Raw genomic sequence first — 112,345 nt, 5'->3', positions numbered from 1 at the left:
CTTCCTCGACGCATGCGCGCTGTCGCTGCCGTGCCATCCGCGCGACGCGGCGCCGGTCGGCCTGATGCTCGCGGCCGCGCCGCATCGCGACGACGCGCTGCTCGCGATCGGCCAGGCGGTCGAGGCCGTGCTGAACACGATCCGGTGACCGCCCGCGCGGCATGACGGCGGGCTATGGACCGGACGAAGCGACGGCGGCCGGGCGCCGCACGCGCGCTGTCAGTTTCGTGCCAGATCGTTCGCGCTAAAATCGCGCGATTGTTTATCGGACCGACCAACGACAGGAATCCCGCCGACATGAACGACTCCACGCTCGCACTCCGCCGTGAACGCCGCCTGCTGATGCTGCTCGGCTGGGTGTGCATCGCCCTGCTGGCCGGCGCGCTGTATCTGCAGTACGTGAAGAACGAAGATCCGTGCCCGCTGTGCATCATCCAGCGCTACTTCTTCGCGGCGATCGGGATCTTCGCGTTCCTGGCCGCGGGGATGCGCAACTGGCGCGGCATCTGGGTGCTCGAGCTGCTGATCGCGATCGCCGCGGCCGGCGGCGTCGGCACCGCCGCGCGGCATCTGTCGATCCAGATGAATCCGGGCTTCAGCTGCGGCTTCGACACGCTGCAGCCGATCGTCGACAGCCTGCCGCCCGCCCAGTGGTTCCCCGGCATGTTCAAGGTCGCCGGCCTGTGCGAGACGGTCTACCCGCCGATCTTCGGGATCCTGCTGCCCGGCTGGGCGCTGATCGGCTTCGCCGTGATCCTGATTGCCGTCGCCGCGAGCCTCTGGCGCCATCGCCGCAAGCTGGCGGGCTGACCGGCCGCGCCGCGCGAACCGGCCGACCGGTCGAGGCCGCGTAGCCGCTTCGTCCGGCTCGGCCGACGACACCGGCGCGACCCCGATGCGGCCGCACCCTGCCGGCCGCGCGTAAACACCTATCCCCGCCGCCGTCCCGATTCCCGGGCCAACGCGCGTCGCGCGACATCCGCGCGCACGCCCCGCCACGCATGCGTTTCGGCCCGACGCCCGCGCATCGGCGCCCGGATCCCGCGCGGCGGGCCTATGATCGACATGATCGCCGTCTGATAGCCCGGATCACCGCCCGGCAATGTTCCCGCCGCCTTGCGGTGCTATCTTCACGACTGGATGGCGATCTACGTGCGCGAGGCCAGGCGGTCTCACCTCCTGCGTAACGCGCGCCCGATCCGCAATGTCGACTGGATTCATCATGACAACGCAAACCATCCGCATCCGTCACCCTCATGGCGTCCGCACGTTGCGCGGCGTCGTTCGCGCGCGCCTTCGGCGCACGGCCACCGCGCTGAACCCGTCGTGCGGCCGGCCCGCCTCGCTCCCGTCCGTCCTCGTTGCCGCCGCGCCCGCCAGCCCGCGCCGCGCGTCGTGCCGAATCGTCCGGAACGGAGCGTGCTGATGGAAGCCTGGCTCGGCGATCTGCAGCAACTGCTCGCACACGGCGAAGCGGCCGTGCTCGTGACGGTCGCGCATACCGACGGCTCCGCGCCGCGCGAGGCCGGCACCAAGATGCTCGTCACGCGCGACACGGCCCGCCATACGATCGGCGGCGGTCATCTGGAATGGAAGGCGATCGAGATCGCACGGCACCTGCTGAAGGACGGCGCGCACGTGCCCCACGCGCGCCGGCTCGAACGGCTCGCGCTCGGCCCGAGCCTCGGCCAGTGCTGCGGCGGCGCGGTCGTGCTCGCGTTCGAGCGGCTCGACGTCGGCGACCTCGGCTGGATCATGTCGCTCGCGAAGCGCGTCGCGGCCGGCGCCGCGACCGTGCGTAGCGTATCATTCGGCCCCTCGCCGGGCGCGCCGCTGCTGAGCGAGCCCGAATCGCCGGCCGCGCGTGCCGATTGCCTGCTGTGGGAAACCGGCGGTGTAGCGTTGATGACCGAAACGATCGCGCCATATGCGTTCCCCGTCGTGCTGTTCGGCGCCGGGCACATCGGCACCGCGCTCGTGAAGGTGCTGGCGACGCTGCCGTGCCACGTGCGCTGGATCGACGGCCCCGACGCGGTGTTCCCGCCGGCCGAGGCACTCGCCGGGATCGGCAATCTCGCGATCGACGCGCTTGCCAGCCCGGCCGATGCCGTCGACACGGCGCCGCCGCACGCGTACTTCGTCGTGATGACGCACGACCACGCACTCGATTTCATGCTGGCCGAGCGCATCCTGCGGCGCGGCGACTATGCATACTTCGGGATGACCGGCTCGCACACCAAGCGCGCGCAGTTCGATCATCGGCTGGCGGCGATCGGCATCGACCCGGCCCAGGTCGCGCGGATGCGCTGCCCGATCGGCGTCGAAGGCATCATCGACAAGGCACCCGAAGTGATCGCGATCTCGGTGGCCGCGCAGTTGCTGCAGGCCGTCGAGGCGAACGCACCCGTGCAGGCTTCCCCAACATTCTGACCGACCAAGAACAACGCCATGACGCCGACATTCAAGGACAAGATCGCCCGCGCTCCGAAAGCGGAGCTGCACATCCATATCGAAGGCTCGCTCGAGCCCGAACTGATTTTCGCGCTCGCGCAGCGCAACGGCGTGAAGCTCGCGTACGAATCGATCGACGCACTGCGTGCCGCATACGCGTTCACCGACCTGCAGTCGTTCCTCGACATCTATTACGCCGGCGCGAGCGTGCTGCTGACCGAGCAGGATTTCTACGACATGACGGCCGCGTACTGCGAACGCGCGCTCGCCGACAACGTCGTCCACACCGAGCTGTTCTTCGACCCGCAGACGCACACCGAGCGCGGCGTGCCGATCGAGACGGTGGTGGCCGGCATCGACCGCGCGCTCGCCGATGCCGAGCAGCGCGGGCTGTCGAGCAAGCTGATCCTGTGTTTCCTGCGCCACCTGCCGGAAGAAGATGCGCTCGCGACGTTCGACGCCGCGCTGCCGCTGTTCGAACGCTATCGCCATCGGCTGATCGGCGTCGGGCTCGACTCGTCCGAACTCGGCCATCCGCCGACGAAGTTCGCGCGCGTGTTCGAGAAAGCACGCGCGCTCGGGCTGAAGCTTGTCGCGCATGCGGGCGAGGAAGGCCCGCCCGCCTATATCTACGAAGCGCTAGACGTGCTGAAGGTCGACCGGATCGACCACGGCGTGCGCAGCATCGAGGATGCGGCGCTCGTCGAACGCCTCGCGCGCACGCGCACGGCGCTGACCGTATGCCCGCTGTCGAACCTGAAGCTGTGCGTGTTCGACGACATGGCGAAGCACACGCTGAAGGCGCTGCTCGATCGCGGCGTCGCGGTGACGATCAACTCCGACGATCCGGCCTATTTCGGCGGCTACGTCAACGACAACTACTTCGCGACGGTCGACGGGCTGCAGCTGACGGACGCCGAAGTGCACGCGGTGATTCGCAACGGCTTCGAGGCGTCGTTCGTCGACGCCGCGCAGCGCGATGCGCTGATCGCGCGTCTCGATTCGTACTGGCAGGCCGCGTGATGGCCGGCATCGAGGTTCGCTAGACAGATGAAACACCGCAACGACATCCGCTTCGCGACGACCGGCCCGGCGTTGTGCCGCACCGGCCGCCTGCGTGCGCCGGGCACGCAGGCCGGCATCGCGTCCGTCGTACGCGTGGCGACGGCGGTGTGCGTCGTCGCGCGCCGAAGCCTGCCGCTGCGCGTCGTGCAACGACTGTTGCGGCTCGCGATGCCGGTCGCCGTGATCGCGATCGCCATCGCGATTGCGGCGCTGTCCGCCGGTACGTCGGCCATCGCGGCCACGGCCGCCGCGCTTGCGTACGCGATCGCAGCGCGCGCCGCCGCCTGCGCGGCTCGCCGCATCGCGCACGCCCGGGCCGCCCCCCCGCCGCGTCGTCGCCCGCGCGGCACCGACCGTTTTCTTCTGTTCGCCTTACCTTGATGCAGGACCCTTCGTCATGACGCAAACCGCTTTCCGTTCCCAACTGCTGACCTTCAACGGCGACCCGGCGCAGTCGAGCCAGGCCGCGAACCACGAGACCGACGGCCTCCTGATCGTCGACGACGGCAAGGTCGTCGCGGCCGGCCCGCATGCACGGCTGGCCGCGACGCTCGCGCGCGACGCGGTCGTCCACGACCTGCGCGACAAGCTGATCGTGCCCGGCTTCATCGATACGCACATCCACTATCCGCAGACGGACATGATCGCGTCGCCGGCCCCCGGCCTGCTGCCGTGGCTCGACAAGTACACGTTCCCGACCGAGCGCCAGTTCGGCGATCCGGAACATGCGCGCGAAGTCGCCGACTTCTTCGTCGACGAATTGCTCGCGTGCGGCACGACGAGCGCGCTCGTCTACTGCACCGTGCACAAGCAGTCGGCCGACGCGCTGTTCGCGGCGAGCGACGCGCGCGACCTGCGGATGATCGCGGGCAAGGTGCTGATGGATCGCAACTGCCCCGAGTTCCTGCGCGACACCGCGCAGTCGGGCTATGACGACAGCGCCGAGCTGATCGGCCGCTGGCACGGCAAGGGCCGTCAGATGTACGCGCTCACGCCGCGCTTCGCGCCGACCTCCACCGAGGCGCAGCTCGAGGCGTGCAGCGAACTCGCGCGCCGCCATCCGGACGTGTTCGTGCAGAGCCACGTCGCGGAAAACGTCGACGAAGTGAAATGGGCGGCCGAGCTGTTCCCGGGCCACCGCAGCTATCTCGACATCTACGATCGTTACGGGCTGCTGCGCCCGCGCGCGGTGTACGGCCACTGCATCCATCTCGACGACGAGGACCGTCGCCGGATGGCCGAGACGCGCACCGTCGTCGCGCACTGCCCGACGTCGAACTTCTTCCTCGGCAGCGGGCTGTTCGACTTCGACAAGGCCGGCGAATACGACGTGCCCGTCACGCTCGCCACCGACGTCGGCGGCGGCACGTCGTTCTCGATGCTGCAGACGATGAACGAGGCGCACAAGGTGGCGCGGCTGTCGGGCCACCACCTGAGCGCGACGCGGATGTTCTGGCTCGCGACGGCCGGCGCCGCGCAGGCGCTCGATCTCGCCGACACGGTCGGCACGCTCGCGCCGCGCACCGAAGCCGACTTCGTCGTGCTCGACCCGCAGGCCACGCCGCTGCTCGCACGCCGCACGAAGCGCGCGGAGTCGCTCGAGGAACTGCTGTTCGCATTCGCGCTGCTCGGCGACGACCGCGCCGTGTACCGCACGTACGCGGCCGGCCGGCTCGTGCACGAGCGCGGTGCCGCACGCCGCGCCGCCGCGTAACCGGCGCACCTGGGCCCCGCCCTGCTCCGGCATGCGCTGCGGCGCATGCCGGCGCCGTCGAATTCGCCGCGGGCAGCACGCGCCGTGCTAGAATTCGCCGCTCATTGGGGAGTAGCCGCTCCGCTCGATGTCCCGCGCCCCCGGCGCGCATCGTGACGGAGGCGTCCGTCAACAGACTTGGCCGTTCGGCCATGGCGGGCGCAGCCACCAAGGCCTGGCGAGACCGATGGTTCACTGCGCGCCGCATCAGGGCCCGGCGCGCGGCGGATCGTCGCTCGCACGCACAACATCGGCCCGTGGAACCCCATACGTGTCCCAAGCATTCCTGATCTCCACCGGCGCCGTCGCCCTCGCTGAAATCGGCGACAAGACCCAACTGCTGTCCCTCGTGCTGGCCGCGCGCTATCGCAAGCCCGTGCCGATCATTCTCGGCGTGCTGGTTGCGACGGTCGTGAACCACGGCTTCGCCGGTGCGCTCGGCGAATGGCTCGGCATTCTCGTCACGCCGTCGATCATGCGCTGGGCGCTCGCGTTCTCGTTCATCGCGATGGGCTTGTGGATCCTCGTGCCGGACAAGCTCGATGCGGACGAAGCCAATGCGAACCGCTCGCGGCTCGGCGTGTTCGGCGCGACGCTCGTCGCGTTCTTCCTCGCGGAAATGGGCGACAAGACGCAGATCGCGACCGTCGCGCTCGCCGCGCGCTTCCAGGATTACATCGGCGTGGTGGCCGGCACGACCTTCGGGATGATGCTGGCGAACGTGCCCGCGATCCTGCTGGGCGACCGTTTCGCGCACCGCCTGCCGACGAAGCTGGTGCACGGCATCGCGGCCGTGCTGTTCGTCGTGCTGGGGGCGCTGGCGCTGCTGGGCGTCGGCGTCTGACGCACGCAGGCAAGTGGCGCGGCCGGGCGGCCGCGCCGGTGTCGATACCGCGTTACTTCGCGACCGCCGCACCCGATGCCGGCGCCGCCGGCACCACGCGCTCGTTGGCGGCCGGCGCGGCCGGCCCGCCGCGCTTGTCGACCGGCAGCCGCACCGTGCGGATCGCCCCGTTCGACAACGGGAAATCGGCGAGCGCGCTGCGCGCGAGAAACGGCATCGCATACAGCAGCGCGCCGTTGTCGCCCGTGGTGCGCGCGGTCACGTTATAGACCTCCTTGCCGGTCGCGCGCTCGGTGATCCGGATGCCGAGCGTGTAGTCGAACACCTGGTAGGTCTGCGCGACGTAGCCGGCCGGCATCGGCCCCCAGGGCCCCCAAGGGCCCCACGGCCCGCCCCGCCAGTACGGCCCCGGCCCCATGAACCACGGGTCGTAGTAGACCGGCTGCGGCACCGTCACCAGATCGCTGCCGACCCCGTAGGCCAGCCCGACCAGATAGCGTGCCTGCGCGGCCGGCACCTGGCGGAACGCATACGCGGACAGTTCGTTCGCGACGATCGGCTCGTAGGTCGACTGCTCGATGCTGTGCTTCTGCGCGTCGGTGCGCGTGAAGGCGTAAGTGCGCGTCGCGTCGCTGCCGCTCCAGTCGGAGAAGGCCGTGACCTGGGTCGTCACGTAGCTGGTGCAGCCCGTCAGCAGCGCCACGCACAGCGCCGCCGCCCAGCCCGCACCGCGTTGAATCCATTCGTGTTTCATGTCGATCCTCGTCGATCCGTCACCCGTTCGTCGCACCGCGCGAACCGCACGGGATGCCGATAATACGCGGACTGCCGGAACCGGTAAAAAGTTCGCGCGGCACGCGGCCGCAAGCCTTTGTACAATGGCCCGGTTCAGCCGGCCCGCGCTGCGGGCCCGATCCCCACTCCACCGATCTCGACGACCATGTCCGACAACGCCTCCTCCACCGTGATCCGCCGCGCCGACTACACGCCGCCGGCCTTCCTCATCGATTCCGTCGCACTCGAATTCGATCTCGCGCCGGCCCGCACGATCGTCAGGAACACGATGCGCGTGCGCCGCAATCCGGACGCGGCGCCCACCCCGCATCTGGAGCTGATGGGCGAAGCGCTCGAATTCCTCGGCGCACGGCTCGACGGCGCGCCGTATGGTCCGGTGCGCGCGCACGACCACGGGCTGACCGTCGAAAACGTGCCCGATGCGTTCGAGCTTACGCTCGACAGCGCGTGCGCGCCGGACCAGAACACGACGCTGTCCGGGCTGTACGTGTCGAGCGGCAACTTCTTCACGCAGTGCGAAGCCGAAGGCTTTCGCCGCATCACCTACTTCCTCGACCGCCCCGACGTGATGGCGTCGTACACCGTCACGCTGCGCGCCGACAAGACCGCGTACCCGGTGCTGCTGTCGAACGGCAATCTCGTCGACTCGGGCGAGCTGGCCGACGGCCGCCACTTCGCGAAATGGGAGGATCCGTTCCGCAAGCCGAGCTACCTGTTCGCGCTGGTCGCGGGCAAGCTCGTCGCGATCGAGGAGAAGATCACGTCCGGCTCCGGCAAGGAGAAGCTGCTGCAGGTGTGGGTCGAACCGGCCGATCTCGACAAGACCCGTCACGCGATGGATTCGCTGATCCATTCGATCCGCTGGGATGAAAAGCGCTTCGGCCTCGAGCTCGATCTCGACCGCTTCATGATCGTCGCGGTCGGCGACTTCAACATGGGCGCGATGGAAAACAAGGGGCTCAACATCTTCAATACGAAGTACGTGCTGGCGAACCCCGAGACCGCGACCGACACCGACTTCGCGAACATCGAATCGGTGGTCGGCCACGAGTACTTCCACAACTGGACCGGCAACCGCGTGACCTGCCGCGACTGGTTCCAGCTGAGCCTGAAGGAAGGGCTGACCGTGTTCCGCGACCAGGAGTTCTCGGCCGACATGGCCGCGGGCGACGACGTCGAGTCGGCGGCCCGCGCGGTCAAGCGCATCGAGGACGTGCGCGTGCTGCGCCAGCTGCAGTTCGCCGAGGATGCGGGCCCGATGGCGCATCCGGTGCGTCCGGAAAGCTACGTCGAGATCAACAACTTCTACACGATGACCGTCTACGAGAAAGGCTCGGAAGTCGTGCGGATGTACCAGACGCTGTTCGGCCGCGACGGCTTCCGCAAGGGGATGGACCTGTACTTCCAGCGCCACGACGGTCAAGCGGTGACGTGCGACGACTTCCGTCACGCGATGGCCGACGCGAACGGGCGCGACCTCGCGCAATTCGAGCGCTGGTACAGCCAGGCCGGCACGCCGCGCGTGTCGGTGCGCACCGCGTACGACGCGGCTGCACGCCGCTACACGGTCACGCTCGCGCAGGGCTACGGCGACGCGTCGCCGGCCGCGCGCGAGACGCAGCAAGGGCCGCTGCTGATTCCGTTCGCGATCGGCCTGATCGGCCGCGACGGCCGCGACCTGCCGTTGCGCCTCGACGGCGAAGCCGCCGCATCGGGCACGACGCGCGTGCTCGACTTCACCGACACCGAGCAGACCTTCACGTTCGTCGACGTGCCGGCGGAGCCGCTGCCGTCGCTGCTGCGCAATTTCTCCGCGCCGGTGATCGTCGAATACGACTACGGCGACGACGACCTCGCGTTCCTGCTCGCGCACGACAGCGACCCGTTCAACCGCTGGGAAGCCGGCCAGCGCCTCGCGACACGCGCGCTGCTGACGCTCGCCGCGCGCGCCGCCGCGAACGAACCGCTCACGCTCGGCGCGAATTTCGTCGCCGCGTTCCGCCGCGTGCTGACCGATGAAAACCTGTCGCCCGCGTTCCGCGAGCTCGCACTGACGCTGCCGTCGGAAACCTATCTGGCCGACCAGATGGCGGAAGCCGATCCGGCCGCCGTGCATCGCGCCCGCCAGTTCGTGCGCCGCCAGCTCGCGACCGCGCTGCACGCCGAGTGGCTCGCCGCGTACGAGCAGCACCAGACGCCGGGCGCGTACGAGCCGACGCCTGAAGCCTCCGGCCGCCGCGCGCTGAAGAACCTCGCGCTCGCGTATCTCGCCGAACTCGAGGATCCGGCCGACGCCGTGCGCATCGCGACCGCGCAGTACGACGCGGCGAACAACATGACCGATCGCGCCGCCGCGCTCGGCGCGCTGCTGTCCGCCGCGGCGGCCGGTGCGAACGACGCGGCCGCGCGCGCGCTCGACGACTTCTACCGCCGCTTCGAAAAGGAAGCGCTCGTGATCGACAAGTGGTTCGCGATGCAGGCCGCGCAGCGCGGCACGCCGGCCCAGCCGACGCTCGCGAAGGTCCGCACGCTGATGGCCCACCCCGCGTTCAACCTGAAGAACCCGAACCGCGCGCGCTCGCTGATCTTCAGCTTCTGCGCGGCGAACCCGGCGCAATTCCACGCGGCGGACGGCTCGGGCTACGCGTTCTGGGCCGAACAGGTGCTCGCGCTCGACGCGATCAACCCGCAGGTCGCCGCGCGCCTCGCCCGCTCGCTCGAACTGTGGCGCCGCTTTACGCCGGCGCTGCGCGACCGGATGCGCGAAGCGCTCGAGCAGGTCGCGGCCGGTGCCAAATCGCGCGACGTGCGCGAGATCGTCGAGAAGGCGCTCGCGTAACGTCACGCACGCGACTCGCCGCGCGCGCGAGCGCGATGAAGCCGGTGCCGCCCCGTTGCGGCGCCGGCTTTTTTGTCGTCTGAAGGTTGGCGGCCGGGCGCCGGACCGCGCGTTCGCCCCCCCCGGTTTTACCGCCGCTGCCCGGCCGATCCGCCGCGCCGTGCACGCCGGAGCCCGGCCGAACCGCGCGACCGACCATGTAACCGGACGAAAAAAGGCGGCGGCTCGGGAGGCGCGCCGGGTAAAATTGCGGCAATTCAAGGATTCTTTGGCCTCTCGGAGTCTGTCATGTCCATTGCCCGCCGCACCACGCTGTCCAAGTTCCTGATCGAGCAGCAGCGTGAGACCAACAACCTCCCCGCCGACCTCCGCCTGCTGATCGAAGTCGTCGCCCGCGCGTGCAAGGCGATCAGCTACAACGTGTCGAAGGGCGCGCTCGGCGAGGCACTCGGCACCGCCGGCAGCGAGAACGTCCAGGGCGAAGTGCAGAAGAAGCTCGACATCCTGTCGAACGAGATCCTGCTCGACGCGAACGAATGGGGCGGCAACCTCGCCGCGATGGCATCGGAGGAAATGGAAACGTTCTTCCCGATCCCCGCGAACTACCCGCGCGGCGAATACCTGCTCGTGTTCGACCCGCTCGACGGCTCGTCGAACATCGACGTGAACGTGTCGATCGGCACGATCTTCTCGGTACTGCGCTGCCCGGACGGCAAGCTGGCCACCGAGGAATCGTTCCTGCAGCCGGGCACGGAGCAGGTCGCGGCCGGCTACGCGGTGTACGGCCCGCAAACCGTGTTCGTGCTGACGACCGGCAACGGTGTGAACTGCTTCACGCTCGACCGCGAAGTCGGCTCGTGGGTGCTCACGCAAAGCAACATGCAGATCCCGGCCGATACGCGCGAATACGCGATCAACGCATCGAACGCACGCCACTGGTACGAACCGGTCCAGCGCTACGTCAACGAACTGAACGCCGGCAAGGAAGGCCCGCGCGGCGACAACTTCAACATGCGCTGGATCGCGTCGATGGTGGCCGACGTGCACCGGATCCTGAACCGCGGCGGCATCTTCATGTACCCGGCCGACAAGCGCACGCCCGATCGTCCGGGCAAGCTGCGCCTGATGTACGAGGCGAACCCGATGTCGTTCATCGTCGAACAGGCGGGCGGCGCCGCGACGACGGGCACGCAGCGCATCATGGAAGTGCAGCCGACCGGCCTGCACCAGCGCGTGCCGGTGTTCCTCGGTTCGAAGAACGAAGTCGAGCGCGTGACCGGCTATCACAAGGAAGGCGAAGGCAAATAAATTTGCACTGCAGCACTAGACGGAGGTGCGAGACGTCAGTACAATCGCGCCTTCGCGATGTGGCCCTGACAGGCTGCATCGCAGTGAAGTGAAAGCGGGAAGTCCGCCGGATCGAGGGTTTCGCGAAGCAGCAGCAGCAAGCTGAAAAAAATTTCGCAAAACCTATTGCCAAGATCTCGGATTTGACCATATAATTTCATTTCTCTGCTGCCGGTGTAGCTCAGTTGGTAGAGCAGCGCATTCGTAATGCGAAGGTCGTAGGTTCGACTCCTATCTCCGGCACCAAGATATAAAGGCCTGACAAGCATCGCTTGTCAGGCCTTTTCTCTTTTCCGGCCGCAATTCCGATTCCAGCCACGATTTCCGATACGCGAAGTCGTGCGCCACCCTCTCCGCCATTTCCGCTTGCGGGCATCCCCCGACTCCCGCACCGCGCGCCGCCGATTACAATCGGCGGACAACTGGACGTGTCCCGTGCGACCGGTCTCGTCGCCGCGATCGGCGGCAGCGAGCCGAACGCGTTCGCCGCGGAAATCCTGAAGCTGTTCGACGATGCGCTGGCCGTCACGCAGTGCACGATCTTCGCGTACGAGTTCGGCAACCGGCCGCGCACCGTCTCGGTCGCCGATCATCGCGGCGGCCGCTATCTGCGCGACGTTGCCGACACCTACGCGCGCCATTTCTATGCGCTCGACGGCAACCAGCGAATCGTCTCGGCCGCCGGTCGCCGCACGCAGCGCCGCGACGTGCTGCTGCATCAGCAGGCCGGCGACGAGATCGGCCACGACGCGTATCGCACGGCCTGCTACCGCGGCCCCGACGTCTCCGATCGCCTCGCGTTGCTGATGCAGCCGAACGACTCGACCTGGCTGTCGATCAATCTGTATCGCGCGCACCGCAGCGGCACGTTCCAGCCGCGCGAGATCGCGGCCATCGAAACGCTCGCACCGCTGATCGCGCAGGCCGCGCAGCATCACTACGCGCTCGCGGGCTCGGCGCAGATCGGCATCCCGCAACAGATGCTCGCGCGGCTGCGCGGCGCATGCCCGACACTGTCCAAGCGCGAGCTCGACGTGCTGCGCGGCGTGCTCGAAGGCCAGACCGCGCAGGAGATCGGCGAGACGATCGGCGTGAAGGCTTCGAGTGTCGTCACCTATCAGAAGCGCGCGTACCGGCGCCTCGGCATCTCTAGCCAGCGCCAGCTGTTCGCGCTGTGCCTGCAACCCTGAACGTCGCCTGCCGATCCTGAACGCGTCGGGGTAAATCCCGGCCTGCCGCCAGCCGTTCGCCGTACCCGGAATGGGGACAGCGGTGTCCGGCGCGGCTTCCATACTGCATCCAACCTGCCGCACGCATCGCGTCGCCGAGCGTGCGCGTTCGATCAGCACAACCTGGAAGCCAACGATGGGCATCGAATTCAAACCCTACCCGTTCGTCGCCGTGCGTCATCCCCCGCACCTGCCGACCTGCAGCGCCGGCGTCGATACGCAGCGGCACCGCGTCGCGATCGTCGGCGGCGGCCCGGTGGGCCTCGCTGTCGCACTCGGCCTCGCCAATCACGGCATCCGCAGCGTGCTGCTCGAAGCCGATGATTCGGTCTGTCACGGCAGCCGCGCGATCTGCATCTCGCGACGCAGCCTCGAGATCATCGAGCGGCTCGGCGCACTCGACAGCTTCATGCGCGTCGGATTGCCGTGGAGCGGCGGACGCAGCTTCCATCGTCACGACGAAGTGCTGCATTTCACGATGCCGCAGGACGAGAACCAGAAGCTGCCGCCGATGCTGAACCTCGCGCAGTATCACATCGAGCAGTTCCTGCTCGATGCCGCGCTGCGCCGCCCCGAGCTCATCGAGATCCGCTGGCAGACGAAAGTCGCGGGCGTCACGCAGCACCCGGCCGGCGCGCGCCTCGACGTCGATACGCCGCTCGGCCGCTATGCACTCGATGCCGACTGGGTCGTCGCAAGCGACGGCGGGCGCAGCACGATACGCGATGCGCTCGGGCTGTCGCTGCAGGGCACAAGCTATGAAGGCCGCTACGTGATCGTCGACATCGCGCTCGACAGCGACCGGCCGACCGAGCGGCTCGCGTACTTCGACCCGGCGTCGAACCCCGGCTCGACGGTACTCGTCCACAAGCAGCCGGACAACGTATGGCGGATCGACTATCAGCTGCGCGACGATGAGGATCCCGAAGCGGCCGTGAAACCCGAGAACGTGATCCCGCGCGTGCAGAGCCTGCTCGACATGATGGGCGAGCGCGGCGACTGGTCGCCGATCTGGATCACGATCTACAAGGCGAACGCGCTGACGCTCGAACGCTATCGGCACGGCCGCGTGCTGTTCTGCGGCGACGCCGCGCACCTCGTGCCGATCTTCGGCGTGCGTGGCGCAAACTCGGGCATCGACGACGCCGACAACGTCGCGTGGAAACTCGCGTACGCGATTCGCGGCCTCGCGTCGGACGCGCTGCTCGACAGCTATTCGGACGAGCGCGTGTTCGCGACGCACGAGAACCTGCGCTACGGCACCAAGAGCACCGAGTTCATGGCGCCGCCGTCGTTCGCGTTCGACCTGATGCGCAAGGCCGTGCTGACGCTCGCGGTCCGGCATCCGGCGTTGCGTTCGCTGATCAATCCGCGCCAGACGTCGGCCATCGCCTACACGGCGTCACCGCTCAATGCGGACGAGCGCGATGCGTTTTCGGCCGGGCCGTCGCCCGGCATGGTACTCGCGGAATGTCCGCTGATGCTGCACGCGTCGGGCGACATCGGCACCGACGAAGGCATGCGTCGCGGCCACCTGACGGATCTCGTCGGTCCGCGTTTCACCGCGTTCCGCTTCATGCGTGACGGTGCGCCCGATCCGTCGTTCTCCGATCTCGAACGACACCTGCACGACGCCGGCATACCGTTCGCGCTGGTCACGCTTGCACGGCACGCGGCACCGCAACAGCCGGGATGCGGCGGCTACGATGCCGACGGCCGGCTGTTCGACCTGTACGGCGCGCGCGACGGCACCCTCTATCTCGTACGTCCGGACGGACACGTGCTCGGCCGCTGGCACGATGCACGCGCCGCCGACGTGACCGCCGCACTCGAACGCGCGCTGCACCCGCGCACGCCGGCCAACATTCAGGAGCACGCATGATCACCGACACCGAACGCGACATCCTCTATACCGACCTGTGCCGCACGATGACCGGTATCGGCGAAGCCGATGCGGCGCTCTTTCTTGCCCGCTTCGCGTTGCTGGCGATCGAGGCGATCGGCGATACGGCAACCGTCAACCGCCTGATTGCCGACGCCGGCGACGGCCTGCCCGACACGGGCACACCCGCGCCGACGCACGGACGATGACGCATGACGCACCATCGTGCGGCCCCTCCTTACAGATTCATTTCGAATGACAGACGAATCCTCTGGAAAAACCCGTTAAGGGTGCATAACATTACTTAACGATTCCGACCCGTCTATCGCGTTACATTGCGTGGGCGGCGCGGCGGGTCGCATGCCGCTTCATGCAGCTTGCGGTGAAACAGCCGACGTCCGGTCATTTCGACTCAACACAAGGAGAGGATCACCATGACTCATGGCTTGATTATGTGGCTCATCATCGGCGCGATCGCCGGCTGGCTGGCGGGCGTGCTCGTCAAGGGCGGCGGGTTCGGCCTGATCGTCGACATCATCGTCGGTATCGTCGGCGCGGTGATCGGCGGCTGGCTGGCCGGGCTGCTCGGCATCACCCTCGGCAGCGGCTTCATCGGCTCGGTGATCGTCGCGGTCATCGGCGCCGTGATCCTGCTGTTCGTGATCCGGCTGTTCAGGCGCGCGGCCTGACGATCTTCTCGCGCGCCATCGGGCGCGCTTTCGTTTGTCGCATCGAAGCGGCGCGCGGGGCATCCCCCGCGCCGCCGTCCGTTTCAGCGGCGCTTGCCGCGCTGCAACCAGCCGTCGAGCACGTCGGTCGTCAGCAAGCCGCTGCGCGCATCACGTGCGCCGTCGCGGCCAACCCACACGGTACGCGGCATTTCTCCCCGCCATCCCGCATCGAGCGCCGCCCGCAGACGCTCGGGCATCGGCTCGGCGTTCGCATACTGCGCGACCTGCGGCGGCAGGTTCATTTGCGCGAGCGCCTGTGCGATTGCCGCACCGTTGTCGTCGTACGCGTCCATCGAGACCATCGCGAGCTGCACGTCCGGATGGCGGCGCTGCCACGCGACCAGATGCGCGGCGTTCTCGCGGCAGTAGCCACAATCGAGCGACCAGATCTCGACTGCGAGCGGCCGTTCGTGCGCCGTCGCGTACACCTTCGCGACCTCGGCCGCGCGCAGCGGCTGCAGTTCGCCGGCCCATCCCGGCAGGCTTGCGAACACGGCGCCGATCAACACGATCAGCCGTTTCATAGCGCCCCCTCCACGGCAATCAGCCGGTAGCCGTCGTTACGCGTACGCCACGACAGGTAGATGCGGCCCGCATCGTCGAGCAGTTGCGGGTTGTCGCTCGCGCCCGACGTCGACGCGATCACGCGCGGCGCCGACCAGTGCTCGCCGCGATCGTCCGAGCGGCGCAGCTTGATCTGCATCGTGTCGCCGTCGAACGCCTTCCATGCGAGCCAGACGACCTCGCCGCGCACGACGAGCGCCGCATGCGATGCCTGCTTGGCCGGCACCGCCGGATTCGCGCCGAACGCCCACGGCGTGCCGCTCGGCCGGCCATCGGCGCCGATGCGCGAATAGAACACGTCGGCGCGGCCGTCGACGACGCCGAACCACGCAAGATGGCGCGTGCCGTCCGGCGTGATCGCGAGCGCCGGCCCGTGCTCGGGGCAAGCCTCGACATGCCAGTTCGAGAACGTCGCACGCACCGGCACGACGGACTCCGATGCCGAAACAGGCAACACCGCGAGCGCATGGTCGCGGATCTGCCCCGGGAACACGTTGCGCCACACGGCTTCGATGTGCCCGGCCGGATCGATCGCCATCGCGATGCGGCAGCATTCGCACGTGTGATCCGTCACCTTGCGCTCGGGCTCGAACGACGCACCGCCGTCGCGCGACACCGCGTAGTAGACGGCCGCCCCTTCGTACGACTGCCCCGCCGCCTTCGCCGCGACGAGATCGCGCTTGTCGATCCACGCGATCGCGATGTTGCCGGCCGGATCGACGGCCATCATGTCGAAGCGGTGCGTGATCGCCTGCCGGTCGCGATGCACGGTGACCGGCACGCTCCAGGTCGCGCCGCCGTCGAGCGAACGCGCGAAGCGCACCATGCCGGTGTACGGCGCATCCAGCGGCATCGACCACGATACGTACACCGCGCGACCGTCCGGGCTCGTCGCGATCTTCGGCCGATTCTCCGCGCTCGTGTAGATCGGCTCGGGCATCGCGTTGACGGTCACGGGCGCGGACAGCGTGCGGCCCGCATCGTCCGAGTGCGCGACGACGACGTGCGCGCCTTCGACCCATGCGACCCACAGCCGGTGCCGCGCGTCGAACGCGGCGCCGGTCGCGAGCGGCTGCTTCTGTTGCGCCGGCGCGGCCTGCATGCTCATGTGCGCCGCATGCGGATCGGCGGCTTTCGGCGCGTCGTGCGCGCCGGCAGGCGACAGCGCCGCGAGCCACAGCGCGCAGCCTGCCGCGAGCGATTTCACAGCGACCATTTCAGTTCTCCAAAGAAAGTGCGGCCCGGATACGGATGGAACACGTAGTAGCGGCGGTCCGTCAGGTTGTCGATGCCGACCGACGCAGTCCAGTGACGATCGAACCGGTAACGTGCCTTCAGGTCGACGACCGTGAAGATGCTCGTGCCGCCGTACACGTCCGGATTGACGTCGCTGTTGTCGAGCGTGTTGAACTGGCGGCCCGAGTAGCGGACGCCGACGCTCGCGAGCCAGTGCTCGTCGAAGCGGTACGACGCGAGCAGGTTCGCGCGCATGCGCGGGATGCGCGGAAAGCGCGAGCCGACGTACGCGGGATTCGCGGTGTCGGCCAGGATCTGCGCGTTGCTCGTCGACACGTTCGCGTCGATGTCGAGCCCGCGCAGCCCGACGTTCTGGCCGCTGAATGCGAGTTCGACGCCGCGCACGCGCACGCGATCGACGTTCGAGATGTTGGTGACGGTCGACGCGCCCGACACCGTCGTCTGGCTGTAGATCGAATCGCGCAGGTCGCTCTGGAACACGCTCGCGCGCACGACGCCGACGCCCACGTCGCGCTCGGCCGTGAAGTCCCAGTCGATCGCCTTTTCCGGCCGCAGGTTCGGGTTGTTGTTGACGATCGCGTTGTTCGAGATCGTGCCCTGGAACAGCTCGCCGACCGTCGGGAAGCGGGTGCCGGTCGCGAACGACAGCCGGAAACGCCAGACGTCCGTCGCGTCCCATTGCAGCGCGACTTTCGGCGACAGCGCATTCGCGCCGCGGTCCGCGTAGCCGAGCGTGCCGTTCGCGTTGCCGAGCGCGCCGCCATACGCATCCCAGCGCTCGTAGCGCAGCCCGAGGGTCGCGAGCCAGCCGGGCGCGAAACGCCACGCGTCCTGCGCGAACAGCGCCTGCGTGCGCGTGTCGCCCCGGTAGACGCTCGCGAGCGACGTGGTCGGCCCGGCCAGCCAGTCGGCCGTGTTGTACGTGACGTTGCGCAGGAAGTAGTTGTCGTAGTGATAGCCGAACGTGAGCGTGTGCCCCTTCACTTCCGGCGCCTCGGCCTTCAGGTCGAGCGTGCGCCAGCCCGTGCCGTCGCCCTGGAACAGCGTACCCGCCCCGCCCTGCACGGTCGATGCCGCGCGCAGCACGTCGCGCGACACGTCGTAGGCGGAAACCACGCCCGACAGCCGCCAGCCCGAATCGAGCCGGCCGTTCAGCCCGAGCGCGTACAGCCAGTTCTCCTGGTCGCCGCGCTGCGGCGCGAACGCGCTCGGCGCGACGGTCACGTTCCGGCCGCCGAGCGACACGTTGCCGCCGTACACGGGATTGCCGGCCGCGTCGCGCAGGAAGGTTTCGCCGTGCTGCCGGAAATGGTTCTCCCAGTGCCCGAGCGTCAGCGTCGCGTCGACGCGGTCCGTGAACGCATAGCCCATCCGGACCGTCTCGTTGAGCTGCTCGGTCCGCTCGATGTTCTGCGCACCGACGATCGTGCGCGGCTTGCCGTTGGGGCCGATGTCGGTGGCCGCGCCCGTCACGGGCACCGCGGCACCCAGCCGCGGGTTGTAGGCGGCGTTGGGACTCGCATATTGCATCGGCTGGCCGTCGTTCTCCAGCCGGTCGAGCGACAGCGAGAACCAGAACTTGCCGACGCGGTTCGCGATCCGAGCGGTCTGGTGATTGCCGCCGAAGCTGTCCGCGAACCCGTAGCCGTCGTGATAGCGCTGCGTGAAGAACTGCGTCGACAGGGACGCCTCGAGCTTGTCGGGACGCCGCGTCGTCAGCAGCACGGTCGAGCCGATCGCATTGCCGGGATACAGCGCGGAAAAGGGGCCATACAGCACGTCGACGCGCGCGATATCGTCGGGCGCGATCAGCGACCAGCGCGGCGGATACGCATAGCTCGAGCCGAGCAGGTTCGACAGCAGCAGGCCGTCGGCGTACACGAGCCCGCGCGCACTCTGCAGTTCGTTGAAGTCGCGGCCGGCGAACACGCTGTTGCGGTCGCCGATGTAGCGCCTGCGAACCATCAGGTTGGGCGCGTACTTCAGCGCGTCCTCGGTGGTGACGTTGGTATGCGCGTCGATCTGCTCGCGCGTGATCGACTCGACGACGGCCGGCGTGTCCGGATCGACGGGTTGCCGGCTTGCGGTGACGCTGACGGCGCTCAGCGTGTCGCCCGCAGAGGCGAGCGCGGCGACCGGTGCGGCACGGCCGGCCGGGTTGCCGGCGCCGGCGGGCACCGGCGCGGCGGATGCGCCATCGATCGAGGCCGCCTGCGCGGCCGGCCAGGCAAAAGCGGCCGCGCAGGCAAGCGCGAGCCGGCCGCGCGAGGGCCGCGCGGCGAAGGTGAACGACATGGATGAATTCCTGAAAACGTGACCGGACGCCGCCGCACGCAAGCCAACGCGCCGCGCGCAGACGGCACGGCGCGCGGACCGGGCCGCGGGCGGCACGCGCGCCACCGGGGCGCGCGAACGATATCAATCAGATCGGGACGTTTTCAGGCGGACCGCGCGGCTGCGCGAGACGGATGCCCGTGCGGGGAACATCGGGAACGGCCGGGGCGGCCGCCCGGTACGCGAACGCGCGCACGAAACCCGGCAACGCGGGCAGGCTCGTGCCGAGCGCGACGTTCGCCGCGAAGCCGGGACAGTACACGCAGTGCGGCACGCCGGCATGATCGAACGACGCCGCGCCGCGGTCGTCGCCGGACTGCACGAGGACGACCTCGCGAGCGCCTGCCGCACTGCACAATTCGAGCGTGAGCCCGCCGGAACCGCTCGATGCGAGACGCGCGTAGCCGACGACGGGCGACAGTACGTTCAGTACCAGCGCCAGCCATACGAGGCCGATCCATCGCGTCGTTCGTTTCATCGCGGTCCAGGAAAAAGTGCGCGCAAGTATAGCAAGCGGCCCGATTGTTGCCGATTGTGCAGGGTGTGATAGTCGGCATTGCTCGGCGCGCAGCAGCGCATGTGCCGTTAATACAACAGAGACAAAATCTAACGATTCGCCACTGGCATAAATCCAAGCGCGAGGTTGATAATCATTGAACCCGCTGGAGAAACGAACATGGACGAAAGACCAACCCGCATGCCCCCGCCCGAGCAAGTGATGAGCCCGGATCCGGAACCCGTCGGCGTGGAATTCCTCGCCGAATTGCCCGAGCACGTCCGGGCATTCTTCGACGAGCAGCACAAGCTGTACTCGCCGAAGTGAACCTACGTTCCGTCCTGTAACCGCCACGTGTCGATCGATATCGTGCGGTTCATCGCTGCGTTTTCGGCGCAGATCGCTTCGCACCCCGGCTGCAACGGCCTGACGGTGCCGGATCAGCGCGTCCGCTGATTCTTCTGTCGCGTCGTTCCGCCGCGCGACTGTCTTCGTCTATCCTTCTGGTTTTCCACCTCCGGCCTGTCCGGCTCGCCCCTCTCCCGATCGTTCCGATGAAACAAGCCATTCGTGCCAGCGTCGCTGTCGCCGCGCTCGGCGTCGCCCTTTTTTCGTCACCGCATATCGCGCGCGCGGATGGCGACGACACGGCGCTCACCAATCTCGTCGCGCTCGCATCGCAGCGGCTCGCGCTTGCCGAACCCGTCGCACGATGGAAATGGGCGAACCACCAGGCGATCGAGGATCGGCCCCGCGAAGCGGCACTGCTCGCATCGGTGGAGAAGCGCGCCGCACAGTCCGGCGTGGATCCGGCGTTCGCGCGCACGTTTTTCGAGGATCAGATCGCGGCCAGCAAGGACGTGCAGAACGCGCTCTTTGCAAAGTGGCGCGCGACGCAGCCGCCGGAAGGCACGCCGCCCGACCTCGCGAGCAGCACGCGGCCGGCACTCGACCAGCTCACGCAAAAGATGCTGACGGGCCTTGCGCAAGTCGCACCGCTGCGCGACGCACCCGACTGCCAGGCGCGGCTCGCACGCAGCATCGCGAACTGGAAGACGCTCACCCGCTACGACTCCACCCAGACGCAGGCGCTCGGCACCGCGCTGTCGCACGTTTGCGCCGCAGGCGGCGCCAGCGCGATCGGCTGACGGCGGCGTCGCGCGCCGCGGCCCGCGCTGCTCAGTCGGCAGGCGTAAGTGCCGCGAGCGGAATGAGTTGCAGGCCGCGCGCGAGATGCGTCTGCAGAAGACGATGGGTATGGGGTTCGAACGCGCCGTCCGTGCCGTCGGCCACGAGCCGCACGGCCGCGTCGAGCGATTCGGCCGTACCGAGGTAGCGCCAGCCGTCGATCACGTGAAACAGGCGGCGCTCGCCGCTCGCTTCGAAAGCGACCGCACCGTCGAACGGCCAGGGCGCATTGCCCGCACGGGCGTGATCGGCTGCGGGACGCCGGTTGTATGACGGACGCAGGCGGGCGATCCACTGCGCTTCGGCGAGCATCGCGCCCAGTTCGTTGCCGGTCTCCCGCCACTCGACCCGCCGTACCTGCTGCGCAATCCGCATTTCCTTCGACGAGCGCCGCTCGCCGGTCAGCAGCGCGCGCAAGCGCTGCCGCACGCGCACGCTGCGGCCGACATACAGCGCTTGGTCGTCCTCCCCGAACAGCGCGTACGCGCCGCATCCGGCCGGCGCGGTATCGAGCCACGCTTCGGTCATGCCGCCCGCGAGACGGAAGTGGCGCGTCGTACGCGCAATCTGGTCGCGCAGACGCTCGAGCGGCACGATCTCGTGCAATTGCCGCCAGAACTGCCAAAGCAGATCGGCATCCGCGAGTGCCCGGTGGCGGGCGGATGGAACGAGGCCATGCCGCTCGATCAGCGCATCGAGTCCGTGCCGCGCCTCGCGCGGAAACAGCGCGCGCGACAGGCGCACCGTGCACAGCACGTCCGGATTGAACGCGATGCCGGCGCGCTCGAATTCGGCGCGCAGGAAGCCACGGTCGAAGCTCGCGTTGTGCGCGACGAACAGCTTGCCGTCGAGCCGCTCGAACAGCGCGGGCGCGAGCGACGCAAACGACGGCGCGTCGCACACCATCTCGTCGGAAATGCCCGTCAGCTGCTGGATGAACGGCGGAATCGACTGTCCCGGATTGACCAGCGTCGTCCATGTCGATACGCCGAGCGGACCGATTTCGACCACGCCGATTTCAGTGATGCGGTGCTCGGCGGACGAGCCTCCGGTGGTTTCGAGGTCGACGAAGACGAGCGGCTGGTCGCAGGCGGGATCGGACGGACGGGAATCGGACATGAAAAGACGGGGGAAACGATGCTTTCGTGAGTATGCACCGGCAGGCGTGTTCGCGACCAGTCCGAACCCGAATCGATTCGCCGGCCGCCGGTTTTCGTGCCCCGGAAAGCAAAAAGCCCCCGCGGATGCGGGGGCCGGACGTGATCGGCGAAGCGTGGCGCGTCAGACCGCCTGGATATTCGCTGCCTGCTTGCCTTTCGGCCCGACTTTCACGTCAAAGGAAACGCGCTGGTTTTCCTTCAGCGTTTTGAAGCCGTCCATCCGGATTTCGGAAAAGTGCGCAAACAAATCTTCGCCGCCATTGTCGGACGAAATAAAGCCGAAACCTTTAGCATCGTTAAACCATTTTACGATACCGGTATCCATACCTTCGTTCCCCACTCGTTTAGATCAAAAAAGCTACTGTTATAGCCGCTTCCCGAAATCCCGCGACGGCGCGCCGACACTCCCCCCAGCGCTCCGCCCGGGGACGGAGTGCTGACTTTATAAATTGGACAATCCGGGTGCGTCAAGGGAATTTTTAGGGCATTCTTTATCAAAAAAACGCCAATGCCACTGGAATCGGTACACGATCGCCTTTTATTAATTGATTCGCATCAAGAACCTGTCAATATTACCGGGATCGGATCGCCAATAATCGAAATCATGAAAAACATACCGGGGACGAATCGTTTCGGTAATTCCTCGGGTTTTTTCCGGGTTGCGGAAAACGGGGGACGTTGCGATGCTGGTGCAAAGGCAATGGGAAGGAGAAGGCCATGTGGCTGGACGGATTCAAGCGCTTCGCGAGCCGGCTTGCACGCGTACGCCGCAAGTCCCGCGCGCTGGCCGAGCCCCGTGAAGCGCCGTGCGACACCGAGTTCGACCCGACCTGGCACGGCGATCATTGGCAGAACCTGCTGGCGTCACCGCTGGACGCCCGTCACTACGTAATGGAAGACTGGACGTACACGCCGCCGCAGGCCGAAGCCGACGACACGCAGCCGACCGGCAAGCGCAAACGGCGCTCGTACGCGCAGTAGGGATCGGAACGACAGGGCAAAAAAAAAGCGCGACTGGGAAGTCGCGCCGACAAAGGTTTGGAGATCTTTTCCGTCAACGAAAAAGTCTGCTTCGGAAAGCAGAGATCGCAGTATAGCGAGAGAACATCCTTTCATTATCCATGCCCCGCACAAACCTCTATTGCCGATGTGTCAATAATCGCGCTAGGCCTGCTCTCGCCCGTCATTGATCGCCTGTCGCGATCGCGCAACGCCCGCGACACCCGATACGCAGTCCTGATTGCTTTTTTTGCGTGCTGCATTGCCGCAAAGTCTTGATGGCCGGGCCTCTCGGCGCATATGCTGATTCTTGCCGGATTCAAAATACAGTATTGCGGGAAGCAATTTTCTTCTACGCCCGGACCGATCCGTACACTGCAAATGGATATCCGACGAGGGTGCCGCGCCCAATGCGCACGGCGTCGCCAACCGACGCCGCCGATACCCGCAGCAGGTTCGATCGACATCATCCTGTTTGGAGACAGATCATGAAAAAGACCCTGATCGTCGCGGCATTGGCGGGCGCGTACGCCACCGGCGCCCATGCGCAAAGCGCCGTCACGCTGTACGGCCTGATCGACGCCGGCATCACCTACACGAACAACCAGGGTGGTCACAGCGCGTGGCAGGAGACGAGCGGCTCGATCAACGGCAGCCGCTGGGGCCTGCGCGGCACCGAGGATCTCGGCGGCGGCCTGAAGGCGATCTTCACGCTGGAAAACGGCTTCGGCATCAATAACGGTTCACTCAAGCAGAACGGCCGCGAATTCGGCCGCCAGGCGTTCGTCGGGCTCGCGCACGAGAGCTACGGCTCGCTCACGCTCGGCCGCCAGTACGACAGCGTCGTCGATTTCCTCGGCCCGCTGTCGCTGACCGGCACGCAGTACGGCGGCACGCAGTTCGCGCACCCGTTCGACAACGACAACCTGAACAACTCGTTCCGGATCAACAACGCGGTCAAGTACCAGAGCGCGAACTACGGCGGCCTGAAATTCGGTGCGCTGTACGGCTTCTCGAATTCCAGCAATTTCTCGAACAACCGCGCGTACAGCGTCGGCGCGTCGTACAGCTACATGGGCTTCAACGTCGCGGCCGCGTACATGCAGCTGAACAACAACGTCAACGCGCTGGCGCTCGCGGCCAGCGACCCGGGCGCGGTAGCCGGCGACTGGACGTTCGGGGCCAGCCGTCAGCGCACCTGGGGCGCGGGCCTCAACTACGCGTTCGGGCCCGCGACGGCCGGCTTCGTGTTCACGCAGACACGCCTGACCGATTCGGCCAGGATCAGCGCCGGGCAGTCCGGCGTGTCGGGCGGCATCCCGCTCATCGGCGGCACGCGCTTCAACAATTACGAAGTGAACGGCCGCTACGCGCTGACGCCGGCGTTCTCGCTCGCCGGCTCGTACACGTACACCGACAGCCGCCTCGACGGCCAGACGCCGAGCTGGCACCAGTTCAACCTTCAGGCCGACTATGCGCTGTCGAAGCGCACCGACCTGTACCTGCAGGGCGAATACCAGCGGGTCAATGCGGACGGCCTGGCGATCGGCGCGAACATCAACGGGCTCGGCACCGCGTCGTCCACCAACAAGCAGATCGCCGTCACGGCCGGCATGCGCCATCGCTTCTGAGCGATGCGCGTGAGCCCGGCCGTTCGGCCAGGACCGTCATGACGAAGCGCCCCACCCGGGGCGCTCGTTCGTTTCAGCGCTGCACCGCACGCATGCGCCGCGCCATGCTCACGCGCTGCCCGATGCCGGATAGCGAACGTCGAGCACGTCGATCGGCTGGGGACCGGCCGGCGTCATCAGCGTGACGGTATCGCCGATCTTCGCCTTGATGAGCGCCCGCGCGACCGGCGAGATCCAGCTGACGCAACCGCGATCGAGATCGACCTCGTCGATCCCGACGATGGTAACGGTATGATCCTCGCCGTCCGGCGTCGCGTAATCGACGGTCGCGCCGAAAAACACCTGGTCGACGTTCTCCTGGCGGCTCGCGTCGACGACTTCGGCGAGATCGAGCCGCTTCGTCAGGAAGCGGATCCGGCGGTCGATCTCGCGCAACCGCCGCTTGCCGTAGATGTAGTCGCCGTTCTCCGACCGGTCGCCGTTCGACGCGGCCCACGACACCAGCCGCACGACCTCGGGACGCTCGACGTCGATCAGGTTCAGGAGCTCGTCCCTGAGCCGCTTGTGGCCGGCCGGGGTGATGTAATTCTTCGTGCCCGCCGGAATCGCGGGCTGACTCGGGTCGAGATCGTCGTCGTCGCCGTCCGACTCTTTGACAAACGCCTTGTTCATGATGCAGATTCAACACATGGATGACTGATGCTTCAAGGGTACACGAAGGCGGCCTTCCCAAGATCGGGTGACATTTTTTGCGAATAAGGCTTCCCTTTTTATACAACCCTGCTATACTTCCGCTTCTGCGTGCGGCTGTAGCTCAGTTGGATAGAGTACTTGGCTACGAACCAAGGGGTCGTGGGTTCGAATCCTGCCAGCCGCGCCACCTTTTTCGAGGGCCTTCCCAACCGAAGGCCCTTTCAGTTCGATGTTGTAGCGTTTTGTTGTTGCGTGCGGCTGTAGCTCAGTTGGATAGAGTACTTGGCTACGAACCAAGGGGTCGTGGGTTCGAATCCTGCCAGCCGCGCCACCTTTTTGGGAACCTTCCCACCGTAGAAGGTTCCGACAGTTGAAGTAGTACCGCTTTGCGTGCGGCTGTAGCTCAGTTGGATAGAGTACTTGGCTACGAACCAAGGGGTCGTGGGTTCGAATCCTGCCAGCCGCGCCACCTCAGAAGGGCCTTCCTCCGGGAAGGCCCTTTTTTCTTTTCCGCTTCCCCTCTTCGCCTCTCCTCCTCTTCCCGGCAACACCGATCGCGCCCGACTCGTGCGGGAGCTGCCGCCACACAACGCCAAGTCCACATCACAAACGAAAACGGCGGCCCGTGGCCGCCGTCTCATTCCGCTGCATCGCAACGCGCAGCGTCAGTAATCCTGCCGCTCGCGCTCGATGCGCATGCCGCCGTCGTGACGCGCGTGCACGCTGTCGTCGGTCGAGCGCTCGCGCATGATCCGCATCACGTCCGGATTGGTCCGCACGCGCCGCATCACGTTCGCGAGATGCACGCGATCGCTCACCTGGATCACGAAGCGCAGCACCGTCGATTCGTGCGTCAGATCCTCGTCCATCGCGATGTGAACGATGTTCGCGTCCGCCGACGTGATATCCGCCGCGACGCGCGCGAAGATGCCCTTCGTATTCTTCACGAGCGCCTTCACCGCGACGTCGAACAGACGACCGGGCTGCGGCGCCCATTCGACGTCGATCCAGCGGCCCGGGTCGCGGCGATGGATGCGCTGCGCGACGCGGCAATCCGTCGTATGAATCGCCATCCCGAGGCCGATGCCGATATAGCCCATGATCGCGTCACCCGGAATCGGCCGGCAGCACGCCGACAGCTGCACGGACATCCCTTCGGTGCCGGTAATCACGACCGGCGGCGCATTGTGCGCGGGGTGCCGCTCGGACTTCGGCAGATCGTCGTCCGCATCGCGGCCGCTCATCAGCACCTCGATGCGCTTGGCCATCACCGCGGCGACGCGGCGGCCGAGGCCGATGTCCGCGAAGATTTCCTGGCGGCTCTTGTTGCCCGTCCACTGGACGAGCTTCTCCCACACTTCCGGCCCCACATCGGCCAGCGCGAGCCCGTAACCCTTCAGGCTCTGGTCGACGAGCCGCTCGCCGAGCTGCACCGACTCGTTCAGGCGCATCGTCTTCAGGTAGTGACGGATCGCCGAGCGCGCCTTGCCGGTGCGCACGAAGCCGAGCCATGCGGGGTTCGGCTTCGAATACGGCGCGGTGATCACTTCGACGATGTCGCCGCTCTTCAGCTCGGTACGCAGCGGCAGCAACTCGTTGTTGATCTTCACGGCCACGCACTGGTTGCCGAGATCGCTGTGGATCGAATACGCGAAATCGAGCGCCGTCGCGCCGCGCGGCAGCGCCATGATCTTCGACTTCGGCGTGAACACGTAGACCGCATCCGGGAACAGGTCGATCTTCACGTGTTCGAGGAACTCGCTCGAATCGCCGGCTTCGCTCTGGATGTCGAGCAGCGACTTCAGCCACTGGTGCGCGCGCTTCTGCACGTCGTTCAGGTCCGCGCCGCCGTTCTTGTACAGCCAGTGCGCGGCCACGCCGGCCTCGGCGATCTCGTGCATCTTGCGCGTGCGCACCTGGAACTCGATCGGCGCGCCGAACGGGCCGACGAGCGTCGTGTGCAGCGACTGATAGCCGTTGATCTTCGGGATCGCGATGTAGTCCTTGAACTTGCCGGGCACGGGCTTGTACAGCGCGTGCAGCGCGCCGATGCACGTGTAGCAGTCGAGCGGGCTCTCGACGACGACGCGAAAGCCGTACACGTCGAGCACCTGCGAGAACGACAGCTGCTTGTCGCGCATCTTGCGATAGATGCTGTAGATCGTCTTTTCGCGGCCGGTGATCTCGGCGTCGAGCTTCGCGTCGCCCATCGCGCGCTGGGCAGCCTCGAGGATCTTGCTGATCACTTCGCGGCGGTTGCCGCGCGCGGCCTTCACGGCCTTCTCGAGCGTCGCGTAGCGATGCGGGTTGAAGTTCGCGAAGCTCATGTCCTGCAGCTCGCGATACGTGTTGTTCAACCCGAGGCGGTGCGCGATCGGCGCATAGATGTCGAGCGTCTCGCGGGCGACGCGGCGGCGCTTTTCCATCGGCACCGCGCCGAGCGTGCGCATGTTGTGCAGACGGTCGGCGAGCTTGACGAGGATGACGCGCACGTCGCGCGCCATCGCGAGCAGCATCTTGCGGAAGTTTTCCGCCTGCGCTTCCTCGCGGCTGCGGAACTCCATCTTGTCGAGCTTCGACAGGCCGTCGACCAGTTCGGCGACCTTCGGGCCGAACCGTTCGGCCAGCTCGCTCTTGGTCACGCCCTGGTCTTCCATCACGTCGTGCAGCAGCGCCGCCATGACGGCTTGCGCGTCGAGCTTCCAGCCGGCGCAGATTTCCGCGACGGCGACGGGATGGGTGATGTAGGGTTCGCCGCTCTGGCGATATTGACCGAGGTGGGCTTCGTCGCTGAAATGGAACGCCGCCTTGACCTCTTTGATTTCTTCCGGAGGGAGATACTCCGCAAGCACGCCCGTCAGTTTCGCGATCGAAACGACGCCGTGCTTGCGCGGCTGCTCCGGCGTGGCGGTCGGCCCGAACAGGTGCCGAAAGGACTGTTCGAGGACCGCGTCGATGTACTGGCGCGCAGGCGACTGGGCCGTGGCTTCGGTGGTCGAATCCGCGGAGGCGGACGATGGGGTGGTGCTCATATTCGCCTCCAGGTCGAGTCGTTGCGCGCGTGGACTACATGGCTGGAACGGGCCGGATGCGCGTTACACCGGCACCTTCTTCAGCATCTCGACGCCGACCTGGCCGGAGGCGATCTCGCGCAGCGCGACGACGGTCGGCTTGTCGCGGCTCTCGATCTTCGGCGTATGGCCTTGCGCGAGCTGCCGCGCGCGGTAGGTGGCGGCGAGCGCCAGTTCGAAGCGGTTGGGGATTTGCTTCAGGCAGTCTTCGACGGTAATGCGAGCCATGTTGGAAATTCCTTCTGAATATAGTCGTTATTCTACCTTATGTCCCTCTACCCTCGCGTCATTCCGCATGGGGCAGATGGATGCCGAGCTCGATGAACAGCTCCGCGTGTCGCGCGTACTGCGAAGCAAAGCGCAGGCGCGTGGCCGCGACGATGCATTCGAGTTCGGCGAGCGCACGATCGAAATTCTCGTTGATCACGACGTATTCCGCTTCCGACGCGTGCGCGATCTCGCTGCCGGCAGCCAGCAGGCGCCGCGTGATCACGTTCGGCTCGTCCTGGCCGCGCTTCTTCAGACGTTCCTCGAGCGCATCGAGCGACGGCGGCAGGATGAAGATGCCGACCGCGTTGCGGAACTGCTTCTTCACCTGTTGCGCGCCCTGCCAGTCGATCTCGAGCAGCACGTCGTGGCCGTTCATCATCTGCTCTTCGATCCAGACGCGCGACGTGCCGTAATAGTTGCCGTGCACTTCCGCGCTCTCGAGGAATTCGTGCGCGGCGTGGCGCGCGCGGAAATCCTCGACGCTCGTGAAGTGATAGTGCTGGCCGTCCTGCTCGCCCGGGCGCGGCTTGCGCGTCGTGTACGAAATCGACAGGCAGATGTCGCTGTCCTTCGACAGCAGCGCGTTCACGAGCGTCGACTTGCCGGCACCCGACGGCGCGATGACCATGAACAGGTTGCCGGGATAGACGCCCGCGTGAAGCGTATGTGCGTCGTGAGTGGGGTGGATCATCTTGCTTTACTCCAGGTTTTGCACTTGCTCACGCATCTGCTCGATCAACAGCTTGAGCGCCATCGATGCGTCGGCGAGTTCCTTCGCCGCCGCCTTCGAGCCGAGCGTGTTTGCTTCGCGATTCAGTTCCTGCATCATGAAGTCGAGACGCTTGCCGACGCGGCCGCCCTTCTCGATCACGTGACGCGTTTCGTTCAGGTGCGCGGTGAGTCGCGACAGCTCTTCCGCGATGTCGATCCGGATGCCGTACATCGTCACTTCCTGACGAATGCGTTCCGCGGCTTCCTCGCGCGTGACGATCGGCGCGCTGCCTTCGGGCGCCGCGATGCCGAGCGCTTCCTGCAGCCGCTCGACGATCTTCTGCTGATGCTTCGCGATCAGCTCAGGCACGAGCGGCGTGATGCGCGCGACGATCGCTTCCATTTCGGTGACGTTCGACAGCAGCATCGTCGCCAGCTGCGCGCCTTCGCGCGAACGCACGACGACGAGCTCGCCGATCGCTTCCTTGCCGCACGCGAGCACCGCGTCGCGGATCGCTTCGGCCGACACGCCGCTCTCGGCGATCACGCCCGGCCAGCGCAGGATTTCGCCCGCGCGCAGGCGGCCGACGCCCGGGAACGAATCGAGCACCGAACGCTCGAGCTCGGCCAGCTGGCCGAGCGCCGACTGGTTCAGCGCGCCTGCGCCGATGCTCTGCTCGCCGCGCTGCAGGTTGATGCGCACGTCGACCTTGCCGCGCGACAGCTTGTTCATCAGCATTTCGCGCAGCGCGGGTTCGCACGCGCGCACGTCGTCCGGCATGCGGAAATTCAGGTCGAGGAAGCGCGAGTTCACGGTGCGCAGTTCGACCGACACGCTGGTGCCGCCGTTGCCGGTGGCCGTCGCGAGTTCGCGCGTCGCGCTCGCATAGCCCGTCATGCTGTAGATCATGGTTCGTCTCGCCGTCTGGGTGCCCTTCACGGGCGGGAATATGTCGAGGCGCCCGGCGCATTGCAAGGCGCGGGGCGGGAAGCGCGCATTATCCCATTTTTGCGTCCCACCCCGCCGGGCACGCCTGCCGTTCGGCGCTAAAATCGGGGTTTCCTCTTCCGTCCACGATTCCCCCATGACGTCTTCCCTGTCCCGCCCGAGCGGCCGCCGCGCCGACGAACTGCGCAAGGTCGCCCTCACGCGCCACTACACGAAACACGCCGAAGGCTCGGTACTCGTCGAATTCGGCGATACCAAGGTGATCTGCACCGCGAGCGTCGCCGAGCGCGTGCCCGAATTCCTGCGCGATCGCGGCCAGGGCTGGCTGACGGCCGAATATGGGATGCTGCCGCGCGCGACGCACACGCGCAGCGACCGCGAAGCGGCGCGCGGCAAGCAGACGGGCCGCACGCAGGAAATTCAGCGCCTGATCGGCCGTGCGCTGCGCGCGGTGTTCGATCTGGAGGCGCTCGGCCCGCGCACGATCCACATCGACTGCGACGTGATCCAGGCCGACGGCGGCACGCGCACGGCCAGCATCACCGGCGCCTTCGTCGCCGCGCACGACGCCGTGTCGAAGCTGATCGCGGCCGGCAAGCTCGCGCGCTCGCCGATCACCGACCACGTCGCCGCGATCTCGGTCGGCGTGTACGAAGGCGCGCCCGTGCTCGATCTCGACTACGCCGAAGATTCGCAGTGCGATACCGACATGAACGTCGTGATGACGGGCGCCGGCGGCTTCGTCGAAGTCCAGGGCACCGCCGAAGGCGTGCCGTTCTCGCGCGCCGAGATGAACGCACTGCTCGACCTCGCGCAAAACGGGATCGGCCAGCTCGTGCAGCTGCAGAAGGACGTGCTGGGCGCCGGCCATGTCTGATGATCGCACCCTCGCGCCGCTGTCGCGCATCGTGCTCGCGTCGAACAACGCCGGCAAGCTGCGCGAATTCACCGCGCTGTTCTCGACGGTCGGCATCGAGATCGTGCCGCAGGGCGACCTGGCCGTGCCCGAGGCGGAAGAACCGTTCGGCACGTTCATCGAGAATGCGCTGACGAAAGCGCGGCACGCGTCGCGGCTCACCGGCCTGCCGGCGATTGCCGACGATTCGGGGCTGTGCGTGCGCGCGCTGCGCGGCGCACCGGGCGTCTATTCGGCGCGCTATGCGCAGCGCGCGGGCGGTGCCAAGGGCGACGCGGCCAACAATGCGTACCTCGTCGAGCAACTGCGCGGCGTCGCAGACCGACGCGCATACTATTGCTGCGTGCTCGCGCTGGTGCGCCACGCGGACGATCCCGAACCGCTGTTCGCCGAAGGCCGCTGGGTGGGCGAGATCGTCGACACGCCGCGCGGCGAGCACGGATTCGGCTACGACCCGTATTTCCACCTGCCGTCGCTCGGCGCGACGGCGGCCGAACTCGAGCCGGCCGTGAAGAACACGCACAGCCATCGCGCGCTCGCGCTGAAGGCGCTGCTCGCGCGGCTCGCGGAGGAACCGGCATGATCGTCCTCGTCACGCATTCGCAACCGGAGGCCGCATGAGCCAGGCGGCGGAAACCGGCGCGCGCGTCGTCGCGACCTTCACGTCGCCCGGGCAGGTACGGCTCACGTCGCTGCCGCCGCTCGCGCTGTACGTGCATTTTCCGTGGTGCGTGCGCAAGTGCCCGTACTGCGATTTCAACTCGCACGAGTGGAAAGGCGAGCGGTTTCCGGAAACCGAGTACCTCGATGCGCTGCGCGCCGATCTCGAACAGGCGCTGCCGCTCGTCTGGGGCCGGCAGGTGCATACGGTGTTCATCGGCGGCGGCACGCCGAGCCTGCTGTCCGCGGCCGGCCTCGACCGGCTGCTGTCCGACGTGCGCGCGCTGCTGCCGCTCGATGCCGACGCCGAGATCACGCTCGAGGCGAACCCGGGCACGTTCGAGGCCGCGAAGTTCGCGCAATTCCGCGCGAGCGGCGTGAACCGCCTGTCGGTCGGCATCCAGAGCTTCAACGAAGGCCATCTGAAAGCGCTCGGCCGTATTCACGACACCGCGCAGGCGCGCGCGGCCGTCGAGATCGCCGCGAAGACGTTCGACAACTTCAACCTCGACCTGATGTTCGCGCTGCCGAACCAGACGCTCGACGAATGCCGGACCGACATCGAGACCGCGCTGTCGTACGCGCCGCCGCATCTGTCGCTGTATCACCTGACGCTCGAGCCGAACACGCTGTTCGCGAAGTTTCCGCCCGCGGTACCCGACGACGACGCGTCGGCCGACATGCAGGAATGGATCCACGCGCGCACGGCCGAGGCCGGCTACGACCGCTACGAAGTGTCGGCGTACGCGAAGCCGAATCATCAGTGCAAGCACAACCTGAACTACTGGCGCTTCGGCGACTATCTCGGGATCGGCGCGGGCGCGCACACGAAGCTGTCGTTCCCGAACCGGATCCTGCGGCAGGCGCGCTACAAGCATCCGGCCACCTTCATCGAACAGGCGATGGCCGGCACGCCGGTGCAGGAAGAGCGCGAAGTCGGTGCGCGCGACCTGCCGTTCGAGTTCATGCTGAACACGCTGCGGCTCGTCGAGGGCTTCCCGGTGCACAGCTTCGTCGAACGCACGGGTTTGCCGATCAGCACGATCGAGCCGGCGCTGAAGGAAGCGGAACGGCGCGGGCTGATCACGCGCGATTTCGCGCAGATCGCGCCGACGCCGCTCGGCCAGCGTTTCCTCAACGACTTGCAGGAATTGTTCCTGCGTGACGATTGAAGCGGAACGAGGCGGCATTTCGGTTACAATGCCGCCTCGTGTGGAAGCGTGGCCGAGCGGTTTAAGGCACCGGTCTTGAAAACCGGCGACGGGAAACTGTCCGTGAGTTCGAATCTCACCGCTTCCGCCAGGAAGTTCGCCCAACCCCGTCCATTCATCGAATGACGGGGTTTTTGTTTGTCCGCGGCGCGCACGCTGCCCGCCTCCGCCTGCCGACGCATCTCGCCCGATGCCGTTACAATCCGGCGCTCCGATTCGCGAAACGGGAAATCCACGTCATGAAGCCCTTCATCGCCTCGTCGCTCGTCGCCCTGCTGGCCGCCGTCGGCACGCACGCAGCGGCCGCCGATTCCGCCTCCGGCACCGACGCGCAAACACCGTCGTGCGCGATCGCGTACGTGAAGGGCGTCGGCGGCTCGCCGCGCGGCCTGCGCGAATATCTCGCAAGCCCGACGCCGTACAACTACCTGAAGGAAAACGAGCTCCAGTGCAAGGTATCGGATGACGGCCGCGCGACGAACTGCACCGGCGTGACCTACATCCGCAACGAGCAGGTCAGCGTGTACGACGATTCCGACCCGGCGACGCTGACGGTCGTCGCGCCGGTGGAACTCGAGCACGGCCAGAAGTATCCGGTGATCCTCGTGGTGCAGCGCAAGGACGCGCGCTGCACGCGGTAACACGCACCGCCTGCGACGCGCGCAGCCCTCACGGGCCGGGCCGCCATCGCCTAGAATTCGATCAGCACGGCGACACGACCGCCGCCGCGATTCGATGCCGCCCGCACCATCCGTGCGTGCGGCACACGGAGACCGCCATGACCGAACTGTCGACAGCGCCCGATCACGTCGATTACGAAGGCTTCGAGATCCATGTGGTGCCGGGCCTCGTCCCCGGCAGCGACGCGCGCTATACCTACACCGGCTATGTCTGCCATCCGGGCGTGAACCCCGCGCTGCCGGATCATGCCGTGCCATTCCATGCGGACGGCGAAGAAAGCTTCGCGAGCGTCGAGGAAGCGGTGCATGAAGCCGTGCACATCGGCAAGACCATCATCGACGGCACGCATCCGGACCTGTCCGTTCTATCGCTCGTGACACACGGCTACTGAGCCGGTCGAGCACGCCGCTGCCGTTGCGTCCGGCACGCGCCGCGCGTGCGCAATCGTCGTGCCCGCATGGTCACGTGTCATGTCACATCGCGTCGCGATGCGCGCCGGAAGCCCCGCCGAATCGCCATCCTCCGCGAATCGGCACATCGCGCTTCGTGTGCTATGCGTTTGTCCCGATAACGCGCCGCGCGCAGACGCCTATCATTTTTTTATCGTCACCCTCCGGCACTCCCCCATGCCTTCTCTTCCCTGCCCGGGCGTCGACCGGCTGCGCATTGCCGCGCTGGTCGCCGCCGTCATGCTTGCCGCCTGCACGATCACGCCGCCCCCGTCGCTGCGCTCGATCCTGACGATTCCGTCGGTCATCCGCAGCGCGAATCGCGACCAGTACCGCGTGGAAGTCGCGCAGTGCGTCGCCGAGCACAATCCGTCCGCCGTGTCGCACGGGATGCCGCAGGCGATGCTGCGCTCGCTCGTCGTCGTCGCGTTCACCGTCGATCGCAGCGGCCAGCTCGTCAACGCATCCGTCTATCGCAGCAACGGCGACAGTGAAGCGGAAGCGCTCGCGCTCGCGTCGCTGCGCCGCTCGGCGCCACTGCCGCCACCGCCGTCGAAACTGCTGGACGGCAATGGCCGGCTCGAGATGATGGAAGGCTGGCTGTTCAACGACGACGGCCACTTCCAGTTGCAAAGCACCGCCTCCGCGCAGGCGCAATCGATCGACTGAGCCCGCGCCCGCCCGCGTTTGCCGCCATGTCGCGGCGCTGGCTATAATTTTCCGCAATCGCGCGGCCACCCTCCCGCGCGCGTTCGCGCGCCGCACCCGGCATGCGAGCCGACCACGCCGGCACCGGGCGGCGGCGACCTATCCGTCTCCATCGTCGACCGGCGGGTGACGTCCGCGCCACGCCGCGCGTCCACGCCGCCGCCTCATCCGCTCGGCCGCTCCCGGCAGGCGTCCGCCTGCCCGAGCGCTCACCCAGCCGACCGCCCAACGACAAAACGGAGACATCCATGTCCGCATCTCCCCCGGCCGTTGCACACGCAACCGGTTCGGCCGGCGCCGTCAGCCACCGGCGCATCGTGTTCGCGAGCTTCATCGGCACCGCGATCGAGTTCTACGACTTCTACGTGTACGCGACCGCCGCGGCACTCGTCATCGGCCCCGTGTTCTTTCCGCACGGCTCCGCGACCGCCCAGGCGCTGTCCGCATTCGTCACGTTCGGCATCGCGTTCATCGCGCGGCCGATCGGCTCGTTCCTGTTCGGCCACTTCGGCGACCGCATCGGCCGCAAATCGACGCTCGTCGCGTCGCTGCTCGTGATGGGCGTGTCCACCACCGCGATCGGCTTCGTGCCCGGCTACGACACGATCGGTGCGCTCGCACCGGTGCTGCTGTGCGTGCTGCGCTTCGGCCAGGGGATCGGCCTCGGCGGCGAATGGGGCGGTGCGGCGCTGCTCGCGACCGAGCACGCGCCGCAAGGCAAGCGCGGCTGGTTCGGGATGTTCCCGCAGCTGGGCCCGTCGGTGGGCTTCCTGATGTCGAACGGGTTGTTCTTCGCGCTCGCGCTGTCGCTGTCCGACGAACAATTCCGCAGCTGGGGCTGGCGCATCCCGTTCCTCGTCAGCGCGGTGCTCGTCGCGCTCGGCCTGTACGTGCGGCTGAAGATCACCGAGACGCCGGCGTTCCAGGCCGCACTCGAGCGCAACGAGCGCGTGCGCGTGCCGGTCGCGACGCTCGTCACGCAACACTGGCAGCCGACGCTGCTCGGCGCGCTCGCGATGGTGGTCTGCTACACGCTGTTCTATATCTCGACGGTGTTCTCGCTGTCGTACGGCGTGTCGACGCTGCATATTCCGCGCCAGAGCTTTCTCGGCCTGCTGTGCTTCGCGGTCGTGTTCATGGGGCTCGCGACGCCGCTGTCGGCGTGGGCCTCCGACCGCTTCGGCCGCAGGCCGGTGCTGGTCGTCGGCGCGATCGCCGCGCTGTCGTCCGGCTTCGCGATGGAGCCGCTGCTCGGCAGCGGCTCGATGCCGCTCGTCGCGCTGTTCCTGACCATCGAGCTGTTCCTGATGGGCGTGACGTTCGCGCCGATGGGCGCGCTGCTGCCCGAATTGTTCCCGACCAACGTCCGCTATACGGGCGCGGGGGTCGCGTACAACCTTGGCGGGATCCTCGGCGCGTCGATCGCGCCGTACATCGCGCAGCTGCTCGCCGCGCGCGGCGGCCTGTCGTGGGTCGGCGGCTACGTGTCGGTTGCGGCGGCAATCAGCCTGGTCGGCGTGCTGCTGATGCGCGAAACCCGCGACGCATCGCTCGTCTGAGCCCTCGGGGCGCCCCGGGTTGTGCGGCGGGGGGCGCCGCCTATACTCGATCCGGGGGCGCCGTCACGCCCCCCGGGCTCCCTCCGCTGAAGGAGCCGCCGCAATGGACCTCCGCCTCGACAACGCCGACCTCGTCCTGATCCTGGCGCTCGCGCTGGGTGGCGCCCTGCTGCTCGCGGCGCGCTTCCGGCCGAAAACCTGGCGCGGGCTCCTGTTCGAGGCGCTTCTCGCCAACCTGGCCGCCGTCGCCGCGGTGATGACGGTCGAAGCGCTGCTCGCCTGAACGCGCGGCCCGCTTCCCCGGAGCCGATTCACACCGATAACGGGCTCGCGCTGGCCCTAGGCCGTCAGCCGGTCACGCAGCGCGCCATAGGCCGGCCCGACCGCATCGATCGCATCGAGTGCCTGCGCAACCGACGGCGGCGCGCCCGGTTCGCCGATCGACAGCGCGTTCGGCGCGCCGCCGATGCCGCAATGGTGACGCGACGTCGCGACGAAAATCATCACGGTCGGCCGCTGCAGCGCGTGCGCCATATGCACGAACCCGGTATCGACTCCCACCACGAGCGCGGCCCGGCCGATGGCCGCACCCAGTTCGCGCACCGACATCGCCGGCAGCACGATCGCGCCCGACGCACGCGCGGCAATGTCCTGCGCAGCGTCGTGTTCGGCTGCCGATCCCCACGGCACGAGCACGCGCACGCCGCGCGCCATCATCTGCGTAGCCAGCGCGGCCCAGTGGTCGGCGGGCCATTGCTTGTCCGGATTGGACGTGGCGTGAAACAGCAGCATGAACGGCGCGCCGTCGGTCACGGCGGGCGGCAGGCTCGCATCCTGCGGCGGGACGATCCCGTAAGCGGCGCTGCCCTCGGGGACATAGCCGAGCGCCTCGCCGGCGCTCACGCGCATCCCGTGCCACGCGTCGCAGTCCGGCCGCGGGCCGAAGCGATGCGAGTAGGCGAAGCGAGCACCCGCCTCGCCGAGATCCTGAGTCTGATAGCCGACGCGGCGCGCGGCACGCGCGAGTGCCGAGATGATCGCGCTCTTGTAGACGCCGTGCAGGTCGATGACCGCATCGTAGCGGTGCGCGCGCAGCGCGCCGATCGACGCCGAGATCGCCTTCAGGTCGCCGCCGTTCCGGAGCTTCTTGAACCGCCGCAACGGCGCGCAAAGCACCTTGCTCACACCCGGATGCCAGCGCACGACCTCGGCGCACGATTCGTCGACGGCCCAGTCGACCGTTACGCCCGGAAAGGCACGGTGGAGGTCCGCGACGACAGGCAGCGTCTGGACGACGTCGCCGAGCGACGTCACTTTCACGATGAGGATGCGTTTCACTTTTCTTATGATGAATGGGGTGGGCCGGCCATTTGGTGATGCTAACGACGGTTGCCGCGTTGATACATTACGCCGACATTACATTTGCAACAAAGTGCGACGCTTTGGTGAGGATTTGTCGAGCCCCGGCCGCATCAGGTTCTTTTTATAATGCGCTCTTTGCCCTCCCGGCTTCCGCCGATGCAACGCCCCGCCCTTCCTGCCCTGCTTTCCGGGTTGTTTCCCGCCCTCACCCGCCGCTCGCTGCGGATCTGGCGCCAGTACGGCGTGTTCTGGCTCGGCGCGATCGCCGTAGGCCTCGCGGCCGTGCTGTACGCGCGGCTGATCGACTGGGGCTACGACACGTTCCGCACGATGCGCGACCACGCCGCGTGGCTGCCGCTGCTGCTGACGCCGTCGATCGCCGCCGCGTCGGCATGGCTCACGCGCCGCTTCTTCCGCGGCGCCGAGGGCAGCGGGATCCCGCAGGTCATTGCAACGCTGCATGCGAGCCCGGGCGCGTTCGGCGCGCGGCTGCTGACCCTGCGCATCCTGTTCGGCAAGGTCCTGATCTCGTTCATGGGCATTCTCGGCGGCTTCACGATCGGACGCGAAGGCCCGACCGTGCAGGTCGGCGCGGCGCTGATGTTCAACCTGCGGCGCTTCTACCCGCGCTCGAACGCGCAGATCGAACGACAGCTCGTACTCGCCGGCGCGGCGGCCGGCCTGTCGGCCGCGTTCAATACGCCGCTCGCCGGGATCGTGTTCGCGATCGAGGAGCTGACCCGCAGCTTCTCCGCCCGCGCAAGCGGCGTGCTGATCACCGCGATCATCCTCGCCGGTGTCGTCGCGCTGGGCCTGAACGGCAACTACACGTACTTCGGCACGATCGACGCCGGCCAGCATTTCCCGAAGATGCTTGCCGTCGCCGTGCTCGTCACCGCGCTCGTGACCGGCGTCGCGGGCGGCCTCTTCAGCTGGCTCCTGCTCAATACCGGGCGCTGGCTGCCCGCGCGCCTGCTCGGCCTGTATCGCGAGCGCCCGATCGCGTTCGCGGCGCTGTGCGGTTTCGTGATCGCCGTCGTCGGTCTCGTGTCGGGCGGGACGACGTTCGGCAGCGGCTATGCCGAGGCGCGCGGCCTGCTCGACGGCCATGAACGGCTGTCGGTGCTCTATCCGTTCCTGAAGATGGTGTCGATGGTCGCGTCGTACCTGCCGGGCATTCCGGGCGGGATCTTCGCGCCGTCGCTGTCGATCGGCGCCGGGTTCGGCAACCTGCTGCACCTCGTGTTCGGCGACATGAGCCTGCCGATGCTGATCGCGCTCGCGATGGTCGGCTACCTCGCGGCGGTCACGCAGTCGCCGATCACGTCGTTCGTGATCGTGATGGAGATGATCAACGGTCACGCGCTCGTGATTTCGTTGATGGCGACCGCGCTGGTTTCGAGCCGGATGGCGCGCTTCTTCGCGCCGCCGCTCTACGAAACACTCGCGCAGCGCTATCTCGCGCCGCCCGCGGCCGCCGCCGAACCCGCCGCGGCGCCGGCGGCTGCGGCCGGCGTCGTCGAGCCGCAGGATGCGGCCGCCGCGCCCGCCGATCCGCTCGATACGCTGCGCGAACGGGACGGTGGCGAGCCGAAGGCCCCGGCGGCCGGCAACGCCGCCACGCACACGCCCGCGACGTCGCACGACGACGGACCGTCCGCTTCCGGCGCGACTGCTTCCGGCACGAGCGGCCCGGCGCAGACGGGCCCGCGTACCCCTCAGTAGATCACCACCGGGGCGGGCCGATAGTAGACGGGCCGCGCCGGCACGACGATACAGCCGGCGAGCGTGATCGCGACGAGCACAATGGCAAGGGCGGTTCGTTTCATCGCGCGCCTCCGTCAGGCCCAATGGCCGCGCGTCCAGAACCAGTTCGGGCCGCGCTGATCCCAGTGGCCCGGCACCCAGTGCATGCCGATACGCTCGGTTTCCCAGCGGCCGCCGATCCAGACGTAGCGGCCATGATCCCAGTGCCAGTGACCGCGCTCCCACACATAGCCGACGCGTGCGTCGGGCACGACCTCGTAGCGCACCGGCGGCGGCGCGTTCGGCGCGACGACGACGATTTCCTCGGCGGGCGCGGCCACCGGTTCGGCGACGAGCATCCGGCCCGACTGCACCATCACCGGCGTACCGACGAGGATTTCGTCGGCGCGTGCGGCGAGCGGCGCGGCGACGGCTGACAGGCCCGCGGCGAACAGTACGAGCGAAACGATACGGCGTTGAACGGTAGAGACAGCCATCACAACCTCCTGATTGACAAATGACGCGAGCGTATTCGTTCAATGCGGGAGATCGACCAACGGCCGACAGACGCCGTGTTACGGCGCGACCGAAAGTGCAACAGGGCGTAAGACGCGCACGGCGGCAGGCGCCACCGTGCGGGGGGACAGACAGCGGTCAGGCTTGCGGAATCTCGATCTTCACTTCGAGGACTTCGAGATCGTCCTGGCGCTCGAGGCTCACGCGGATGTCATCGTTCGAAATATGGACGTACTTCGAGATGACCGCGACCAGCTCCTTCTGGAGCGCCGGCAGGTAATCGGCCGGCGGCCGGCCGCCGACCCGCTCGTGCGCGATGATGAGCTGCAGGCGCTCCTTCGCGACCGATGCGGACTTCTTCTTCTCGCCGAGGAGAAACGAAAGGATGGACATGGGCGGCCTCCGTTACTTGCTGCCGAAGAGGCGCTGCAGCAGGCCCGGCTTCTGATAATCGGTGAAGCGCAGCGGCTTGTCCTCGCCGAGGAAGCGCGCGACGACGTCCTTGTACGCTTCCGCGACGTCGGTGCCGTCGATGTGCACGGCCGGCAGGCCCTGGTTCGAGGCGTGCAGCACGGCTTCCGATTCCGGCACCACGCCGATCAGCTTGATGCGCAGGATCTCGCTGATGTCCTCGAGCGACAGCATTTCGCCTTCGCTCACGCGCTTCGGGCTGTAGCGCGTGATCAGCAGGTGTTCCTTGATCGGATCCTTGCCTTCGGCCGCGCGCTTCGTCTTCGACGACAGGATGCCGAGAATGCGGTCCGAGTCGCGCACCGACGACACTTCCGGGTTCGTGACGATCAGCGCTTCGTCCGCGAAGTACATCGCGTGCAGCGCGCCCGCCTCGATACCGGCCGGCGAGTCGCAGACGATGTATTCGAAGTCCATCGCGACCAGGTCGTTCAGCACCTTCTCGACGCCGTCACGCGTGAGCGCATCCTTGTCGCGCGTCTGCGATGCCGGCAGGATGAACAGGTTCTCGCACTTCTTGTCCTTGATCAGCGCCTGGTTCAGGTTCGCTTCGCCCTGGATCACGTTGACGAGGTCATACACCACGCGACGCTCGCAGCCCATGATGAGATCGAGGTTGCGCAGGCCGACGTCGAAGTCGATCACGGCCGTCTTGTGGCCGCGCAGCGCGAGGCCGGACGCGAAGCTCGCGCTGGTCGTCGTCTTGCCCACGCCGCCCTTGCCCGAAGTCACCACGATGATTTTTGCCATTTACCCAATACCCTGTGTTCGTCAATGAGAGCCGATCGACCCGGAGCGTGCCGCGTGAATCACGTCAGGCGCAGCGGTTCGATCATCAGTTTTTCCTCTTCGAGCCGGATCTGCACCGATTTGCCCAGTATGTCGGCGGGCAACGGGTTCTCGGTCGTTCGATAGATACCCGCGATCGAAATCAGTTCCGGCTCCAGACACGTGCAGAAAATGCGCGCGTCGTGATTGCCGTGCACGCCCGCGAGTGCGCGGCCGCGCAACGGCGCGTAGATGTGGATGTTGCCTTCCGCGATGATCTCGGCGCCGTGACTGACCGGCGCCAGCACCACGAGGTCTCCTTTCGCGTAAATCTGCTGCCCCGAACGCAGCGGCCGATCGATCACCAGCGTCTGGCCGCCCGCCGCAACCGGCGTCGGCGCAGGTTCCGGCGCCGGTTCGGCTGCCGCGGCAGCGGCCGGCGCCGCGACGGGCGCCGCCTCCGCTTCCTCGGCCGGCTTCGCGGCCGACACGCGGCGATCGCGCGCCTCGAGCAACGGCAGGCCGGCTTCCCCCGCCCAGCCCTGCGTGGCCAGCGCGACGACGCCCACCGGGCGCATCCGCACGTCGTTCAGCATCTGGCGGATGTCGGCGAGCGCGACGCGTTCGCCGTCCGCGAGGCGGCGGACGTCGATCGCGACGACATCATCGGCGAAAAACTCGGGAGTCGCTTCGAAGCGCTTGACCAGTTCGGTACGCAACGCGTCGAGATCGGTCGTCTTCACGGTGAACAGCAACGTATCGACCGATCCGCTGCGCAGCTCGAAGAATGGCGATTTTTTAAGCGACATGGACACTCTGCAAAAAATTTTTGCGTATTTTACAGGCGTCCACGCGTGCGGCCATTATTTTTGGGGAGCCGGGGGGCGACGGTCGCGGCGAGCGCGCAACCGGCAGGCGGGCAGTCGGGCGGGCGGCCGGGCCTTCATCACGCCGTGCGGCCCGCGCATTCATGCGTCAGGGTGTGTTGAAGTGCGACACGAACAACGACTTCATCGCGCCGGGCATCCGCGCGATCGGCGCATGCTCGCCCGTGTTGCCGAAGCCCGCGCGTTCGTAGAAACGGATCGCGTTGCGGTTCGCATCGGCGATCCATGCGTAGACGTCCCGCGCCCCGCGTTCGGCCAGCCACGCGGTAGCCGTTTCCAGCAACAGCACGCCGCCGCGCAGGTGGCGGACCGCGTGCGCGACCCACAGCTCGCTGACGAACGCGCGCCGCTCGGGCGTCGTGTCGAAATACGCGCCGATCATGCCGGCCGGATGGCCTTCGGTGTACAGCAGGAAAGTCGTCGACTCGTCGGACGCGGCACGCAGCGCGGCGATGGCCGCCGCCGCGTCGGAATCGACGTTCAGCAATTCGGCCTCCGGCGCTTCGCCGGGCGCGTAGGGCTCACGCAGCGATGCGGCGCGGAGTTCGCGATACACGCCGCCCTGGTCGGCAGCGATACGACGAACGGTCAAGGTCGAACTCATGCAGGCACAGCCCCCTTCGGACAGCAAGTTACTAGCTTCAACCGAAAGCGGGGCATGAGTCAAATCGTAATTTTCAAATGACAGCGCGGATCGAAAGGCAGCAGGCGTCGCGCACGCGCGGGTGTGCGGGTGCAGCATCGATGCGTCGACGGGCCGCGACGCGTGGCAGTCCGAATGGCGAAGTCGGACGCGTCGCCCCGCTCGCCTTGTCATGCGTGGCATTCATGTGGTCAGGGTCCGACGTTACCCTGCAGCGGCGCCGTAATGATCCGTAATATATGTATCCCAAAAAGCCGCGCCGCCACGCGATGTCGCGTCGCATTTATTGCATTGCAACATTCGTTGCGGACCGCGCCACCGGATACTCGCGCGTGTGGCCTCACGTATTCATCCGACGAGAATACCGGCTGCGCGAGCGGATCGAGCCCGCTCCGGCCTGTTTCAATCACCGTGGCGCAGGCCGCTCCCGGCCCGCGTCCTGCACGGCCCGCCGTTTGGAGTTGCCCGCCTAGCGGCGGGGTTTGGAAAGCGCGCGCGACGGTCGTATAACTGGCACAACCGGACCACCGATCCGGTGCCGCGCGCCGTGCCGCGGACCCACGACGATTCGACCGACGACAAGCGCGTCACTCGGCCGCCGCACCGCACACGCGGGAGCCGGCCCCGAAAAGGAGGGAGACAATGGCAATGACCGACGCATCGGCCTCGGGCTGGTCGGATGGCAAACGTTATCTGTGGCTGCTCGGCGCGGTGACGATCACGCTGCCGATCCTCTCGGCCCAGCTCGCGCTGTCGACGGGCCTCCACGTGTTCTGGTGGTTCGGCCCGCTGTTCGCGTTCGGCGTGATCCCGGTCCTGGACACGCTGATCGGCGACGATCGCGACAATCCGCCCGAAGCCGTCGTCCCGCATCTCGAACGCGAGCGCTACTACCGCTACATCGTCTATCTCGCGACGATGGTCGAATACATCGCGTTCTTCATGTGCGTGCGGATCGTCGGCACGCATGCGCTCGCGTGGTACGACTACGTCGGCTTCGCCCTGTCGCTCGGCGCCGCAACGGGCATCTCGATCAACACCGCGCACGAACTCGGGCACAAGACCAGCCGCTTCGAGCGCTGGCTCGCGAAAGTCACGCTCGCGCCGGTGGCGTACGGGCACTTCTTCGTCGAGCACAACCGCGGCCATCACGTGCGCGTCGCGACGGCCGAGGATCCGGCGAGCGCGCGCTACGGCGAATCGTTCTGGGCCTTCCTGCCGCGCACGGTGACGGGCAGCATCCGCTCGGCGTGGCGGCTCGAGAAGGCACGCCTCGAGCGGCTCGGGCATTCGCCGTGGACCTGGCGCAACGAGGTGCTGCACGCGTGGGCGATGACCGTCGTCGTGTGGGCCATCGCGATCGCGATGGCCGGCAAGATCGTGATCCCGTTCCTCGTGATCCAGGCCGTGTACGGCGCGTCGCTGCTCGAAGTCGTCAACTACGTCGAGCACTACGGGCTCGGCCGCCGCAAGCTGCCGAGCGGCCGCTACGAGCGCTGCACGCCGCAGCATTCGTGGAACAGCAATCACGTCGTCACCAACCTGTTCCTGTACCAGTTGCAGCGGCACGCCGACCATCACGCGAACCCGACGCGCTCGTACCAGGCGCTGCGACACTTCGACGACTCGCCGCAACTGCCGGCCGGTTACGCGACGATGATCCTGTTCGCCTATGTGCCGCCGCTCTGGTATCGCGTGATGAATCCGCGTGTCGTCGCGCACTATGGCGGCAACATGGCGCAATCGAACATCAAGCCATCGATCCGCGCTCGCGTGCTCGCGCAGTATTCGGCCGCGGGGTGACGCAGGACGGCGCGGTCGCGGTCGCGGTCGCGGTCGCGGTCGCGGTCGGCAATATCGTCACGCGGCCTGCGGCAGCCTGAACACGGCGACCGCGTGCCGCAGCGCGCTCGCCTGCTCGGCCAGCGCCTGCGTCGCCGCCGACGCCTGTTCGACCAGCGCCGCATTGCGCTGCGTCGCTTCATCCATCTGCGTGACCGCGACGTTCACCTGCTGGATGCCGCCGCTTTGTTCCTGCGAAGCGGACGAGATCTCGCCGACGATCGACGTGACCCGCTGCACCGCGCCGACGATCTCGTGGATCGATTCGCCCGCGCGCGCGATCAGCACGGCGCCCTCGTCGACCCGCCGCGTCGATTGCTCGATCAGCGCCTTGATCTCCTTCGCGGCGGCCGCGCTGCGCTGCGCGAGCGTGCGCACCTCCGACGCGACGACCGCGAAGCCGCGCCCCTGCTCGCCCGCGCGCGCCGCCTCGACGGCCGCGTTCAGCGCGAGGATGTTGGTCTGGAATGCGATGCCGTCGATGACCGCGATGATCTCGCCGACCTTCGCCGCGCTGGCGGCAATCCCGCTCATCGTGCCGACCGCGTCCGTCATCACGCCACCGCCCGCGGACGCGATGTCCGATGCGTCGCGTGCGAGCTGCGCCGCATGCTGCGCGTGTTCGGCCGACTGGCGCACGATGCCCGTCAGTTCGGTCATGCTGGCTGCGGTTTCCTCGAGCGACGCAGCCTGCGCCTCGGTGCGCGACGACAGGTCGTGATTGCCCGCCGCGATCTGCGCACTCGCGGTCGCGACGGCTTCGGCATGCGTACGCACCTCGAGCACGACACCCAACAGGCTCGCCTGCATCGTCTTCAATGCGCGCAGCAGATCGGCGATCTCGTCGCGGCCGGCCGCGTCGACGTCGCGCGTCAGGTCGCCGCCGGCCACCGCCTGTGCACAGGCCACGGCGCGATCGAGCGGCCGCAGGATCGCGCGGCTGAACAGGAACGCACCGATCATCGCGATGCCGAGCACGATCAGCATGAGCACGACGCTCGCCGCGGTCGCGTGGCGCGCATCGCGGCTCGCTTGCGCCGACACGGCAGCACTCTCGTCGGCGATCGCCTTCGCCGCGCGCTCGAGCAGCGCGGCGGGCGCCCGGTCGACGCCCGCCACGGCCGCGTCCCCGGCCGTCGGCTCGAAGCCCGCGGCCTTGAACGCGTCGAACCCGCGCCGGTAGCCGTCGCCCATCGCCGCATGCGCGCGCATGAACTGCTCGACGAGCGTCCGGCTCTCTCCGGGCGGCAACTCGCCGACGAGTTGCGCGGCCAGCGTGTCTACCGTGCGCTCACGCGTCTGGAATGCCTGCCAGTACTTGTCGAGCTTGTCGGGCTGCTTGCCGCGCAGCAGCGTGTCCTTCCATTCCTGCACCTGCAGCTTGAACTGCACGAGCGTGGCCGATACGAGCCGTTCGTCGGCAACGTGCGTCTGCACGTCGTTCGCGAACGTGTCGATCGAGCGATTGAGAATGCGGATGCCGTACAGCGCGCCGCAGAACATCAGCAGCAGCGCAATGGCGAATGCGAGGGGAATCTTGTAGCTCAGCTTCATGGGACCTTGGATCGTCGGAGAACGGCGACCGCGCACAAAGCGCGAGCCGCCGACCGCTCTGTTAACGGCGCGCGAGGTCAAGGCTGAAGCGGGCAAGCGGAGACGGGAACCGTGCGGGTCGAGCACGAAGCCCGTGGCGATCCGGGGGCGGCGGGAACCGAGGCAACAACGCCCAAGCGAGCGCCGGCCAATCGGTACGCGCGCGTACCGCACATCGCATCCACGCTCGCCACCGGGCGACCAAAACGAAAAACCCCGTGATCCTTCCGGATCACGGGGCTTCGTATTTTGGCGGAGAGGGTGGGATTCGAACCCACGGTACGGGGAAACCGTACGCCTGATTTCGAGTCAGGTACATTCGACCACTCTGCCACCTCTCCTTCCTTGCTGCTTCATTTCCCGGTTGGTCGTGTCCGGGAAAGAAAAGATTATAGAACGATCTCTTCGGAACTCACAAGCGTTTTTTGCAAAATTTTTTGCGAGCCCGTCGAAGACCGATCGCGCAGCGATCTCACGACGCCTGCGCAGGCGCTTCGATTCGCTCCATGCCGCCCATGTACGGACGCAGCGCCTCGGGCACCGTGACCGAACCGTCGGCATTCTGGTAGTTCTCCAGCACCGCGACGAGCGTGCGGCCGACCGCGAGGCCGGACCCGTTCAGCGTATGCACGAGTTCCGGCTTGCCCTGCGCGTTGCGGAAACGCGCCTGCATCCGCCGCGCCTGGAACGCCTCGGTGTTCGAGCAGCTCGAGATCTCGCGATAGGTGTTCTGCGCGGGCAGCCACACTTCGAGGTCGAACGTCTTCGCGGCCGAGAAGCCCATGTCGCCCGTGCACAGCGTGATCACGCGGTACGGCAGGCCGAGCTTCTGCAGGATCGCCTCCGCGTGGCCGACCATCTCGTCGAGTGCCGCATACGACGCGTCCGGCGCGACGACCTGCACCATCTCGACCTTGTCGAACTGGTGCTGGCGGATCATCCCGCGCGTGTCGCGGCCGTACGAACCGGCTTCCGAGCGGAAGCACGGCGAATGCGCGGTCAGCTTGATCGGCAGCGCGGAGCCTTCGACGATCGACTCGCGCACGGTGTTCGTCAGCGAAATCTCGGACGTGGAGATCAGGTACTGCGTGATCGTGTTTTCAGCGCCGCCCTTCTCGACGCGGAACATGTCGTCCGCGAACTTCGGCAGCTGGCCCGTGCCGTACAGGATCTCGGGATTCACGATGTACGGCGTGTACGTCTCGCTGTAGCCGTGCTGCAGCGTGTGCGTGTCGATCATGAACTGCGCGAGCGCGCGGTGCAGGCGTGCGATCGAGCCGCGCAGCATCGTGAAGCGTGCGCCGGCGAGCTTCGCGCCGGTTTCGAAATCGAGGCCGAGCGGCGTGCCGACGTCGACGTGATCCTTCACCTCGAAGTCGAACTGGCGCGGCGTGCCCCAGCGGCGCACTTCGACGTTGTCGGCTTCGTCCTTGCCGACCGGCACGCTTTCGTGCGCGATGTTCGGCATGCCCAGCATCAGGTCGGACAGGCGCGTCTGGATCTCGCCGAGCTTGGCCTCCGACGCCTTCATTTCGTCGCCGATCCCGCCGACTTCGGCCATGACGGCCGACGTGTCCTCGCCCTTCCCCTTCATCGCGCCGATCTGCTTCGACAGGCTGTTGCGGCGCGCCTGAAGCTCTTCGGTACGGGTCTGGATCGCACGGCGTTCCGCTTCGAGGGCGGAGAACGCGGCGACGTCGAGGGTGTAGCCGCGATCGGCGAGGCGCTTCGCGACGCCGTCGAGGTCTTTGCGCAGCAACTGGATGTCGAGCATGGGAGGACTTGGAAAATCGTTGTGTAAGACGGGAATTCTAACGCACCGCGGGGCCGCCACGGCATTGGCCGGATGGACAGTGCCGCAAACGCGCGACGGGCGTGGCAGTATCGCATTGCCGGCCTGCGCGCCGGCAGCCGGCGAAGCGCGTTGCGCGACGCCGCGGCGCAGCGCGCGACAGCCGCCCCGGCCGGGCGCAACGCGGCGGGCAACGCACCCGTCTTCGCATCACCATCACCCGAGGGAACCCGATGGCCATCGAACTGGACAAGGATGTCCGCGACCGCGCGATCGCGTCGCTGCAACGCTATTTCACAGAAAACATGGACGAGCCGATCGGCAACATCCAGGCCGGAGCGCTGTTGCATTTCTTCGTCGAGGAAATCGCGCCGGCAATCTACAACCTCGCGATCGCCGATGCGCAGGAGCGCCTGCACGCACGGGTCGCCGAGCTCGACATCGACTGCCACGAGGAGCCGTTCGAGTACTGGAAGAAGCAGCCGGGCCGCCGGCGCTGACACGCCCCAGGCAGCGCCGGCCGTCGGGCCGCGCGCGGCCGGTCAGTCCTTCTTGCCGGCCTCGCGGTCGAGCTCGCGCAGCCACGCGAGCTTGTCGGCGATCTTCGATTCGAGCCCGCGCGGCACCGGCTTGTACCAGCGCGGCTCGCGCATCCCTTCCGGAAGATACGACTCGCCGGCCGCATAGGCATTCGGCTCGTCATGCGCGTAGCGATACGCGTGACCGTAGCCGAGTTCCTTCATCAGCTTGGTCGGCGCATTGCGCAGATGCACGGGCACCTCGCGCGACTTGTCCTGCTTCACGAACGCCATCGCCTGGTTGAACGCGTTGTAGCCCGCATTGCTCTTCGCCGCGCACGCGAGATAGATCACCGCCTGCCCGAGCGCCAGCTCGCCTTCGGGCGAGCCGAGCCGCTCGTAGGTCTCGGCCGCGTCGTTCGCCACCTGCAGCGCGCGCGGATCGGCGAGGCCGATGTCTTCCCACGCCATCCGCACGATGCGCCGCGCGAGATATTTCGGATCCGCGCCGCCGTCGATCATCCGGCAGAACCAGTACAGCGCACCGTCCGGGCTCGAACCGCGCACCGACTTGTGCAGCGCCGAGATCTGGTCGTAGAAGTTGTCGCCGCCCTTGTCGAAGCGCCGCGCGTTCAGCGTCATCGCGCTGCTGACAAACTCGGCATCGATGGTCGTGACCTTGGCGGACGCTGCGGCCGTCTGCGCCTGCTCGAGCAGGTTCAGGAAGCGCCGCGCGTCGCCGTCCGCATAACCGATGAGCGTATCGATCGCCTTGTCGTCGAACGCGAGCCCGTCGAGCGCGATTTCCTGCGCGCGCTTGAGCAGCTGACGCATCTCGTCGTCGTTCAGCGACTGCAGCACGTACACCTGCGCCCGCGACAGCAGCGCCGAGTTGACTTCGAAGCTCGGGTTCTCGGTCGTCGCGCCGATGAAGGTCACGAGCCCCGACTCGACGAACGGCAGCAGCGCATCCTGCTGCCCCTTGTTGAAGCGGTGGATTTCGTCGACGAACAGGATCGTGTGGCGGCCGGTGCGATTCAGTGTGTCCTTCGCCTGCTCCATCGACTCGCGGATGTCCTTCACGCCGCCGAGCACCGCGGACAGCGCGATGAACTCGCAGTCGAACGCGAGCGCGGTGAGGCGCGCGAGCGTCGTCTTGCCGACGCCGGGCGGCCCCCACAGGATCATCGAATGCGGCTTGCCGGATTCGAACGCGAGCCGCAGCGGCTTGCCTTCGCCCAGCAGATGCGTCTGGCCGATCACCTCGGCGAGCGTCTTCGGCCGCAGCGCCTCGGCGAGCGGCCGGCGCGGCTCGACTTGAAACAGGTCGGACATGAACCCTCGCTCCAGATCAAACGATGGCGGCCGAACGGGCCGCCGGACCCGACATTATGACAGCCGCGCGACTGCACCGCCGCGCCTGGTGCTTGCGCCCGATCCCGACGCCCGATGCCCGCGCCCGATGCCCGCGCCCCAAAAAACAACACGGGCCTGCCGTCGCCGGCAGGCCCGTGTCGGGAAAACGGCGTGGTGCCGGTCAGCCGTTGATCACGTCCGCGCCCTTCGGCACGACGAACTTGAACGTATCGCTCTTCAGCGGCGGGTTCGTCTGGATGTTCGTGAACGTGAGCAGCGTGACGTTGCCGAATACGTCGTGCAATTCCATCGCGGCGAGCGTGCCGTTGCGGAAGCCGATGCCGATCCGCTGGAATTGCGTGTCCTGCGCCTTCGGCAGCATCTCGAGCCACTCGATGCCGCCCTTCTCGCCGGCATCGCGCAGCGTGTAGTTCTTGTCGAGATCGTTGCTGCCGAACAGGATCGCGGCCGGGCTCGCGCCCAGCGCGCCGTTCAGCTTGCGTTCGGTGACCTGGTTCAGGTCGCGGTCGTACACGTAGAGCTTGTCGCCGTCGGCCTGCAGCACCTGCTGGTACGGCTTCTGGTACGTCCAGATGAACTTGCCGGGACGCGAGAACACGAACGTGCCGCTCGAATTGTCGTTCGGCTTCGGCGCGGCCTGCACGGCGCTCGCGCCCTTGGCCGGTGCCTTGACGATCTGCTGCGTGAAATCGCCTTTCGCCGAGCGCACCTGCGACACGAAGGCCTTCAGCTGCTCGGTGCCGCCCGCGAACGCGTGCGTCGCCGCGAGCATCAGCGATGCGCCGGCGAGCGCCGCGCCGAGCCAGCGCCGCGTCGAACGAAGGGACACTGCGAACGAATGTTGCTGCATATTGCGGTTTTCTCCCTGGGTGGCCGGCGCTGCGGGCGCCGCGGACTCATTCCGCGTCGCGCGCCGGCACAAGAATTTCGCGGTTGCCGCTCGACGACATCGCCGACACGAGCCCCGATTGTTCCATCTGTTCGAGCAGCCGCGCCGCACGGTTGTAGCCGATCCGCAGATGGCGCTGCACGAGCGAAATCGACGCGCGGCGGTTCTTGATGACGATCTCGACCGCTTGGTCGTACAGCGGATCAGACTCCTCGCCGCCTTCGCCGGTTCCCGCGCCGGCCGAGCCCTCGTCGCCGTCGGCCGTGCCGCCTTCGAGCAGCCCCTCGACGTAGTTCGGCTCGCCCTGCTCCTTGAGCTTCTCGACGACGCGATGCACTTCGTCGTCGGCGACGAATGCGCCGTGCACACGCACCGGCAGCCCGGTGCCCGGCGGCAGGTACAGCATGTCGCCCATCCCGAGCAGCGACTCGGCGCCCATCTGGTCGAGAATCGTGCGCGAGTCGATCTTCGACGACACCTGGAACGCGATCCGCGTCGGCACGTTCGCCTTGATCAGGCCGGTAATCACGTCGACGGACGGACGCTGCGTCGCGAGGATCAGGTGGATGCCGGCCGCGCGCGCCTTCTGCGCGATCCGCGCGATCAGTTCCTCGACCTTCTTGCCGACGACCATCATCAGGTCGGCCAGCTCGTCGATCACGACGACGATGTTCGGCAGGCGGCCGAGCGGTTCAGGATCGTCCGGCGTCAGGCTGAACGGATTCGGAATCTTTTCCTCACGCTTCGCCGCGTCGTCGATCTTGTTGTTGTAGCCCGCGAGGTTGCGCACGCCGAGCTTGCTCATCAGCTTGTAGCGGCGCTCCATCTCCGCGACCGTCCAGTTCAGCGCATGGCCGGCCTGGCGCATGTCGGTGACGACCGGGCACAGCAGGTGCGGAATGCCTTCGTAGACGCTCATTTCGAGCATCTTCGGATCGATCAGGATCAGGCGCACCTGCTCGGCGGTGGCCTTGTACAGCAGCGACAGGATCATCGCGTTGATCCCGACCGACTTGCCCGAACCGGTCGTGCCGGCCACCAGCAGGTGCGGCATCTTCGCGAGGTCCGCGCATACCGGCTTGCCGCCGATGTCCTTGCCGAGGCTCAGCGTCAGCGCCGACGACGCGGCCGCATAGACTTCCGAGCCGATGATCTCGGACAGGTGGACCGTCTGGCGGCGCTGGTTCGGCAGCTCGAGCGCCATGTAGTTCTTGCCGGGGATCGTCTCGACCACGCGGATCGACACGAGCGAAAGCGAACGCGCGAGATCCTTCGCGAGGTTGACGATCTGGCTGCCCTTCACGCCGGTGGCCGGCTCGATCTCGTAGCGCGTGACGACCGGGCCCGGATACGCGGCGACGACGCTCGCCTCCACGCCGAAGTCCTTCAGCTTCTTCTCGATCAGGCGCGACGTGAATTCGAGCGTATCGGCGGAAATCGCTTCCTGCGTCTTCGGCGCGGGATCGAGCAGCGACACCGGCGGCAGCGTCGAATCGCCCGGCAGGTCGGTGAAGAGCGGCACCTGGCGCTCGCGCTCGACGCGCTCGGACTTCGCCGGCGTGACGACCGGCGGCACGATCGTCACGGGTTCGTGATCCTCGATGCGCACACGCTCCTCTTCGACCTTGCCTTCGCGGCGCACGGCCGCGGCCTCGCCGAGCTTGCGGTCGCGCTCGGCCTCGCGGCGCAGCTTAGCGACGTTGACGGCGGACAGGATCGCCCCGCCCACGCGCTCGGCGACCGACAGCCACGAGAAGCGGAAATACAGCGACAGGCCGATCGCGAGCAGGATCAGCAGCAGCAGCGTGCCGCCGGTGAAGCCGAACGCGTGCGACATCGCACCCGCCACGGCCTCGCCGATCACGCCGCCCGGTGCGCGCGGCAGCTGCACCTTCAGCGACCACATGCGCAGCGCCTCGATGCCGTCGCACGCGAGCACGACGAGCACGAACGCCAGGATCTCGGTGAGCCAGCCGATCGGCCGCTCGGGTTCGTCGGCGACCGCCTCGTGGCGCGTGATGCGCCGGTAGTTGACCGCGATGCGCCGCCCGAGCGGCACGATCAGCCAGTAGGCCGACAGGCCGAACAGCAGCAGGATGATGTCGGCCGTCCACGCGCCGACGCGGCCGGCCCAGTTCGAGATGTGGTCCACCTGCGCGGCGTGCGTCCAGCTCGGATCGCGCCGGCTGTAGCTCAACAGGGCCATCACCAGAAAAGCGCAGAGCGCGACCTGGAGAATCCAGCGGATCTCCGTGAGGAGCTTCGACATCCGGTGCGGCAACGCCTGTGCCTGGGCGGAATAAGGAGCTTTTGCCATGAATCCGTATAAAGAGGACGGGCCGCGCGCCCGCCTGTCGTTCGATCGCGCTTATTGTAAACGCTGCACCGGGGCGCCAAGTGTAAATGACGGTTACATAAGAGGGTCGGGGCGGCCGAAGCCGATACCCGCGCATGCGATCCGGCCGCCGGTCGGCCCGTGACGCCGGGCCGCGGCAATGCGCCGCCACTGGCGGCAGCCGCCCGCGCCCCACCCCGACCAGCCCGCCCAACCTGCCCCGCGGCTGCGGGCGCCCCACCGAGAAACGCTATCGCCACGATTGAAACTCTCGTTCGGCAGCGCAGCAACGGGGCCTTTATAATGCGCGTCTGATACCCATCTACGACGGCATCCCGGTCAACCCAGACCGTCCGGCGAGCCTTACCCCGCCCGCCGCGGCCGCCCTTTACGGATTCGCACATGTCCACGCCCAAACACGCCAAAGTCCTGATTCTCGGTTCCGGCCCCGCCGGCTACACGGCTGCCGTCTATGCGGCTCGCGCCAACCTGTCCCCGGTGCTGATCACCGGCATCGCGCAGGGCGGCCAGCTGATGACCACGACCGACGTCGAAAACTGGCCGGCGGACGCGAAGGGTGTGCAAGGCCCGGAACTGATGGCGCGCTTCCTCGAGCACGCCGAGCGTTTCAACACCGAAATCGTCTTCGACCACATCCACACCGCGAAACTGCACGAAAAGCCGATCCGGCTGATCGGCGATTCGGGTGAATACACGTGCGACTCGCTGATCATCGCGACCGGCGCATCCGCACAGTATCTCGGCCTGCCGTCCGAAGAATTGTTCATGGGCAAGGGCGTGTCGGCCTGCGCGACCTGCGACGGCTTCTTCTACCGCAACCAGGAAGTCGCGGTGATCGGCGGCGGCAACACGGCGGTCGAGGAAGCGCTCTACCTGACGGGCATCGCGAAGAAGGTCACGGTGATCCACCGCCGCGACAAGTTCCGCGCCGAGCCGATCCTGATCGACCGCCTGCTGGAGAAGGAAAAGGAAGGCGTCGTCGACATCAAGTGGGATCACGTGCTCGACGAAGTGACGGGCGAGGATTCGGGCGTCACGGGCCTGCGCATCAAGAACGTGAAGACCGGCGAGAAGCAGGACCTCACCGTGCAGGGCGTGTTCGTCGCGATCGGCCACAAGCCGAATACCGACCTGTTCCAGGGCCAGCTCGAGATGAAGGACGGCTACATCCTGACGAAGAGCGGCCTGCAGGGCAACGCGACGTCGACGAGCGTGCCGGGCGTGTTCGCCGCCGGCGATGTGCAGGACAACGTGTACCGCCAGGCGATCACGAGCGCCGGCACGGGCTGCATGGCCGCGCTCGACGCGCAGCGCTACCTCGAAAGCCTGCACGACAAGAAGTAAGCGTCGAGCCTTCGCGCGCCGGGCGCTACAATGGCGTCCGCTGCCGCGAAGCGGGCTTGACCGGAAAGCCGCTGCCGTCGCGCAGCGGCTTTTTTTGTGCCCGCGCGCCCGAACGCGCCTGCCCGGTTACCGAATCATGGCGAAGAACCAGCCCCATCCGAGCGATCCCGCGAAGCGGAAGATCGCCGCCCGTCCCGCGAACCCCGCGCCGGCCGCCCCGCCGCCCGCGCCCGATCCGGCCGCATTGCGCGGCCAGGGCCTCGCGGGCCTCGGCGCGTTGCGCAAGGCGCTGCAAGGCGAAGCCGATCGCCGCGACCGCGAGCGCATCGAAACCGCGAAGGCCGAACGCAAGGCCGAAGCCGACGCGAACCTGTTCCGCAACGAAATCGGCGCGATCCAGCCGCTGAACGCGCCGCCGCGCGCGAAATCCGGCCGTACGCCGCCCGACCCGGTGCCGAAGCAGACGCAGCGCGACGAGGAAGCCGTGCTGAACGCGACGCTGTCCGACGAATTCGATCCCGAGACGCTGCTCGACAGCGACGAATCGCTGTACTACCACCGCCCCGGCATCAGTCGCGACGTCGTGCGCAAGCTGAGGAGCGGCGCGTGGATCGTGCAGGCGCAGATCGACCTGCACGGGATGCGGCGCGACGAGGCGCGCGATGCGCTCGCCGAATTCATCCGCGAAGCCGGCAAGAAGGGGCTGCGCTGCCTGCGCGTGATCCATGGCAAGGGGCTCGGCTCGATCGGCAAGGAACCCGTGCTGAAAGGCAAGGTGCGCGCGTGGCTCGTGCAGAAGGAAGAAGTGATCGCGTTCTGCGAGGCGCGCAGCCACGACGGCGGCGCGGGCGCGGTGCTCGTGCTGCTGCAGCCGCTCGCGGCGCCCGCCGATCGGGGGCCGCGTGCCGCATCCTAGGCTGACGCTCGCGATCGCGGTACTGGAGGCGATCGCGACGCTGGCGTTCGCAATCTCGGGCTTCATCGAGGCGCGCAAGAACCGTCTCGACTCGGTCGGCACGTTCGTCGTCGCACTCGCCACCGCATTCGGCGGCGGCACGCTGCGCGACATCCTGCTCGAACGCCGCCCGTTCTACTGGGTCGTGCACGACGACTACGTGATCGCGATCTTCGTGCTCGCGCTGTTCGCGCCGTTCGTGTTGCGGATGCTGTCGCGGCTGTCGGCCGAGCGGCTGCTGCTGGTGGCCGACGCGATCGGGCTCGGCATCTTCAGCATCTCGGGCACCGCGATCGCGCTCGATGCCGAGATGCCGCGCTTCATCGCGGTGATGATGGGCGTGATCACGGGCGTGGTCGGCGGGATCATCCGCGACGTGCTGTGCAACGACATCCCGCTGATCCTGCGCGATTCGCGGCCGTACGCGACCTGCGCGTTCGTCGGTTGCTGGTTCTACCTGCTGCTCGCATGGCTGCAGTTCGACTCGGTGTACAGCGTACTGCTCGCGACCGGCTTCATCCTCGTCGCGCGGCTCGCGACGTTCAAGTTCGACGTGCGGTTGCCGCACTGATCGCCGCCGCGACACCAGACGCACCGCCAGAAACAAAAGGGGCCGCTCCTTCGAGACGGCCCCTTCTTCATTCAGCGCAACCGCGGCCTCACGCGATCCGCTCTTCCGACGCCGGATCGAACAGCACCGCCTTCGACACGTCGAACAGCAGCGACTGCGTCTGCCCCGGCTGCGGGTTCGCGGCCGGATGCACGCGGCTCACGATCCGCTTGCCGTTGACCTGCGCGAACACGTGCGTGTCCGGCCCGGTCGGCTCGGTCACGTCGACGCGCACGTCGATCGGCTGCAGCTTCGACGCCTCGCCGTGGTGCGCATTGCGCGCGTCGGTGATGCGCTCCGGACGCAGGCCGAGGATCACCTCGCGGCCCACGTGGCCGTTCATCCGCTTCGCGTCGAACGGCAGGTTCAGCGCGCTGCGCGCGAGGCCCGTATCGATCTCGAGCGCGACCCCGCTGCCCTGCTCGACCAGGCGGCCGTTGATGAAGTTCATCGGCGGCGCGCCGATGAAGCCCGCGACGAACAGGTTCGACGGCGAATCGTAGATTTCCTGCGGCGCGCCGAACTGCTGGACCACGCCGTCCTTCATCACCGCGATCCGGTCGCCGAGCGTCATCGCCTCGATCTGGTCGTGCGTCACGTAGACGATCGTCGTGCCGAGGCGCTGGTGCAGCAGCTTGATTTCCGCGCGCATCTCGATGCGCAGCTTCGCGTCGAGGTTCGACAGCGGCTCGTCGAACAGGAACAGCGACGGATCGCGCGCCAGTGCACGGCCCATCGCGACGCGCTGGCGCTGGCCGCCCGACAGCTGGCCCGGCTTGCGGTCGAGCAGGTGCTGGATCTGCAGCATCGCCGACACGCGCTCGACGATCTGCTGCTGCTCGCTCTTCGGCACCTTGCGGATGTTCAGGCCGAACGAGATGTTCTCGCGCACCGTCATCGACGGGTACAGCGCGTACGACTGGAACACCATCGCGATGTCGCGATCCTTCGGCGACAGGTCGTTGACGACCTTGCCGTCGATGCAGATCTCGCCGCTCGTCACGGTCTCGAGACCGGCGATCATGTTGAGCAGCGTCGACTTCCCGCAGCCCGAGCCGCCGACCAGGATCAGGAACTGTCCGTCCTCGATCTCGATGTCGACACCCTTCAGGACCGGCACCCCGTTCGGGTAGGTCTTGTACACGTCACGGATGGAAAGGCTTGCCATGCTGTGAATCCTCTGTCTCGTCTCGCGCGGCGCCACGGCGCCGCGTCGGGTTCGTTTCGATGCGCCGCGCGTCGTGCGCGGCCGGTTCGTCGTATCGGATGAAGCCGCGCTTACCCCTTCACCGCGCCCGCCGTCAGCCCGCGCACGAAGTAGCGGCCGGCGACCACGTAGACGAGCAGCGTCGGCAGCGCGGCGATGATCGCGCCGGCCATGTCGACGTTGTATTCCTTCACGCCCGTCGACGTGTTGACGAGGTTGTTCAGCGCAACCGTGATCGGCATCGAGTCGACGCCGGAGAACACGATCCCGAACAGGAAGTCGTTCCAGATCTGCGTGAATTGCCAGATCAGGCACACCATGAAGATCGGCAGCGACACCGGCAGCAGGATCTTCGTGAAGATCGTGAAGAAACCCGCGCCGTCGATGCGCGCGGCCTTCACGAGCTCGGCCGGCACGCTCACGTAGAAGTTGCGGAAGAACATCGTCGTGAAGGCGATGCCGTACACGACGTGCACGAACACCAGGCCCGGAATCGTGTTGGCGAGGCCAAGCATCCCCTGCAGGCGCGCCATCGGCAGCAGGATCACCTGGAACGGGATGAAGCAGCCGACCAGCATCATCGTGAACAGCGCATCCGCGCCGCGAAAGCGCCAGTGCGTGAGCACGTAGCCGTTGAACGCGCCGATCAGCGACGAGATCAGCACGGCCGGAATCACCATCTGCAGCGAGTTCAGGAAGAACGGCTTCATGCCGTCGCAGCGCACGCCGGTACACGCGCCGCTCCACGCCTTCACCCACGGATCGAAGGTCCAGTGCGTCGGCGGCGTCAACAGGTTGCCGGTGCGCAGCTGGTCGAGGTCCTTGAAGGAGGTCGACAGCATCACATAGATCGGGAACAGGAAATACAGCGCGAACAGGATCAGCGCCGCATAGATCACTGCCCGGCTGATCGTCACTTTAGGCTGCATTGCGGGTGCTCCTCGATTCCATATACATCAGCGGCACCAGCACCGCGACCACGGTCGCGAGCATCATCACCGACGACGCCGCGCCGAGCCCGAGCTGGCCGCGGTTGAACGAAAACGTGTACATGAACATGGCCGGCAGCGACGACGACGTGCCGGGGCCGCCGGCCGTCAGCGCGACGACCAGGTCGAAGGTCTTGATCGTGATGTGGCAGAGGATCAGCAGCACCGAGAAGAACACCGGGCGCATGCTCGGGATCACGATCTTGCGGTAGATGGTCGGCAGCGTCGCGCCGTCGACCTGCGCGGCCTTGAAGATCTCGCCGTCGACGCCGCGCAACCCGGCGAGGAACAGCGCCATCACGAAGCCGGTCGACTGCCACACGGCGGCGATCACGATACAGAAGATCGCCTTGTCCGGATCGTCGAGCCAGCCGAACGAGAAGCTCGTCCAGCCCCAGTCGTGCATCACCTTCTCCAGGCCGAGGCCCGGGTTCAGGATCCACTGCCATGCAGTGCCCGTGACGATGAACGACAGCGCCATCGGATACAGGAAGATCGCGCGCAGCGCGCCTTCGTTGCGGATCCGCTGGTCGAGCAGGATCGCGAGGAACAGCCCGAGCGCGACGCAGATCGCGATGAACGGAATCCCGAACCAGCCGAGGTTCGCGGCGGAGGTCCACCACACGTCGTTCTGGAACAGATCCGAATAACGGCCGAAGCCGTCGAATTCGTAGTTCGGCAACAACCGCGAATTGGTCAGCGACAGATAGCCGGTAATCAGGATGAAGCCGTAGATGAACACCACGGCGATCGCGAGGCTCGGCGCGAGCACGAGCTTCGGAATCCAGCGATCGGCGAAGGCCGACATCGGCGACGTGCGCCGTGCGGCGGCAGCGCCGGATCCGTTTCCGCTAAGAGGGGCAGCCACTTGATTCGACTCCTGGAACGAGGGTGACGCAGGCCGGGCCGGCGCCGGGTACGGCACGGGCCCGCGAGCGAGCCCGTTTGCTGCACATGCAGGAACGCCCGGCCGATCCTGCGTTTCCGGCCGGGCGCCTGTCGCGCTTTACTTCACCTTCGCGGCCTTCGCGAGCGCGGCGACCGCGCTCTTCGAATCCTGCTGCGAGTTCATGAACTTCGTCACGACGTCGGTGATCGCGCCGGCCGTTGCATCGCCCTGCGCCATCCCGTGCGCGAGCGACGGCACGAAGCCGCCCGACTTGATCGCGGTCTGCTCGTCGGCATACGACTTCTTCGCGCAGTCGTCGAACTTGTCCATCTTCACGCCGAGGCGCACCGGCACCGAGCCCTTCAGCAGGCTGAACTGCTCCTGGAAGTCCGGCGTCATGATCGTCTTCGCGAGTGCGACCTGGCCCGGCGTCGCGTCCTTCTGCCCCTTCTGCTGGAAGAACACGAACGAGTCGACGTTGAACGTGTACGAATTCGCGGTGCCCGGCACCGCCGCGCAGATGTAGTCCTTGCCCGCCTTCTTGCCGGCGTTCTCGAACTCGCCCTTCGCCCAGTCGCCCATGAACTGCATGCCGGCCTTGCCGTTGATCACCATCGCGGTCGCGAGGTTCCAGTCGCGGCCGTTGCGGCCCGTGTCGAAGTAGCCCTGGATCTTGCGGACCGTGTCGAACACCGACAGCATCTGCGGCGACGTCAGCGTGGCCTGGTCGAGATCGACGAGCGCCTTCCTGTAGAACGCCGGACCCTGCGACAGCACGACGTCTTCCCACAGCGTCAGGTCCTGCCACGGCTGGCCGCCCATCGCGACCGGCTGGATGCCGGCAGCCTTCAGCTTGTCGGCCACCGCGAAGAATTCGGGCCAGGTGGTCGGCACCTTCGCCCCGACCTTGTCGAGCGCGGCCTTGTTGATATAGAGCCAGTTCACGCGGTGCACCGAGAACGGCGCGGCGACGGTGTGGCCCTTGTACTTGATGATCTTGTCGATTTCCGGCGGCAGGTTCTGCTTCCAGTCGCCGGCGGCGGAATCGATGTTGACGAGCACGCCCTGGTCGGCCCAGTCCTGGATCAGCGGGCCCTTGATCTGCGCGGCCGACGGTGCGTCGCCGCTGATCACCTTGGTCTTCAGCGCGGTCATCGCCGCGGCGCCGGCGCCGCCCGCGACCGCGAAGTCCTTCCACACGTAACCCTGCTTCTGCACGTCGTCCTTCAGCACGCCGACGGCCTTCGACTCGCCGCCCGAGGTCCACCAGTGCAGCACGGTTACGTTCTCGGCCGCCTGCGCCGCTGCGGCGCCAGCCATCAGACCCGCGGCGCAGAGCGCGCCCATGATCGAGCGAACTTTCATTACTTATCTCCTCCAGACTGAATCAACTCGTGAGGTTCCCTGACGGGGAACCGGCTTCTTGATAAACGACGGGGAAATCGAGCCGCGGGACGCATTGCAGCGTACGGGGCCGATGACCGGCCGGGCTCTTACAGAAAGCGTGAATCGAGATTCAACGGCGTGTCTCCTCTTTGTGTTTCTGGCCCGCCGCGATGCCGCGGCGCGAGCCCGGGGGCGACGATGCGCGGACGATGCGCACCGTCAATGTCCGATAACATTCGGCACAAGGCGCTCCCGAAGGCGAAGCTCGCGCAGTTCATCGACCGCGCTTCTTTTTTTCTTCGCCCAGGTGCTACCCCTTGCGGCGGATTGTAGTTAAACTACAATTCAGTGTCAAAAATATTTTTATCGCACTACGGATCGCTTCCCAGCACCCCCAATCGGCGGAGACACATGCATACCGATTCCAGCTTTACCTTCGTACTTTTCGGCGGCACCGGCGACCTGTCGATGCGCAAGATCCTGCCCGCGCTGTTCGAAGCGCACCGCGGCAACATGCTTGCGGAAAGCGGCCGGATCGTTGCCGTCGCGCGGCACGAATCGGATCGGGCCGGCTATCTCGAGTGGGTCGACACGCATGTGAAGCCGCATGCGGCGAAGGCGGCCGGCAAGGCATTCGACGAAAGCGTGTGGAAATCCTTCCTCGAGCGCATCGAATACGTGAAGCTCGACCTCGGCCGCGCGGAGGACTACGTCGTGCTGCGCGACGCGGTCGCGCAGCTGTCCGGCATCCGCGTGTTCTATCTCGCCACGGGGCCGTCGCTGTTCGTGCCGATCTGCAAGGCGCTCGCGTCGGTCGGCCTGAACGAGGGCGCGCGCATCGTGCTCGAGAAGCCGCTCGGCTACGACCTGAAATCGTCGAACGCGATCAACGACGCGGTCGGCGAAATCTTCGCGGAAGACCAGATCTACCGGATCGACCACTACCTCGGGAAGGAGCCGGTACAGAACCTGCTCGCGCTGCGCTTCGGCAATGCGCTGTTCGAGCCGCTGTGGCGCCGCGAATGGGTCGAGAGCATCCAGATCACGATCGCCGAGGAGCTCGGCGTCGAGGCGCGCGGCGATTTCTACGACAATACGGGCGCACTGCGCGACATGGTGCAGAACCACCTGCTGCAGCTGCTGTCGATCGTCGCGATGGAGCCGCCGCACTCGATGGATTCCGACGCGGTGCGCGACGAGAAGCTGCGCGTGCTGCGTGCGCTGAAGCCCATCGATCCGCGCGACATCGGCAAGGTCGCGGTGCGCGGCCAGTATCATGCGGGCGTGATCAAGGGCGCACAGGTGCCGGCCTATGCCACCGAGCCCGGCGTGAAACCCGACAGCCCGACCGAAACCTTCGTCGCGCTGAAGGTGGAGATCGAGAACTGGCGCTGGGCCGGCGTGCCGTTCTTCCTGCGCACCGGCAAGCGTCTGGCCGACCGCGTCGCGGAGATCGTCGTGAACTTCCGGCCGGTGCCGCACTCGGCGCTGGGCCCGACCGCGCTGCGCCCCGGTTCGAACCGCCTCGTGATCCGGCTGCAGCCGAACGAGACGATTCGTCTGTACTGCCTCGCGAAGCAGCCCGGCGAAGGGATGAACCTCGCGAGCGTGCACCTCGACCTCGCGTTCGACCAGTTCTTCAAGGAAGGGCAGATGGAGGCGTACCAGCGCCTGCTGCTCGACGTGATCAACGGCCGCCTCGCCCTCTTCGTGCGTCGTGACGAGCAGGAAGCCGCGTGGCGCTGGGTCGAGCCGATCCTGAACGAATGGGCACGCTCGCTGAAGCCGCCGAAGCCGTACGCGGCAGGCACGTGGGGGCCGGCCGCGGCGAGCGCGATGCTCGCGCAGCACGGCACCTGCTGGCTCGAAGAAGAAAACTGATGCAAACCGTTGTCGTGCGCGCCAGCGCGCGGCAACGTGCCCCACGATTCGCACGAATTGAACAGACAAAGCAGTCCGGAGGAGATGTGATCGAGATCCACGCTTTCGACACCCAGGAAGCGCAAAGCGAAGCGCTCGCGCGCGCCGTCGGCGATGCGCTGCGCGCCGCGCTCGCCGGCCCCGCGCGCCCGACGCTCGCGGTGTCCGGCGGCACGAGCCCGCGCCCGTTCCTGCACACGCTGTCGCACGCAGCGCTCGACTGGGCCGGCGTCGACGTCACGCTGGTCGACGACCGCTGGGTGCCGGAGAACGATGCGGCCAGCAACGCGCAGCTCGTGCGCGACACGCTGCTGCAGCACGCGGCGGCCCCTGCCCGCTTCCTGCCGCTCGTCGACACGCGCGCATCGCTCGATGCGCACGTCGCCGCGCTCAACGCCAACGCCGACTACCGCGTGCCGAACGTCGCGGTGCTCGGCATGGGCGAGGACGGCCACACGGCGTCGATCTTCGCGGACGCGCCCGAATGGGACCATGCGATCACGACGCCCGAGCGCTTCGTCGCCGTGCATCCCGGCGCCGCGCCGCATGCGCGCGTGAGCTTTTCGCTCGATGCGCTGAAGCGCGTCGACCGGCTGTTCCTGTTGATCGCGGGCAGCCGCAAGCGCGACGTCCTCGACGCCGCGGCCGCGACGCTGCAGAAGAACGCGATTTCCCAACTGGCCAACGACAAGGGGACCCAGCTCGATGTCTACTGGTGCGCAAAGTAAGGCTGTCGTCGCGGGCCAGCATGCCGACGGCCCGCGCCTGCTCGCGGACGTCGGCGGCACCAACGCGCGATTCGCGCTGGAAACCGGCCCCGGCGAGATCACGCAGATCCGCGTCTATCCCGGCGCCGACTACCCGACGCTCACCGACGCGATCCGCAAGTATCTGAAGGACGTGAAGATCAGCCGCGTGAACCACGCGGCGATCGCGATCGCGAACCCGGTCGACGGCGACCAGGTGACGATGACCAATCACGACTGGAGCTTCTCGATCGAGGCGACGCGTCGCGCGCTCGGCTTCGACACGCTGCTCGTCGTCAACGACTTCACCGCGCTCGCGATGGCGCTGCCGGGCCTGACCGATGCGCAGCGCGTGCAGATCGGCGGCGGCGCGCGCCGCCAGAACAGCGTGATCGGGCTGCTCGGGCCCGGCACCGGGCTCGGCGTGTCCGGCCTGATTCCGGCGGACGACCGCTGGATCGCGCTCGGCAGCGAAGGCGGTCACGCGTCGTTCGCGCCGCAGGACGAGCGCGAGGATCTCGTGCTGCAGTACGCGCGCAAGAAGTTTCCGCACGTGTCGTTCGAGCGCGTGTGCGCGGGGCCCGGCATCGAGATCATCTATCGTGCGCTCGCCGCGCGCGACAAGAAGCGCGTCGCCGCGACCGTCGACACGGCCGAGATCGTCGAACGCGCGCATGCGGGCGACGCGCTCGCGCTCGAGACGGTCGAATGCTTCTGCGGGATCCTCGGCGCGTTCGCGGGCAGCGTCGCGCTGACGCTCGGCGCGCTCGGCGGCGTGTACATCGGCGGCGGCGTCGCGCTGAAGCTCGGCGAACTGTTCACGCGCTCGTCGTTCCGCGCACGCTTCGAGGCGAAGGGCCGCTTCACGCAGTATCTCCAGAACATCCCGACCTACCTGATCACCGCCGAATATCCGGCGTTCCTCGGGGTATCGGCGATCCTCGCGGAGCAGCTGTCGAACCGTTCGGGCGGTGCGTCGTCGGCCGTGTTCGAGCGGATCCGCCAGATGCGCGACGCGCTGACGCCGGCCGAGCGCCGCGTCGCCGATCTCGCGCTGAACCATCCGCGCTCGATCATCAACGACCCGATCGTCGACATCGCGCGCAAGGCGGACGTGAGCCAGCCGACGGTGATCCGCTTCTGCCGCTCGCTCGGCTGCCAGGGGCTGTCGGACTTCAAGCTGAAGCTCGCGACCGGCCTCACCGGCACGATTCCGATGAGCCACAGCCAGGTCCATCTCGGCGACACGGCCACCGACTTCGGCGCGAAGGTGCTCGACAACACGGTGTCCGCGATCCTGCAGCTGCGCGAACACCTGAACTTCGAGCACGTCGAGAACGCGATCGAGATCCTGAACGGCGCGCGCCGCATCGAGTTCTACGGGCTCGGCAACTCGAACATCGTCGCGCAGGACGCGCACTACAAGTTCTTCCGCTTCGGAATCCCGACGATCGCGTACGGCGACCTGTACATGCAGGCCGCATCGGCCGCGCTGCTCGGCAAGGGCGACGTGATCGTCGCGGTGTCGAAGTCGGGGCGCGCGCCGGAGCTGCTGCGCGTGCTGGAGGTCGCGATGCAGGCCGGCGCGAAGGTGATCGCGATCACGTCGAGCAACACGCCGCTCGCGAAGCGCGCGACCGTCGCGCTCGAGACCGATCACATCGAGATGCGCGAATCGCAGCTGTCGATGATCTCGCGGATCCTGCATCTGCTGATGATCGACATCCTCGCGGTCGGCGTCGCGATCCGTCGCGCGTCGACCAACGGCGAGCTGCCGGAGGCCGTCGCGCAGGCGCGCGCGCGGGCGAGCGACGACGAAACGGCCGACGTGCTCGACTGGCTGAGCCACGGCGCGTCGCCGGCGGCGAAGGACGTCGCGCGGGATTGACGCTTCGGCGAAACGCCGTCGATACACGACACCCCGAATGCTGGATTCAAGCCCGGCGTTCGGGGTGTTTCGCATGTGCGGTACCCCCCCGCACCACAGCGGCCCGGCAGGCATCGACGATGCCGTCTGCCGAGGGCTGCGCGTGACGTCATACGTTCGTACACGCCCCCATTTTCGAACAAGTCCAATTGTCAGCAGTTGCCCAGGCTCGGTAACTTCCTTCGCTCCGCGTGATGCGACCATCCGCGCTTGTCAAGCCGGAGGACAAGGTGTTCTGATGAGCCAATTTACATGGAACGAGTTTGAGGATTTTGTGAGAAGGGAGACCGGTGTTAGTCCCCAAAAAATTCTCACAAAAGGTCATGCCGTCGAGGGTGATTTGGATATCACTGGCGACGATGCGATCGAGTTTATGGAGAGCTTCTTCGACAGGTTTCCGGTGCAGGTTGGCGATTTTGAGTTCAATCGCTACTTCTCAGGAGAGGGCTTCAGCTTGATTGAAGTGGCGCGGATGGCTTTCTCCAGAAAACGCCGAGAAAAATATGACAAAGTGCCACTGACTCTAGGCATGCTCTATCAGGCTATTTTGGATGGAGAGTGGAACAATCAGCGCTTGGAAAGTCTGCCGCGCTGATCGTACCTCGCCAAATAGACCGGTTTTTTTTAGGCGATGTGTTGGATCTGTGCACGCGTCTGGAGGCTGCCATGAGACAAAATCCGCTGCTCCAGCGTGTGATATTTTTGGCACTGACGTTGGCGGCACAATCGGGCCATGCAACAGATACGACATCGTCGCCACAAGCCAGCGCCCGAACCTACGCCCAGAATTACAAGGACATGGTGCTCGCCGAGTGTGTCGCGACTGCTTATCGGAATGAACCGTCCGCTGCGATGGACGCGGGAAGCAGCGCGAGTGCGCTGATGGACTGGACGTACTTCGATCTGGAACGGAATCCCGACGCGGGCAAATCGCTGGTCAATCGTTTTCTTGCACGCGACTATCGCAATCCGATCGTCGAATCCGAAATCAAAGGCGTCGGGTTCGATTTTTTGAAATGCCTGGACCTGTACCACAGCAAGGAACTCGACGCTCAGGTCAAACGGTTTGTCATCAACCCGAAGCGCAGCTATCGACTCGATAATCGCTCGTCAGACCGCTCCAGGTGAGGCCGATCCTCCCGCACCGCTCAAGCCCCCGCTTTCACCGGCCGGCCATGCCAGCGCAGCACGAGGTAACGCCCGACGAAACACAGCACACCGCAGACGCCGATCGTCACGCCCATCGCGAACGGCGTGCCGTCGGCGAGTGCGCCGATCGCGACGCTCGCGAGCGCGCCGAGCGCGAGCTGCATCGCGCCGAACACGGCCGCCGACGCACCCGCGTTGTGCGGATAGCGGTGCATCAGGTCGGTCGTGCAGTTCGCGGACAGGATCCCGACCACGCCGACGACGAAGAACAGGCACACGACGATCGACCACAGCCCGCCCAGCCCCGTCAGCGCGACGAATGCGACCGCGAGCGACGCGACGCAGCTCACGAGCGACGCGGCCGCGATGATCCGCAGCGAGCCGATGCGGCCGACGAGCCGCGTGTTCGCGAAGTTGCCGATCATGATGCCGACGACATTCAGGCCGAACAGCAGCCCGTAATGCTGCGGCGACACGTGGAAATACTCGATGTACACGAACGGCGTCGCGGTGATGTACGAGAACATCGACGCGAACGCCATCCCGCCGCACAGCATGTGTCCCCATGCGACCGGATCGGACAGGATGCGCCCGTACGACGCGAACGACGCGAGCACGGCCGTGCTCTTGCGCCGCTCCTTCGGCCAGGTTTCGGGCACGCGCAGGTACGCGGTCGCCGCGCACAGCGCACCGAACGCGGCCAGCACGACGAACACGCCGCGCCAGCCGGCGAAGCGCAGGATCTGGCCGCCGATCAGCGGCGCGAGCAGCGGCCCGACCGCGGTGACGATCGCGACCATCGACAGTACCTTCGCCGCATCGGTAGGCTCGTGCGCGTCGCGCGCGATCGCACGGGCGAGCACCGACGCGGCGCCCGCGCCGAGCGCCTGCAGGAAGCGCACGAGGATCAGCATGTCGATCGAGCCCGACACGAAGCAGCCGACACTCGCGAGCGTGAACAGCGCGATGCCGCCGAGCAGCACGGGCCGGCGGCCCCACGTGTCGGACAGCGGACCGTACAGCAGCATGCCGATCGAGAAGCCGGCCATGAAGCTCGTCAGCGTGCGCTGCGCGGCGCCGGGGCTCACGGAGAAGCCGTCGGCGATCGACGGCAGGCTCGGCAGGTACATGTCGGTGGCGATCGGCCCGCAGGCGGCGAGCGCACCGAGCAACAGGATCAGCCGGGCATCGGGCCGGCGCCGGACGACGTGGGACATGGGTATCCGCAATGGAGGCCCGCGCGCATCGAGGCACGCGTGGCGGTGAAGACGGGAGGCTACGCCGCAAGCGGCGCGTTCAAGCACATGATTGTACGCGCAACTTTTTCGCGTGCCGCGCGCGGTCTGCCGCGCCAGGCTGGAACACGCGCGCATGACCGGCGTCGCGGCAGACCGCGCGCGGATTCGATTAAGCTTGCTGCTCCCCGCCTCTCTTGTCTGATCAATCCGACGCACGACCGACCCGATGACCGCCTTCCTGCTGATCTGGAGCCCCAAGAAATGGCCGTGGCCCGAGCTGCCCGACGTCGCCGCGCGCGTGAAGGCCGGCGAGGCCGTGCACGACGTGTGGGGCTGCGGCTTCGCGCGCGGCATCCTGCCGGGCGACCGTGTGTTCCTGCACCGCGTCGCGCAGGCGCCGAAGGGCGTGTTCGGCTCGGGCTACGTGACGCGCGCGCCCTACGAGGTGCCCGACCCGGCGACGAAGCGCGGCTACCGGCTGTGCATCGATTTCGTCTACGACTGGCTGGTCGACGCCCACCAGGACGTCGTGATCCCGCGCGACGCGCTGCGCGCGCATCCGTACTCGGTGCAGACCTGGGACGCGCAGTCCTCCGGCACGTCGATCAAGCCGATGGTCGAAGGCCCGCTCGAGAAGCGCTGGGCCGAGCTGACCGGCAAGCGCCGGTCGCCACGATAAACGGGCCGGATCGGCCGCGCGCCGTTCGCGCCGGCCAATCTCCCACGCGCGCAAAGGCCGCATACCGGGCCGCGGGCCCGCCGGGCGCGTCTCCGGTACAATCAGACGATCGTTCCGCTCAGGCGCCGCGGCCCGTGCACAGGCCCCCGCGCCCTTCTCTCGCAGGTTTCGCACATGTCCAACAATCAGATCCTCTTCGAACGCGCCCAGAAGACCATCCCGGGCGGCGTCAACTCGCCGGTGCGCGCCTTCCGTTCGGTCGGCGGCACGCCGCGCTTCGTGTCGCGCGCGCAAGGCCCGTACTTCTGGGATGCCGACGGCAAGCAGTACATCGACTACATCGGCTCGTGGGGCCCGATGATCGTCGGCCACGTCCATCCGGAAGTGCTGTCGGCCGTGCAGAGCGTGCTCGCCGACGGCTTCTCGTTCGGCGCGCCGACCGAAGCGGAAATCGAGATCGCCGAGGAAATCTGCAAGCTGGTGCCGTCGATCGAGCAGGTGCGGATGGTGTCGAGCGGCACCGAGGCCACGATGAGCGCGCTGCGTCTCGCGCGCGGCTTCACGGGCCGCAGCCGCATCGTCAAGTTCGAGGGCTGCTACCACGGCCACGCGGACAGCCTGCTGGTCAAGGCCGGCTCGGGCCTGCTGACGTTCGGCAACCCGACGTCGGCCGGCGTGCCCGCCGACATCGCGAAGCACACGACCGTCCTCGAATACAACAACGTCGCCGCGCTGGAAGAAGCGTTCGGCGCGTTCGGCGACGAGATCGCCGCGGTGATCGTCGAGCCCGTCGCGGGCAACATGAACCTCGTGCGCGGCACGCCCGAGTTCCTGAACGCGCTGCGCGCGCTGTGCACGAAGCACGGCGCCGTGCTGATCTTCGACGAAGTGATGTGCGGCTTCCGCGTCGCGCTCGGCGGCGCGCAGGCGTACTACGGGATCGCGGCCGACCTCACCTGCCTCGGCAAGGTGATCGGCGGCGGGATGCCGGCTGCCGCGTTCGGCGGCCGCCGCGACATCATGGCCCACCTCGCGCCGCTCGGCGGCGTGTACCAGGCCGGCACGCTGTCGGGCAACCCGATCGCGGTCGCCGCGGGCCTGAAGACGCTGCAGCTGATCCAGGCGCCCGGCTTCTACGACGCGCTCACCGCGCAGACGAAGCGCCTCGCCGACGGCCTCGCGGCCGAAGCGCGCGCGGCCGGCGTGCCGTTCGCGGCCGACTCGATCGGCGCGATGTTCGGCCTGTACTTCGCCGAGCGCGTGCCGACCAGCTTCGCGGAAGTCACGAAGAGCGACACCGAGCGCTTCAACCGCTTCTTCCACCTGATGCTGGACGAAGGCGTGTACTTCGCGCCGTCCGCGTACGAGGCCGGCTTCGTGTCGAGCACGCACGACGACGCGGTGATCGACGCGACGCTCGCGGCCGCGCGCCGCGCGTTCGCGGCGCTGGCCGCCTGACCCGGGTCCGCACGCATGTTCTCGGATACCGATTTCGCCCACATGCAGCGCGCGCTGACGCTCGCGGCGCGCGGCATGTATACGACCGCGCCGAACCCGCGCGTCGGCTGCGTGATCGTCAAGGACGGCGACGTGATCGGCGAAGGCTTCACGCAGCCGGCCGGCCAGGACCACGCGGAAGTGCAGGCGCTGAAGGACGCGCGCGCGCGCGGCCACGACGTCGCCGGCGCCACCGTGTACGTGACGCTCGAGCCGTGCAGCCACTTCGGCCGCACGCCGCCGTGCGCGAACGCGCTGATCGACGCGCGCGTCGCGAAGGTCGTCGCGGCGATGGAAGACCCGAATCCGCAGGTGTCGGGCCGCGGCCTCGGGATGCTGCGCGACGCGGGCATCGACGTGCGCTGCGGGCTGCTCGCGCATGAAGCGGGCGAACTGAACATCGGCTTCGTGTCGCGGATGACGCGCGGCCGCCCGTGGGTGCGGATGAAGACGGCCGCGTCGCTCGATGCACGCACCGCGCTGCCGTCCGGCGAAAGCCAGTGGATCACCGGCGAGGCCGCGCGCCTCGACGGCCACGCATGGCGCGCGCGCGCGTGCGCGATCCTCACCGGGATCGGCACCGTACGCGAGGACAACCCGCTCCTGACCGTGCGCGGCATCGACACGCCGCGCCAGCCGCAGCGCGTGCTGGTCGACAGCCGCCTCGACCTGCCGCTCGATGCGCGCCTGCTCGAGGGCGCGCCGTTGCTGATCTTCTGCGGCCGGCTCGATGCCGCCGGCGAAGTGCGCGCGAACGTGCTGAAGTCGCGCGGCGCGGAAATCGTGCCGCTCGCGAATGCGCACGGCAAGGTCGACCTGCCCGCGATGCTGGCGGCGCTCGGCGCGCGCGGCGTCAACGAGTTGCACGTCGAGGCCGGCCACAAGCTGAACGGCTCGCTGCTGCGCGAGCAGTGCGTCGACGAGCTGCTGGTCTATCTCGCGCCGAGCCTGCTCGGCAGCGACGCGGCCGGCATGTTCGACCTCGCCGCACCGGCGAGCCTCGACGCCCGCACGCGGCTCGCGTTCCACAGCGTCGAGCGGATCGGCGACGATCTGCGGATCCTGGCGCGTGTCGCGCCGCCCCCTGCCACGCATTGAACGGAGCCGTCACGATGTTTACCGGAATTGTCGCGGCCGTCGGCCGCATCGAATCGATCACCCCGCTCGGCGCGTCGCCCGACGCGGGCGTGCGGCTGACCGTCCAGGCCGGCGGGCTCGACCTCGCCGATGTCGCGCTCGGCGACAGCATCGCGATCCAGGGTGCGTGCATGACGGTGATCGCCAAGACCGGCACCGGATTCGACGTCGACGTGTCGCGCGAAAGCCTGAACCGCACGGTCGGCCTCGCGCAACCGGGCGAAGTGAACCTCGAGAAGGCGCTGCGCGCGCACGACCGCCTCGGCGGGCACATCGTGTCGGGCCACGTCGACGGCCTCGGTACCGTGACGCGCTTCGCGCCGGTCGGCGAGTCGCACGAGCTGCGCATCGTCGCACCGCGCGAGCTCGGCCGCTATCTGGCGTACAAGGGCTCGATCACGGTCAACGGCGTGAGCCTGACCGTCAACACGGTCGACGATCGCGCCGACGGCTGCGAATTCTCGATCAACCTGATCCCGCATACGGTCGATGTCACGACGCTGCGTCACGTGAAGGCCGGCGACAAGGTCAATCTCGAAATCGACATGATCGCGCGGTATGTCGAGCGGATGATGTCGGCATCGCAGGGCGTGCATCAGGACTGATCCGGCGGTTCCGCCCCCTGGGCAGGGATTGGCGGCCGGCGGCTCGGCGCGGCACCTGGCCTGATGGCCAACGACGCGCACGCGCCATCCCGTCGCGCTAAGATGCAACGGCAGCGTTTTCGGCGCCGCGACGCACGGTGCGCCGCGTACCGGCTGCCCCTTTTCCTCCAGGAGTCGTCCCCATGTCCATCTCGATGTACCAGGCTTCGCTGCCCGTCCTGATCCGCGGCCTGACCAACCTGCAGCACATCCTCGGCAAGGCGCAGGCGCACGCGGCCGAGAAGCAGATCGACCCGTCGGTGTTCATCGGCGCACGCCTCTATCCGGACATGCTGCCGCTCGTCCGCCAGGTGTACATCGCGACCGACACGGCCAAGGGTTGCGCCGCGCGGCTCGCCGGCGTCGACATCCCGAGCTTCCCCGACGTCGAGCAGACGTTCGACGAACTGCATGCGCGCATCCAGAAGACGATCGACTACCTGAAAGGCTTCGACGCCGCGCAGATCGACGGCAGCGAAGCACGCCAGGTCGTGCTCAAGATGCGTGTCGGTCCGATCGAGTTCACCGGGCAGTCGTACCTGCTGAACTTCGTGCTGCCCAACTTCTTCTTCCACGTGACGACGGCGTACGACATCCTGCGTCACAGCGGCGTCGAACTCGGCAAGCTCGACTACCTCGGCGGCCGCAACGATCACGCGTGACGCACGGCCGGGTCCCGGCCAGCCTGCGGCTGCCTGACATCGGGCGGGCCGCGGCGGCCCGGGCAGGCCCGCCTCGCAGGCCGGTCGCACCGCGTTTCGGCGCGCTCGCCGGCCGCGCGCAGCCGGTGCCAGCCGAAACGCGGTCCGGCTGGCGTAAAATACGCACTTTCCTCTTTCTCGCCCCCTTATGACGCTCGCCTCCACGCTCGACATCATCGCGGAGTTGAAAGCCGGCCGGATGGTGATCCTGGTCGACGAAGAAGACCGCGAAAACGAAGGCGACCTCGTGATCGCCGCCGAATTCGTCACGCCGGAAGCGATCAACTTCATGGCCAAGTACGGCCGCGGCCTGATTTGTCTGACGTTGACGCAGGAACGCTGCAAGCAGTTGCACCTGCCGCTGATGACCTACCGCAACGGCACCCAGTACGGCACCGCGTTCACGGTCAGCATCGAAGCGGCCGAAGGCGTGACGACCGGCATCTCGGCCGCCGACCGCGCGCACACGATCGCCACGGCGGTCGCGCACGACGTCCGTCCCGAGCACATCGTGCAGCCGGGCCACGTGTTCCCGATCATGGCGCAGCCGGGCGGCGTGCTCGTGCGCGCCGGCCACACCGAGGCCGGCTGCGACTTCACCGCGCTCGCCGGGCTCACGCCGGCCGCGGTGATCTGCGAGGTCATCAAGGACGACGGCACGATGGCGCGCCTGCCCGACCTGCTCGAGTTCGCGAAGGAACACGGCCTGAAGATCGGCACGATCGCGGACCTGATCCAGTACCGCAGCCGCACCGAATCGATCATCGAGCGGATCGCCGAGCGCACGATGCAGACCGCGCACGGCACGTTCCGCGCGGTGCTGTACCGCGACCAGCCGAGCGGCTCGCCGCACATCGCGCTGGTGCGCGGCACGCCGTCGCCCGACGTCGATACGCCCGTGCGCGTGCACGAGCCGCTGTCGGTCCTCGACCTGCTCGAGACGGGCGTCTCGACGCACTCGTGGACGCTCGACGCGGCGATGCGCGACATCGCGGAACGCGACCTCGGCGTGATCGTGCTGCTCAACTGCGGCGACACGAAGGAACATCTGATCGACGTCTTCAAGGCGTTCGACGAGGAAGAAAAGGCTGCTGCGCTGAAGCGCCGGCCGGTCGATTTCAAGACGTTCGGCATCGGCGCGCAGATCCTGCGCGATGTCGGCGTCGCCAGGATGCAGGTGCTGTCGAATCCGCGCAAGCTGGGCAGCATGTCCGGCTACGGCCTCGAAGTCACGGGCTTCATTCCGATGCCCGGCGGCGAAGCCAAGTCCTGCCCGGCGTCCCACGCGTAACCCGCCACGACGCTTTCGCCCTATAACCGTTCATCCACACCACGGACCAGATCATGGAAATCGGACAATACCAACCGAATCTCGAAGGCGACGGCCTGCGTATCGGCATCGTGCAATCCCGCTTCAACGAACCCGTCTGCAACGGCCTCGCCGATGCGTGCGTCGAAGAACTCGAGCGCCTCGGCGTCTCCGGTGAAGACGTGCTGCTCGTGTCGGTGCCCGGCGCGCTGGAAATCCCGCTCGCGCTGCAGAAGCTCGCGGAAAGCGGCCAGTTCGACGCACTGATCGCGCTCGGCGCGGTGATCCGCGGCGAGACGTACCATTTCGAACTCGTGTCGAACGAAAGCGGCGCGGGCATCACCCGCATCGGCCTCGACTTCAACCTGCCGATCGCGAACGCGGTCCTGACGACCGAAAACGACGAGCAGGCCGTCGCGCGCATGACCGAAAAGGGTCGTGACGCCGCACGCGTCGCGGTCGAGATGGCCAACCTGACGATGGCACTCGACCAGCTCGGCGACGACGAGGACGAAGAAGAAGACGAAGACGACGAAGAGGAGCGCGCATGAAGAAGAGCGCCCGCCGACAATCGCGCGAGCTGGCGACGCAGGGCCTGTATCAGTGGCTGCTGTCGAACGCGGCCCCCGGCGAGATCGACGCGCAGCTGCGCGGCGCGCTCGGTTACGACAAGGCCGACAAGGAGCTGCTCGACGCGATCCTGCACGGCGTGATTCGCGAGCATGCGACGCTCGTCGAAGCCCTCACGCCGTCGCTGGACCGTCCGGTCGACCAGCTGTCGCCGGTCGAACGCGCCGTGCTGCTGATCGCGACGTTCGAGCTCACGCATCATGTCGAAACGCCGTACCGCGTGATCATCAACGAAGCAGTCGAACTCGCGAAGACGTTCGGCGGCTCCGACGGCTACAAGTACGTCAACGGCGTGCTCGACAAGCTCGCCGCGAAGCTGCGCCCCGCCGAAACGCAGGCGCGCCGCAACGGCTGATTCCGCAGGTGGACGGGCGCGCGAGCGCCCGTTTTTCGTTCTCCCTCCCCCTCCCCGCTCCGCCCGACCGATGAATACCACCGCCGATTCGCTCGTCACGCTCGCCGCACGCGTCGACGCGATCCAGCCCTTCTACGTGATGGAACTGATGAAGGAGGCACAGCGGCTCGAGTCCTCCGGGCGCGACGTTATCCACATGGGCATCGGCGAGCCGGACTTCACCGCACCGGAGCCCGTCGTCGAGGCGGCGGCGGCCGCGTTGCGCCGCGGCGTCACGCAGTACACGAGCGCGCTCGGCATCGCGCCGCTGCGCGAAGCGATCGCCGCGCACTACGCGCGCGCGTACGGCCTCACGATCAGCCCCGAGCGGATCGTCGTGACGGCCGGCGCGTCGGCCGCGCTGCTGCTCGCGTGCCTCGCGCTCGTCGGCCGCGACGACGAGGTGCTGATGCCCGACCCGTCGTACCCGTGCAACCGGCACTTCGTCGCGGCGGCCGAAGGCCGCCCGGTGCTCGTGCCGAGCGGCCCGGAAGCGCGCTTCCAGCTCACCGCGGACGACGTCCGCACGCGCTGGGGCAGCCGCACGCGCGGCGTGCTGCTCGCGTCGCCGTCGAACCCGACCGGCACGTCGCTCGAGCCGGACGAACTGAAGCGGATCGTCGCAGCCGTGCGCGCCCGCGGCGGCTTCACGATCGTCGACGAGATCTACCAGGGGCTCAGCTATGACGCGGCGCCCGTGTCGGCGCTGTCGTACGGCGACGATGTCGTCACAGTCAACAGCTTCTCGAAGTACTTCAGCATGACCGGCTGGCGGCTCGGCTGGCTGGTCGTACCGCCCGCGCTCGTGAGCACGTTCGAAAAGCTGTCGCAGAACCTGTTCATCTGCCCGTCCACGCTCGCGCAGCACGCGGCGCTCGCGTGCTTCGAACCGGCGGCGCTCGACATCTACGAGGCGCGCCGCCTCGAATTCAAGCGTCGCCGCGACTTCATCGCGCCGGCGCTCGAACGGCTCGGCTTCACGGTGCCCGTGATGCCGGACGGCGCGTTCTACGTCTATGCGCACTGCGGCGGCGTCGCCCATCCGGCGGCCGGCGACAGCGCGGCGCTCACGCAGGCGATGCTGCACGACGCGGGCGTCGTGCTGGTGCCGGGCATGGATTTCGGCGTGCATGCGCCGCGCGACTATATCCGGCTGTCCTATGCGACCGCCTATTCGCGCCTCGAAGAGGCCGTCGACCGGCTTGCGACGCTGTTCGGCCAGCACTGAGGTCCGAGCGGCCCTCCCGGCCGGCGTGCCGGGCGCTACCGTCCGCGCCAAAACGAAAAGGCACCCGAATCGGGTGCCTTTTTGCTTGAGTCCTGCCGGAACCGCGGGGCGTTGCGTGACTTACGCGCCGAGCTCCGAATGATCGCCGTGCGCCTGCTTCGCGGTGTCGACGCTTGCGTCGTCCTGCTGCGGCGCGCCCTTCGGCGCGGCGGCGGCCTTCGCGGCGATCGGCTGCGCGGTGTCGAGCGTCGCGTGCACGCGCTTTGTGCTGCCTGCCGCTGCCGTCACGGCCGCGGTGACGATAGGCTTCGACGGCTGGGCCGGCGCCTGCGGCGCATTGACCGGCACGCTGCGGCCGTGCGCGACGTCGCGCAGGCGGCCGCGCTCGGCCATGACCTTCGAGCCGTACACGGTGTCGTCCGGGTTGGTCGAGCCGTTGTACAGACGCAGGCCGTTCGCAAGCGAGCCGCCGCGGGCGATGCAGTCCTTCAGCACGAGCGCGCCGACCTGCAGGTTCGCGAGCGGCTGCAGCGCGGTGTCGGTACCGCCGAAATATTCGAACTTGTCGGAATGGACCTTCGACATGACCTGCATCAGGCCTTGCGCGCCGACGCCGCTTTCCGCGTACGGGTTGAAGCCCGATTCGATCGCCATCACGGACAGCAGCAGCAGCGGATCGAGGCCGACGTCGTGGCCGGTCTGGAACGCGGCCTTGACGAGCTGGCCGAGCGGCTCCTGGGCGACCCGGTAACGGCGCGACAGGTAGGTGGCGACGAGCGCCTGCTGGCGGTTCGACGCGAGCGCACGGTCATCGCGCGCATCGGCCGGGACCCGCTGGGACGGGATCAGTTTCGCGAGCGCGACAGGCGACGGGCCGTTGCGGGCCGCATCGGACGCATCGCTTTGCGCGGCGGTTTCCGGTGCCACGTCGAGACCGACGGCGAGCGCATCCGTCTCGGGAGCCTCTTCCTGCTGCGGCTGCGCGCCGGCGGGCGCGAAGTTCGGCAGCGGATGGCCGGTCAGCAGACGGGCCGGACCGGCCTGCACGGCCGCGGATACGACCGGCATCAGCTTCGCGGCGAGGTTCCCGCGCACGGTCGGCAGCAGCCACAGGGCCAGTGCGATCGCGACGGCGAAACAGCCGACGACGCTGAATAAATGGTGACTGACACGCGTCCCGCGACGCAGCATGTTGCGCACGATCTGTGCATGCTGCTCACTGGGACGCCACGATAACCAAGCGTTCATTCAGATCATCTCCCATGAACATGACTCGTGCGGCTCGCTCGGCTCGATGGCGAGACAGAAAACGCGCCGCGGAATCACGACGCCGCACGCCTTGGTCGGGGCATGCAGGCATCGGGGAAACGGTATAAGTACCGTTCGAGGCCACGGTATAAGACGGCCGGCACCTTCGCACATGGGGCGAGGCGGGCATACGCGGTGGCACCCACGCAAAAAACCAGCGTCTGGTGGCGCTGGCTGGGACTACGACAAAGGCCGTCGAATACGCCGTGCAGGTTTCGGCGGACGGTGACGCGCTGCGTCAAAGATCGGTGATTGGCGGCTCGAAGCCTTTTACCCTGCAGCCAATGTGAGCGGATTCTAGCAGGGTTTTATAGATCGTCAACACTATAAAACCTCCAAATTATAACAAAAAGTAATTTTGAACCGCCCTTCAGATCGCGAGCCCCCTGCCGTAGGGGCTCTCCGCGCGGTCCACTTTTTTCTCCGCCCGGGCGTGCGCGCGGCGGCCCGGGTAAAATCGGCGCTCGATTCGGGGCCGCAGCCGGCCGCTGCGCCCGCCCATCGCTGCCCGCCTTGCGGGCGGCCCGGACCTTGTTCATGAAATACAAAGACTTACGCGATTTCATCCAGCGCCTCGAGGCGCTCGGCGAACTGCGGCGCGTCACGCAACCCGTGTCGCCCGTGCTCGAAATGACCGAGCTGTGCGACCGCGTGCTGCGCGCCGGCGGCCCGGCGCTGCTGTTCGCCGCGCCGCCCGGCAATGCGTTCCCGGTGCTCGGCAACCTGTTCGGCACACCGCGCCGCATCGCGCTCGGGATGGGCGTCGATGCCGGCGACGACGCCGCGCTCGGCTCGCTGCGCGACCTCGGGCGGCTGCTGTCCGCGCTGAAGGAGCCGGATCCGCCGAAGAGCCTGAAGGACGCCGGCAAGCTGCTGTCGCTCGCGAAGGCCGTATGGGACATGGCGCCGAAATCGGTGTCGTCGCCGCCGTGCCAGGAGATCGTCTGGGAAGGTGCCGACGTCGACCTGCACAAGCTGCCGATCCAGACCTGCTGGCCCGGCGACGCGGGGCCGCTCGTCACGTGGGGCCTCACGGTCACGCGCGGGCCGAACAAGCCGCGCCAGAACCTCGGCATCTATCGCCAGCAGCTGATCGGCCGCAACAAGCTGATCATGCGCTGGCTCGCGCATCGCGGCGGCGCGCTCGACTTCCGCGAATTCGCGTTGAAGAACCCCGGCAAGCCGTATCCGGTCGCGGTCGTGCTCGGCGCGGATCCGGCCACGACGCTCGGCGCGGTGACGCCGGTGCCCGATTCGCTGTCCGAGTATCAGTTCGCCGGCCTGCTGCGCGGCAGCCGCACCGAGCTCGCGAAATGCCTGACGCCCGGCGTCGACACGCTGCAGGTGCCCGCCCGCGCGGAGATCGTGCTCGAAGGTTTCATTTATCCGCAGGAAGGCGCGCCCGACCCCGCCCCGGCCGGCGCACCGCCGCGGCCGGCCGGCAACGCGTCGGCCGCTTATGAGCACGCGCTCGAAGGCCCGTACGGCGACCACACCGGCTACTACAACGAACAGGAGTGGTTCCCGGTGTTCACCGTCGAGCGCATCACGATGCGCCGCGACGCGATCTATCACTCGACCTATACGGGCAAGCCGCCCGACGAGCCGGCCGTGCTCGGCGTCGCGCTCAACGAGGTGTTCGTGCCGCTGCTGCAGAAGCAGTTCACCGAGATCACCGACTTCTACCTGCCGCCGGAAGGCTGCAGCTACCGGATGGCGATCGTCCAGATGAAGAAGAGCTACGCCGGCCATGCGAAGCGCGTGATGTTCGGCGTGTGGAGCTTCCTGCGGCAGTTCATGTATACGAAGTTCATCGTGGTCGTCGACGAGGACGTGAACATCCGCGACTGGAACGAGGTGATCTGGGCGATCACGACGCGCGTCGACCCCGTGCGCGACACCGTGATGGTCGACAGCACGCCGATCGACTATCTCGATTTCGCGTCGCCCGTCGCGGGCCTCGGCTCGAAGATGGGGCTCGACGCGACCAACAAGTGGCCCGGCGAGACGAACCGCGAATGGGGCCGCCCGATCGAGATGGACGCCGCCGTGAAGGCGCGCGTCGACCGCCTCTGGCAGGAGATCGGACTGTAAGTCCGCGCGTTGAACGCACCCGACAAGAACGACGATGAGCTTTCCTCCCGCCTCGATGCTGTCCGACGGATTCTTCCTGTCGCTGTCGCTGTGTCTCGACATCGGCCTCGTCAACGTCGCGATGCTGTCGCTGACGCTGTCGCACGGCTTCCGGCCCGGCTTCTGGCTCGGCGTCGGCTCGTGCGTCGGCGACCTCGTCTACGCGGCGCTCGCGCTCGCCGGCATGGCCGTGCTGCTGCAGTTCGAGGCCGTGCGCTGGATCGTCTGGATCGGCGGCGGTGCGGTGCTGCTGTTCCTCACGTGGAAGATGACGCGTGAAGCGCTCGCGCCGGCCGGCGGCACCGACGACGGCGATGCGGACGACACGCCGCAGCCGCGTGCCAGTGCGCGGCGCAGCTTCATGCGCGGGATGCTGCTCGCGATGTCGTCGCCGAGCGCAATCCTGTGGTTCGCGGCGGTCGGCGGTGCGCTGATCGCGAAAGCCGGCGCGACCACGCCGGCCACGGCGTCGGTGTTCCTGTCCGGCTTCTTCCTCGGCGGCCTCGCGTGGACGCTCTTCATGTGCACGCTCGCGAGCCAGGGCCGCAAGCGCGCGGGCGCGGGGCTGATGCGCGCGTGCCACGTCGCGTCGGCGCTGCTGTTCGCGTATTTCTCGTACAGCGTGATCGTCGGCGGCTATCGCGACCTGATTGCGCACGCCGTGGCGTAACCGGCGCGCACAGGATCGCGCGCCCAATGAAAAACGGCGCAACGCCCCACGCGGGACATTGCGCCGTTTTGCCGCGCGCGGTCAGGCCGCCGCGCGGAATGCGTCAACGACGCCAGTAGCCGTGGTGGCCCCAGCCGCCGTAACCGTGACGCCAGTACGGACGGCCGTAGTAGCCGCCGACGACCACGGGGGGCGGTGCATAGTAGGCCGGCGCCGGCGCGTAATACACGGGCGGGGGCGGCGGTGCGTAGTACACGGGCGGCGGCGCCGCATACACGGGATACGCAGGTGCGATCGGAACCCCGATGCCGACCCCGATCGACACGTGGGCCTGCGCGGCGCTCGCGGCACCCAGGCCCAGCGCGGCGGCGGCGATGAACGGAATGAGCTTTTTCACTTCGATTCTCCTGCTGGAGCGGTAATTTGTGCGCCCCTGTCGGCAACGGCGGGCATGCACGTCGCATGGAAGCAATGTAGCGAAAACCCGCCGCGCGCGTATCGCGCATTTGTTGCAAATTGCAATTCCACCCGGCTGCAAACACCGTGCGGCGTGGCCTTGCGGATCCTCGACATCGCTTGCCGGTCGCGTGATTCCGTCCGACCAGTGAAAGCGCGACACATTGTCCGGTCAGTCTTACCGGATCCGGCAAGCACGGCGGGCACGCTTCCGTAATGAACGATTACAAATTTGAGACAAGACGCCGACAATTCAACGGGGATCTGGCCCCCGCGTGATTCGGGGCCGAATCACGCGATCGTCGCGGACGGCGAAAACGGCCGCGCGAATTTACCGCTACCCCGTGTCGCACGCCGACGTCCAGGTCGTCCTCGCCCGGCGCCGCCCTTGCGCGGCCGCCCCGTCATTCCTGCGATACTGGCGACTGCTCCGTTTCCGCTTCGTCACCCACCATGTCCCTTCCCGACACGCCCCGCCTCGGCTTCATCGGCGCCGGCCGCCTGGCGCGCTGCCTCGCCCTGCGTTTCGCGGCCGCCGGCTTTCCGGTCGTCGCGATCGCGAGTCGCACGGCGGAATCGGCCACGGCGCTCGCCGCGCGCATCGACGGCTGCCGCGCGGTCGACACGCCGCAGCAGGTCGTCGACGCCGCCGACCTGATCTTCCTCACCGTGCCCGACGACCATCTCGCGTCGACCGCCGCGGCGCTGCGGTTCGACGCGGCGCGCGCGGCGAGCCAGGCGCTCGTCCACTGCAGCGGCGCGTCGGCGGTCGAACTGCTCGATCCGGCCAAGCGGCAAGGCGCGGCCACGGGCGGCTTCCATCCGCTCTACCTGTTCGGCGGCACCGACGCCGATCTCGCCCGCATCGACGGCTGCTCGGTCACGCTCGAAGCCGACGGCGTGCTGCACGCGACGCTGCTGCGGCTTGCTGACGCACTCGGCTGCCATCCGCTGTCGATTCCGGCCGGCGGCCGGATGCTCTATCACGCGGCCGCCCATTACGCGGCGAGCTTCGCGCTGTGCGGGCTGTCGGAGGCGGTCGAGCTGTGGCGCGGCCTCGGCTTCGACGAGGAAGCGGCGCTGCGCGCGCTGCTGCCGATGCTCGCCGGCACGATCGAGACCGCGCGCGACAAGGGCCTCGCGAACGCACTCGCGGGCCCGGTATCGCGCGGCGACACCGGCATCGTCGAGCGTCAGCTCGCGCTGCTCGAGGCGCGTGGCGGCGATCACGCGACGCTGTACGCGCTGATGACCCGCCGCGCGGTCGCGCTCGCGGCGAAGCGCGCCGCGCCGCCGGCCGCGCTGCCGGCGCTCGCGCAGGCCGTCGAAACGTCGCTCGCGCGCACGACCGGGCACCCCTCCCCGCCGCGGGACGAGGCGTGATAAGGTGTCGGCCGATGCGCCGCCATCCGGCGTTGGCGGCCGCACGCTACTCGACTGTATAAAAAGGATGCCAACGATGTTCGGCGAGATCGCCCGTTTTCTGCTCAATACCGTCTTCACGCTGTTCGGCGCCGCGCTGATCCTGCGCGTCTGGATGCAGGCCGTCCGCGTGCCGCCGTACAACCCCGTCACGCAGGCCGTGCTGCAGGCGACCAACTGGCTCGTGCTGCCGCTGCGCCGCGTGATCGCGGGCGTGCGCGGCATCGACTGGGCAAGCGTCGTCGCAGCGCTGCTCACCGCGCTCGTCTATGTGGTGCTGATGGTCGTGATGGCCGGCTTCGACCCGGCCTCGGTGATCGCGACGCTCGTCGTGGTCGCGCTGCTCACCGTCGTGAAGTGGGCGCTCAATCTCGTGATCTGGATGACGATCCTGATGGCGCTGCTGTCGTGGCTCAATCCGCGCTCGCCGGCGATGCCGATCCTCTACCAGCTCACCGCACCGTTCCTGAACCCGCTGCGCCGCGTGATCCCGAACCTCGGCGGCATCGACCTGTCGCCGATCCTGCTGTTCGTGATCGTGCAGGTGCTGCTGATGATCGTCACGCGCGCCGCCGTGTCGCTGACGATCTTCGGCATCTGATCCGACGTGTCGCGCTACGCTGCCGGCCCCTGCGCCGGCGGCGCCTCGAGCGTGTCGATCACGCCGAAATTCGCCGGAATCATCGCGTAGCACACGCGCACTTTCTCGCGCGACACGCGCTCGAGCAGCCGCTGCGCCTCGTCCTCGGTGACGATGAACTCGACCTCGACCGCGAGCGAACCCTGCAGTTCGAAAAAGCGGTCCTCGTGCAGCACCCGATGCCGGCCGAAGCCGGCCATCGCGCGAAACGCCGAACCGCCCGCGACCCCCATCCGGTTTCCCTCCTCCAGCAACCACTCCCACAGCGGCTTCCAGTGCAGCCGGTGCTGCTCGTGCACGTAGAAGCGCAAGAAGACCCTGTCCATCGCGTCCTCCCGGTGCCGGCGCGCTCAGGCCGCCGCGAACCACGCGCGCGCGGTCCACATGCCGAGCGCCGTCAGCGTGAACGATCCAGTCAAGTGTAGGGCAGCCACCGCGAACGCCCATCCGAATTCGCCCTGCACCGCGTGCGTCATCACTTCGACCGAATAGGTCGAGAACGTCGTGAGGCCGCCGAGGAAGCCGGTGATCACGAACAGCCGCCACTCGGGCGGCAGCCCGACGCGGGTGGTAAAAACGACGGCGGCAACGCCGATCACGTAGCCGCCGATCAGGTTCGCGGCGAGCGTGCCGAGCGGCACGGCGGGAAAGAACGCGTTGAGCCCAAGGCTCAGGAACCAGCGCAGCAATGCGCCGAGTCCGGCGCCGACGAAGATCGCGACCATCGAATAGAACAAGGGAACTCCTCGCTGACGAGCCCGCATCGCGGATGCGGCCTACGCCGAACTGTATGCGCAATCGCGCCGCGGCGGCAATGCCGGAGGACCGGCGGACGCGGCCCGGATCGCGTCGCACCGGCATCACGCATTTCGTTATTCCGGCATCCGTGCCGCAATCGATTTTTTCCAATCGATTACGCCGGACATTACAAATCAAACCGGCGTCGATTATTTATCAGATTTTTAATACCGGAAAGATCAGCTTCATCGGGCGGCACGCCAGCGCTTGAACGCCGCATTCCATTGGTATTTCACGTATTTACCCTCATCAGATATTCCCGTATTCGTTCGATATCCGATGCAATTTACGCAGCCGATTTCGTAGAATTGTTTCGCCCCCTACTCCATCGACATGGAGATTCGAAGAATGAACAATATCCGCCTGTCTTCCATGTTGATACCGGCGCTGTGCGCGTCGCTGCTCGCGTCGAGCGTCGCGCTCGCCGCGGACAACGGGCCGCCGCCCTACGTCGAGGGCGCCCGTGCACCCAAGGGATTCGCCCGTCCGCCGTTCCATACGAAACCGCGCGCAAGCACGGCCACGGTGGCCGGCCTCACGCCGGCGCTCACCCGGCACGCGTACGGATTCGACACGATCGCCAACCAGGGCGACGGGATGGTCGTTGCGATCGTCGACGCGTACGACGACCCGCGGATCGAGTCCGATCTCGGCGTGTTCAGCAACGCGTTCTCGTTGCCGGCCTGCACCACGGCGAACGGTTGCTTCACCAAGGTATATGCACGCGGCGCGCGGCCCAGGGCCGATTCGGGCTGGGCGCTCGAGATATCGCTCGACGTCGAATGGGTGCATGCGATCGCGCCGAAGGCGAGAATCGTGCTCGTCGAGGCCGCGTCGGCCAGCTTCAACGACCTGATGGCCGCGGTCGACGTCGCGGTCAAGCGCGGCGCGTCGGTCGTGTCGATGAGCTTCGGCGGCAACGAGTTCAACAGCGAAACCGGCTTCGACAGCCACTTCAACGTATCGGGTGTCACGTTCGTCGCGTCGTCCGGCGACAGCGGCACCGGCACCGAGTACCCGGCGGCGTCGCCGTACGTGGTGGCGGTGGGCGGCACGACGTTGTCCACCGACGCGTCCGGCGCCTACGTCGGCGAGGCCGCGTGGAGCGGCAGCGGCGGCGGCGTGAGTTCCGTCGAGGGCGAACCGGCCGGCCAGACCGCGTGGCCGGTGCCGGTCGCCGGCAAGCGCGGCGTGCCCGACGTCAGCTACGACGCGAACCCGTCCAGCGGTTTCGCGGTGTACGACTCGGTCACCTACCAGGGGCAGGCGGGCTGGTTCCAGGTCGGCGGCACCAGCGCGGGCGCGCCGCAATGGTCGGCACTCGTCGCAATCGCGAATTCGCTGCGCGCCGCGGCCGGCAAAAGCCCGTTGAGCGGTACCTACAACACGCTCTATACGGTCGGGAAAAACGCCTACGGCAGCGACTATCACGACGTCACGACCGGGTCCAACGGCAGCTGCGGCAGCGTCTGCAACGCCGCGGGCGGCTACGACTACGTGACCGGCCTCGGTTCGCCGCAAGCACCGGCACTCGTGCAGGCGCTCGTCGGCCAGCCGTAACGGGTGAACGCAGGCCGTGCCGGGGTGCGGCGTTCAATCGCCGAGCCATGCGACAAGCCCCGGCGCTCGTGCAGGCGCTCGTCGGCCAACCGCAACGGGCGAACGCAGGCCGTGCCGGGGTGCGGCGTTCAAACGCCGTGCCACGCGCGGTCGAGCGCGGCGAGCGTCGCGAGCGCGCCGCCCTTCAGCCCGATCACGTCCGCGCGGCGCGCATGGGCTTCGCGTGCGTTGATGCGGATCACGTCGGCGCCGAGCCGTTCGCTCAGCAGCCGCACGGTCGGAATCGCGGTGCCCGCGCCGATCTCGACGACGCTCACCCGTCCTGCCCGCGCGATCCAGTCGTGCAGCGCCCGCTCCTGCGCGTCGTAGCGTTCGCCGAGCCAGCCGTGGTCGCCGAACATCAGGATGTTCGGCCGCGCGAGGCCGCCGCACCGCGGGCAGCGCGGCAGCTCGCCGACCAGCCGGCACGCGGCCGCATCGACGTCGGGCGTAAACGGCGCGGCGTCCCACGTGTCGTCCGAGCAGGGTCGCAGGCATTGCATCGAATGAATCGAACCGTGAATCTCGACGACACGCGCCGGATCGAAGCCGGCCTTCTGGAACTGGCCGTCGACATTGCTCGTCAGCACGAAGCCGCCGTTCGGCATCGCGTCCATCCAGCGCCGCAGGATCGCGAAGCCCGCGTGCGGCACCGTGCGACGGTAGAGTTCGAGACGGTGCCCGTAGAAGCCCCATGCGAGCTGCGGATGCGCGCGGAACGCCTGCGGCGACGCGATCTCGTGGAATTCGAAACGCGCGTGGCGCAGCGCCGGATACGCGCGCCAGAAGCCGTCCGTGCCGCGGAAATCGGGCAACCCCGAATCGACGCCGATGCCGGCGCCGGCCGTCACGAGCAGCGCATCGGCCCGCGCGAGCGCCTCGACGGCGGACGCGACCAGATGCGCCGGCAGTGGCGCGGCAGCGGCGTTGGAATCGGCGGAACCGGTGGAGTCGGGCGAATCGGAAATCGGCATGATGGCGCAGCGGTAGCGTCGAACGGTGTACGAATGGCGTCGCGCGATCATACGCCCGTTCGAGTGCCGCGCCGCGGCATCATCCCGTCGTTGCGCGCCCGCCCGCCGGTTCACGCAGCGCGACGTACTGCAGCAGCATGATCGTCTTCGCGTCGACGATCTCGCCGCGCTCGACGGCATCCAGCGCCGCGTGCACCGGCATCTCGACGACCTCGAGATCCTCGCCCTCCTCCGCGATCCCGCCGCCGTCGCCCGTGCGCAGCGACGCATCGTATTCGCCGACGAAGAAATGCAGCTTCTCCGTCACCGAGCCCGGGCTCATGAACGCCTCGAACACCTTGCGCACGCCGCGCACGCGATAGCCGGTTTCCTCTTCGGCCTCGGCACGGATGCGTGCGTCGGGCGTCGCGTCGTCGAGCAGGCCCGCGGCGGCTTCGAGCAGCATCCCGTCGTGTCCGTTGACGAACGCCGGCATCCGGAACTGCCGCGTGAGCAGCACGTCGCCCGTCGCCGCGTTGCGCAGCAGGATGGTCGCGCCGTTGCCGCGATCGTAGGTTTCGCGGCTCAGGCGCTGCCACGTGCCGTCGCGGCGCAGGAAATCGAACGTGACCTTCTTCAGCACATACCAGTCATCGGACAGCACCGTCGTATCGACGATGCGGACGCGGTCCCGCGTTGCGGCCATGGCGGCCTCCCATTCGACAAGTGATGGCACTCATGGTAACGTGCATATTCGTGCAATTTCAAGAAATTTCGTGCAAACACGATGCTGACGACCCAACGCAAGAAAGCGATCCTCGACGCGCTCGCCCGCGACGGCCAGGTGCTGGCTGTCGAACTGAGCGCGCAATTCGGCGTGTCCGAGGACACGGTGCGCCGCGACCTGCGCGAGCTGGCGGCCGAAGGCCTGCTGCAACGCGTGCACGGCGGCGCGCTGCCGGCGTCGCCGGCCGTCGCGCCGTTCGCGCAGCGCGAGACGCTCGACACGGCGGAAAAGCGGCGTATCGCACGCCGGGCCGCGCAAATGATCGCGCCCGGACAGGTCGTGATCGTCGACGGCGGCACGACGTCGGCCTTGCTCGTCAGCCAGTTGCCGCCCGACCTGCGCGCGACGATCGTCACGCACAGCCCGAGCGTCGCCGTCGCGCTGGCGGCGCATCCGTCGATCGACGTGATCCTGATCGGCGGACGGTTGTACAAGCATTCGATCGTCGCGGTAGGCGCCGCGGCGATGGAAGGCATCGCGCGCATCCACGCCGACCTGTATTTCATGGGCGTCACGGGCGTTCATCCGGTCGCGGGGCTCAGCACCGGCGACTTCGAGGAAGCGGCGATCAAGCGCGCGCTGGCCGCGCGAGCCGGCGAGACGATCGTGCTGGCGTCGCAATCCAAACTGCGTGCGGCGTCGCAGTTCGTGATCGGCGAGCTCGCGCTCGCACAGGCCATCGTGGTCGAACGGGAAACCGATGCGGCGCTGACCGAGCCGATCGAGGCCGCGGGCGTGACGGTCGTGCGGGCCTAGCCGCGCGCCGGTTTCGGCGGGCGCGCCGACGTCGTTGGGCAAGCATCCTCGCCGGCCCGATGTCAGCGTGCTGACAGGCACCGCTTGCTACCATGGGCGACTGCCCACCCGCCGCGCCTTGTCCGTCCGATGTCTTCGCCCGCCACCCCGATCGCACCCGCGCCGCCCGACGGCGCTGCCCCGCCCCCCGGCGTCCTCGCCCTGTTCATCGCGTTCGCGCAAATCGGCCTCACCAGCTTCGGCGGCGGGCTGAGCGGGCGCATGATGCGCGACTTCGTGCACGAGCGGCGCTGGCTCGACGAAGAGGCGTTCCTCAACGGCCTCGCGCTGTCGCAGGCGCTGCCGGGCGTCAACGTGAAGAACCTCGCGATCTGGATCGGCTACCGGCTGGCCGGATGGCGCGGCGCGGTGGCCGGCTTCACCGGCGTCATCGCGCCGCCGGCCGTGCTGATCGTGCTGTTCGGCGTCGCGTTCTCGACGCTCACGCGTTTTCCGCTCACGCATGTCGCACTCGCGGGCGCGGCCGCCGCGGCGATCGGGCTGTCGATCTCGATGGCGATCACCGCGGTGCGCCGGCTGCCGCGCCGCGCGCTGCCGTTCGCGGTGACGACGCTCACGTTCGTGTCGGTGGCGGTGCTGCACTGGCCGCTCGTCTGGACCGTGCTGATCGGCGGCACGCTGAGCGTCGCGCTCGAATACCGCCGTGCGGGCGCCGCCGCGGCCGGGAGCGCCGAACGATGACGACCCCGTCGCGCTATGCAGCCCTGTTCGGCGTGTTCGCGCCGCTGTCGATCGCGACGATCGGCGGCGGACAGGCGATCATCGCCGACATCCAGCGGCAGGTCGTCGACGTGCATCACTGGATGACGGCCACGCAGTTCGTGAACGACTTCGCGATCGCGCGGATGGCGCCCGGCCCCGGCTCGCTGCTCGCGACGCTGATCGGCTGGCAGGTGGCGGGCTTCTGGGGCGCGGTGATCGCGACGCTCGCGCTGTTCGGGCCGACCGCGTTCCTGATCTACGGCGTCGCGCATCTGTGGCGGCGGCACCAGGGCGCACGCTGGCAGATCGCACTCGAAGCCGGCCTGCGCCCGGTCGCGGCCGGCATGATCCTCGCGTCGGTCTGGGTGCTGCTGCGCGCGCTCGACGGCGGCTGGGCCGCGCGGGCGATCGCGGTCGGGTCGACCGTGTGCGTGATGGGCACGCGCATTCATGCGTTGCTGCTGATCGTCGTCGGCGCATTGCTGCTGGTCGGCGTGCACGCGATCGGCTGACGGCGGCATCGACGCCAAGCCGGCCCGCCAAAGCATGCACGGCCCGCTTCGCAATCGACGCGCGCTGACACCGGCGGCGCCGGTCAGCGGCCCGCGACCGAGCGAAACGCGCGACAGGCATCGGCATGCAGCTCGAAACCGATGCCCGGCGCCTGCGGCACGGGCGTGTAGCCGGCGTCGACCGTTGCGCCGTCCGCCAGCCCGCTGAACGGATGGAACGCGAACGGGCTGACTTCCGCGCCGCCGAGCCCGAGCGCCGACACGACGTGCAGCGAGAACAGATGACCGCCATGCGGCCAGAACGCATCGCGCCGCCAGCCATTCGACACGAAATGGTCGACGATCTGCAGGTAGCCCGGCAGGCCATAGCAATGCACCGGATCGAACACGAGGACGTCGCGGTCAGGGCGCAGGCCGCCGTAGCGCTCGAGCAGCTTCGCTTCCGCGAGCGAGAACAACGCCTCGCCGGCCGCGACCGGCGGCGCGTATTGCGCAGTCAGGTCCGCATGAAGCGGCAGGTCGAGCGGGTCGCACAGATCCTCGAACCACCAGAGTTCGAACGGGGCCAGCCGCGCGGCGGCAGCGGGGCCGCTCGTCGCGTCGTACCCGTTCATCGCGTCGACCGCGAGATGCGAGCTGTCGGCAAGGCAGGCCGCGGCGGCTTCGATGCGGCGTATGTCCTGGTCGATATCCGGGCCGCCGATCTTGATCTTCGCGTGCGTGTAGCCGAGATCGGCGATGCGGCGCATCTCGTCCGACAGGTGCGCGAGATCGTCGTGCGGATAACGGTAGCCGCCGCCCGCGTAGACGCGCACGCGGGGCGCCGCGTCGCGCGCGAGCCGGTCGGCGACGAAGCGATGGAGCGGCAGGCCCGCGATCTTCGCGGCGGCATCCCAGATCGCCATGTCGAGCACGCCGACCGCGACACAGCGTTCGCCGTGCCCGCCGGGCTTCTCGCCCGCCATCATCGCGCGCCATGCGCGAAACGGATCGAGGTTCGTGCCGGCGTCGTCGGCGATGGCGTGCGCGGCGGCCAGCAGACGCGGCGCGAACCGTTCGCGAATCAGCCCGCCCTGCGCATGGCGGCCGACCGACGCGTAGCCATAGCCCGTGACCGGCCGGCCATCGCGCACCACATCGGTGACGATCGCGACGACGCTCGTCGTCAGGCCGCCCGACGGAATCGCCGGATCGGCATAGCGGGAAACCGGGATCGCCTGCTCGCGGATGTCGGTGATGCGCATGGTCGGGGTTCCGGGAAAACGTTCGGCGTTCGCGGGCCATGCACGCGCGGCAGCCGGCGTGACGGGCGGATCGCTGCATCATAGGCGCTTGCGCGATCGCGCGCGATAGTGGAACCGGCCGAGCGTGCGACCACGCTCGGCGAGCTGTTTCCGAACCGGAACGCGTTTTATTTTATTGGGCCGGCGTTCGCTGCTGGCGGTCCCCGGCTGAAACCGCTGTTCGTCGGTATCGGCTGAAGGTGCGGCTCAACGCGTCGGTGCGACCGGCGCGTTGGCGCAGCCCGAGCCGATCCACACGCTCACGCGAAGACGAAGTACTTGCGCACCGTCTCCACCACTTCCCACGTTCCTTTCATGCCGGGTTCGATCACGAACACGTCGCCGGCCTTCAGGTGCACAGGCACCTCGCCTTCCGGCGTGATGATGCAGTAGCCGTCGAGGAAGTGGCAGTACTCCCATTTCTCGTAGTTCACCTCGAACTTGCCCGGCGTGCAGATCCAGGTGCCCATGATCTTGCTGCCGTCCTTGGAGACGTAGGCGTTGAGGTTCACGGTGTGCGGATCGCCGCCGATACGCTTCCACTTGGTCGCGTCGAGGACCGGGGTCGGGCAGGTTTTGCGCAGAACGGTGATGAAATCGGACATGTCAGCTCCAGACTAACGATCGGGTAAGAGGTCTGTCACGTTAGTTCGAAAGCTGCACCGCAGCTTGTATGCGTCCGACACCGACTCGTCCATTTTCGACATGGGCCCGCATGCAGGCTCCGGACGGCCTTGCGTTGACGTACCGCCGCAGGCCGATTCTTGACGCTCATTACCGGCGATCGATCGCACCGCCACCGGGCAATGCCGGTTTCAAGGCCGGCGGCCAAAACGCCTCAAAACGCCTCGCTTGCAACATTCGCGCCAAACCCTGTAGAATTACGCGTTCTGCGGGCGTCGTATAATGGCCATTACCTCAGCTTCCCAAGCTGATGACGTGGGTTCGATTCCCATCGCCCGCTCCACCTTCGGCTGCTCGGCAGCCTGCGCAAGAGCCGCCTCGTCGAAGGCGGCTTTTTTGTACCATCTGCCTGTCCATCCGGCAGCACCGCTGCGCGTAACGGGCGTAACGGGCCCGCGCCCGAACCAAGCCTTTCTCTGTCACCGATGATGCACGACGATCCGAACGAAGCCGGCCTGCCGCCGGACGACGCCGCCCTTCCCGACGAAGCCGCCGACGGCGCCGACGAAGTCAATCCGCTGCACCGACGCCGCATCCGCAGCTTCGTGACGCGCGCCGGCCGCGTGTCGACCGGCCAGCGCCGCGCGCTCGACGATCTGGGCCCGCGCTTCGTCGTGCCGTACGCCGCTGAAATCCCTGACTGGGACGCCGTGTTCGGCCGCCGCGCGCCGCGCATCCTGGAAATCGGCTTCGGGATGGGCGCGTCGACCGCGGAAATCGCCGCGCATCGCCCGGGCGACGACTTCCTCGGCGTCGAGGTGCACGAGCCGGGCGTCGGCGCGCTGCTGAAGCTGATCGGCGAGCAGGACCTGCCGAACATCCGCATCATCCAGCACGACGCGGTCGAAGTGCTCGAGCACATGCTCGCGCCGGAAAGCCTCGACGGCGTGCACATCTTCTTCCCGGATCCGTGGCACAAGGCGCGTCACCACAAGCGCCGGCTGATCCAGCCGCCGCTCGTCGCGCACCTCGCATCGCGCCTGAAACCGGGTGCGTACCTGCATTGCGCGACCGACTGGCAGAACTACGCGGAACAGATGCTGGAAGTGCTCGGCGCCGAACCGACGCTCGAAAACACGGCCGCCGACTACGCGCCGCGCCCCGACTACCGCCCCGTCACGAAGTTCGAACGGCGCGGGCTGCGGCTCGGCCACGGCGTGTGGGACCTGGTGTTCCGCAAGCGCGCCGGCTGAACACGACGCGCAGCGGCACGACGCACGCTGCGCGCCGCGCAATGACAAACGGCCCGACCGGCATCTGCTGCCGATCGGGCCGTTTGTCATTGGAAGCGTCCTCGCCCCCGCACCGGCATCACGCCCAGTTCAGCCACCCGCTGTAGCCCACCAGCAGCACGAACAGGCCGAACGCGATCCGGTACCACGCGAACACGGTGAAGTCGTGCGTCGCGACGAAGCGCAGCAGCCAGCGCACGCACACGAACGCGCTGACGAACGCGGCAACCAGCCCGAGCGCGAACAGGCCGAGCGAGTCGACCGTGAATGCCTGCCAGTCCTTGACGGTTTCATAGAGCGTCGCGCCGAAGATGATCGGAATCGCGAGGAAGAACGAGAATTCGGTCGCGACGCGCCGATCGAGGCCGAACAACATCCCGCCGATGATCGTCGAGCCCGAGCGCGACATGCCCGGCACCAGCGCGAAGCATTGCGCGAGGCCGACCTTCAGCGCATCGAGCGGCGTGAGCGCATCGACCGACTGCACGCGCGGCGGCTCGCTGCGTTCGCGCTGCCGCGCCTCGGCCCACAGGATGATCGCGCCGCCGACGACGAGCGCGAATGCGACCGGCACCGGCGAGAACAGCACGGCCTTGATCTTCTTCTCGAACAGCAGGCCGAGCGCGATCGCGGGAATGGTCGCGATCACGACGTTCAGCGTGAAGCGCTGCGCGTCGGGCCGGCTCGGCAGCCCGGACACGATGGACACGATCCGCTGCCGGTATTCCCAGCAGACCGCGAGAATCGCGCCGAACTGGATCACGACGTCGAAGGTCTTCGCGTGCGCATCGTTGAAATTCAGGAAGCTGCCCGCGACGATCAGGTGGCCGGTGCTCGACACCGGGAGGAATTCCGTCAGCCCCTCGACGACGCCGAGGATCAATGCCTTGCAGATCAGGATCCAGTCCATCCGTGGCCCAACTCCGAAGTAGTCGAAAGAAAGGGCCGCGTCACCGCCGCGGCCCGCCCGGCCGCGCGCGGTGCGCCGTCACTTTTCGACGATCGCCACGCGTATGCCGTTTGTAAGAATCGTAATTGTACCGGGTTCGTAGTTCACGCCGGCAAATTGCAGTTGCTCGGGCTTGAACGTATAGATCGGATAATTGGTCAGCACCTGCGTCGCGAGCAGGCCGGCGGCCGCGCCGACCTGTTGCGCGTACATCTGCGCGTTGCCGTCGAGCACGAGGCTGTCGACGGCCGGCGCCTTCAGCACGACCGAGCGGCTCGGCGCGTCGTAGGCCAGCTGGCCCGACACGGTGAACTTGCCGCTCACCGGTTCGCTCAGGAACGGACTCGCGAAATGCGCATCGAGCTGCACGGCGACGCGGTTCTGGTCGGGCAGCAGGTTGACGGCCGGATTCGCCAGCGACACGTCGACGACCTGCGCGACCGTCTTCTGGTACGGAAACTTGCGCGCGACGGCCTTCTGCACGTCGCCGCGCGAGAACGTGTAGTGATCGGGAATGAACGGAAACGTCGACGCACAGGCGGCGAGCGATACCGACACGCCGATGGCGCCGGCGCAAGCGGCGAGGAAGCGGCGCCGGCCTGGCGTGCAAGATGCGGTCATGCTGGACAATCTCCTGTATCGGGCGAAGCGGCAGTCTGGCTATCGGCTCCGCCCCATGTGGCGCTGGGGACCGAAGTTAGTGCTTCGACGCGCGTCGCCGGTTCCATGCGCGCGCCGGCAAACGACAGCGCGACAGCGCGGGCAGCGCGTCAGCGGGCCGCGCCGGGCGACGGCTGCGTCGCGATCTCGAGGCGCGTCAGCCACGCGAGCGCGTCGTCGCGCGACGCAGCGCACATCTCGGCGGACGGCTGCAGCCCGGAACAGCACGCGGGCCGCTCGGGCCGGCCGAAGATCCGGCAGCGCAGGTCGTCGCCGAGCTGCACGCAGCGCACGCCGGCCGGCTTGCCGTCGGGCATCCCCGGAATCGGCGAGGAAATCGACGGCGCGATGCAGCATGCGCCGCACCCCTCGCGGCACGCATGCGGCGGCGGGACCTCGGCGGGCGCCGGACGGACAGGCATTTCGACGGACACTCGGCTCTCTCACGAACAACAAAAAACGGTGCGGCAACCGGACGCAGCGTGCGGCAGCCCACCGCGCATTGTGCCACCGCCGGCTGCGACGTTATTACACAATGCAGCCGGAACGCGCGTTCATATACTCCAGAGCATCCAAAAAGCGCGAGACCATCATGAGTTCCGGTTCTGCCGACACACTGTTCCGTCCCGATTTGCTCGCGAAGTACGGCGCAAACGGGCCGCGCTATACGTCCTACCCCACCGCGCTGCAGTTCCGCGACGAATTCGACCCGGCCGACTACGTGCGCGCCGCGGGCGATCCCGGCGCGTCGGCGAGCGACCTGTCGCTGTACTTTCACATCCCGTTCTGCAACACGGCCTGCTTCTATTGCGGCTGCAACAAGATCGCGACCAACAACCGCCGCCGCGCGCGCCCGTATCTCGAGCAACTGAAGCGCGAACTGGCGCTGCAGGCCGCGCTGTTCGATCCCGCGCGCCCGGTCACGCAGCTTCACTGGGGCGGCGGCACGCCAACCTTCCTGTCCGACGACGAAACGGCCGAGCTGATGGCGGCCACCCGCGAACATTTCGCGCTCGCGCCGGACGCCGACGCCGAGTTCTCGATCGAGATCGACCCGCGCACGGTCACGCCCGCGACGCTCGTCCACCTGCGCAACATCGGCTTCAACCGGTTGAGCCTCGGCGTGCAGGATTTCGATCCGGTCGTGCAGCAGGCGATCAACCGGGTCCAGCCGCTCGCGATGACGGCCGACCTGCTGTCGACCGCGCGCACGACGGGCTTCCAATCGGTCAGCGTCGACCTGATCTACGGGCTGCCGCACCAGACGGTCGCCGTGTTCGCGCGCACGCTCGAGACGATCATCGAGCTCGCGCCGGACCGCCTGTCGGTATTCGGCTACGCGCACATGCCGCACCTGTTCAAGATGCAGCGGCAGATCGACGACGCGACGCTGCCGCCGCCCGCAACGCGCATCGCACTGCTCGGCCTCGCGATCGACATGCTGACGCAGGCCGGTTACGTGTACATCGGGATGGACCACTTCGCGCGGCCTTCCGACGAACTCGTGCGCGCGCAGCGCAACGGCACGCTGCAACGCAATTTCCAGGGCTACAGCACGCGCGCGGATACCGACCTGGTCGGCTTCGGCGTGTCGTCGATCGGCAAGGTCGGCGACGTCTACGCACAGAACGCGAAGGACCTGCCGGCCTATGGCGCCGCGCTCGACGCGGGCCGGCTGCCGATCGCGCGCGGCGTGCGGCTCACGCCCGACGACCGGCTGCGCCGCGACGTGATCACGCAGCTGATGTGCAACCTCGAACTGCCGTTCTCGCATATCGAGGCGGCGCACGGGATCCGCTTCGCCGATCACTTCGCGCGCGAGCTCGACGCGCTGCGCGGGTTCGAGCAGGACGGCCTGCTGACCGTCGCCGGCGACCGCCTGACGATCCATCCGGCTGGCCGGATGGTCGTGCGCAACATCGCGATGGCGTTCGACGCATACCTCGGCCAGACGCCGCGGCAACGCTACTCGCGCACCGTCTGACATCGCACGGCCGCATGCGGGCGGCCGGTTTGATAAAGTAAGGGGCTCCACGCCCCTGCAAGAACCCGCACGATGCGCACCACCAAAGCAACCCACGCGGTCGAACGCCTGAAGACCCGTTCCGGCAACCCGCAGTTCGCCGCCGTCGCGATGGCGGGCGGCCTGTTCTACCTGGTCGACCGCTCCGGCGGCACCGCCGAGAAACGCAGCGAGCCGCTGCCGCTCGACGAATTCGTGAGGTTCGTCGACGAATTCGGCCCCAAAAAGCCGCGCAAGGCTAGCAAGCTCGACCTCGCGTTCGAGGCGCAGATCAAGAAGAGCAAGGCGTAAAGGTCTGTTGCAGGCCGTCTGAAGGCTTCGCCGCCGCCCCGTTTGGTACAATCACGAAGTTTCTCTATCCCCGCTGATGGCCGACCTGGCTGCGTGACCACACCATGAATATCGAAAACGCGCGTTTCAACATGATCGAACAACAGATCCGGCCGTGGGACGTGCTGGATCTGGACGTCCTGGGCCTGCTGTCGATCGTCAAGCGTGAACACTACGTGTCGCCCGAACACCGCGATCTCGCGTTCGCCGACCTCGAGCTGCCGCTGCCCGGCGGCCGCAGCAAGATGCTGTTCCCGCGCGTCGAAGCGCGCGTGCTGCAGGAACTGGCGGTCAAGAAGCACGAGAACGTGCTCGTGATCGGTGCGGGTTCGGGCTACCTGGCCGCGCTGTTCGCGCATCGCGCGCAGCACGTGACCGCCGTCGAGATCGATCCGGCCATCGCGAAGTTCGCGGCCGACAACCTGCGCAACGACGGCGTGACGAACGCGGAAGTCGCGCTCGGCGACGGTTCGCTCGGCTGGCCCGACAAGGCGCCGTACGACGTGATCTGCGTCGCGGGCGGCCTGCCGGTCGTGCCGCAGCAGATGCTCGAACAGCTGAAGATCGGCGGCCGCCTGTCGGCGTTCGTCGGCGGCCGTCCGGTGATGAAGGCGCAGGTCATCACGCGCATCGACGACAAGCAGTACCGTGTCGCCGACGTGTTCGAAACCTACGTCGACCACCTCGTCAACGCGATCGAACCGTCGCGTTTCAAGTTCTGAGCGGCGGCCCCATGCAGATCCTGACGCCCGCGATGCTCGCGGAATGGCTTCGCGATCCGGCGCGCCCCGCGCCGGTCGTGCTCGACGTGCGCGAGCCGTGGGAAATCTCGACCGCGCAGATCGCCGGCAGCGTGTCGATCCCGATGCACCAGATCCCCGCGCGCAGCGAGGAGCTCGACGACGAAGCGGAAATCGTCTGCGTGTGCCATCACGGGATGCGCAGCGCGCAAGTCGCGATGTTCCTCGAATCGCGCGGCTTCACGAAGCTGTACAACCTGCAGGGCGGCATCGACGCGTGGTCGCGTGACGTCGATCCGTCCGTACCGCGTTACTGACCTTCCCGGCGGCGCATCGCGCGCCGCCACGGCGACCGGCGAGTAATAGCCGATCGCTCCAGTCCCGCCGAACGGGCGCGCATCGCGCGCCCGTTTGCGTTTCTGCTGCACCGTTCCATCCTCTTCCGTTTGTTTCCGCACGCCGGCCATCCGCGTCCGCTCGATGACGCGAGGCGGCGAGAACCCGGGCAACGCACCCGTCGAGCGGAGCGCCTCGCCCTTCCCCTGGCACTTCATGACCAAGCCGTGTGCACGCGACGCCGACACGACACGGCCGGATGCGTGCGCATCGATCCCGCGCCGCACCTCCTTCGACGTGCGGCGCACGCGCTCGAACCCGGGCCCCGCCGTGCACCATTTGCGCCCGCGCGAGCGCACCGCAACGGATCGCGCATGCTGCACGACGCGTCATGCGCACCGCGCCGGCGCCCCGCGCCGCCCCGCACAGGCACGCCTGGCGTGCATCGGCGCGACTGGCACATGCCTTGCGTTACTCCGATGCCGGCGCCGCCACGGCGCACGCACATCCAACATGACAAGGGGATCCCGATGAAACGTCGCAGTCTGTTGAAGTTCGGTTCGATGGCCGGTGCACTCGCGCTGGCAGGCAAGAGTCCGTTCGCTCACGCGGCCGATGCGGGCACGGGCCCGATCAAGGTCGGCATCCTGCATTCGCTGTCGGGCACGATGGCGATCTCCGAAACGTCGCTGAAGGACACGGCGCTGATGACGATCGCCGAGATCAACAAGAACGGCGGCGTGATGGGCCGCAAGCTCGAGCCGGTGGTCGTCGATCCCGCATCGAACTGGCCGCTGTTCGCGGAGAAGGCGCGCCAGCTGCTCACGCAGGACAAGGTCGCGTGCGTGTTCGGCTGCTGGACGTCGGTGTCGCGCAAGTCGGTGCTGCCGGTGTTCGAGGAACTGAACGGCCTGCTCTACTACCCGGTGCAATACGAAGGCGAGGAAATGTCGCGCAACGTGTTCTACACGGGCGCCGCGCCGAACCAGCAGGCGATCCCCGCCGTCGAGTACCTGATGAGCGCGGAAGGCGGCGGCGCGAAGCGCTTCTTCCTGCTCGGCACCGACTACGTGTATCCGCGCACGACCAACAAGATCCTGCGCGCGTTCCTGAAATCGAAGGGCGTGAAGGACGCCGACATTCAGGAGGTCTACACGCCGTTCGGCCACAGCGATTACCAGACGATCGTCGCGAACATCAAGAACTTCGCCCAGGGCGGCAAGACGACCGTGGTCTCGACGATCAACGGCGATTCGAACGTGCCGTTCTACAAGGAACTCGGCAACCAGGGGATCAAGGCGACCGACGTGCCGGTGGTCGCGTTCTCGGTCGGCGAGGAAGAGCTGCGCGGGATCGACACGAAGCCGCTCGTCGGCCATCTCGCCGCGTGGAACTACTTCATGTCGGTGAAGAACCCGACCAACACGAAGTTCAAGGACCAGTTCGCCGCGTGGGTGAAGGCGAACAACCTGCCGGGCGGTGCGAAGCGCGTGACGAACGATCCGATGGAGGCAACCTACGTGGGCATCCACATGTGGAAGCAGGCCGTCGAAAAGGCGAAGAGCACCGACGTCGACAAGGTGCGCGTCGCGATGATCGGCCAGACCGTTGCCGGCCCCTCGGGCTTCACGCTCTCGATGGACGGCAACCATCACCTGCACAAGCCGGTGATGATCGGCGAGATCCGCGGCGACGGGCAATTCAACGTCGTGTGGAAGACGAAGACCGCGGTGCGCGCGCAGCCGTGGAGCCCGTTCATCGCGGGCAACCAGGGCAAGCCGGACATCGTCAGCTCGATCCCGGCGTTCCTGCGCCGGCAGCGCGCGGCGCTGGCCTGATGCGATGCGGGGCGCGGCGCACCGGCGTGGCGCTCCGCTTGCAGGCCGGTGCGCGAATGCCGGTACTCACCGTAACGCATCGCACGCGCACCGCCGCACGAACCCGCTTTCCCACGCCCGACAGGATCTCCCGATGCCTACACGCTTTCGCCGCGCCGCCGTCGCGGTCGTCGCCTGTGCCGCGCTGGCGGGCGCACTGCCGCACGCCGCGTTCGCCCTGACGGCCGCCGATACCGCCGCGCTCGCCGGCGACGACTTCGACGCGAAGACGGCCGCGGTCGACCGTCTCGCCGCCGATGCCGACCCGCGCGCCGTCGCGTTGCTCAATGCGCTGTCGAGCGGCGACGCGCTCGCGACCGGCGACGGCCGCCTGCTGATCCAGACCGGCGACACCGCGCACGACGCGCTCACGCAAGCCGCGACGCCGGCCGGCGACGCGCAGCCCGTGATGCTCAACAACCTGCTGCGCACGAAGATCGCCGGCGCGCTGTCGGGCCTCGCACTCGCGTCGCCCGACGTCGCCGCGCGCCGCGACGCGATCGATGCGCTGCTGAAGTCGCCCGACCCGGCGCTCAAGCCGATGATCGATCGCGCGCGCGCGAAGGAAACCGATCCCGCGCTGAAGCGCCGCCTCGACGCACTGTGGGCCATCGCCGCGCTGCACGACGCCGATCCGGCGAAGCGTCTGGAAGCCGTGCAGGTGGTGGCCGCGCGCCGCGACCTCGACATGATCGAGCAGTTGCGCCCGCTCGTCGCGAAGAATGCCGACGGCAGCTACACGGAACCCGACGCGCGCGTGCGCGACGCCGCGCAGCAAGGCCTCGACGCATTGCACGCGCTGCAGCGCCGCGGCGAAATCGCCGGCACCGTGTTCGCGGGCCTGTCGCTCGGCAGCGTGCTGCTGCTCGCGGCGCTCGGCCTCGCGATCACGTACGGGCTGATCGGCGTGATCAACATGGCGCACGGTGAATTCCTGATGATCGGTGCGTACGCAACCTATGTCGTGCAGACGCTGATCCAGCGCTACGCGCCGGCCGCGTTCGACTGGTATCCGCTCGTCGCGGTGCCCGTCTCGTTCGCGGCGGCCGCGCTGGTCGGCGTCGTGCTGGAGCGGCTCGTGCTGCGGCACCTGTACGGCCGCCCGCTCGAGACGCTGCTCGCGACCTTCGGCGTGAGCCTGATCCTGATCCAGGCGACGCGCATGCTGTTCGGCGCGCAGAACGTGCAGGTCGTGAACCCGTCGTGGATGAGCGGCGGCGTCACCGTGATGCAGAACCTGATCCTGCCGTACAACCGGCTCGCGATCCTCGCGTTCGCGCTCGCGGTCGTGTGCGTCGCGTGGGGCGTGCTGACGAAGACGCGGCTCGGCCTGTTCGTGCGTGCGGTCACGCAGAACCGCCGGATGGCCGCGTGCGTCGGCGTGAAGACCGCGCGCGTCGACGCGTATGCGTTCGCGTTCGGCGCGGGCATCGCGGGCCTCGGCGGCTGCGCGCTGTCGCAGATCGGTAACGTGGGCCCCGACCTCGGGCAGAACTACATCATCGATTCGTTCATGGCGGTCGTGCTCGGCGGGGTCGGCCAGATCGCCGGCACCGTGCTCGGCGGCTTCGGGCTCGGTCTCGTCAGCAAGGCGATCGAGCCGTTCTGGGGCGCCGTGCTCGCGAAGATCGCGGTGCTCGTGATGATCGTGCTGTTCATCCAGAAACGTCCGCAGGGCATGTTCGCCCCGAAGGGACGCAGCGCGGAGGCCTGACATGACTTCAATCACCGATTCGTTGTCGAAGCCGATCGCCGACGCGCCGAAGCCCGCTGCCGCCGCACGTGCGGAGGAAAAGTTCGCGCTCGGCCTGCCGCCCCGCCCCGCGCTGCTGTCGCGCCGCGCATGGCTCGCGCTCGTCGCGCTGTGCGTCGCGATCGGCATCGGCGTGCCGCTCGCCGCGCTGGTCGCGCCCGAGTCGAGCGCGTTCCATCTGTCCGCGTATGCGATGACGCTCGCCGGCAAGCTGATGTGCTACGCGATCGCCGCGCTCGCGCTCGATCTCGTGTGGGGCTACTGCGGCATTCTCAGCCTCGGCCACGGCCTCTTCTTCGCGCTCGGCGGTTATGCGATCGGCATGTACCTGATGCGCGAGATCGGCCGCGACGGCAAGTACGGCAGCGACCTGCCCGACTTCATGGTGTTTCTCGACTGGCATCAGCTGCCGTGGTACTGGAGCGGCACGCAGCATCTCGCGTGGGCGCTCGCGCTGGTCGTGCTCGTGCCGGCCGTGCTCGCGTGGGTGTTCGGCTTCTTCACGTTCCGCTCGCGCGTGAAGGGCGTGTACCTGTCGATCATCACGCAGGCGCTGACGTTCGCGGCGATGCTGCTGTTCTTTCGCAATGAGACGGGCTTCGGCGGCAACAACGGCTTCACCGACTTCAAGCGCATCGCCGGGTTTCCGATCACGTCGCCCGGCACACGCACGGTGCTGTTGCTGCTGACCTTCGCGACGCTCGTGCTCGCGTTCATCGTTGCGCGCGCAATCGTCACCAGCAAGCTCGGGCGGGTGGTCACCGCGGTGCGCGACGGCGAGACGCGGCTGATGTTCCTCGGCTACAGCCCGCTAGCGTACAAGCTGTTCGTGTGGACGCTGTCGGCCGTGCTGTGCGGGATCGCGGGCGCGTTGTACGTGCCGCAGGTCGGCATCATCAACCCCGGCGAGATGTCGCCCGGCAACTCGATCGAAATGGCGATCTGGGTCGCGGTGGGCGGGCGCGGTACGCTGATCGGGCCGATCGTCGGCGCGTTCGCGGTGAACGGCGCGAAGAGCCTCTTTACCGCGTACTTCGCCGAATACTGGCTGTTCTTTCTCGGCCTGATCTTCGTGCTCGTGCCGCTTCTGCTGCCGCGCGGCATCATGGGCCTCGTCGACACGCTGCTCGCAAAGGGGAAACGCGGATGAACGGCACCGCCCTCTACCAGTTCACGCCACCGCCCGAGGACGAGCTGCTGGCCGTCAGCGGCAGCGCATCGATGGGCCGCGTGGCGCCGCCCGGCATCGACACGTCGCACGGCACGATCCTCTACCTCGAGGACATCGAGGTGAGCTTCGACGGCTTTCGCGCGCTGAACAAGCTGTCGCTCGCGATCGACGCGGGCGAGCTGCGCTGCGTGATCGGCCCGAACGGCGCGGGCAAGACGACGATGATGGACGTGATCACCGGCAAGACGCGGCCCGATGCGGGCAAGGTGTTTCTCGGCCAGACCATCGACCTCGCGCGAATGAACGAACCCGGGATCGCGCGCGCGGGGATCGGCCGCAAGTTCCAGAAGCCGACCGTGTTCGAACAGCATCCGGTGTGGGAAAACCTCGAACTGGCGATGCAGACCGACAAGGGCTGGCTCGCGTCGCTGCGCGCGCGGCTCGACCGCGCGGCGCAGGCGAAGATCGAGGAGACGCTCGCGCTGATCGGCCTCGAAAGCGACGCGTATCGCGCGGCCGGCGAGTTGTCGCACGGGCAGAAGCAGCGGCTCGAGATCGGCATGCTGCTGATGCAGCGCCCCGCCCTGCTGCTGCTCGACGAGCCGGCGGCCGGGATGACCGACCATGAGACGATGGAACTCGCGAAACTGCTGAACACGCTGCGCGGCACCTGCTCGATGATGGTCGTCGAGCACGACATGGAGTTCGTCGCGGCGCTCGCGGGCGACACGGGCCGCGTGACGGTGATGGCCGAAGGCGCGGTGCTCGCGCAAGGCACGCTCGACCAGGTCAAGCGCGACGACGCGGTGATCGAGTCTTACCTCGGACGGTGACGCAATGCTGAAGATCGATGCACTGAACCAGTACTACGGCGGCAGCCACATCCTGCGCAACGTGACGCTGGCCGCCGACGACGGCAAGCTCACCGTGCTGCTCGGCCGCAACGGCGTCGGCAAGAGCACGCTGCTGCGCTGCCTGATGGGCGTCGTCGCCGCGAAGAGCGGCAGCGTGTCGTGGCGCGGCACCGCGCTCGGCGCACTGCCGCCGTATGCGCGCGTCGCGGCCGGGCTCGCGTACGTGCCGCAGGGCCGCGACATCTTTCCGCGGCTCACCGTCGAGGAGAACCTGCTCGTCGGCGCGGCAAGCCGCAAGGCGCCATCGAAAGTGCCCGACCGCATCTACGACCTGTTCCCGGTGCTGAAGGACATGCGCGCCCGGCGCGGCGGCGACCTGTCGGGCGGCCAGCAGCAGCAGCTCGCGATCGGCCGCGCGCTGATGAGCGAGCCGCAGTTGCTGATCCTCGATGAGCCGACCGAGGGCATCCAGCCGTCGATCATCCAGGACATCGGCCGCACGCTGCGCCAGCTCGTCGACGAATCGAAGATGACCGTGCTGCTCGTCGAACAGTATTACGACTTCGCGCGCTCGATCGCGGACCATTACTGGGTGATGAGCCGCGGCGAGGTCATCGCCGGCGGCGATGCGCGGGACATGGAAACGAACGGCGTGCGCGAGCTGATCGCGGTGTAGCGCGCCACGCAGCGCATGATTGCGCCTACGCGTGGCGCCGACGGTCGACGCATGTCACGCGATAGCCGGCGCCGTCGCCGCTCCCCTTCGCCACGTTCGGCAACCCGAACACCCAAGCGTATAGTGTTGCGGTAGCATCCTCGATCACCGCGCCCGTTCCCTGCTTCCCGCCGATGTCCGCCCTCGATTCCCACGCCCCGCTGTCCCGCCCCGCCGTCGCCAAGTCGTGGCGCGGCCGTCTCGAACTCGGCTTCGAACGGCACGGCGCGCGCACGACGCTCGTCCATCGGCTGCACGACGGCCCGCTGCGCGTGCAGCGGCCGCTGTATCCGGAAAGCGACGCGATCTGCCACGCGGTCATCGTCCACCCGCCGGGCGGTGTCGCGGGCGGCGACCGGCTCGACATCGACATCGCGCTCGGCGACGGCACGCACGCGGTGCTGACGACGCCCGGCGCGACCAAGTGGTACAAGTCGAACGGCCTCGACGCGACGCAACGCATCGGCATCACGGTCGGCGCGCACGCGAAGCTCGACTGGCTGCCGCAGAACAACCTGTTCTTCGACGCAGCCCACGCCGCGCTGGACTTCACGGTGACGCTCGGCGCGGGCGCGAGCGCGATCGGCTGGGACGCGACGCAGCTCGGCCGGCAGGCGGCCGGCGAAACGTGGTCGGCGGGCCGCATCGTGTCGGGTTCGGCACTCGTCGACGCCGACGGCCGGCCGCTGTGGACCGAGCGCGCGCTGCTCGACGCGCACGATCCGCTGCGCGGCGCGCTGCAGGGCCTCGCCGGCTTTCCTGTGTACGGCACGCTATGGGCGGCCGGCGCCGCGTGCGATGCCGCGCTCGCCGAAACGCTTGCCGCGCGGATGCCGTTCGACGACACGCTGCGCGCGGGCGCGACCTGCGTGACGCCGGGCGTCGTGCTGGTGCGCGCGGTGTCGCTGTCGATGGAAGCGCTGCAGCGTCACTTCGCCGACTGCTGGCTCCGCCTGCGCCCGCTCGTGCACGGCGTCGACGCGCGACCGCTGCGCCTCTGGCAGACCTGAGCGCGCGGCCCGGCACGCGCACCGTTTCGGCGCAGCAGCGCCGCCCGCACTGCCCACGATCCATGCATCGCGCACCACGATCGCGCATCGCCGCGCGCCGCACCGACATGGCACGCACCTTGCTGCTTACATATCGGATACACGACGCAGAAAGAACGGCGCGGTGCTACGATGAACCGCGCCCCTGCCGGCATCCCGCGCACCGATAAAAATTACGTTTTCCTGAACGACTGCCTTCATGAAACTGACTCCCCGAGAAAAGGACAAGCTGCTGATCTTCACGGCAGCGCTGCTGGCCGAGCGCCGCCGCGCGCGCGGGCTGAAGCTCAACTATCCGGAAGCGGTCGCGTTCATCACCGCCGCGCTGATGGAAGCCGCGCGCGACGGCAAGACCGTCGCCGAGGTGATGCACTACGGCACGACGCTGCTCACGCGCGACGACGTGATGGACGGCGTGCCGGAGATGATCCCCGACATCCAGGTCGAGGCGACCTTCCCGGACGGCACCAAGCTCGTGACCGTCCACCACCCGATTCCGTGACCGAGGTAGCACGCATGATCCCCGGCGAAATCCTCACCGACGACGGCGAGCACGAACTGAACGCGGGCCGCGCGACGATCTCGCTCGTCGTCGCGAACACCGGCGACCGCCCGGTGCAGGTCGGCTCGCACTACCACTTCTTCGAAGTCAACGACGCGCTGTCGTTCGATCGCGCGGCCGCGCGCGGCTTCCGGCTCAACATCGCGGCCGGCACGGCCGTGCGCTTCGAGCCGGGCCAGACGCGCACCGTCGAGCTCGTCGAGCTGGCCGGCGAACGCGCCGTCTATGGTTTTCAGGGCAAGGTGATGGGGCCGCTGTAAGCGGCGCCCCGCTCTTCAGGAACAGCACATGACACTACGCTTGAGCCGCCGCGCGTACGCGGAAATGTTCGGGCCGACGACGGGCGACCGCGTGCGGCTCGCCGATACCGAACTGCTGATCGAGATCGAACGCGACTTCACGACCTACGGCGAGGAGGTGAAATTCGGCGGCGGGAAGGTGATTCGCGACGGGATGGGCCAGTCGCAGCGCGTGGCCGCCGACGTGCCCGACACGATCATTACGAACGCGGTGATCCTCGATCACTGGGGCATCGTGAAGGCCGACATCGCGATCAAGCACGGCCGCATCGCCGCGATCGGCAAGGCCGGCAATCCCGACATCCAGCCCGGCGTGACGATCGCGATCGGCGCGGCGACCGAAGTGATCGCCGGCGAAGGGCTGATCGTGACGGCCGGCGGCATCGACACGCACATCCACTTCATCAGCCCGCAGCAGATCGACGAAGCGCTCGCATCGGGCGTCACGACGATGCTCGGCGGCGGCACGGGGCCGGCGACCGGCACCAACGCGACGACCTGCACGCCGGGCCCGTGGCACATGGAGCGCATGCTGCAGGCGGCCGACGGCTGGCCGATCAACCTCGGCTTCCTCGGCAAGGGCAACGCGAGCCTGCCGCAGCCGCTCGTCGAGCAGATCGCGGCCGGCGCGATCGGCCTGAAGCTGCATGAAGACTGGGGCACGACGCCCGCCGCGATCGACAACTGCCTGTCGGTCGCCGACGATACCGACACGCAGGTCGCGATCCACACCGATACGCTGAACGAAGGCGGCTTCGTCGAATCGACCGTCGCCGCGTTCAAGGGCCGCACGATCCACACGTACCACACCGAAGGCGCGGGCGGCGGCCATGCGCCCGACATCCTGAAGGTGTGCGGCGAGGCGAACGTGCTGCCGTCGTCGACCAACCCGACGCGCCCGTACACGATCAACACGCTCGACGAGCATCTCGACATGCTGATGGTGTGTCACCACCTCGATCCGTCGATCGCCGAGGATCTCGCGTTCGCCGAATCGCGGATCCGCCGCGAGACGATCGCGGCCGAAGATATCCTGCACGATCTCGGCGCGCTGTCGATGCTGTCGTCCGACTCGCAGGCGATGGGCCGCGTCGGCGAAGTGATCATCCGCACCTGGCAGACCGCGCACAAGATGAAGGTGCAGCGCGGCGCGCTGCCCGAGGACAGCGCGCGCAACGACAACTTCCGCGCGAAACGCTACGTCGCGAAGTACACGATCAACCCGGCGATCACGCACGGCATCGCGCACGAAGTCGGTTCGATCGAACCCGGCAAGTGGGCCGACCTCGTGTTGTGGGAGCCCGCATTCTTCGGGATCAAGCCGTCGATGATCCTGAAGGGCGGGATGATCGCGATGGCGCAGATGGGCGACCCGAACGCGTCGATCCCGACGCCGCAGCCGGTCCACTACCGCGAGATGTTCGCCACGCGCGGCGGTGCGCTCGCGCGCACGTCGCTGACCTTCGTGTCGCAAATGGCGGCCGACGCAGGCATCGCCGAACGCTACGGGCTCGCGAAGCGCGTCGTGCCCGTGCGCAACTGCCGCAACGTGACGAAGGCCGACATGATCCACAACGCATGGCGCCCGTCGATCAGCGTCGATCCCGAAACCTACGACGTGATCGCCGACGGCCAGCTGCTCACCTGCGAGCCGGCGACGGTGCTGCCGATGGCGCAGCGCTATTTCCTGTTCTGATTTCCGGGTTTCCGTTCCATGCGCACCCTCGACAAACGCATTGCCCCGAACGTGAAGCTCGCCGCGTCGCTCGTCGCGCGCGCGCCGACGCTCACGCTCGCCTATGACGCCCGCTGCAAGAGCCGCCTCGCGGCCACGCTCGACACCGGCGAGGACGTCGCGGTCCTGCTGCCGCGCGGCACCGTGCTGCGCGACGGCGACGTGCTCGTCGCCGACGACGGCGCGCTCGTGCGCGTCGCCGCTGCCTCCGAGACCGTGCTGCTGGTGCGCGCGGCCGACCCGCTCACGCTGATGCGCGCCGCGTATCACCTCGGCAACCGTCACACGCCGGTCGAGATCGGCGACGGGTATCTGAAGCTCGAGGCCGATCCGGTGCTCGCTGACATGCTGCGCCGGCTCGGCACGCAGGTCGAGGAAACGAGCGCACCGTTCCAGCCGGAAGCCGGCGCATATGGTGGCGGCCACAAGCACGGGCACGATGCGACGTTCGCCGAGGACTACGCGCTCGCGCAGCAGGTCTTCGGCGAACACCACGGCCACTCGCACTCGCACTCGCACTCGCACTCGCACGATCACGATCACGATCACGATCACGATCACGATCACGATCATCAGCATGGTCCCGGCTGCTCGCACGGCCACCACGGTCATGACCACCACTGAGCTCGTCGCGCTGCTGCATCTCGCGTCGCCCGCATTGCCGATCGGCGCGTTCAGCTATTCGCAGGGACTCGAAGCCGCGCTCGACGCGAACCTGATCCGCGACGCCGACACCGCGCGCGACTGGATCGCGAGCGGGCTGACCGACGTGCTCGCACACGGCGAGCTGCCATTCCTCGCGCACCAGCTCGCGCGCTGGCACGCGCACGACGCCGACACGCTGGCGCGCGAGAACGCATGGTTCGTCGCGAGCCGCGAATCGGCCGAACTGCGTCGCGAGACCGAACAGATGGGCTGGTCGCTCGCGCAACTGTGCGCGTCGCTCGAATGGGGCGATGCCGCACGCCGCGCGACGCTCGCATCGCTCACGCCGGTCGCGCTGCCGACCGCATTCGCATACGCGGCCGCCGCACACGGTGCCGGCGCCGACGCCACGCTCGCCGCGTACGCATTCGGCTGGGTCGAGAACCAGACGTCGGCCGCGCTGAAAGCGGTGCCGCTCGGCCAGCTCGCCGGCCAGCGCATCATCGTCGCGCTGCGCGGCGCGATCGACGCGGCCGTGCGCCGCGCGCTCGCGACGCCGCCCGACGCCATCAACACGTTCGCGCCGCAGCTCGGCATCCTGTCCGCGCGGCACGAAACCCAGTATTCGCGGTTGTTCCGCTCCTGAACCCGATCCACGCCATGAACGCACCCGCAACCTCCTCCGCCCGCCGCACCAAGAAACTGCCGCCGCTGCGCGTCGGCATCGGCGGCCCGGTCGGCTCCGGCAAGACCACGCTGCTCGAAATGCTGTGCAAGGCGATGCGCGAGCGCTACGACCTCGTCGCGATCACGAACGACATCTATACGAAGGAAGACCAGCGCCTGCTGACGGTCGCGGGCGCGCTGCCCGAGGAACGCATCATGGGCGTCGAGACGGGCGGCTGCCCGCACACGGCGATCCGCGAGGATGCGTCGATCAACCTCGAGGCCGTCGACCGCATGCTGTCGCGCTTCCCCGACGCCGACATCGTGTTCATCGAATCGGGCGGCGACAATCTCGCGGCGACCTTCAGCCCCGAGCTGTCGGACCTGACGATCTACGTGATCGACGTGGCCGGCGGCGAGAAGATTCCGCGCAAGGGCGGGCCCGGCATCACGAAGTCCGACCTGCTCGTGATCAACAAGACGGATCTCGCGCCGCTCGTCGGCGCGAACCTCGACGTGATGGCGTCCGACACGAAGAAGATGCGCGGCGAGCGGCCTTACGTGATGACGAACCTGAAAGCGCTCGAGGGCGTCGCCGATGTCGTCGCGTTCATCGAAAGGAAAGGATTGCTGACGGTGTGAGCGACGCGGCGGCGACATGCCGCCGCCACGTCGGCCCGGGGGACGGCCTTGCGCCGCCCGCTCAGTCGTCGGATGCGTCGGCCGCGCCGTGCATCGCACGCCCGCCGCGCTCGACGGGCGGCAGCAGCGCCGCGAGCACGTCCACCGAGCGCGCCGTCGCGCCGCGATGGCGCGACGCGAACGCGGCGCCGGCCGCGCCCATCGCGACGCGCCGCGCGTGGTCGGCGAACAGCGCATCGAGCACGTGCGCGAGATCGAGCGGATCCGCGACCTGCATCGCCGCGCCGGCCGCGACCGCATCGGCGGTCGCCTGCGTGAAGTTGAACACGTGCGGGCCGATCAGCACCGGCACGCCGACCGCACACGCCTCGATCAGGTTCTGCCCGCCGAGCGGCAGCAGGCTGCCGCCGATGAACGCGACGTCGGCGGCCGCATAGTACGCGCCGAGTTCCCCCATCGAATCGCCGAGCAGCACCGTCACGTCGGCCGGCAACGGTTCGGCGGCCGGCCGGCCGGCCGCGAGCGCCGCGGCGTCGGCGCCCCACACCGAACGCCGCACGCACTTGAACCCATTGCGCACGACCAGCGCTTCGACTTCGGCGAAGCGCTGCGGATGACGCGGCACCAGAATCAGCAGCGCACCGGCCGTCTTCATCGCGGCGAACGCCTGCAGCACCAGCGCCTCCTCGTTCTCGCGCGTGCTGGCCGCGACCCACACCGGCCGCGTGCCGATCGCGTCGCGCCATGCATGGCCGCGCGCCGCCAGCTCCGGCGGTGTCGTCATGTCGAACTTCAGGTTGCCGAGCACCGCCACGTTGCGTGCACCGAGCGACGTCAGCCGCTCCGCATCGGCCGGGCTCTGCGCGAGCACGCGCGAGAATCCGCCGAACACGTCGCGCGTCGCCGCGCCGAACTTCGCCGCGCGCCGATGCGAGCGCGCGGACATCCGCGCGTTGGTCAGCACGAGCGGCACGTCCGCGCGGCGGCACTCGTCGATCAGCGTCGGCCACACCTCGGTTTCCATCACGAGGCCGAGCGTCGGCCGCCAGGCGCGCAGGAAGCGCCGCACCGCACCCGGCATGTCGTACGGCAGGTAGCAGCGCAGCACGCGCTCGCCGAAGATCTGCTCGCCGGTCGCGCGGCCGCTCGGCGTCATGTGCGTGAGCAGGATGCGCGCGTCGGGGCGCGCGCGCATCAGCGCGTCGATCAGCGGCTGCGCGGCGCGCGTCTCGCCGACCGACACCGCATGCACCCAGATCAGCGGCGCGCGATCGTCCGGCGAACGGCCGGCGACGTGGCCGAAGCGCTCGCCGATGTGCTCGCGATAGCCACGCTCCTTGCGCGAGCGCACGAGGAGCCGGATCACCGCGATCGGCGCGACGAGCCACCACAGCGCGCGATAGATCGCCCTCAGCATGCAGCAGCCCTCGTATTGCGTCGGTGAAAAGGCGCGCTCAAACCAGCGCCCTGCCCTGCAGGCGCTCGAGAATCCCGAGCGGCGCGCATTCGCGACGCACCATCGCGTCGACCGGCAGGAAGAAGGTCTGCTCGAGCATGAACTGGCCGGACATCACAGCGTGCGAAGTCTGATCCGAGAAACATATCCACACGCTGCCCGGCGGAAACGGCATCGTCTGCTGTGGACAAGTCTTCTGGTAGTCGAGATCGGCCTTCATCCCGTCGTGCAGGTTCAGCATCAGGTGGTCGTACGCGCTGCGCGGCGACTTCGTCACGTGCAGCAGGTTCAACAGCCACGCCGAGCCCGGCAACTGCGGCCGGATCTTCGGCAGGAAGCGCTTCGCGACGTCCTCGAACGGCTCGCCGACACGCCACACGCGCGGCACGCCGGCCGGGTTCACGTTCGTGAACACGCGCAGGATCCGCTCGCCGTAGTTCGGCCGCGACGGGAACGCGTCGACGTGCAGCCGGCTGTCGTCCTTGCGCCAGGATGTCTGGCGCGTCTCGACCTGCATCAGCCGCAGGCTCGTCGGCGCGACGCGCAGCTTGCCGCGGTATTCGGGAAACAGGCCGTCGACGAGCGTGCCGGCCTGCTGCTGGAAGCGCGCGACCAGCGCGCGCACGGCCGATTGCGTGACGCTGTCGCCGAGCACGCCGACGAGCGCGCCGCCGTTCGGCGCGAGGCTGATGTTCTTGCGTTTCGGGTCGGCGAGCGCCGGATCGAGCAACGCTTCCTCGCCGCCTTCGATCGCGAAGCGCAGGTGCGGGAAATACAGCACCTTGCCTTCCTCGACCGCCGCGAGCAGCTGCTCGCGCGGCGTCGACAGGTTGTGTCCGCTCCAGTCGGCGGACGGGACTTCGATGATCTGGGATTCGCTCATGATCGGTTCGCGTGCGTGACAGGCAAGGCAGGCTGGGCAGGCATGACGGGCATCACAGCAGGCCGAAGCCCGCGAGTGCCGCCTTCACCTGCGCGATCGACGGCGGCTGCCCCGCCGTGCCGAGATTGACGACGTTCGGCGACCAGTATCCGCCGGTGCGCCAGGCCGTCGCGAAATTGTACAGTTCGACCGTCGGACGCTTCAGCGCGGCCGCGATGTGAACCAGACCTGTGTCAACCCCGACGGTGGCGGCCGCGCCGTCGATCAGGCCGACCACGGCCGGCAGCGACAGCTTCGGCGGCACGATCGCCGCCGCGCCGAATTCCTTCGCGAGCCGCTCGCTGGTCGCGCGCTCCGCGTCGTTGCCCCACGGCAGCACGAGCGATGCGCCGCGCCGCACGAGCGCCTGGCCGAGCTCGATCCACGCGGCATCCGGCCACTGCTTGTCGGCACGGGACGTCGCGTGGACGAACACCACGTACGGCACCGGCAGGTTCAGGCCGAGCGCGGCCACCGCGAGCGCCGCCGCGCGCGTATCGAGGCCGAAGTCGATCGGATCGGCCGGCGTCGGCGCCGGGTCGCCCAGCGCGGCCGCGACCAGCTGGCGCGAACGCTCGACCACGTGCGTGCGCGGCGCGATCGGCACGCGCTTGCGATAGAAGAAGCGCACCGGCCATTCGTAGCCGGCGCCGTCGGTGCGATTGCCGAGGCCGGCGAGCGGGCCGCGCGCCCAGCTCGCGACCCAGGCCGTCTTGATGAGCCCCTGGCAGTCGATCACGAGGTCGTACTGCTCGGCCGCGAGGCGCTTGCGGAACGCGCGGATCTCGCGCCACGTCGCGCCCGAGAACGGCTTCTTGCGCCAGCGGCGCAACGAGAACGGCAGCACGTCGCGCACGCCGTCGACGAGCCGCACGAGGTCGACGAAGCTCTCCTCGACGAGCCAGTCGATCTGCGCGTCGGGATGGCGACGCCGGATATCGGCGATCACCGGCATGTTGTGCACGACGTCGCCCAGCGACGACACGCGCACGATCAGGATCTTTTGCACGCTGAAAAAACGCCGGCGGACAGCCGGCGACAGGCATAAAGACGCGATTTTATCGCGCCCGGGGAGGCACACAGGCAAAAAGCGGCCGCACGCCGTCAGCGTGCGCCGCTTTTCGGGGATGGCGCGACGATCCTTCTACCGTCGTCGCACCGGCGGCGGCCCGCAGGCCGCCGGG

113 protein-coding genes, 7 tRNA genes and 1 riboswitch (1 of these 121 cut by a window edge) are annotated in these 112,345 nt (G+C 67.8%); of the genes, 77 read left to right on the top strand and 43 right to left on the bottom strand.

The genetic code is table 11. The features are described 5' to 3' along the window. The 7 genes from U4012_RS10505 to U4012_RS10475 all read left to right on the top strand — a co-directional run. A protein-coding gene (locus U4012_RS10505; RefSeq protein WP_321798298.1) for an amidase crosses the window boundary here: on the top strand, positions 1-148 show its 3' portion. The gene continues 1,229 nt to the left of window position 1, outside the view; the window shows 148 of its 1,377 coding nt (coding positions 1,230-1,377); its start codon lies beyond the left edge, outside the window; it ends in the stop codon at positions 146-148. Between the two features lie 149 nt (positions 149-297). After that, complete coding sequence (locus U4012_RS10500) at positions 298-810, top strand: disulfide bond formation protein B (RefSeq protein WP_257768023.1); 513 nt, start codon at positions 298-300, stop codon at positions 808-810. Between the two features lie 615 nt (positions 811-1,425). Beyond that, positions 1,426-2,430, top strand: coding sequence for a xanthine dehydrogenase accessory protein XdhC (xdhC, locus tag U4012_RS10495; protein ID WP_124487810.1), 1,005 nt, complete (start codon positions 1,426-1,428; stop codon positions 2,428-2,430). An 18-nt stretch (positions 2,431-2,448) separates the two neighbouring features. Continuing rightward, positions 2,449-3,474 (top strand): adenosine deaminase, encoded by a 1,026-nt coding sequence (locus U4012_RS10490; RefSeq protein ID WP_044849230.1) that lies wholly within the window; start codon positions 2,449-2,451, stop codon positions 3,472-3,474. 72 nt (positions 3,475-3,546) lie between these two features. Further along, positions 3,547-3,897 carry a hypothetical protein gene (locus U4012_RS10485; RefSeq protein ID WP_321798293.1) on the top strand — a complete coding sequence of 117 codons (351 nt, stop codon included), beginning with the start codon at positions 3,547-3,549 and terminating at the stop codon, positions 3,895-3,897. Between the two features lie 16 nt (positions 3,898-3,913). After that, positions 3,914-5,230 carry a guanine deaminase gene (guaD, locus tag U4012_RS10480; RefSeq protein ID WP_044848552.1) on the top strand — a complete coding sequence of 439 codons (1,317 nt, stop codon included), beginning with the start codon at positions 3,914-3,916 and terminating at the stop codon, positions 5,228-5,230. Positions 5,231-5,324: 94 nt separating this feature from the next. Then, a riboswitch (yybP-ykoY riboswitch) is annotated at positions 5,325-5,462 on the top strand. Between the two features lie 78 nt (positions 5,463-5,540). Beyond that, entirely contained in the window at positions 5,541-6,113 is a 573-nt protein-coding gene (locus U4012_RS10475; protein WP_044848551.1) for a TMEM165/GDT1 family protein, read from the top strand. A 52-nt stretch (positions 6,114-6,165) separates the two neighbouring features. Here the strand turns inward: U4012_RS10475 and U4012_RS10470 are convergent, their stop codons facing one another. Further along, positions 6,166-6,867, bottom strand: coding sequence for a DUF4136 domain-containing protein (locus U4012_RS10470; protein WP_321798290.1), 702 nt, complete (start codon positions 6,865-6,867; stop codon positions 6,166-6,168). Positions 6,868-7,053: 186 nt separating this feature from the next. Between U4012_RS10470 and pepN the strand changes: the two genes are divergently transcribed. From pepN to U4012_RS10435, 7 genes are all read left to right on the top strand, one after another. Beyond that, a complete protein-coding gene (gene pepN / locus U4012_RS10465) occupies positions 7,054-9,747 on the top strand; it encodes an aminopeptidase N (RefSeq protein WP_321798288.1) in 2,694 nt (897 codons plus the stop codon). Positions 9,748-10,035: 288 nt separating this feature from the next. Further along, a complete protein-coding gene (locus U4012_RS10460; protein WP_321798286.1) occupies positions 10,036-11,055 on the top strand; it encodes a class 1 fructose-bisphosphatase in 1,020 nt (339 codons plus the stop codon). A 209-nt stretch (positions 11,056-11,264) separates the two neighbouring features. Next, positions 11,265-11,340, top strand: a tRNA-Thr gene (locus U4012_RS10455). Positions 11,341-11,504: 164 nt separating this feature from the next. Further along, a complete protein-coding gene (locus U4012_RS10450; protein WP_415750373.1) occupies positions 11,505-12,284 on the top strand; it encodes a helix-turn-helix transcriptional regulator in 780 nt (259 codons plus the stop codon). Positions 12,285-12,459: 175 nt separating this feature from the next. Beyond that, entirely contained in the window at positions 12,460-14,205 is a 1,746-nt protein-coding gene (locus U4012_RS10445) for an FAD-dependent oxidoreductase (protein WP_321798284.1), read from the top strand. Then, complete coding sequence (locus tag U4012_RS10440; protein WP_044848545.1) at positions 14,202-14,414, top strand: hypothetical protein; 213 nt, start codon at positions 14,202-14,204, stop codon at positions 14,412-14,414. The genes U4012_RS10445 and U4012_RS10440 overlap by 4 nt, the downstream gene beginning before the upstream one ends. A 225-nt stretch (positions 14,415-14,639) precedes the next feature. Next, positions 14,640-14,894: a GlsB/YeaQ/YmgE family stress response membrane protein gene (locus tag U4012_RS10435; RefSeq protein ID WP_044848544.1), complete on the top strand. Its 255-nt coding sequence runs from the start codon at positions 14,640-14,642 to the stop codon at positions 14,892-14,894. Positions 14,895-14,977: 83 nt separating this feature from the next. Here U4012_RS10435 and U4012_RS10430 read toward each other — a convergent pair whose 3' ends face one another. The 4 genes from U4012_RS10430 to U4012_RS10415 all read right to left on the bottom strand — a co-directional run bounded on the left by U4012_RS10430 (position 14,978) and on the right by U4012_RS10415 (position 19,569). Then, complete coding sequence (locus U4012_RS10430) at positions 14,978-15,460, bottom strand: TlpA family protein disulfide reductase (protein ID WP_321798280.1); 483 nt, start codon at positions 15,458-15,460, stop codon at positions 14,978-14,980. Further along, positions 15,457-16,716 carry a sialidase family protein gene (locus U4012_RS10425; protein ID WP_321798278.1) on the bottom strand — a complete coding sequence of 420 codons (1,260 nt, stop codon included), beginning with the start codon at positions 16,714-16,716 and terminating at the stop codon, positions 15,457-15,459. Before U4012_RS10425 ends, U4012_RS10430 begins: the two co-directional genes overlap by 4 nt. After that, positions 16,704-19,052: a TonB-dependent receptor gene (locus U4012_RS10420; RefSeq protein WP_321798276.1), complete on the bottom strand. Its 2,349-nt coding sequence runs from the start codon at positions 19,050-19,052 to the stop codon at positions 16,704-16,706. Before U4012_RS10420 ends, U4012_RS10425 begins: the two co-directional genes overlap by 13 nt. Positions 19,053-19,179: 127 nt before the next feature. Further along, entirely contained in the window at positions 19,180-19,569 is a 390-nt protein-coding gene (locus U4012_RS10415; RefSeq protein ID WP_321798274.1) for a DUF2946 domain-containing protein, read from the bottom strand. 198 nt (positions 19,570-19,767) lie between these two features. Here U4012_RS10415 and U4012_RS10410 point away from each other — a divergent pair, with 198 nt between their 5' ends. Further along, positions 19,768-19,914 carry a hypothetical protein gene (locus U4012_RS10410; RefSeq protein WP_009690993.1) on the top strand — a complete coding sequence of 49 codons (147 nt, stop codon included), beginning with the start codon at positions 19,768-19,770 and terminating at the stop codon, positions 19,912-19,914. Positions 19,915-20,141: 227 nt separating this feature from the next. Beyond that, on the top strand, positions 20,142-20,735 hold the full coding sequence (locus U4012_RS10405; protein WP_321798272.1) for a chorismate mutase: 594 nt from the start codon (positions 20,142-20,144) through the stop codon (positions 20,733-20,735). A gap of 31 nt (positions 20,736-20,766) precedes the next feature. On the opposite strand, the gene U4012_RS10400 is transcribed toward U4012_RS10405, so the two are convergent. Continuing rightward, positions 20,767-21,894, bottom strand: coding sequence for an exonuclease domain-containing protein (locus U4012_RS10400; RefSeq protein ID WP_321798270.1), 1,128 nt, complete (start codon positions 21,892-21,894; stop codon positions 20,767-20,769). 162 nt (positions 21,895-22,056) lie between these two features. Beyond that, positions 22,057-22,260, bottom strand: coding sequence for a cold-shock protein (locus tag U4012_RS10395; RefSeq protein ID WP_321798268.1), 204 nt, complete (start codon positions 22,258-22,260; stop codon positions 22,057-22,059). Between the two features lie 392 nt (positions 22,261-22,652). Here U4012_RS10395 and U4012_RS10390 point away from each other — a divergent pair, with 392 nt between their 5' ends. Continuing rightward, positions 22,653-22,916 carry a hypothetical protein gene (locus U4012_RS10390; RefSeq protein WP_321798266.1) on the top strand — a complete coding sequence of 88 codons (264 nt, stop codon included), beginning with the start codon at positions 22,653-22,655 and terminating at the stop codon, positions 22,914-22,916. A gap of 506 nt (positions 22,917-23,422) precedes the next feature. Beyond that, positions 23,423-24,565, top strand: coding sequence for a porin (locus U4012_RS10385; protein ID WP_044848536.1), 1,143 nt, complete (start codon positions 23,423-23,425; stop codon positions 24,563-24,565). A gap of 108 nt (positions 24,566-24,673) precedes the next feature. Here the strand turns inward: U4012_RS10385 and greB are convergent, their stop codons facing one another. Further along, complete coding sequence (greB, locus tag U4012_RS10380) at positions 24,674-25,237, bottom strand: transcription elongation factor GreB (protein ID WP_044848535.1); 564 nt, start codon at positions 25,235-25,237, stop codon at positions 24,674-24,676. A gap of 131 nt (positions 25,238-25,368) precedes the next feature. Between greB and U4012_RS10375 the strand changes: the two genes are divergently transcribed. From U4012_RS10375 to U4012_RS10365, 3 genes are all read left to right on the top strand, one after another. Then, positions 25,369-25,445: transfer RNA gene (locus U4012_RS10375), tRNA-Arg, on the top strand. Between the two features lie 67 nt (positions 25,446-25,512). Next, a tRNA-Arg gene (locus U4012_RS10370) sits at positions 25,513-25,589 on the top strand. A gap of 61 nt (positions 25,590-25,650) precedes the next feature. Continuing rightward, positions 25,651-25,727, top strand: a tRNA-Arg gene (locus tag U4012_RS10365). Positions 25,728-25,923: 196 nt separating this feature from the next. On the opposite strand, the gene U4012_RS10360 is transcribed toward U4012_RS10365, so the two are convergent. The 4 genes from U4012_RS10360 to U4012_RS10345 all read right to left on the bottom strand — a co-directional run bounded on the left by U4012_RS10360 (position 25,924) and on the right by U4012_RS10345 (position 30,220). Further along, positions 25,924-28,290, bottom strand: coding sequence for a RelA/SpoT family protein (locus tag U4012_RS10360; RefSeq protein WP_044848534.1), 2,367 nt, complete (start codon positions 28,288-28,290; stop codon positions 25,924-25,926). Between the two features lie 63 nt (positions 28,291-28,353). Then, a complete protein-coding gene (gene rpoZ / locus U4012_RS10355) occupies positions 28,354-28,557 on the bottom strand; it encodes a DNA-directed RNA polymerase subunit omega (protein WP_044848533.1) in 204 nt (67 codons plus the stop codon). 58 nt (positions 28,558-28,615) lie between these two features. Then, positions 28,616-29,290 carry a guanylate kinase gene (gene gmk / locus U4012_RS10350; protein WP_044848532.1) on the bottom strand — a complete coding sequence of 225 codons (675 nt, stop codon included), beginning with the start codon at positions 29,288-29,290 and terminating at the stop codon, positions 28,616-28,618. A 6-nt stretch (positions 29,291-29,296) separates the two neighbouring features. Then, entirely contained in the window at positions 29,297-30,220 is a 924-nt protein-coding gene (locus U4012_RS10345) for a YicC/YloC family endoribonuclease (protein ID WP_321798260.1), read from the bottom strand. Between the two features lie 175 nt (positions 30,221-30,395). Here U4012_RS10345 and rph point away from each other — a divergent pair, with 175 nt between their 5' ends. From rph to U4012_RS10300, 9 genes are all read left to right on the top strand, one after another. Then, the gene (gene rph / locus U4012_RS10340; RefSeq protein WP_124487793.1) at positions 30,396-31,136 is read left to right on the top strand and encodes a ribonuclease PH; all 741 of its coding nucleotides are present in this window, start codon (positions 30,396-30,398) and stop codon (positions 31,134-31,136) included. Beyond that, entirely contained in the window at positions 31,129-31,758 is a 630-nt protein-coding gene (rdgB, locus tag U4012_RS10335; RefSeq protein WP_124487792.1) for an RdgB/HAM1 family non-canonical purine NTP pyrophosphatase, read from the top strand. Before rph ends, rdgB begins: the two co-directional genes overlap by 8 nt. Positions 31,759-31,792: 34 nt before the next feature. Then, entirely contained in the window at positions 31,793-33,007 is a 1,215-nt protein-coding gene (gene hemW, locus U4012_RS10330) for a radical SAM family heme chaperone HemW (protein ID WP_044848528.1), read from the top strand. 42 nt (positions 33,008-33,049) lie between these two features. Further along, positions 33,050-33,137, top strand: a tRNA-Ser gene (locus U4012_RS10325). A gap of 148 nt (positions 33,138-33,285) precedes the next feature. Beyond that, on the top strand, positions 33,286-33,687 hold the full coding sequence (locus tag U4012_RS10320; protein ID WP_044848554.1) for a hypothetical protein: 402 nt from the start codon (positions 33,286-33,288) through the stop codon (positions 33,685-33,687). Between the two features lie 137 nt (positions 33,688-33,824). Next, a complete protein-coding gene (locus U4012_RS10315; protein WP_044848553.1) occupies positions 33,825-34,118 on the top strand; it encodes a hypothetical protein in 294 nt (97 codons plus the stop codon). A 235-nt stretch (positions 34,119-34,353) separates the two neighbouring features. Continuing rightward, complete coding sequence (locus tag U4012_RS10310) at positions 34,354-34,845, top strand: energy transducer TonB (protein WP_044848527.1); 492 nt, start codon at positions 34,354-34,356, stop codon at positions 34,843-34,845. Between the two features lie 287 nt (positions 34,846-35,132). Then, a complete protein-coding gene (locus U4012_RS10305; RefSeq protein WP_321798254.1) occupies positions 35,133-36,443 on the top strand; it encodes an MFS transporter in 1,311 nt (436 codons plus the stop codon). 103 nt (positions 36,444-36,546) lie between these two features. Continuing rightward, positions 36,547-36,726, top strand: coding sequence for a hypothetical protein (locus U4012_RS10300; RefSeq protein WP_321798252.1), 180 nt, complete (start codon positions 36,547-36,549; stop codon positions 36,724-36,726). Between the two features lie 56 nt (positions 36,727-36,782). Here the strand turns inward: U4012_RS10300 and waaC (U4012_RS10295) are convergent, their stop codons facing one another. Beyond that, on the bottom strand, positions 36,783-37,781 hold the full coding sequence (gene waaC, locus U4012_RS10295; protein WP_044849276.1) for a lipopolysaccharide heptosyltransferase I: 999 nt from the start codon (positions 37,779-37,781) through the stop codon (positions 36,783-36,785). Positions 37,782-37,961: 180 nt separating this feature from the next. On the opposite strand from waaC (U4012_RS10295), the gene U4012_RS10290 reads away from it, so the two are divergent. Further along, positions 37,962-39,530, top strand: coding sequence for a chloride channel protein (locus U4012_RS10290; RefSeq protein WP_321798249.1), 1,569 nt, complete (start codon positions 37,962-37,964; stop codon positions 39,528-39,530). Between the two features lie 116 nt (positions 39,531-39,646). On the opposite strand, the gene U4012_RS10285 is transcribed toward U4012_RS10290, so the two are convergent. The 5 genes from U4012_RS10285 to U4012_RS10265 form a co-directional block, all read right to left on the bottom strand. Continuing rightward, a complete protein-coding gene (locus tag U4012_RS10285) occupies positions 39,647-40,048 on the bottom strand; it encodes a YXWGXW repeat-containing protein (RefSeq protein WP_044849297.1) in 402 nt (133 codons plus the stop codon). Positions 40,049-40,205: 157 nt separating this feature from the next. After that, positions 40,206-40,460: a cell division topological specificity factor MinE gene (minE, locus tag U4012_RS10280; RefSeq protein WP_006486661.1), complete on the bottom strand. Its 255-nt coding sequence runs from the start codon at positions 40,458-40,460 to the stop codon at positions 40,206-40,208. A gap of 12 nt (positions 40,461-40,472) precedes the next feature. Continuing rightward, positions 40,473-41,288, bottom strand: coding sequence for a septum site-determining protein MinD (minD, locus tag U4012_RS10275; protein ID WP_044849298.1), 816 nt, complete (start codon positions 41,286-41,288; stop codon positions 40,473-40,475). A gap of 59 nt (positions 41,289-41,347) precedes the next feature. Then, the gene (gene minC / locus U4012_RS10270; RefSeq protein ID WP_124522124.1) at positions 41,348-42,115 is read right to left on the bottom strand and encodes a septum site-determining protein MinC; all 768 of its coding nucleotides are present in this window, start codon (positions 42,113-42,115) and stop codon (positions 41,348-41,350) included. Between the two features lie 166 nt (positions 42,116-42,281). Next, positions 42,282-42,797 (bottom strand): GNAT family N-acetyltransferase, encoded by a 516-nt coding sequence (locus tag U4012_RS10265; RefSeq protein ID WP_044849217.1) that lies wholly within the window; start codon positions 42,795-42,797, stop codon positions 42,282-42,284. A gap of 681 nt (positions 42,798-43,478) precedes the next feature. Between U4012_RS10265 and U4012_RS10260 the strand changes: the two genes are divergently transcribed. After that, positions 43,479-44,639: an alkane 1-monooxygenase gene (locus U4012_RS10260; RefSeq protein ID WP_321798242.1), complete on the top strand. Its 1,161-nt coding sequence runs from the start codon at positions 43,479-43,481 to the stop codon at positions 44,637-44,639. 57 nt (positions 44,640-44,696) lie between these two features. On the opposite strand, the gene U4012_RS10255 is transcribed toward U4012_RS10260, so the two are convergent. The 3 genes from U4012_RS10255 to serS form a co-directional block, all read right to left on the bottom strand. After that, complete coding sequence (locus U4012_RS10255; RefSeq protein ID WP_321798240.1) at positions 44,697-46,232, bottom strand: methyl-accepting chemotaxis protein; 1,536 nt, start codon at positions 46,230-46,232, stop codon at positions 44,697-44,699. A 289-nt stretch (positions 46,233-46,521) separates the two neighbouring features. Further along, positions 46,522-46,612, bottom strand: a tRNA-Ser gene (locus tag U4012_RS10250). Positions 46,613-46,743: 131 nt separating this feature from the next. Then, positions 46,744-48,045: a serine--tRNA ligase gene (serS, locus tag U4012_RS10245; protein WP_044849213.1), complete on the bottom strand. Its 1,302-nt coding sequence runs from the start codon at positions 48,043-48,045 to the stop codon at positions 46,744-46,746. A gap of 251 nt (positions 48,046-48,296) precedes the next feature. Here serS and U4012_RS10240 point away from each other — a divergent pair, with 251 nt between their 5' ends. Beyond that, positions 48,297-48,563, top strand: coding sequence for a DUF2164 domain-containing protein (locus U4012_RS10240; RefSeq protein WP_124487783.1), 267 nt, complete (start codon positions 48,297-48,299; stop codon positions 48,561-48,563). A gap of 42 nt (positions 48,564-48,605) precedes the next feature. On the opposite strand, the gene U4012_RS10235 is transcribed toward U4012_RS10240, so the two are convergent. The 3 genes from U4012_RS10235 to U4012_RS10225 form a co-directional block, all read right to left on the bottom strand. Beyond that, positions 48,606-49,916: a replication-associated recombination protein A gene (locus U4012_RS10235; protein ID WP_044849211.1), complete on the bottom strand. Its 1,311-nt coding sequence runs from the start codon at positions 49,914-49,916 to the stop codon at positions 48,606-48,608. Between the two features lie 202 nt (positions 49,917-50,118). Then, the gene (gene lolA / locus U4012_RS10230) at positions 50,119-50,808 is read right to left on the bottom strand and encodes an outer membrane lipoprotein chaperone LolA (protein ID WP_044846204.1); all 690 of its coding nucleotides are present in this window, start codon (positions 50,806-50,808) and stop codon (positions 50,119-50,121) included. Between the two features lie 46 nt (positions 50,809-50,854). After that, positions 50,855-53,164 carry a DNA translocase FtsK gene (locus tag U4012_RS10225; protein WP_044846205.1) on the bottom strand — a complete coding sequence of 770 codons (2,310 nt, stop codon included), beginning with the start codon at positions 53,162-53,164 and terminating at the stop codon, positions 50,855-50,857. Positions 53,165-53,584: 420 nt separating this feature from the next. Here U4012_RS10225 and trxB point away from each other — a divergent pair, with 420 nt between their 5' ends. From trxB to U4012_RS10210, 3 genes are all read left to right on the top strand, one after another. Beyond that, positions 53,585-54,547, top strand: coding sequence for a thioredoxin-disulfide reductase (gene trxB / locus U4012_RS10220; RefSeq protein ID WP_044846206.1), 963 nt, complete (start codon positions 53,585-53,587; stop codon positions 54,545-54,547). Positions 54,548-54,683: 136 nt separating this feature from the next. Further along, positions 54,684-55,463: a Smr/MutS family protein gene (locus U4012_RS10215; protein ID WP_257768098.1), complete on the top strand. Its 780-nt coding sequence runs from the start codon at positions 54,684-54,686 to the stop codon at positions 55,461-55,463. Beyond that, positions 55,450-56,073, top strand: coding sequence for a trimeric intracellular cation channel family protein (locus tag U4012_RS10210; protein ID WP_044846208.1), 624 nt, complete (start codon positions 55,450-55,452; stop codon positions 56,071-56,073). The genes U4012_RS10215 and U4012_RS10210 overlap by 14 nt, the downstream gene beginning before the upstream one ends. A gap of 88 nt (positions 56,074-56,161) precedes the next feature. Here U4012_RS10210 and U4012_RS10205 read toward each other — a convergent pair whose 3' ends face one another. The 4 genes from U4012_RS10205 to U4012_RS10190 form a co-directional block, all read right to left on the bottom strand. Further along, on the bottom strand, positions 56,162-57,280 hold the full coding sequence (locus tag U4012_RS10205; protein WP_124521644.1) for an ABC transporter ATP-binding protein: 1,119 nt from the start codon (positions 57,278-57,280) through the stop codon (positions 56,162-56,164). Positions 57,281-57,390: 110 nt separating this feature from the next. Then, positions 57,391-58,248, bottom strand: a complete 858-nt coding sequence (locus U4012_RS10200; RefSeq protein ID WP_044846210.1) for a carbohydrate ABC transporter permease — start codon at positions 58,246-58,248, stop codon at positions 57,391-57,393. Continuing rightward, positions 58,238-59,176: a carbohydrate ABC transporter permease gene (locus U4012_RS10195; RefSeq protein WP_044846211.1), complete on the bottom strand. Its 939-nt coding sequence runs from the start codon at positions 59,174-59,176 to the stop codon at positions 58,238-58,240. Before U4012_RS10195 ends, U4012_RS10200 begins: the two co-directional genes overlap by 11 nt. Before the next feature lie 138 nt (positions 59,177-59,314). Beyond that, positions 59,315-60,562, bottom strand: a complete 1,248-nt coding sequence (locus U4012_RS10190) for an ABC transporter substrate-binding protein (RefSeq protein WP_321798229.1) — start codon at positions 60,560-60,562, stop codon at positions 59,315-59,317. A 432-nt stretch (positions 60,563-60,994) separates the two neighbouring features. Here U4012_RS10190 and zwf point away from each other — a divergent pair, with 432 nt between their 5' ends. The 5 genes from zwf to U4012_RS10165 all read left to right on the top strand — a co-directional run bounded on the left by zwf (position 60,995) and on the right by U4012_RS10165 (position 66,304). Continuing rightward, positions 60,995-62,464: a glucose-6-phosphate dehydrogenase gene (gene zwf, locus U4012_RS10185; RefSeq protein ID WP_124487777.1), complete on the top strand. Its 1,470-nt coding sequence runs from the start codon at positions 60,995-60,997 to the stop codon at positions 62,462-62,464. Positions 62,465-62,550: 86 nt separating this feature from the next. Further along, positions 62,551-63,231: a 6-phosphogluconolactonase gene (gene pgl, locus U4012_RS10180; protein WP_321798226.1), complete on the top strand. Its 681-nt coding sequence runs from the start codon at positions 62,551-62,553 to the stop codon at positions 63,229-63,231. Next, the gene (locus U4012_RS10175; RefSeq protein WP_124487775.1) at positions 63,209-65,137 is read left to right on the top strand and encodes a bifunctional transcriptional regulator/glucokinase; all 1,929 of its coding nucleotides are present in this window, start codon (positions 63,209-63,211) and stop codon (positions 65,135-65,137) included. The genes pgl and U4012_RS10175 overlap by 23 nt, the downstream gene beginning before the upstream one ends. A 37-nt stretch (positions 65,138-65,174) precedes the next feature. Further along, positions 65,175-65,771, top strand: coding sequence for a DUF1493 family protein (locus tag U4012_RS10170; protein ID WP_321798223.1), 597 nt, complete (start codon positions 65,175-65,177; stop codon positions 65,769-65,771). A gap of 71 nt (positions 65,772-65,842) precedes the next feature. Continuing rightward, positions 65,843-66,304 (top strand): type VI secretion system amidase immunity protein Tai4, encoded by a 462-nt coding sequence (locus tag U4012_RS10165; protein ID WP_321798221.1) that lies wholly within the window; start codon positions 65,843-65,845, stop codon positions 66,302-66,304. 20 nt (positions 66,305-66,324) lie between these two features. Here the strand turns inward: U4012_RS10165 and U4012_RS10160 are convergent, their stop codons facing one another. Continuing rightward, on the bottom strand, positions 66,325-67,542 hold the full coding sequence (locus U4012_RS10160) for a Bcr/CflA family multidrug efflux MFS transporter (RefSeq protein WP_321798219.1): 1,218 nt from the start codon (positions 67,540-67,542) through the stop codon (positions 66,325-66,327). 247 nt (positions 67,543-67,789) lie between these two features. On the opposite strand from U4012_RS10160, the gene U4012_RS10155 reads away from it, so the two are divergent. The 9 genes from U4012_RS10155 (at position 67,790) to U4012_RS10115 (ending at position 75,782) form a co-directional block, all read left to right on the top strand. Beyond that, positions 67,790-68,242: a hypothetical protein gene (locus U4012_RS10155; RefSeq protein WP_321798217.1), complete on the top strand. Its 453-nt coding sequence runs from the start codon at positions 67,790-67,792 to the stop codon at positions 68,240-68,242. Positions 68,243-68,416: 174 nt separating this feature from the next. Next, the gene (gene hemL, locus U4012_RS10150) at positions 68,417-69,700 is read left to right on the top strand and encodes a glutamate-1-semialdehyde 2,1-aminomutase (RefSeq protein WP_044846220.1); all 1,284 of its coding nucleotides are present in this window, start codon (positions 68,417-68,419) and stop codon (positions 69,698-69,700) included. Positions 69,701-69,715: 15 nt separating this feature from the next. Beyond that, complete coding sequence (gene ribD, locus U4012_RS10145; RefSeq protein WP_124487768.1) at positions 69,716-70,837, top strand: bifunctional diaminohydroxyphosphoribosylaminopyrimidine deaminase/5-amino-6-(5-phosphoribosylamino)uracil reductase RibD; 1,122 nt, start codon at positions 69,716-69,718, stop codon at positions 70,835-70,837. Positions 70,838-70,851: 14 nt separating this feature from the next. Then, positions 70,852-71,481, top strand: coding sequence for a riboflavin synthase (locus tag U4012_RS10140; protein ID WP_044846222.1), 630 nt, complete (start codon positions 70,852-70,854; stop codon positions 71,479-71,481). Between the two features lie 182 nt (positions 71,482-71,663). Further along, positions 71,664-72,182 (top strand): DUF1993 family protein, encoded by a 519-nt coding sequence (locus tag U4012_RS10135; protein ID WP_044846223.1) that lies wholly within the window; start codon positions 71,664-71,666, stop codon positions 72,180-72,182. Between the two features lie 187 nt (positions 72,183-72,369). Beyond that, complete coding sequence (gene ribBA / locus U4012_RS10130) at positions 72,370-73,512, top strand: bifunctional 3,4-dihydroxy-2-butanone-4-phosphate synthase/GTP cyclohydrolase II (protein ID WP_044846224.1); 1,143 nt, start codon at positions 72,370-72,372, stop codon at positions 73,510-73,512. Between the two features lie 53 nt (positions 73,513-73,565). Further along, positions 73,566-74,081, top strand: coding sequence for a 6,7-dimethyl-8-ribityllumazine synthase (gene ribH, locus U4012_RS10125; protein ID WP_040143614.1), 516 nt, complete (start codon positions 73,566-73,568; stop codon positions 74,079-74,081). Further along, complete coding sequence (gene nusB / locus U4012_RS10120) at positions 74,078-74,515, top strand: transcription antitermination factor NusB (protein ID WP_044846225.1); 438 nt, start codon at positions 74,078-74,080, stop codon at positions 74,513-74,515. Before ribH ends, nusB begins: the two co-directional genes overlap by 4 nt. 70 nt (positions 74,516-74,585) lie before the next feature. Beyond that, a complete protein-coding gene (locus U4012_RS10115; RefSeq protein ID WP_321798210.1) occupies positions 74,586-75,782 on the top strand; it encodes a pyridoxal phosphate-dependent aminotransferase in 1,197 nt (398 codons plus the stop codon). A gap of 120 nt (positions 75,783-75,902) precedes the next feature. On the opposite strand, the gene U4012_RS10110 is transcribed toward U4012_RS10115, so the two are convergent. Then, positions 75,903-77,030: a transglycosylase SLT domain-containing protein gene (locus U4012_RS10110; protein ID WP_124522138.1), complete on the bottom strand. Its 1,128-nt coding sequence runs from the start codon at positions 77,028-77,030 to the stop codon at positions 75,903-75,905. Positions 77,031-77,627: 597 nt separating this feature from the next. On the opposite strand from U4012_RS10110, the gene U4012_RS10105 reads away from it, so the two are divergent. Next, entirely contained in the window at positions 77,628-79,184 is a 1,557-nt protein-coding gene (locus tag U4012_RS10105; protein ID WP_321798207.1) for a UbiD family decarboxylase, read from the top strand. Between the two features lie 34 nt (positions 79,185-79,218). Then, positions 79,219-79,893 carry a LysE family translocator gene (locus tag U4012_RS10100; protein WP_321798206.1) on the top strand — a complete coding sequence of 225 codons (675 nt, stop codon included), beginning with the start codon at positions 79,219-79,221 and terminating at the stop codon, positions 79,891-79,893. A 103-nt stretch (positions 79,894-79,996) separates the two neighbouring features. Here the strand turns inward: U4012_RS10100 and U4012_RS10095 are convergent, their stop codons facing one another. Beyond that, complete coding sequence (locus U4012_RS10095; protein WP_044846230.1) at positions 79,997-80,290, bottom strand: hypothetical protein; 294 nt, start codon at positions 80,288-80,290, stop codon at positions 79,997-79,999. Between the two features lie 512 nt (positions 80,291-80,802). Between U4012_RS10095 and U4012_RS10090 the strand changes: the two genes are divergently transcribed. After that, a complete protein-coding gene (locus U4012_RS10090) occupies positions 80,803-81,732 on the top strand; it encodes a Rossmann-like and DUF2520 domain-containing protein (protein ID WP_321798203.1) in 930 nt (309 codons plus the stop codon). A 76-nt stretch (positions 81,733-81,808) separates the two neighbouring features. Next, positions 81,809-82,372, top strand: coding sequence for a YggT family protein (locus tag U4012_RS10085; protein ID WP_044846232.1), 564 nt, complete (start codon positions 81,809-81,811; stop codon positions 82,370-82,372). 14 nt (positions 82,373-82,386) lie between these two features. Here U4012_RS10085 and U4012_RS10080 read toward each other — a convergent pair whose 3' ends face one another. Then, on the bottom strand, positions 82,387-82,737 hold the full coding sequence (locus tag U4012_RS10080) for a DUF190 domain-containing protein (RefSeq protein WP_044846233.1): 351 nt from the start codon (positions 82,735-82,737) through the stop codon (positions 82,387-82,389). Positions 82,738-82,761: 24 nt separating this feature from the next. Next, positions 82,762-83,148: a fluoride efflux transporter CrcB gene (gene crcB / locus U4012_RS10075; protein WP_321798200.1), complete on the bottom strand. Its 387-nt coding sequence runs from the start codon at positions 83,146-83,148 to the stop codon at positions 82,762-82,764. Positions 83,149-83,201: 53 nt separating this feature from the next. Between crcB and U4012_RS10070 the strand changes: the two genes are divergently transcribed. Together U4012_RS10070 and U4012_RS10065 are read left to right on the top strand one after the other, a co-directional pair. Next, positions 83,202-83,420 (top strand): hypothetical protein, encoded by a 219-nt coding sequence (locus U4012_RS10070; protein ID WP_321798198.1) that lies wholly within the window; start codon positions 83,202-83,204, stop codon positions 83,418-83,420. A 137-nt stretch (positions 83,421-83,557) separates the two neighbouring features. Further along, on the top strand, positions 83,558-84,769 hold the full coding sequence (locus U4012_RS10065) for a S53 family peptidase (protein WP_321798195.1): 1,212 nt from the start codon (positions 83,558-83,560) through the stop codon (positions 84,767-84,769). A 128-nt stretch (positions 84,770-84,897) separates the two neighbouring features. Here the strand turns inward: U4012_RS10065 and U4012_RS10060 are convergent, their stop codons facing one another. Together U4012_RS10060 and U4012_RS10055 are read right to left on the bottom strand one after the other, a co-directional pair. Further along, positions 84,898-85,782, bottom strand: a complete 885-nt coding sequence (locus U4012_RS10060; RefSeq protein WP_321798193.1) for an SIR2 family NAD-dependent protein deacylase — start codon at positions 85,780-85,782, stop codon at positions 84,898-84,900. 79 nt (positions 85,783-85,861) lie between these two features. Next, the gene (locus tag U4012_RS10055) at positions 85,862-86,467 is read right to left on the bottom strand and encodes an NUDIX domain-containing protein (RefSeq protein ID WP_321798191.1); all 606 of its coding nucleotides are present in this window, start codon (positions 86,465-86,467) and stop codon (positions 85,862-85,864) included. 81 nt (positions 86,468-86,548) lie between these two features. Between U4012_RS10055 and U4012_RS10050 the strand changes: the two genes are divergently transcribed. The 3 genes from U4012_RS10050 (at position 86,549) to U4012_RS10040 (ending at position 88,578) form a co-directional block, all read left to right on the top strand. Further along, positions 86,549-87,304: a DeoR/GlpR family DNA-binding transcription regulator gene (locus tag U4012_RS10050; RefSeq protein ID WP_044846306.1), complete on the top strand. Its 756-nt coding sequence runs from the start codon at positions 86,549-86,551 to the stop codon at positions 87,302-87,304. A 129-nt stretch (positions 87,305-87,433) separates the two neighbouring features. Beyond that, positions 87,434-88,045 carry a chromate transporter gene (locus U4012_RS10045; RefSeq protein ID WP_321798188.1) on the top strand — a complete coding sequence of 204 codons (612 nt, stop codon included), beginning with the start codon at positions 87,434-87,436 and terminating at the stop codon, positions 88,043-88,045. After that, on the top strand, positions 88,042-88,578 hold the full coding sequence (locus tag U4012_RS10040) for a chromate transporter (RefSeq protein ID WP_321798186.1): 537 nt from the start codon (positions 88,042-88,044) through the stop codon (positions 88,576-88,578). The genes U4012_RS10045 and U4012_RS10040 overlap by 4 nt, the downstream gene beginning before the upstream one ends. Before the next feature lie 83 nt (positions 88,579-88,661). Here the strand turns inward: U4012_RS10040 and U4012_RS10035 are convergent, their stop codons facing one another. Together U4012_RS10035 and U4012_RS10030 are read right to left on the bottom strand one after the other, a co-directional pair. Continuing rightward, on the bottom strand, positions 88,662-89,822 hold the full coding sequence (locus U4012_RS10035) for an enolase C-terminal domain-like protein (RefSeq protein WP_321798184.1): 1,161 nt from the start codon (positions 89,820-89,822) through the stop codon (positions 88,662-88,664). Positions 89,823-90,121: 299 nt separating this feature from the next. Then, positions 90,122-90,466: a cupin domain-containing protein gene (locus tag U4012_RS10030; protein ID WP_321798182.1), complete on the bottom strand. Its 345-nt coding sequence runs from the start codon at positions 90,464-90,466 to the stop codon at positions 90,122-90,124. Positions 90,467-90,753: 287 nt separating this feature from the next. Here U4012_RS10030 and U4012_RS10025 point away from each other — a divergent pair. Together U4012_RS10025 and trmB are read left to right on the top strand one after the other, a co-directional pair. Further along, positions 90,754-90,828 (top strand) — tRNA-Gly (locus tag U4012_RS10025). 142 nt (positions 90,829-90,970) lie between these two features. Next, positions 90,971-91,738, top strand: coding sequence for a tRNA (guanosine(46)-N7)-methyltransferase TrmB (gene trmB, locus U4012_RS10020; protein WP_059605632.1), 768 nt, complete (start codon positions 90,971-90,973; stop codon positions 91,736-91,738). A gap of 118 nt (positions 91,739-91,856) precedes the next feature. Here trmB and U4012_RS10015 read toward each other — a convergent pair whose 3' ends face one another. From U4012_RS10015 to U4012_RS10005, 3 genes are all read right to left on the bottom strand, one after another. Further along, positions 91,857-92,687, bottom strand: coding sequence for an undecaprenyl-diphosphate phosphatase (locus tag U4012_RS10015; RefSeq protein ID WP_044846253.1), 831 nt, complete (start codon positions 92,685-92,687; stop codon positions 91,857-91,859). A gap of 78 nt (positions 92,688-92,765) precedes the next feature. Beyond that, complete coding sequence (locus U4012_RS10010) at positions 92,766-93,347, bottom strand: DUF1439 domain-containing protein (protein ID WP_044846254.1); 582 nt, start codon at positions 93,345-93,347, stop codon at positions 92,766-92,768. 149 nt (positions 93,348-93,496) lie between these two features. Next, complete coding sequence (locus U4012_RS10005) at positions 93,497-93,808, bottom strand: YkgJ family cysteine cluster protein (protein WP_321798177.1); 312 nt, start codon at positions 93,806-93,808, stop codon at positions 93,497-93,499. Positions 93,809-93,978: 170 nt separating this feature from the next. Here U4012_RS10005 and hemN point away from each other — a divergent pair, with 170 nt between their 5' ends. From hemN to ureG, 16 genes are all read left to right on the top strand, one after another. After that, entirely contained in the window at positions 93,979-95,370 is a 1,392-nt protein-coding gene (hemN, locus tag U4012_RS10000; RefSeq protein WP_321798175.1) for an oxygen-independent coproporphyrinogen III oxidase, read from the top strand. A 72-nt stretch (positions 95,371-95,442) separates the two neighbouring features. Next, positions 95,443-95,700, top strand: coding sequence for a hypothetical protein (locus U4012_RS09995; protein WP_044846256.1), 258 nt, complete (start codon positions 95,443-95,445; stop codon positions 95,698-95,700). A gap of 104 nt (positions 95,701-95,804) precedes the next feature. Continuing rightward, positions 95,805-96,461: a protein-L-isoaspartate O-methyltransferase family protein gene (locus tag U4012_RS09990; RefSeq protein WP_044846257.1), complete on the top strand. Its 657-nt coding sequence runs from the start codon at positions 95,805-95,807 to the stop codon at positions 96,459-96,461. Positions 96,462-96,472: 11 nt separating this feature from the next. Continuing rightward, positions 96,473-96,796, top strand: coding sequence for a rhodanese-like domain-containing protein (locus tag U4012_RS09985; protein ID WP_321798172.1), 324 nt, complete (start codon positions 96,473-96,475; stop codon positions 96,794-96,796). A gap of 549 nt (positions 96,797-97,345) precedes the next feature. Continuing rightward, positions 97,346-98,653 (top strand): urea ABC transporter substrate-binding protein, encoded by a 1,308-nt coding sequence (gene urtA / locus U4012_RS09980; RefSeq protein ID WP_124571046.1) that lies wholly within the window; start codon positions 97,346-97,348, stop codon positions 98,651-98,653. A 133-nt stretch (positions 98,654-98,786) separates the two neighbouring features. Then, positions 98,787-100,406: an urea ABC transporter permease subunit UrtB gene (gene urtB / locus U4012_RS09975; protein ID WP_321798169.1), complete on the top strand. Its 1,620-nt coding sequence runs from the start codon at positions 98,787-98,789 to the stop codon at positions 100,404-100,406. A 1-nt stretch (position 100,407) separates the two neighbouring features. Next, complete coding sequence (gene urtC, locus U4012_RS09970) at positions 100,408-101,595, top strand: urea ABC transporter permease subunit UrtC (protein ID WP_044846260.1); 1,188 nt, start codon at positions 100,408-100,410, stop codon at positions 101,593-101,595. Then, on the top strand, positions 101,592-102,449 hold the full coding sequence (gene urtD / locus U4012_RS09965) for an urea ABC transporter ATP-binding protein UrtD (protein ID WP_124521602.1): 858 nt from the start codon (positions 101,592-101,594) through the stop codon (positions 102,447-102,449). The genes urtC and urtD overlap by 4 nt, the downstream gene beginning before the upstream one ends. 4 nt (positions 102,450-102,453) lie before the next feature. Then, entirely contained in the window at positions 102,454-103,146 is a 693-nt protein-coding gene (urtE, locus tag U4012_RS09960; protein WP_124521600.1) for an urea ABC transporter ATP-binding subunit UrtE, read from the top strand. Positions 103,147-103,319: 173 nt separating this feature from the next. Beyond that, the gene (locus U4012_RS09955; protein WP_321798165.1) at positions 103,320-104,195 is read left to right on the top strand and encodes an urease accessory protein UreD; all 876 of its coding nucleotides are present in this window, start codon (positions 103,320-103,322) and stop codon (positions 104,193-104,195) included. Between the two features lie 238 nt (positions 104,196-104,433). Next, a complete protein-coding gene (ureA, locus tag U4012_RS09950) occupies positions 104,434-104,736 on the top strand; it encodes an urease subunit gamma (protein ID WP_006406310.1) in 303 nt (100 codons plus the stop codon). 14 nt (positions 104,737-104,750) lie between these two features. Further along, complete coding sequence (locus tag U4012_RS09945) at positions 104,751-105,056, top strand: urease subunit beta (RefSeq protein ID WP_044846264.1); 306 nt, start codon at positions 104,751-104,753, stop codon at positions 105,054-105,056. Between the two features lie 28 nt (positions 105,057-105,084). Further along, positions 105,085-106,791 (top strand): urease subunit alpha, encoded by a 1,707-nt coding sequence (gene ureC, locus U4012_RS09940; protein WP_321798160.1) that lies wholly within the window; start codon positions 105,085-105,087, stop codon positions 106,789-106,791. A gap of 18 nt (positions 106,792-106,809) precedes the next feature. After that, positions 106,810-107,454 (top strand): urease accessory protein UreE, encoded by a 645-nt coding sequence (ureE, locus tag U4012_RS09935; protein ID WP_321798157.1) that lies wholly within the window; start codon positions 106,810-106,812, stop codon positions 107,452-107,454. Next, positions 107,441-108,121, top strand: coding sequence for an urease accessory protein UreF (locus U4012_RS09930; protein WP_321798155.1), 681 nt, complete (start codon positions 107,441-107,443; stop codon positions 108,119-108,121). The genes ureE and U4012_RS09930 overlap by 14 nt, the downstream gene beginning before the upstream one ends. Positions 108,122-108,135: 14 nt before the next feature. Then, positions 108,136-108,783, top strand: coding sequence for an urease accessory protein UreG (ureG, locus tag U4012_RS09925; protein ID WP_044846268.1), 648 nt, complete (start codon positions 108,136-108,138; stop codon positions 108,781-108,783). Between the two features lie 61 nt (positions 108,784-108,844). Here the strand turns inward: ureG and waaA are convergent, their stop codons facing one another. The 3 genes from waaA to waaC (U4012_RS09910) are packed head-to-tail and all read right to left on the bottom strand — an operon-like array spanning position 108,845 to position 112,203. Further along, entirely contained in the window at positions 108,845-110,200 is a 1,356-nt protein-coding gene (gene waaA / locus U4012_RS09920; protein WP_321798152.1) for a lipid IV(A) 3-deoxy-D-manno-octulosonic acid transferase, read from the bottom strand. 37 nt (positions 110,201-110,237) lie between these two features. Then, positions 110,238-111,122 (bottom strand): Kdo hydroxylase family protein, encoded by an 885-nt coding sequence (locus U4012_RS09915; protein ID WP_124521586.1) that lies wholly within the window; start codon positions 111,120-111,122, stop codon positions 110,238-110,240. 52 nt (positions 111,123-111,174) lie between these two features. Beyond that, entirely contained in the window at positions 111,175-112,203 is a 1,029-nt protein-coding gene (gene waaC, locus U4012_RS09910) for a lipopolysaccharide heptosyltransferase I (protein ID WP_321798548.1), read from the bottom strand. Between the last annotated feature and the right edge of the window lie 142 nt (positions 112,204-112,345).

Origin of the sequence: Burkholderia sp. BCC1988 (assembly GCF_905339895.1) — a bacterium.
Taxonomy (GTDB): domain Bacteria; phylum Pseudomonadota; class Gammaproteobacteria; order Burkholderiales; family Burkholderiaceae; genus Burkholderia.
This window is presented reverse-complemented; position numbering and strand designations above follow the sequence as displayed.

Coding starts and splice junctions, on each gene's coding strand:
- U4012_RS10500 (WP_257768023.1), top strand. CDS start 298: ATGAACGACTCCACGCTCGCACTCCGCCGTGAACGCCGCCTGCTGATG.
- xdhC (WP_124487810.1), top strand. CDS start 1,426: ATGGAAGCCTGGCTCGGCGATCTGCAGCAACTGCTCGCACACGGCGAA.
- U4012_RS10490 (WP_044849230.1), top strand. CDS start 2,449: ATGACGCCGACATTCAAGGACAAGATCGCCCGCGCTCCGAAAGCGGAG.
- guaD (WP_044848552.1), top strand. CDS start 3,914: ATGACGCAAACCGCTTTCCGTTCCCAACTGCTGACCTTCAACGGCGAC.
- U4012_RS10470 (WP_321798290.1), bottom strand. CDS start 6,867: ATGAAACACGAATGGATTCAACGCGGTGCGGGCTGGGCGGCGGCGCTG.
- pepN (WP_321798288.1), top strand. CDS start 7,054: ATGTCCGACAACGCCTCCTCCACCGTGATCCGCCGCGCCGACTACACG.
- U4012_RS10460 (WP_321798286.1), top strand. CDS start 10,036: ATGTCCATTGCCCGCCGCACCACGCTGTCCAAGTTCCTGATCGAGCAG.
- U4012_RS10445 (WP_321798284.1), top strand. CDS start 12,460: ATGGGCATCGAATTCAAACCCTACCCGTTCGTCGCCGTGCGTCATCCC.
- U4012_RS10440 (WP_044848545.1), top strand. CDS start 14,202: ATGATCACCGACACCGAACGCGACATCCTCTATACCGACCTGTGCCGC.
- U4012_RS10435 (WP_044848544.1), top strand. CDS start 14,640: ATGACTCATGGCTTGATTATGTGGCTCATCATCGGCGCGATCGCCGGC.
- U4012_RS10430 (WP_321798280.1), bottom strand. CDS start 15,460: ATGAAACGGCTGATCGTGTTGATCGGCGCCGTGTTCGCAAGCCTGCCG.
- U4012_RS10425 (WP_321798278.1), bottom strand. CDS start 16,716: ATGGTCGCTGTGAAATCGCTCGCGGCAGGCTGCGCGCTGTGGCTCGCG.
- U4012_RS10420 (WP_321798276.1), bottom strand. CDS start 19,052: ATGTCGTTCACCTTCGCCGCGCGGCCCTCGCGCGGCCGGCTCGCGCTT.
- U4012_RS10415 (WP_321798274.1), bottom strand. CDS start 19,569: ATGAAACGAACGACGCGATGGATCGGCCTCGTATGGCTGGCGCTGGTA.
- U4012_RS10410 (WP_009690993.1), top strand. CDS start 19,768: ATGGACGAAAGACCAACCCGCATGCCCCCGCCCGAGCAAGTGATGAGC.
- U4012_RS10405 (WP_321798272.1), top strand. CDS start 20,142: ATGAAACAAGCCATTCGTGCCAGCGTCGCTGTCGCCGCGCTCGGCGTC.
- U4012_RS10400 (WP_321798270.1), bottom strand. CDS start 21,894: ATGTCCGATTCCCGTCCGTCCGATCCCGCCTGCGACCAGCCGCTCGTC.
- U4012_RS10395 (WP_321798268.1), bottom strand. CDS start 22,260: ATGGATACCGGTATCGTAAAATGGTTTAACGATGCTAAAGGTTTCGGC.
- U4012_RS10390 (WP_321798266.1), top strand. CDS start 22,653: ATGTGGCTGGACGGATTCAAGCGCTTCGCGAGCCGGCTTGCACGCGTA.
- U4012_RS10385 (WP_044848536.1), top strand. CDS start 23,423: ATGAAAAAGACCCTGATCGTCGCGGCATTGGCGGGCGCGTACGCCACC.
- greB (WP_044848535.1), bottom strand. CDS start 25,237: ATGAACAAGGCGTTTGTCAAAGAGTCGGACGGCGACGACGACGATCTC.
- U4012_RS10360 (WP_044848534.1), bottom strand. CDS start 28,290: ATGAGCACCACCCCATCGTCCGCCTCCGCGGATTCGACCACCGAAGCC.
- rpoZ (WP_044848533.1), bottom strand. CDS start 28,557: ATGGCTCGCATTACCGTCGAAGACTGCCTGAAGCAAATCCCCAACCGC.
- gmk (WP_044848532.1), bottom strand. CDS start 29,290: ATGATCCACCCCACTCACGACGCACATACGCTTCACGCGGGCGTCTAT.
- U4012_RS10345 (WP_321798260.1), bottom strand. CDS start 30,220: ATGATCTACAGCATGACGGGCTATGCGAGCGCGACGCGCGAACTCGCG.
- rph (WP_124487793.1), top strand. CDS start 30,396: ATGACGTCTTCCCTGTCCCGCCCGAGCGGCCGCCGCGCCGACGAACTG.
- rdgB (WP_124487792.1), top strand. CDS start 31,129: ATGTCTGATGATCGCACCCTCGCGCCGCTGTCGCGCATCGTGCTCGCG.
- hemW (WP_044848528.1), top strand. CDS start 31,793: ATGAGCCAGGCGGCGGAAACCGGCGCGCGCGTCGTCGCGACCTTCACG.
- U4012_RS10320 (WP_044848554.1), top strand. CDS start 33,286: ATGAAGCCCTTCATCGCCTCGTCGCTCGTCGCCCTGCTGGCCGCCGTC.
- U4012_RS10315 (WP_044848553.1), top strand. CDS start 33,825: ATGACCGAACTGTCGACAGCGCCCGATCACGTCGATTACGAAGGCTTC.
- U4012_RS10310 (WP_044848527.1), top strand. CDS start 34,354: ATGCCTTCTCTTCCCTGCCCGGGCGTCGACCGGCTGCGCATTGCCGCG.
- U4012_RS10305 (WP_321798254.1), top strand. CDS start 35,133: ATGTCCGCATCTCCCCCGGCCGTTGCACACGCAACCGGTTCGGCCGGC.
- U4012_RS10300 (WP_321798252.1), top strand. CDS start 36,547: ATGGACCTCCGCCTCGACAACGCCGACCTCGTCCTGATCCTGGCGCTC.
- U4012_RS10290 (WP_321798249.1), top strand. CDS start 37,962: ATGCAACGCCCCGCCCTTCCTGCCCTGCTTTCCGGGTTGTTTCCCGCC.
- U4012_RS10285 (WP_044849297.1), bottom strand. CDS start 40,048: ATGGCTGTCTCTACCGTTCAACGCCGTATCGTTTCGCTCGTACTGTTC.
- minE (WP_006486661.1), bottom strand. CDS start 40,460: ATGTCCATCCTTTCGTTTCTCCTCGGCGAGAAGAAGAAGTCCGCATCG.
- minD (WP_044849298.1), bottom strand. CDS start 41,288: ATGGCAAAAATCATCGTGGTGACTTCGGGCAAGGGCGGCGTGGGCAAG.
- minC (WP_124522124.1), bottom strand. CDS start 42,115: ATGTCGCTTAAAAAATCGCCATTCTTCGAGCTGCGCAGCGGATCGGTC.
- U4012_RS10265 (WP_044849217.1), bottom strand. CDS start 42,797: ATGAGTTCGACCTTGACCGTTCGTCGTATCGCTGCCGACCAGGGCGGC.
- U4012_RS10260 (WP_321798242.1), top strand. CDS start 43,479: ATGGCAATGACCGACGCATCGGCCTCGGGCTGGTCGGATGGCAAACGT.
- U4012_RS10255 (WP_321798240.1), bottom strand. CDS start 46,232: ATGAAGCTGAGCTACAAGATTCCCCTCGCATTCGCCATTGCGCTGCTG.
- serS (WP_044849213.1), bottom strand. CDS start 48,045: ATGCTCGACATCCAGTTGCTGCGCAAAGACCTCGACGGCGTCGCGAAG.
- U4012_RS10240 (WP_124487783.1), top strand. CDS start 48,297: ATGGCCATCGAACTGGACAAGGATGTCCGCGACCGCGCGATCGCGTCG.
- U4012_RS10235 (WP_044849211.1), bottom strand. CDS start 49,916: ATGTCCGACCTGTTTCAAGTCGAGCCGCGCCGGCCGCTCGCCGAGGCG.
- lolA (WP_044846204.1), bottom strand. CDS start 50,808: ATGCAGCAACATTCGTTCGCAGTGTCCCTTCGTTCGACGCGGCGCTGG.
- U4012_RS10225 (WP_044846205.1), bottom strand. CDS start 53,164: ATGGCAAAAGCTCCTTATTCCGCCCAGGCACAGGCGTTGCCGCACCGG.
- trxB (WP_044846206.1), top strand. CDS start 53,585: ATGTCCACGCCCAAACACGCCAAAGTCCTGATTCTCGGTTCCGGCCCC.
- U4012_RS10215 (WP_257768098.1), top strand. CDS start 54,684: ATGGCGAAGAACCAGCCCCATCCGAGCGATCCCGCGAAGCGGAAGATC.
- U4012_RS10205 (WP_124521644.1), bottom strand. CDS start 57,280: ATGGCAAGCCTTTCCATCCGTGACGTGTACAAGACCTACCCGAACGGG.
- U4012_RS10200 (WP_044846210.1), bottom strand. CDS start 58,248: ATGCAGCCTAAAGTGACGATCAGCCGGGCAGTGATCTATGCGGCGCTG.
- U4012_RS10190 (WP_321798229.1), bottom strand. CDS start 60,562: ATGAAAGTTCGCTCGATCATGGGCGCGCTCTGCGCCGCGGGTCTGATG.
- zwf (WP_124487777.1), top strand. CDS start 60,995: ATGCATACCGATTCCAGCTTTACCTTCGTACTTTTCGGCGGCACCGGC.
- U4012_RS10175 (WP_124487775.1), top strand. CDS start 63,209: ATGTCTACTGGTGCGCAAAGTAAGGCTGTCGTCGCGGGCCAGCATGCC.
- U4012_RS10170 (WP_321798223.1), top strand. CDS start 65,175: ATGCTGGATTCAAGCCCGGCGTTCGGGGTGTTTCGCATGTGCGGTACC.
- U4012_RS10165 (WP_321798221.1), top strand. CDS start 65,843: ATGAGACAAAATCCGCTGCTCCAGCGTGTGATATTTTTGGCACTGACG.
- U4012_RS10160 (WP_321798219.1), bottom strand. CDS start 67,542: ATGTCCCACGTCGTCCGGCGCCGGCCCGATGCCCGGCTGATCCTGTTG.
- U4012_RS10155 (WP_321798217.1), top strand. CDS start 67,790: ATGACCGCCTTCCTGCTGATCTGGAGCCCCAAGAAATGGCCGTGGCCC.
- hemL (WP_044846220.1), top strand. CDS start 68,417: ATGTCCAACAATCAGATCCTCTTCGAACGCGCCCAGAAGACCATCCCG.
- ribD (WP_124487768.1), top strand. CDS start 69,716: ATGTTCTCGGATACCGATTTCGCCCACATGCAGCGCGCGCTGACGCTC.
- U4012_RS10140 (WP_044846222.1), top strand. CDS start 70,852: ATGTTTACCGGAATTGTCGCGGCCGTCGGCCGCATCGAATCGATCACC.
- U4012_RS10135 (WP_044846223.1), top strand. CDS start 71,664: ATGTCCATCTCGATGTACCAGGCTTCGCTGCCCGTCCTGATCCGCGGC.
- ribBA (WP_044846224.1), top strand. CDS start 72,370: ATGACGCTCGCCTCCACGCTCGACATCATCGCGGAGTTGAAAGCCGGC.
- ribH (WP_040143614.1), top strand. CDS start 73,566: ATGGAAATCGGACAATACCAACCGAATCTCGAAGGCGACGGCCTGCGT.
- nusB (WP_044846225.1), top strand. CDS start 74,078: ATGAAGAAGAGCGCCCGCCGACAATCGCGCGAGCTGGCGACGCAGGGC.
- U4012_RS10115 (WP_321798210.1), top strand. CDS start 74,586: ATGAATACCACCGCCGATTCGCTCGTCACGCTCGCCGCACGCGTCGAC.
- U4012_RS10110 (WP_124522138.1), bottom strand. CDS start 77,030: ATGAACGCTTGGTTATCGTGGCGTCCCAGTGAGCAGCATGCACAGATC.
- U4012_RS10105 (WP_321798207.1), top strand. CDS start 77,628: ATGAAATACAAAGACTTACGCGATTTCATCCAGCGCCTCGAGGCGCTC.
- U4012_RS10100 (WP_321798206.1), top strand. CDS start 79,219: ATGAGCTTTCCTCCCGCCTCGATGCTGTCCGACGGATTCTTCCTGTCG.
- U4012_RS10090 (WP_321798203.1), top strand. CDS start 80,803: ATGTCCCTTCCCGACACGCCCCGCCTCGGCTTCATCGGCGCCGGCCGC.
- U4012_RS10085 (WP_044846232.1), top strand. CDS start 81,809: ATGTTCGGCGAGATCGCCCGTTTTCTGCTCAATACCGTCTTCACGCTG.
- U4012_RS10080 (WP_044846233.1), bottom strand. CDS start 82,737: ATGGACAGGGTCTTCTTGCGCTTCTACGTGCACGAGCAGCACCGGCTG.
- U4012_RS10070 (WP_321798198.1), top strand. CDS start 83,202: ATGCGCAATCGCGCCGCGGCGGCAATGCCGGAGGACCGGCGGACGCGG.
- U4012_RS10065 (WP_321798195.1), top strand. CDS start 83,558: ATGAACAATATCCGCCTGTCTTCCATGTTGATACCGGCGCTGTGCGCG.
- U4012_RS10060 (WP_321798193.1), bottom strand. CDS start 85,782: ATGCCGATTTCCGATTCGCCCGACTCCACCGGTTCCGCCGATTCCAAC.
- U4012_RS10055 (WP_321798191.1), bottom strand. CDS start 86,467: ATGGCCGCAACGCGGGACCGCGTCCGCATCGTCGATACGACGGTGCTG.
- U4012_RS10050 (WP_044846306.1), top strand. CDS start 86,549: ATGCTGACGACCCAACGCAAGAAAGCGATCCTCGACGCGCTCGCCCGC.
- U4012_RS10045 (WP_321798188.1), top strand. CDS start 87,434: ATGTCTTCGCCCGCCACCCCGATCGCACCCGCGCCGCCCGACGGCGCT.
- U4012_RS10040 (WP_321798186.1), top strand. CDS start 88,042: ATGACGACCCCGTCGCGCTATGCAGCCCTGTTCGGCGTGTTCGCGCCG.
- U4012_RS10035 (WP_321798184.1), bottom strand. CDS start 89,822: ATGCGCATCACCGACATCCGCGAGCAGGCGATCCCGGTTTCCCGCTAT.
- U4012_RS10030 (WP_321798182.1), bottom strand. CDS start 90,466: ATGTCCGATTTCATCACCGTTCTGCGCAAAACCTGCCCGACCCCGGTC.
- trmB (WP_059605632.1), top strand. CDS start 90,971: ATGATGCACGACGATCCGAACGAAGCCGGCCTGCCGCCGGACGACGCC.
- U4012_RS10015 (WP_044846253.1), bottom strand. CDS start 92,687: ATGGACTGGATCCTGATCTGCAAGGCATTGATCCTCGGCGTCGTCGAG.
- U4012_RS10010 (WP_044846254.1), bottom strand. CDS start 93,347: ATGACCGCATCTTGCACGCCAGGCCGGCGCCGCTTCCTCGCCGCTTGC.
- U4012_RS10005 (WP_321798177.1), bottom strand. CDS start 93,808: ATGCCTGTCCGTCCGGCGCCCGCCGAGGTCCCGCCGCCGCATGCGTGC.
- hemN (WP_321798175.1), top strand. CDS start 93,979: ATGAGTTCCGGTTCTGCCGACACACTGTTCCGTCCCGATTTGCTCGCG.
- U4012_RS09995 (WP_044846256.1), top strand. CDS start 95,443: ATGCGCACCACCAAAGCAACCCACGCGGTCGAACGCCTGAAGACCCGT.
- U4012_RS09990 (WP_044846257.1), top strand. CDS start 95,805: ATGAATATCGAAAACGCGCGTTTCAACATGATCGAACAACAGATCCGG.
- U4012_RS09985 (WP_321798172.1), top strand. CDS start 96,473: ATGCAGATCCTGACGCCCGCGATGCTCGCGGAATGGCTTCGCGATCCG.
- urtA (WP_124571046.1), top strand. CDS start 97,346: ATGAAACGTCGCAGTCTGTTGAAGTTCGGTTCGATGGCCGGTGCACTC.
- urtB (WP_321798169.1), top strand. CDS start 98,787: ATGCCTACACGCTTTCGCCGCGCCGCCGTCGCGGTCGTCGCCTGTGCC.
- urtC (WP_044846260.1), top strand. CDS start 100,408: ATGACTTCAATCACCGATTCGTTGTCGAAGCCGATCGCCGACGCGCCG.
- urtD (WP_124521602.1), top strand. CDS start 101,592: ATGAACGGCACCGCCCTCTACCAGTTCACGCCACCGCCCGAGGACGAG.
- urtE (WP_124521600.1), top strand. CDS start 102,454: ATGCTGAAGATCGATGCACTGAACCAGTACTACGGCGGCAGCCACATC.
- U4012_RS09955 (WP_321798165.1), top strand. CDS start 103,320: ATGTCCGCCCTCGATTCCCACGCCCCGCTGTCCCGCCCCGCCGTCGCC.
- ureA (WP_006406310.1), top strand. CDS start 104,434: ATGAAACTGACTCCCCGAGAAAAGGACAAGCTGCTGATCTTCACGGCA.
- U4012_RS09945 (WP_044846264.1), top strand. CDS start 104,751: ATGATCCCCGGCGAAATCCTCACCGACGACGGCGAGCACGAACTGAAC.
- ureC (WP_321798160.1), top strand. CDS start 105,085: ATGACACTACGCTTGAGCCGCCGCGCGTACGCGGAAATGTTCGGGCCG.
- ureE (WP_321798157.1), top strand. CDS start 106,810: ATGCGCACCCTCGACAAACGCATTGCCCCGAACGTGAAGCTCGCCGCG.
- U4012_RS09930 (WP_321798155.1), top strand. CDS start 107,441: ATGACCACCACTGAGCTCGTCGCGCTGCTGCATCTCGCGTCGCCCGCA.
- ureG (WP_044846268.1), top strand. CDS start 108,136: ATGAACGCACCCGCAACCTCCTCCGCCCGCCGCACCAAGAAACTGCCG.
- waaA (WP_321798152.1), bottom strand. CDS start 110,200: ATGCTGAGGGCGATCTATCGCGCGCTGTGGTGGCTCGTCGCGCCGATC.
- U4012_RS09915 (WP_124521586.1), bottom strand. CDS start 111,122: ATGAGCGAATCCCAGATCATCGAAGTCCCGTCCGCCGACTGGAGCGGA.